The sequence below is a fragment of the Betaproteobacteria bacterium genome (genome assembly GCA_016720065.1).
GTDB lineage: Bacteria > Pseudomonadota > Gammaproteobacteria > Burkholderiales > Rhodocyclaceae > SSSZ01.
On the sequence record JADJXY010000002.1, the window covers coordinates 2,010,896 to 2,125,510 of the forward strand.

At 66.9% G+C, this 114,615-nt stretch carries 92 protein-coding genes, 16 pseudogenes and 1 riboswitch (2 of these 109 only partly in view); of the genes and pseudogenes, 54 read left to right on the top strand and 54 right to left on the bottom strand.

Annotation, left to right across the window (positions count from 1 at the left end; genetic code table 11):
* The 5 genes and pseudogenes from IPM73_12630 to IPM73_12650 form a co-directional block, all read right to left on the bottom strand.
* On the bottom strand, window positions 1–129 hold the 5' end (the start) of the coding sequence (locus IPM73_12630; protein ID MBK8918856.1) for an HDOD domain-containing protein. It extends 777 nt beyond the left edge of the window; 129 of the gene's 906 nt are visible here — the first part of the coding sequence; it begins with the start codon at window positions 127–129; its stop codon lies beyond the left edge, outside the window.
* Window positions 126–1,376, bottom strand: a complete 1,251-nt coding sequence (glcF, locus tag IPM73_12635; GenBank protein ID MBK8918857.1) for a glycolate oxidase subunit GlcF — start codon at window positions 1,374–1,376, stop codon at window positions 126–128. Before glcF ends, IPM73_12630 begins: the two co-directional genes overlap by 4 nt.
* Window positions 1,376–2,470 (bottom strand): glycolate oxidase subunit GlcE, encoded by a 1,095-nt coding sequence (glcE, locus tag IPM73_12640; protein MBK8918858.1) that lies wholly within the window; start codon window positions 2,468–2,470, stop codon window positions 1,376–1,378. Before glcE ends, glcF begins: the two co-directional genes overlap by 1 nt.
* Window positions 2,470–3,951 (bottom strand): FAD-binding protein, encoded by a 1,482-nt coding sequence (locus tag IPM73_12645; GenBank protein ID MBK8918859.1) that lies wholly within the window; start codon window positions 3,949–3,951, stop codon window positions 2,470–2,472. The genes glcE and IPM73_12645 overlap by 1 nt, the downstream gene beginning before the upstream one ends.
* Before the next feature lie 14 nt (window positions 3,952–3,965).
* Window positions 3,966–5,224, bottom strand: a pseudogene (locus IPM73_12650) (glycerate kinase).
* A gap of 93 nt (window positions 5,225–5,317) precedes the next feature.
* On the opposite strand from IPM73_12650, the gene IPM73_12655 reads away from it, so the two are divergent.
* Together IPM73_12655 and IPM73_12660 are read left to right on the top strand one after the other, a co-directional pair.
* A complete protein-coding gene (locus tag IPM73_12655; GenBank protein ID MBK8918860.1) occupies window positions 5,318–5,803 on the top strand; it encodes a hemerythrin family protein in 486 nt (161 codons plus the stop codon).
* Between the two features lie 135 nt (window positions 5,804–5,938).
* On the top strand, window positions 5,939–6,163 hold the full coding sequence (locus tag IPM73_12660) for a hypothetical protein (protein MBK8918861.1): 225 nt from the start codon (window positions 5,939–5,941) through the stop codon (window positions 6,161–6,163).
* A gap of 19 nt (window positions 6,164–6,182) precedes the next feature.
* Here the strand turns inward: IPM73_12660 and IPM73_12665 are convergent, their stop codons facing one another.
* Window positions 6,183–6,956, bottom strand: a complete 774-nt coding sequence (locus tag IPM73_12665) for a TIM barrel protein (protein MBK8918862.1) — start codon at window positions 6,954–6,956, stop codon at window positions 6,183–6,185.
* A 61-nt stretch (window positions 6,957–7,017) separates the two neighbouring features.
* On the opposite strand from IPM73_12665, the gene IPM73_12670 reads away from it, so the two are divergent.
* Window positions 7,018–7,584, top strand: coding sequence for a cob(I)yrinic acid a,c-diamide adenosyltransferase (locus IPM73_12670; GenBank protein ID MBK8918863.1), 567 nt, complete (start codon window positions 7,018–7,020; stop codon window positions 7,582–7,584).
* A 57-nt stretch (window positions 7,585–7,641) separates the two neighbouring features.
* Here the strand turns inward: IPM73_12670 and IPM73_12675 are convergent, their stop codons facing one another.
* The gene (locus IPM73_12675; protein ID MBK8918864.1) at window positions 7,642–8,370 is read right to left on the bottom strand and encodes a helix-turn-helix transcriptional regulator; all 729 of its coding nucleotides are present in this window, start codon (window positions 8,368–8,370) and stop codon (window positions 7,642–7,644) included.
* A 121-nt stretch (window positions 8,371–8,491) separates the two neighbouring features.
* Between IPM73_12675 and IPM73_12680 the strand changes: the two genes are divergently transcribed.
* On the top strand, window positions 8,492–9,013 hold the full coding sequence (locus IPM73_12680) for a hypothetical protein (protein ID MBK8918865.1): 522 nt from the start codon (window positions 8,492–8,494) through the stop codon (window positions 9,011–9,013).
* 26 nt (window positions 9,014–9,039) lie between these two features.
* On the opposite strand, the gene aroG is transcribed toward IPM73_12680, so the two are convergent.
* Window positions 9,040–10,119: a 3-deoxy-7-phosphoheptulonate synthase AroG gene (gene aroG, locus IPM73_12685; GenBank protein ID MBK8918866.1), complete on the bottom strand. Its 1,080-nt coding sequence runs from the start codon at window positions 10,117–10,119 to the stop codon at window positions 9,040–9,042.
* A 45-nt stretch (window positions 10,120–10,164) separates the two neighbouring features.
* Here aroG and IPM73_12690 point away from each other — a divergent pair, with 45 nt between their 5' ends.
* From IPM73_12690 to IPM73_12700, 3 genes are all read left to right on the top strand, one after another.
* Entirely contained in the window at window positions 10,165–11,277 is a 1,113-nt protein-coding gene (locus IPM73_12690; protein ID MBK8918867.1) for a PA0069 family radical SAM protein, read from the top strand.
* A riboswitch (cobalamin riboswitch) is annotated at window positions 11,252–11,454 on the top strand. Its footprint overlaps the gene before it by 26 nt.
* Complete coding sequence (locus IPM73_12695) at window positions 11,432–11,854, top strand: DUF1952 domain-containing protein (protein ID MBK8918868.1); 423 nt, start codon at window positions 11,432–11,434, stop codon at window positions 11,852–11,854. It overlaps the preceding riboswitch by 23 nt.
* A 42-nt stretch (window positions 11,855–11,896) precedes the next feature.
* Window positions 11,897–13,246: an HlyC/CorC family transporter gene (locus IPM73_12700; GenBank protein MBK8918869.1), complete on the top strand. Its 1,350-nt coding sequence runs from the start codon at window positions 11,897–11,899 to the stop codon at window positions 13,244–13,246.
* 141 nt (window positions 13,247–13,387) lie between these two features.
* On the opposite strand, the gene IPM73_12705 is transcribed toward IPM73_12700, so the two are convergent.
* The 5 genes from IPM73_12705 to IPM73_12725 all read right to left on the bottom strand — a co-directional run bounded on the left by IPM73_12705 (window position 13,388) and on the right by IPM73_12725 (window position 21,320).
* On the bottom strand, window positions 13,388–14,029 hold the full coding sequence (locus tag IPM73_12705; protein MBK8918870.1) for a c-type cytochrome: 642 nt from the start codon (window positions 14,027–14,029) through the stop codon (window positions 13,388–13,390).
* A 51-nt stretch (window positions 14,030–14,080) separates the two neighbouring features.
* Window positions 14,081–14,869, bottom strand: a complete 789-nt coding sequence (locus tag IPM73_12710; GenBank protein MBK8918871.1) for a type IV pili methyl-accepting chemotaxis transducer N-terminal domain-containing protein — start codon at window positions 14,867–14,869, stop codon at window positions 14,081–14,083.
* 180 nt (window positions 14,870–15,049) lie between these two features.
* A complete protein-coding gene (gene tldD / locus IPM73_12715) occupies window positions 15,050–16,495 on the bottom strand; it encodes a metalloprotease TldD (protein MBK8918872.1) in 1,446 nt (481 codons plus the stop codon).
* On the bottom strand, window positions 16,492–17,319 hold the full coding sequence (locus IPM73_12720; protein MBK8918873.1) for a carbon-nitrogen hydrolase family protein: 828 nt from the start codon (window positions 17,317–17,319) through the stop codon (window positions 16,492–16,494). The genes tldD and IPM73_12720 overlap by 4 nt, the downstream gene beginning before the upstream one ends.
* Window positions 17,316–21,320, bottom strand: coding sequence for a TIGR02099 family protein (locus IPM73_12725; GenBank protein ID MBK8918874.1), 4,005 nt, complete (start codon window positions 21,318–21,320; stop codon window positions 17,316–17,318). The genes IPM73_12720 and IPM73_12725 overlap by 4 nt, the downstream gene beginning before the upstream one ends.
* A 102-nt stretch (window positions 21,321–21,422) precedes the next feature.
* Between IPM73_12725 and glnE the strand changes: the two genes are divergently transcribed.
* Both glnE and IPM73_12735 read left to right on the top strand, forming a co-directional pair.
* A complete protein-coding gene (glnE, locus tag IPM73_12730) occupies window positions 21,423–24,116 on the top strand; it encodes a bifunctional [glutamate--ammonia ligase]-adenylyl-L-tyrosine phosphorylase/[glutamate--ammonia-ligase] adenylyltransferase (protein ID MBK8918875.1) in 2,694 nt (897 codons plus the stop codon).
* 34 nt (window positions 24,117–24,150) lie between these two features.
* The gene (locus IPM73_12735; GenBank protein ID MBK8918876.1) at window positions 24,151–24,711 is read left to right on the top strand and encodes a hypothetical protein; all 561 of its coding nucleotides are present in this window, start codon (window positions 24,151–24,153) and stop codon (window positions 24,709–24,711) included.
* A gap of 138 nt (window positions 24,712–24,849) precedes the next feature.
* On the opposite strand, the gene mscL is transcribed toward IPM73_12735, so the two are convergent.
* Window positions 24,850–25,281, bottom strand: coding sequence for a large conductance mechanosensitive channel protein MscL (gene mscL / locus IPM73_12740; protein ID MBK8918877.1), 432 nt, complete (start codon window positions 25,279–25,281; stop codon window positions 24,850–24,852).
* 160 nt (window positions 25,282–25,441) lie between these two features.
* Complete coding sequence (locus tag IPM73_12745) at window positions 25,442–26,059, bottom strand: hypothetical protein (protein MBK8918878.1); 618 nt, start codon at window positions 26,057–26,059, stop codon at window positions 25,442–25,444.
* A gap of 151 nt (window positions 26,060–26,210) precedes the next feature.
* Here IPM73_12745 and IPM73_12750 point away from each other — a divergent pair, with 151 nt between their 5' ends.
* A complete protein-coding gene (locus IPM73_12750) occupies window positions 26,211–26,984 on the top strand; it encodes a DUF1223 domain-containing protein (protein ID MBK8918879.1) in 774 nt (257 codons plus the stop codon).
* Window positions 26,985–27,096: 112 nt separating this feature from the next.
* On the opposite strand, the gene IPM73_12755 is transcribed toward IPM73_12750, so the two are convergent.
* From IPM73_12755 to IPM73_12775, 5 genes are all read right to left on the bottom strand, one after another.
* Window positions 27,097–27,414 (bottom strand): helix-turn-helix transcriptional regulator, encoded by a 318-nt coding sequence (locus IPM73_12755; protein ID MBK8918880.1) that lies wholly within the window; start codon window positions 27,412–27,414, stop codon window positions 27,097–27,099.
* Complete coding sequence (locus tag IPM73_12760) at window positions 27,407–27,733, bottom strand: type II toxin-antitoxin system RelE/ParE family toxin (GenBank protein MBK8918881.1); 327 nt, start codon at window positions 27,731–27,733, stop codon at window positions 27,407–27,409. Before IPM73_12760 ends, IPM73_12755 begins: the two co-directional genes overlap by 8 nt.
* A gap of 129 nt (window positions 27,734–27,862) precedes the next feature.
* Window positions 27,863–28,243 carry a DUF4279 domain-containing protein gene (locus tag IPM73_12765; GenBank protein MBK8918882.1) on the bottom strand — a complete coding sequence of 127 codons (381 nt, stop codon included), beginning with the start codon at window positions 28,241–28,243 and terminating at the stop codon, window positions 27,863–27,865.
* 516 nt (window positions 28,244–28,759) lie between these two features.
* A complete protein-coding gene (locus IPM73_12770; protein ID MBK8918883.1) occupies window positions 28,760–29,914 on the bottom strand; it encodes an aminotransferase class I/II-fold pyridoxal phosphate-dependent enzyme in 1,155 nt (384 codons plus the stop codon).
* A gap of 60 nt (window positions 29,915–29,974) precedes the next feature.
* A complete protein-coding gene (locus IPM73_12775; GenBank protein MBK8918884.1) occupies window positions 29,975–30,793 on the bottom strand; it encodes a mechanosensitive ion channel family protein in 819 nt (272 codons plus the stop codon).
* A 224-nt stretch (window positions 30,794–31,017) separates the two neighbouring features.
* On the opposite strand from IPM73_12775, the gene mtnA reads away from it, so the two are divergent.
* The 3 genes from mtnA to IPM73_12790 are packed head-to-tail and all read left to right on the top strand — an operon-like array spanning window position 31,018 to window position 34,016.
* The gene (mtnA, locus tag IPM73_12780) at window positions 31,018–32,103 is read left to right on the top strand and encodes an S-methyl-5-thioribose-1-phosphate isomerase (protein ID MBK8918885.1); all 1,086 of its coding nucleotides are present in this window, start codon (window positions 31,018–31,020) and stop codon (window positions 32,101–32,103) included.
* On the top strand, window positions 32,100–32,732 hold the full coding sequence (locus IPM73_12785; GenBank protein MBK8918886.1) for a class II aldolase/adducin family protein: 633 nt from the start codon (window positions 32,100–32,102) through the stop codon (window positions 32,730–32,732). The genes mtnA and IPM73_12785 overlap by 4 nt, the downstream gene beginning before the upstream one ends.
* A gap of 48 nt (window positions 32,733–32,780) precedes the next feature.
* Entirely contained in the window at window positions 32,781–34,016 is a 1,236-nt protein-coding gene (locus IPM73_12790) for an ATP-binding protein (GenBank protein ID MBK8918887.1), read from the top strand.
* Window positions 34,017–34,081: 65 nt separating this feature from the next.
* Here IPM73_12790 and IPM73_12795 read toward each other — a convergent pair whose 3' ends face one another.
* From IPM73_12795 to IPM73_12820, 6 genes are read right to left on the bottom strand one after another with little or no spacing between them, the layout of a single operon-like run.
* Window positions 34,082–34,582: an LEA type 2 family protein gene (locus IPM73_12795; protein ID MBK8918888.1), complete on the bottom strand. Its 501-nt coding sequence runs from the start codon at window positions 34,580–34,582 to the stop codon at window positions 34,082–34,084.
* On the bottom strand, window positions 34,579–35,448 hold the full coding sequence (locus IPM73_12800) for an NAD(P)-dependent oxidoreductase (protein ID MBK8918889.1): 870 nt from the start codon (window positions 35,446–35,448) through the stop codon (window positions 34,579–34,581). Before IPM73_12800 ends, IPM73_12795 begins: the two co-directional genes overlap by 4 nt.
* Window positions 35,445–36,323, bottom strand: coding sequence for an NAD-binding protein (locus IPM73_12805; GenBank protein MBK8918890.1), 879 nt, complete (start codon window positions 36,321–36,323; stop codon window positions 35,445–35,447). Before IPM73_12805 ends, IPM73_12800 begins: the two co-directional genes overlap by 4 nt.
* A gap of 25 nt (window positions 36,324–36,348) precedes the next feature.
* The gene (locus tag IPM73_12810) at window positions 36,349–37,620 is read right to left on the bottom strand and encodes an MFS transporter (protein MBK8918891.1); all 1,272 of its coding nucleotides are present in this window, start codon (window positions 37,618–37,620) and stop codon (window positions 36,349–36,351) included.
* Entirely contained in the window at window positions 37,617–39,002 is a 1,386-nt protein-coding gene (locus tag IPM73_12815) for a cation:proton antiporter (GenBank protein MBK8918892.1), read from the bottom strand. Before IPM73_12815 ends, IPM73_12810 begins: the two co-directional genes overlap by 4 nt.
* 2 nt (window positions 39,003–39,004) lie before the next feature.
* On the bottom strand, window positions 39,005–40,249 hold the full coding sequence (locus IPM73_12820) for a citrate transporter (protein MBK8918893.1): 1,245 nt from the start codon (window positions 40,247–40,249) through the stop codon (window positions 39,005–39,007).
* Window positions 40,250–40,476: 227 nt separating this feature from the next.
* Between IPM73_12820 and IPM73_12825 the strand changes: the two genes are divergently transcribed.
* Both IPM73_12825 and IPM73_12830 read left to right on the top strand, forming a co-directional pair.
* Window positions 40,477–40,899: a putative toxin-antitoxin system toxin component, PIN family gene (locus IPM73_12825; protein ID MBK8918894.1), complete on the top strand. Its 423-nt coding sequence runs from the start codon at window positions 40,477–40,479 to the stop codon at window positions 40,897–40,899.
* Window positions 40,896–41,135 (top strand): toxin-antitoxin system HicB family antitoxin, encoded by a 240-nt coding sequence (locus IPM73_12830; GenBank protein MBK8918895.1) that lies wholly within the window; start codon window positions 40,896–40,898, stop codon window positions 41,133–41,135. The genes IPM73_12825 and IPM73_12830 overlap by 4 nt, the downstream gene beginning before the upstream one ends.
* Window positions 41,136–41,159: 24 nt before the next feature.
* On the opposite strand, the gene IPM73_12835 is transcribed toward IPM73_12830, so the two are convergent.
* The 6 genes from IPM73_12835 to IPM73_12860 form a co-directional block, all read right to left on the bottom strand.
* A complete protein-coding gene (locus IPM73_12835) occupies window positions 41,160–42,155 on the bottom strand; it encodes an NAD-binding protein (GenBank protein MBK8918896.1) in 996 nt (331 codons plus the stop codon).
* A gap of 60 nt (window positions 42,156–42,215) precedes the next feature.
* Window positions 42,216–42,689, bottom strand: a complete 474-nt coding sequence (locus IPM73_12840; protein ID MBK8918897.1) for a DUF3124 domain-containing protein — start codon at window positions 42,687–42,689, stop codon at window positions 42,216–42,218.
* 182 nt (window positions 42,690–42,871) lie between these two features.
* Complete coding sequence (locus IPM73_12845; GenBank protein ID MBK8918898.1) at window positions 42,872–43,222, bottom strand: hypothetical protein; 351 nt, start codon at window positions 43,220–43,222, stop codon at window positions 42,872–42,874.
* Window positions 43,219–43,596: a P-II family nitrogen regulator gene (locus tag IPM73_12850; protein ID MBK8918899.1), complete on the bottom strand. Its 378-nt coding sequence runs from the start codon at window positions 43,594–43,596 to the stop codon at window positions 43,219–43,221. Before IPM73_12850 ends, IPM73_12845 begins: the two co-directional genes overlap by 4 nt.
* Window positions 43,593–45,293 (bottom strand): DUF1538 family protein, encoded by a 1,701-nt coding sequence (locus IPM73_12855; GenBank protein ID MBK8918900.1) that lies wholly within the window; start codon window positions 45,291–45,293, stop codon window positions 43,593–43,595. Before IPM73_12855 ends, IPM73_12850 begins: the two co-directional genes overlap by 4 nt.
* A gap of 276 nt (window positions 45,294–45,569) precedes the next feature.
* Window positions 45,570–45,803: a hypothetical protein gene (locus tag IPM73_12860; protein MBK8918901.1), complete on the bottom strand. Its 234-nt coding sequence runs from the start codon at window positions 45,801–45,803 to the stop codon at window positions 45,570–45,572.
* A 159-nt stretch (window positions 45,804–45,962) separates the two neighbouring features.
* On the opposite strand from IPM73_12860, the gene gcvA reads away from it, so the two are divergent.
* Both gcvA and IPM73_12870 read left to right on the top strand, forming a co-directional pair.
* Window positions 45,963–46,970, top strand: a complete 1,008-nt coding sequence (gcvA, locus tag IPM73_12865) for a transcriptional regulator GcvA (protein MBK8918902.1) — start codon at window positions 45,963–45,965, stop codon at window positions 46,968–46,970.
* Window positions 46,967–47,689 carry a zf-TFIIB domain-containing protein gene (locus IPM73_12870; protein ID MBK8918903.1) on the top strand — a complete coding sequence of 241 codons (723 nt, stop codon included), beginning with the start codon at window positions 46,967–46,969 and terminating at the stop codon, window positions 47,687–47,689. Before gcvA ends, IPM73_12870 begins: the two co-directional genes overlap by 4 nt.
* 1,471 nt (window positions 47,690–49,160) lie before the next feature.
* Here IPM73_12870 and IPM73_12875 read toward each other — a convergent pair.
* The gene (locus IPM73_12875) at window positions 49,161–49,619 is read right to left on the bottom strand and encodes a D-tyrosyl-tRNA(Tyr) deacylase (GenBank protein MBK8918904.1); all 459 of its coding nucleotides are present in this window, start codon (window positions 49,617–49,619) and stop codon (window positions 49,161–49,163) included.
* Entirely contained in the window at window positions 49,616–50,959 is a 1,344-nt protein-coding gene (locus IPM73_12880; protein ID MBK8918905.1) for a sigma 54-interacting transcriptional regulator, read from the bottom strand. Before IPM73_12880 ends, IPM73_12875 begins: the two co-directional genes overlap by 4 nt.
* Before the next feature lie 276 nt (window positions 50,960–51,235).
* On the opposite strand from IPM73_12880, the gene IPM73_12885 reads away from it, so the two are divergent.
* Together IPM73_12885 and ccoG are read left to right on the top strand one after the other, a co-directional pair.
* Window positions 51,236–52,054, top strand: coding sequence for an MBL fold metallo-hydrolase (locus tag IPM73_12885; GenBank protein ID MBK8918906.1), 819 nt, complete (start codon window positions 51,236–51,238; stop codon window positions 52,052–52,054).
* A pseudogene (ccoG, locus tag IPM73_12890) lies at window positions 52,051–53,468 on the top strand (cytochrome c oxidase accessory protein CcoG). The gene IPM73_12885 and the pseudogene ccoG overlap by 4 nt, the downstream one beginning before the upstream one ends.
* 76 nt (window positions 53,469–53,544) lie before the next feature.
* On the opposite strand, the gene IPM73_12895 reads toward ccoG, so the two are convergent.
* Both IPM73_12895 and IPM73_12900 read right to left on the bottom strand, forming a co-directional pair.
* Entirely contained in the window at window positions 53,545–53,745 is a 201-nt protein-coding gene (locus IPM73_12895) for a hypothetical protein (GenBank protein MBK8918907.1), read from the bottom strand.
* Window positions 53,746–53,780: 35 nt separating this feature from the next.
* Window positions 53,781–54,123: pseudogene (locus IPM73_12900) on the bottom strand (BrnT family toxin).
* 417 nt (window positions 54,124–54,540) lie between these two features.
* On the opposite strand from IPM73_12900, the gene dmeF reads away from it, so the two are divergent.
* Complete coding sequence (gene dmeF, locus IPM73_12905; GenBank protein MBK8918908.1) at window positions 54,541–55,506, top strand: CDF family Co(II)/Ni(II) efflux transporter DmeF; 966 nt, start codon at window positions 54,541–54,543, stop codon at window positions 55,504–55,506.
* 43 nt (window positions 55,507–55,549) lie between these two features.
* Here dmeF and IPM73_12910 read toward each other — a convergent pair whose 3' ends face one another.
* Both IPM73_12910 and IPM73_12915 read right to left on the bottom strand, forming a co-directional pair.
* On the bottom strand, window positions 55,550–56,446 hold the full coding sequence (locus IPM73_12910) for an alpha/beta hydrolase (protein MBK8918909.1): 897 nt from the start codon (window positions 56,444–56,446) through the stop codon (window positions 55,550–55,552).
* 41 nt (window positions 56,447–56,487) lie between these two features.
* Window positions 56,488–57,365, bottom strand: a pseudogene (locus IPM73_12915) (methylated-DNA--[protein]-cysteine S-methyltransferase).
* A gap of 283 nt (window positions 57,366–57,648) precedes the next feature.
* Here IPM73_12915 and IPM73_12920 point away from each other — a divergent pair.
* The 3 genes from IPM73_12920 to IPM73_12930 are packed head-to-tail and all read left to right on the top strand — an operon-like array spanning window position 57,649 to window position 62,589.
* On the top strand, window positions 57,649–59,793 hold the full coding sequence (locus IPM73_12920; protein MBK8918910.1) for a peptidase domain-containing ABC transporter: 2,145 nt from the start codon (window positions 57,649–57,651) through the stop codon (window positions 59,791–59,793).
* Between the two features lie 43 nt (window positions 59,794–59,836).
* On the top strand, window positions 59,837–60,940 hold the full coding sequence (locus IPM73_12925; GenBank protein MBK8918911.1) for a hypothetical protein: 1,104 nt from the start codon (window positions 59,837–59,839) through the stop codon (window positions 60,938–60,940).
* Window positions 60,941–60,942: 2 nt separating this feature from the next.
* The gene (locus tag IPM73_12930) at window positions 60,943–62,589 is read left to right on the top strand and encodes a hypothetical protein (GenBank protein MBK8918912.1); all 1,647 of its coding nucleotides are present in this window, start codon (window positions 60,943–60,945) and stop codon (window positions 62,587–62,589) included.
* Between the two features lie 47 nt (window positions 62,590–62,636).
* On the opposite strand, the pseudogene IPM73_12935 reads toward IPM73_12930, so the two are convergent.
* The 3 genes and pseudogenes from IPM73_12935 to IPM73_12945 all read right to left on the bottom strand — a co-directional run bounded on the left by IPM73_12935 (window position 62,637) and on the right by IPM73_12945 (window position 65,879).
* Window positions 62,637–63,672, bottom strand: a pseudogene (locus IPM73_12935) (IS630 family transposase).
* Window positions 63,673–64,793: 1,121 nt separating this feature from the next.
* Complete coding sequence (locus tag IPM73_12940; GenBank protein MBK8918913.1) at window positions 64,794–65,441, bottom strand: hypothetical protein; 648 nt, start codon at window positions 65,439–65,441, stop codon at window positions 64,794–64,796.
* On the bottom strand, window positions 65,442–65,879 hold the full coding sequence (locus IPM73_12945; protein ID MBK8918914.1) for a hypothetical protein: 438 nt from the start codon (window positions 65,877–65,879) through the stop codon (window positions 65,442–65,444). It abuts the gene before it with no gap.
* A gap of 35 nt (window positions 65,880–65,914) precedes the next feature.
* Between IPM73_12945 and IPM73_12950 the strand changes: the two genes are divergently transcribed.
* The 15 genes and pseudogenes from IPM73_12950 (at window position 65,915) to IPM73_13020 (ending at window position 80,922) form a co-directional block, all read left to right on the top strand.
* Window positions 65,915–66,124: a hypothetical protein gene (locus IPM73_12950; protein MBK8918915.1), complete on the top strand. Its 210-nt coding sequence runs from the start codon at window positions 65,915–65,917 to the stop codon at window positions 66,122–66,124.
* Window positions 66,121–66,879 carry a cadherin-like domain-containing protein gene (locus IPM73_12955; protein ID MBK8918916.1) on the top strand — a complete coding sequence of 253 codons (759 nt, stop codon included), beginning with the start codon at window positions 66,121–66,123 and terminating at the stop codon, window positions 66,877–66,879. The genes IPM73_12950 and IPM73_12955 overlap by 4 nt, the downstream gene beginning before the upstream one ends.
* A 48-nt stretch (window positions 66,880–66,927) precedes the next feature.
* The gene (locus tag IPM73_12960) at window positions 66,928–68,028 is read left to right on the top strand and encodes a hypothetical protein (GenBank protein MBK8918917.1); all 1,101 of its coding nucleotides are present in this window, start codon (window positions 66,928–66,930) and stop codon (window positions 68,026–68,028) included.
* A 2,275-nt stretch (window positions 68,029–70,303) separates the two neighbouring features.
* Window positions 70,304–70,936, top strand: a pseudogene (locus IPM73_12965) (hcalcium-binding protein).
* Window positions 70,931–71,275, top strand: a pseudogene (locus IPM73_12970) (hypothetical protein). The pseudogenes IPM73_12965 and IPM73_12970 overlap by 6 nt, the downstream one beginning before the upstream one ends.
* Before the next feature lie 48 nt (window positions 71,276–71,323).
* Window positions 71,324–71,815, top strand: a pseudogene (locus IPM73_12975) (cadherin-like domain-containing protein).
* Window positions 71,789–72,844, top strand: a pseudogene (locus IPM73_12980) (S8 family serine peptidase). The pseudogenes IPM73_12975 and IPM73_12980 overlap by 27 nt, the downstream one beginning before the upstream one ends.
* A 396-nt stretch (window positions 72,845–73,240) precedes the next feature.
* Window positions 73,241–73,783: pseudogene (locus tag IPM73_12985) on the top strand (proprotein convertase P-domain-containing protein).
* Window positions 73,784–74,032: 249 nt separating this feature from the next.
* Window positions 74,033–74,491: pseudogene (locus tag IPM73_12990) on the top strand (calcium-binding protein).
* A gap of 120 nt (window positions 74,492–74,611) precedes the next feature.
* Window positions 74,612–74,983, top strand: a pseudogene (locus IPM73_12995) (hypothetical protein).
* Between the two features lie 402 nt (window positions 74,984–75,385).
* Window positions 75,386–75,736: pseudogene (locus IPM73_13000) on the top strand (calcium-binding protein).
* Window positions 75,710–75,979 (top strand): annotated as a pseudogene (locus tag IPM73_13005) (calcium-binding protein). The pseudogenes IPM73_13000 and IPM73_13005 overlap by 27 nt, the downstream one beginning before the upstream one ends.
* Before the next feature lie 186 nt (window positions 75,980–76,165).
* Window positions 76,166–76,525 (top strand): annotated as a pseudogene (locus IPM73_13010) (calcium-binding protein).
* A 438-nt stretch (window positions 76,526–76,963) separates the two neighbouring features.
* On the top strand, window positions 76,964–77,275 hold the full coding sequence (locus IPM73_13015) for a hypothetical protein (GenBank protein MBK8918918.1): 312 nt from the start codon (window positions 76,964–76,966) through the stop codon (window positions 77,273–77,275).
* A complete protein-coding gene (locus IPM73_13020; protein MBK8918919.1) occupies window positions 77,233–80,922 on the top strand; it encodes a hypothetical protein in 3,690 nt (1,229 codons plus the stop codon). The genes IPM73_13015 and IPM73_13020 overlap by 43 nt, the downstream gene beginning before the upstream one ends.
* Here IPM73_13020 and IPM73_13025 read toward each other — a convergent pair.
* Both IPM73_13025 and IPM73_13030 read right to left on the bottom strand, forming a co-directional pair.
* Window positions 80,876–81,295 (bottom strand): HigA family addiction module antidote protein, encoded by a 420-nt coding sequence (locus IPM73_13025; protein ID MBK8918920.1) that lies wholly within the window; start codon window positions 81,293–81,295, stop codon window positions 80,876–80,878. The genes IPM73_13020 and IPM73_13025 overlap by 47 nt on opposite strands.
* A 12-nt stretch (window positions 81,296–81,307) precedes the next feature.
* The gene (locus IPM73_13030; protein ID MBK8918921.1) at window positions 81,308–81,589 is read right to left on the bottom strand and encodes a type II toxin-antitoxin system RelE/ParE family toxin; all 282 of its coding nucleotides are present in this window, start codon (window positions 81,587–81,589) and stop codon (window positions 81,308–81,310) included.
* Between the two features lie 119 nt (window positions 81,590–81,708).
* Here IPM73_13030 and IPM73_13035 point away from each other — a divergent pair.
* The 8 genes and pseudogenes from IPM73_13035 to IPM73_13070 all read left to right on the top strand — a co-directional run bounded on the left by IPM73_13035 (window position 81,709) and on the right by IPM73_13070 (window position 94,326).
* A pseudogene (locus tag IPM73_13035) lies at window positions 81,709–83,125 on the top strand (HlyD family type I secretion periplasmic adaptor subunit).
* 422 nt (window positions 83,126–83,547) lie between these two features.
* On the top strand, window positions 83,548–84,342 hold the full coding sequence (locus IPM73_13040) for an NHL repeat-containing protein (GenBank protein ID MBK8918922.1): 795 nt from the start codon (window positions 83,548–83,550) through the stop codon (window positions 84,340–84,342).
* Window positions 84,318–85,739, top strand: a complete 1,422-nt coding sequence (locus IPM73_13045) for an NHL repeat-containing protein (protein ID MBK8918923.1) — start codon at window positions 84,318–84,320, stop codon at window positions 85,737–85,739. Before IPM73_13040 ends, IPM73_13045 begins: the two co-directional genes overlap by 25 nt.
* A gap of 14 nt (window positions 85,740–85,753) precedes the next feature.
* Window positions 85,754–88,810: a serine/threonine-protein kinase PknK gene (locus tag IPM73_13050; GenBank protein MBK8918924.1), complete on the top strand. Its 3,057-nt coding sequence runs from the start codon at window positions 85,754–85,756 to the stop codon at window positions 88,808–88,810.
* Window positions 88,810–92,580, top strand: coding sequence for a response regulator (locus IPM73_13055; protein ID MBK8918925.1), 3,771 nt, complete (start codon window positions 88,810–88,812; stop codon window positions 92,578–92,580). Before IPM73_13050 ends, IPM73_13055 begins: the two co-directional genes overlap by 1 nt.
* Window positions 92,577–93,503 carry a diguanylate cyclase gene (locus tag IPM73_13060; protein MBK8918926.1) on the top strand — a complete coding sequence of 309 codons (927 nt, stop codon included), beginning with the start codon at window positions 92,577–92,579 and terminating at the stop codon, window positions 93,501–93,503. The genes IPM73_13055 and IPM73_13060 overlap by 4 nt, the downstream gene beginning before the upstream one ends.
* Window positions 93,504–93,703: 200 nt before the next feature.
* Window positions 93,704–94,012: a type II toxin-antitoxin system prevent-host-death family antitoxin gene (locus IPM73_13065; GenBank protein MBK8918927.1), complete on the top strand. Its 309-nt coding sequence runs from the start codon at window positions 93,704–93,706 to the stop codon at window positions 94,010–94,012.
* Complete coding sequence (locus IPM73_13070; GenBank protein MBK8918928.1) at window positions 94,012–94,326, top strand: type II toxin-antitoxin system RelE/ParE family toxin; 315 nt, start codon at window positions 94,012–94,014, stop codon at window positions 94,324–94,326. The genes IPM73_13065 and IPM73_13070 overlap by 1 nt, the downstream gene beginning before the upstream one ends.
* Window positions 94,327–94,398: 72 nt before the next feature.
* Here the strand turns inward: IPM73_13070 and IPM73_13075 are convergent, their stop codons facing one another.
* From IPM73_13075 to IPM73_13095, 5 genes are all read right to left on the bottom strand, one after another.
* Window positions 94,399–95,796, bottom strand: coding sequence for an NAD(P)/FAD-dependent oxidoreductase (locus IPM73_13075; protein ID MBK8918929.1), 1,398 nt, complete (start codon window positions 95,794–95,796; stop codon window positions 94,399–94,401).
* Between the two features lie 118 nt (window positions 95,797–95,914).
* Window positions 95,915–96,337 (bottom strand): DUF2721 domain-containing protein, encoded by a 423-nt coding sequence (locus tag IPM73_13080; GenBank protein MBK8918930.1) that lies wholly within the window; start codon window positions 96,335–96,337, stop codon window positions 95,915–95,917.
* The gene (locus tag IPM73_13085; GenBank protein ID MBK8918931.1) at window positions 96,337–96,558 is read right to left on the bottom strand and encodes an RNA-binding S4 domain-containing protein; all 222 of its coding nucleotides are present in this window, start codon (window positions 96,556–96,558) and stop codon (window positions 96,337–96,339) included. Before IPM73_13085 ends, IPM73_13080 begins: the two co-directional genes overlap by 1 nt.
* A gap of 72 nt (window positions 96,559–96,630) precedes the next feature.
* The gene (locus IPM73_13090; GenBank protein MBK8918932.1) at window positions 96,631–97,587 is read right to left on the bottom strand and encodes a D-2-hydroxyacid dehydrogenase; all 957 of its coding nucleotides are present in this window, start codon (window positions 97,585–97,587) and stop codon (window positions 96,631–96,633) included.
* 4 nt (window positions 97,588–97,591) lie between these two features.
* Window positions 97,592–98,293 carry an aldehyde dehydrogenase gene (locus tag IPM73_13095; protein MBK8918933.1) on the bottom strand — a complete coding sequence of 234 codons (702 nt, stop codon included), beginning with the start codon at window positions 98,291–98,293 and terminating at the stop codon, window positions 97,592–97,594.
* 178 nt (window positions 98,294–98,471) lie between these two features.
* Here IPM73_13095 and IPM73_13100 point away from each other — a divergent pair, with 178 nt between their 5' ends.
* Window positions 98,472–99,200, top strand: coding sequence for an IclR family transcriptional regulator (locus tag IPM73_13100; protein MBK8918934.1), 729 nt, complete (start codon window positions 98,472–98,474; stop codon window positions 99,198–99,200).
* 253 nt (window positions 99,201–99,453) lie between these two features.
* On the opposite strand, the gene pbpG is transcribed toward IPM73_13100, so the two are convergent.
* The gene (gene pbpG, locus IPM73_13105; protein ID MBK8918935.1) at window positions 99,454–100,431 is read right to left on the bottom strand and encodes a D-alanyl-D-alanine endopeptidase; all 978 of its coding nucleotides are present in this window, start codon (window positions 100,429–100,431) and stop codon (window positions 99,454–99,456) included.
* A 105-nt stretch (window positions 100,432–100,536) separates the two neighbouring features.
* Window positions 100,537–102,816, bottom strand: a complete 2,280-nt coding sequence (locus tag IPM73_13110; protein ID MBK8918936.1) for an NADP-dependent malic enzyme — start codon at window positions 102,814–102,816, stop codon at window positions 100,537–100,539.
* Window positions 102,817–103,062: 246 nt separating this feature from the next.
* On the opposite strand from IPM73_13110, the gene IPM73_13115 reads away from it, so the two are divergent.
* Both IPM73_13115 and IPM73_13120 read left to right on the top strand, forming a co-directional pair.
* Window positions 103,063–104,907, top strand: coding sequence for a phosphoenolpyruvate carboxykinase (GTP) (locus IPM73_13115; GenBank protein ID MBK8918937.1), 1,845 nt, complete (start codon window positions 103,063–103,065; stop codon window positions 104,905–104,907).
* A gap of 185 nt (window positions 104,908–105,092) precedes the next feature.
* Window positions 105,093–106,253 (top strand): pyridoxal phosphate-dependent aminotransferase, encoded by a 1,161-nt coding sequence (locus tag IPM73_13120; GenBank protein ID MBK8918938.1) that lies wholly within the window; start codon window positions 105,093–105,095, stop codon window positions 106,251–106,253.
* Here IPM73_13120 and ampD read toward each other — a convergent pair.
* From ampD to IPM73_13140, 4 genes are all read right to left on the bottom strand, one after another.
* Window positions 106,239–106,799, bottom strand: a complete 561-nt coding sequence (ampD, locus tag IPM73_13125) for a 1,6-anhydro-N-acetylmuramyl-L-alanine amidase AmpD (GenBank protein ID MBK8918939.1) — start codon at window positions 106,797–106,799, stop codon at window positions 106,239–106,241. The genes IPM73_13120 and ampD overlap by 15 nt on opposite strands.
* A 265-nt stretch (window positions 106,800–107,064) precedes the next feature.
* Entirely contained in the window at window positions 107,065–108,408 is a 1,344-nt protein-coding gene (locus IPM73_13130) for a sigma-54-dependent Fis family transcriptional regulator (protein ID MBK8918940.1), read from the bottom strand.
* Window positions 108,366–109,976 carry a histidine kinase gene (locus IPM73_13135; protein ID MBK8918941.1) on the bottom strand — a complete coding sequence of 537 codons (1,611 nt, stop codon included), beginning with the start codon at window positions 109,974–109,976 and terminating at the stop codon, window positions 108,366–108,368. The genes IPM73_13130 and IPM73_13135 overlap by 43 nt, the downstream gene beginning before the upstream one ends.
* Entirely contained in the window at window positions 109,973–110,209 is a 237-nt protein-coding gene (locus IPM73_13140) for a hypothetical protein (GenBank protein MBK8918942.1), read from the bottom strand. The genes IPM73_13135 and IPM73_13140 overlap by 4 nt, the downstream gene beginning before the upstream one ends.
* A gap of 189 nt (window positions 110,210–110,398) precedes the next feature.
* On the opposite strand from IPM73_13140, the gene IPM73_13145 reads away from it, so the two are divergent.
* The 5 genes from IPM73_13145 to IPM73_13165 all read left to right on the top strand — a co-directional run.
* Window positions 110,399–111,835, top strand: a complete 1,437-nt coding sequence (locus tag IPM73_13145; GenBank protein ID MBK8918943.1) for a mannose-1-phosphate guanylyltransferase/mannose-6-phosphate isomerase — start codon at window positions 110,399–110,401, stop codon at window positions 111,833–111,835.
* A 9-nt stretch (window positions 111,836–111,844) separates the two neighbouring features.
* Window positions 111,845–112,864, top strand: a complete 1,020-nt coding sequence (gene galE / locus IPM73_13150) for a UDP-glucose 4-epimerase GalE (protein ID MBK8918944.1) — start codon at window positions 111,845–111,847, stop codon at window positions 112,862–112,864.
* A 231-nt stretch (window positions 112,865–113,095) separates the two neighbouring features.
* Window positions 113,096–113,860, top strand: coding sequence for a hypothetical protein (locus tag IPM73_13155; GenBank protein ID MBK8918945.1), 765 nt, complete (start codon window positions 113,096–113,098; stop codon window positions 113,858–113,860).
* Window positions 113,861–113,879: 19 nt separating this feature from the next.
* Entirely contained in the window at window positions 113,880–114,098 is a 219-nt protein-coding gene (locus IPM73_13160) for a hypothetical protein (GenBank protein ID MBK8918946.1), read from the top strand.
* Window positions 114,099–114,119: 21 nt separating this feature from the next.
* Window positions 114,120–114,615: the 5' portion of an HprK-related kinase A gene (locus IPM73_13165; protein ID MBK8918947.1), read on the top strand. 389 nt of this gene lie beyond the right edge of the window; only the first 496 of its 885 coding nucleotides appear in the window; its start codon is at window positions 114,120–114,122; its stop codon lies beyond the right edge, outside the window.

Here is a 114,615-nt window from a genome sequence, read left to right on the forward strand (position 1 = left end):
CAGCACGCGGGGCTGGGGGGGAATATTCACGCCGCGCTCCAGAAGGCGTTTCATGCGGGCGGCCTCGTCCTGGGGCAGGCTGCGCACGGCTTCCGCAACGGGGATGGGCTTGGCGACTTCGGTGCTCATGACAGGGCCTCGTCGAGCAGTTCGATCCAGTGGCGCACCGGCAAGTCGCTGCCCGCCTGCAGGTGGGTGAGGCAGCCGATGTTGGCCGTGGCGATGGCCCGGGGCGATCCGGTATTGAGGGCGTTCAATTTGTTGTCCCGCAGACGTTTGGAAATATCAGGCTGAAGAATCGAGTAGGTGCCGGCGGAGCCGCAGCACAGGTGGGGATCGGGCACCGGCGTCAGGGTGTAGCCACAGGCCGCGAGCAGGGTTTCCGCCGCACCCCGCACCCCCAGGCCGTGCTGCAGGGAACAGGGCGAGTGAAAGGCCAGGGGGCCGCGATCACGCCGTGTAGCAGCCAGCAGCGGCAGCAGCCTGTCCTGTTCCATCAGCAGGAGTTCTCCCGGATCGCGGCACAGGGCGGCGATGCGGGCGGCCTTGGCCGCATAATCGGGATCATCGGCCAGGACGTGACCATAATCGCGCACCTGCACGGCGCAGCCCGAAGCGGTCACCACGATGGCCTCGGCCCCGGCCTCCACCGCGGGCCACCAGGCGTCGATGTTGCGCCGCATGTCGTCCCGCCCCGCAATCTGGTCATTGAGGTGGAAGCGCAGGGCGCCGCAGCAGCCCGCTCCATCCGCCTCGCTGAGTTCTATGCCCAGCCGGTCGAGCAGGCGCGCCGTGGCGGCGTTGATATTGGGCGCCAGCCCCGGCTGCACGCAACCGGCCAGGGCCAGCATGCGGCGGGACGGCGCGCCTTCGTCCGCCTTGCGTTCCGGCCAGGGGCGGGCGACGCCGGCGGCCTCGGGCGGCAGTTTGTCGGCCAGGGCGCTGGGCAGCAGCGGACGCAGCATCTGCCCCAGGCGTACCGCCGGCCCGAAGAGCCAGGGCCGCGGCAGGACCTCCCGCAGCACCGCCCGGGCCAGCTTTTCCGCCCCCTTGCGCGGCAGACGCTCCTCGACCACGCGGCGGCCGATGTCGAGCAACTGGACGTACTCGACCCCCGAGGGGCAGGTGGTCTGGCAGGAGCGGCAGGTGAGACAACGGTCCAGGTGCAGGCGGGTCTTTTCGCTGACCGGCCGTCCTTCCAGAACCTGCTTGATGAGATAGATGCGGCCGCGGGGACCGTCGAGCTCGTCGCCCAGAAGTTGATAGGTGGGGCAGGTGGCGGTGCAGAAGCCGCAATGGACGCACTTGCGCAGGATGGCGTCGGCGCGGCGGCCCTCTGCGGTTGCCAGGAATTCCGGGGCGAGTTCGGTTTGCATCAGATTTCGGCGTAAAGCCGGCCGGGGTTGAAGATGCCATGGGGGTCGAAAACCCGCTTCACGCGGCGGTGCAGAGCGAGCAGGGCGGGGGCCGGGGGAGCGAAGGCACCGACGCGGCAGCGCAGGGATTCCGGCGCCCGGAAGAGGACCGCGTGGCCGCCGGCCCGGGCCGCTGCACTGCGCACGGCCTCCGGATCCAGGTCGCCGGCCAGCCAGCGCTGGCCGCCGCCCCACTCCAGCGCCGTCGCTCCGGGCAGGGCCAGGGGTGGCGCCGTGGTGGGCAGGACGAGGCGCCAGAGTACTTCGCCGGCGAAGGCCGGATGGCGCTGTTCGCGCACCGCGCTCCACAGGCCCGCCTCGGCCAGGGGCTCGCCCCCCAGGGCGGCGCGGGCGGCGTCCACCGCCGCTGCGGCGCCGGAAAGCCGCAGGAAGAGGCGCCCGTCGTGCCAGAAGGAGGCGGAAATGGGCAGAGGCTGCCCCCCCCAGCGGTTGAGGGCGGTGAGGGCTTTCTCCTCGCTCATTTCGAAGGCGAGGCTCATTTCCCGCGGAGGACGGGGCAGCACCTTGAAGCTCACTTCGGCCACCAGCCCCAGGGTGCCGAGGCTGCCGGCCAGCAGACGCGACACGTCGTAGCCGGCCACGTTCTTCATCACCTGGCCGCCGAAATCGAGGACCTGACCCTGGCCGTCGATCAGTTTCACCCCCAGGACGAAATCCCGCACACCCCCCGCCTGCTGTCGCCGCGGCCCGGACAATCCGGCCGCCAGGGCACCGCCCACCGTGGCCGTGCCGCCCTGCCTCCCGCCGCCTTCCCCGCGGCCGAAAGCGCCGGGGGGCTCGAAGGGCAGCATCTGCCCCTCCGCGGCCAGTTGCGCCTCGACGTCCGCCAAGGGCGTGCCGCAGCGGGCCGTGAGGTACAACTCGGTGGGCTCGTGGGCGACGATGCCGCGATAGCCCGAGGTATCGAGCACCTCGCCGGACAACATGCCACCGTAGAAATCCTTGCTGCCGCCTCCCCGCAGGCGCAGGGGACGCCGATCCGCAGCGGCGGCGGTCACCGCCTCGCGCAGGGCTTCCAGCGTCTGGGCAGGCATCAGAAGCGCTCCAGTTCGGGAAATTTCGTTTCCCCCCGGTGCACGTGCATGCGCCCGTACTCGGCGCAGCGATGCAGGCTGGGCACCGCCTTGCCGGGGTTGAGGAGCCCGGTTTCGTCGAAGGCCGCCTTGAGGCGGTGGAAACACTCCAGTTCCGGCGTGGCGTACTGGACGCACATCTGGTTGATCTTCTCCACCCCCACCCCGTGCTCGCCGGTAATGGACCCCCCCAGGGACACCGACAGCTCCAGGATTTCCGCACCGAAGGCTTCGGCCGCCTCCCAGTCTCCGGAACGCGCGGCGTCGTACATGATGAGGGGGTGCAGATTGCCGTCGCCGGCATGGAAGACATTGGCGCAACGCAGGCCGTACTTGGTTTCCATGGCGGCGATGGCGGTCAGCATGGCGGCCAGATGGCGGCGCGGAATGGTACCGTCCATGCAATAGTAGTCCGGGGTGACGCGCCCCACCGCCGGAAAGGCGGCCTTGCGCCCGGCCCAGAAGGAAAGCCGTTCGGCTTCCGACGCCGACACGCGGATGTCGCGGGCGCCGCTCGCCGCAAGGACCTCGCGGATGCGCGCCATTTCCGCCGCCACTTCCTCGGGGGTACCGTCGGATTCGCACAGCAGGATGGCCGCCGCCTCCAGATCGTAGCCGGCGCGCACGAAGGGTTCGACGGCGGCGGTGGCGGCCTTGTCCATCATCTCCAGTCCCGCCGGGATGATGCCGGCGGCGATGATGGCGGCCACCGCCTCGCCGGCCCGCGCCACATCGTCGAAGGACGCCATGGCCACCTGGGCGAGGGCGGGCTTGGGGACGAGTTTTACCGTCACCTCGGTTACCACGGCCAACATGCCCTCCGACCCGACCAGCAGGGCGAGCAGGTCGTAGCCCGGCGCGTCGGGCGCCGCGCTGCCGATTTCCAGCACCTCGCCCTCGATGGTCACCACCCGCAGGGCGAGCACGTTATGGACGGTGAGCCCGTACTTGAGGCAATGCACGCCGCCGGAATTCTCGGCCACATTGCCCCCCAGGGTGCAGGCGATCTGGGAAGAGGGATCCGGGGCGTAGTAAAGCCCGAAAGGTGCCGCCGCTTCCGACACGGCCAGGTTGCGCACCCCCGGCTGTACGACCGCCAGGCGCGCCGCGGCGTCGACCTTGAGGATGCGGTTGAAGCGGGCCAGGGACAGTACCACGCCCTGGGGGTGCGGCATGGCGCCGCCGGAAAGCCCGGTGCCGGCGCCCCGGGCCACCACAGGCACCCCGAGACGATGGCAGATGCCGAGAACGTCCCGCACCTGCTGCTCGCTTTCCGGCAGGCACACCGCCAGGGGCAGGGCGCGGAAGGCGGTGAGGCCGTCGCATTCGTAGGGGCGGAGGTCTTCCGGGTCGGTGAGCAGGCAGCGGGCCGGCAGGACGGCCGCCAGGCTCCTGTGCACCGCCTCCCGGTCCGTGTCGAACAGCTTGTCTTCCGCGCCCATGGCCCCTCCCGCGGCTATTCTACCCCGACCAGGATGGCCCGGAAGTCGTTCACATTGTTGCGCGTCGAGCCGGTCAGCAGCAGGTCGCCCAGGGCGGCGAAGAATGCCCAGGCGTCGTTTTCGGCCAGGGCTGCCCGGGCATCGACCCCGGCGGCCCGCGCGCGGGCGAGGGTTTGCGGCGCGACGAAGGCACCGGCGTTGTCCTCGCTACCATCGATGCCATCCGTATCCGCCGCCAGGGCGTGGATTCCCGGCGCCCCGGCCAGGGCCAGGGCGAGGCCCAGGAGGAATTCCGTATTGCGTCCGCCGCGCCCCTGCCCGCGCACGGTGACCGTGGTCTCGCCGCCGGAAAGCAGGACGCAGGGCGCCGCGGCCGGGTCGCCGTGGCGGGCGCAGGACAGCGCCACCCCCGCCAGGGCGCGGCCCACTTCCCGCGCCTCACCCTCCAGGGCGTCGCCCAGGATGAGGGGGCGCAAGCCCAGCGCCCGGGCGCGGGCGGCAGCGGCTTCCAGCATCTGCCGCGGACTGGCCACCAGGCGGAAGGCGCTGTGGGCAAGGCGCGGATCGCCGGGCTTGGGAGTCTCCAGGGCACCGGAGTGCAGCCCCTCGCGCAGGGCGGGCGCCAGGGTGAGGCCGTAGCGGTCGAGGACGGCCAGGGCATCGGCGCAGGTGCTCGGATCGGCCACCGTCGGCCCCGAGGCGATCACCGCCGCAGCGTCCCCCGGCACGTCGGAAATGGCCAGGGTGAGCACCGGCGCCGGCCAGGCGGCCAGGGCCAGGCGCCCGCCCTTGATGGCCGAGAGATGCTTGCGCACACAATTGATCTCGTCGATGTCGGCGCCGCTCCGCAAGAGCTGGGCCGTGAGTGCCCGCTTCTCCTGGCGAGCCCCGCCATCGGCGCGGCCAGCAGCGCCGATCCGCCACCGGAGGCGAGGAAGAGCACCCGCTCGCCAGCCCCGCAGCGGCTCACCCGTTCCAGGATGCGGCGGGCCGCCTCGGCCCCGGCAGCGTCGGGAACCGGGTGGGCCGCCTCGACCACTTCGATGTGCCGGCAAGGAACACCGTGGCCGTAGCGGGTCACCACCAGGCCCTCGAGTTCCCCCGGCCAGGTGGCCTCCACTGCCCGCGCCATGGCTGCCGCCGCCTTGCCGGCGCCGACGACGACCAGGCGACCCTCGCCCGCTTGCGGCAGGGCGGGAGGCACGCAGCGCGCCGGGGCCACCGCGCCCAGTCCGGCGTCGAACAATTCCCGCAGAATTTCCCTCGGCCCCATCGTTCCAGCCTGTCTTGGTCTATGATTGATTTCAGTCAAGGGCACCGCCGCCGTGGCGGAACATCATGCCGACCCATCCCTGAGGGCACCCCCATGAGCGACAGAGAACTGTTTGCCTGGTCCGACAGCTACAACGTCGGCATCCAGGAGGTGGACGAGCAGCACCAGGTTCTGGTCTCGCTCCTCAACCAACTCCACGAAGCGATCCGCGAACACCATGGCAAGACCACCTCGCGGGAAATCCTGGACCGGCTGGCCGAGTATACCCGCACCCATTTCCTGCTCGAAGAAAGCCTCATGCGGCTGACCCACTACCCGGGGCTCGACTTCCACAAGCAGCAGCACGAGGAACTGATCCGCCAGGTGAAGGATCTCCAGCACAAGCTCGACCACGAAAACGCCGCCATCACTTTCGAACTGCTGCACTTCCTCAAGGTCTGGCTGACCCAGCACATCAACGAAAGCGACAAGCGCTTCGGCGCCTTTTTCGAAAGCGCCGGCCTGACCCAGTACGCCACCTGGTCCAAGGAAGTGGAAACCACCATGCAGAAGAAAAAATGGTGGTGGAAGTTCTGGTAGGGGGCGTTCGGGGAGGCGAGCTTGCGCCGGTTTCGCGACGTCACCGCGAAAATGGGTCCATGGTCGCCCCCCGGCAGATTTGATCGATTTCTGGGAGCGCTCCATTTCCCGAAATCGGATCAAAGGTTCTATTCGGTGGCCACCCGCATTACCGACTGGTGGCTCGAACTGAATGAACTGCACCAGCCGCAAAGGGAGATCGGCTTCGACCGACAGGGGAGGGCGCTGTACATCTCTCCCTATTGCCCAGACATTCAGATCTTTCTCAATGTCGGCTGCTCGCCGGAGGAAGTGCTTGGAGAAGTCGAGCCGCCATCCTTCGAGCGCGAGTGGCAGGCCATGGTGCGGCGGCTCGGTTGATTCCACTGACTCCCGAGCCTCAACCCCCGAGGTAAGCCAGCCCGGCCTCGGTTCCCGCCCGGGGCCGGTATTCGCAGCCCACCCAGCCTCTATAGCCGAGGCGGTCCAGCAGCGGGAATATCTGCTCGTATCCCCCTTCGCCGCTGCCCGGTTCGTGGCGCCCCGGCACGTCGGCCGCCTGGATGTGGCCGATGGCGGGCAGGTACTGCGGCAGGCTGCGCCGGGGGTCGTCCCCCATGACCAGAGCGTGGTAGATGTCGTACTGGACCTTGAGATTGGGCCGCCCGATGGCCTCGGCCAGGGCGAAAGCCTTGGCCGGCGAGTCGAGCCAGTAACCGGGCATGTCGAGACGGCTGTTGATGGCTTCGATGAGCACGGTCACCCCCTGGGCCGCGGCGCGGTCGGCGGCGTGGCGCAGGTTGGCGACGTAGGTTTCCCGCAGGGCATCCGCCTCCCAGCCCGCCGGCGTCAGGCCGGCGAGGCAGTGCAGGCGCGGGCAGCCCAGCACCCGGGCGTAGTCGAGGGCGGTCTCGACCCCGGCGGCGAACTCCTCCCGCCGCGCCGGATGGCAGGCCAGGCCCCGCTCCCCCGCCTCCCAGTCGCCGGCCGGAAAGTTGAACAGCACCATGTCCAACCCGCTGGCGGCCAGCCAGCCCGCGATGTCCCGGGCCGGCCAGGGGTAGGGAAAGAGGAACTCGACCCCGCCGAATCCGGCCCGGGCGGCGCGGGCGAAGCGTTCGGCGAAGGGCACTTCGGTAAACAGGAAACTCAGGTTGGCGGCAAAGCGGGGCATGGGCGGAGGAGCACGGGTGGGACGGAAAAGTATAATCCCCCCCACTTTTCGAGGAATCCCCATGAACGAACGCAGCGGCAACCGCCTGTCCAGAATCGTCACGCGCACCGGAGACGCAGGCACCACCGGTCTGGGCGACGGCAGCCGCACCGGCAAGGACAGCCTGCGCATCGACGCCATCGGCGAGGTAGATGAACTCAATTCCAGCCTCGGCCTGCTGCTCTGCGAAGTTCTGCCCGCCCCGGTGCGGGAGGCCCTGACCGCCGTGCAGCACGATCTCTTCGACCTGGGCGGCGAACTCTGCCTGCCGGGCACTACTCTGGTCCGCGAGGCCCAGGTGACGCGACTGGAAGAGCAGGCCGAAGCCTTCAACGCCCCCCTGGGGCGCCTCAAGGAATTCATCCTGCCCGGGGGAACCCGCCCCGCCGCCCTCGCCCACCTGACCCGCACCGTCTGCCGGCGAGCCGAGCGGGCCGTGGTCCGGCTGCACGCCGTCGAGCCGGTGGCCGACGCCACCCGCCGCTACCTGAACCGCCTGTCCGACCTGCTCTTCATCCTCGGCCGCCACCTGAACCACGCCGCCGGCCAGGGCGATGTGCTGTGGCGGCGTTCCGCACCGCAAGACTGAACCCCCGGCGGCACGCCCGCTGCGCAGGGCGAGCGGTCGAGCCCGGGGGAAAAACCCTCACACCCGCGCCAGGGCGCGGAATTCCGGCGGCTCCCAGTGGCGCACGGCGAGGCAGACGCTCAATGCCGGCCGGTCGGCCAGGGGCAGGACGGCATCCGCCGCGTGCTGCTCGGAGTATTCCCGCGCGATCTGCTCCAGCCGCGCCACCAGCCCCACCGCGGCAGCGGCCGAAACCCGCACGCTGACGATGCGCATCGACTCCCCCGGGGCGGCAAAGGGATGGTCGAAGAAGTCCGCGGCCCGGGCGGTGACGTAACGCATGATGGGCCCGTTGGGAATCCAGGCGAAGGTGCGGGCGACGTTGAGGCGGATTCGGTCGTTGGGGAAGAGTTCCAGCACCCCCAGACCTTCCAGGCGCAGGAGAAGCGCCGTGCATTGGGCCCGCTCCAGGCGGTAGGCGGCGAGCATTTCCTCCGCCCCCATCTGGTTGAGGGCGCAGACAGCCACCAGGAGCAGATGCGGATCGGCCACCAGCGCTTCTTCCTGGGCCCGGGACAACTGGTTGAGCAGGCGCCGGGGCCGCGGCTGCACCCGGGCCAGTTCGCCCAGATCCACCTGCACCAGGTCGCAGAGCTGGGCGAAGCGCTCCAGGGAGCAGTCGCGGCGGGAGAAGACGCGCTTCACGGTGGCCTCGGAAAGCCCCAGGGCGCGGGCGGCATCGGCATAGGTGAGACCGCGGGCCTTGAAGTGCAGCTTGAGGGCATCGAAGAGGGTAGGAAAAGCCATGGGCGCACGGGTATCAAATTTTTATACGACATGGAGCATTATGCGCCACGTCGTATTGAAATATTGAACCATCCCCGCGGGCAGACCAGAGTGAGGCCGTTTCTCACCCTCGGAGTCCGCCATGAACACCCGTCTCTCGTCCCTTTTCGCCGCGGTCGCGGCCGCCCTTTCCCTCTCCGGCTGCTATGTCGTTCCCATCGACGCCCGCCATCCGCCCCAGGTCACCTATTCCAGCCGCGGCGCGGCGGAATCCATCGCCTTGCCCGCCGCCCAGCCCCAGACGGTGCAACTCGAAGCGAGGCTCTACCCGGTGAATGATGTGGCCGGCAAAATGGGCGTCCTCACCGCCCTGGTGAGCGACACGCTGAACGGCCACGGCCGCTTCACCCTCAACGCCGGCAGCGAAACCCTGGCGGGGGAAGCCAGCCGCATCGGCACGGACCAGGCCGGCTTCGGCAACGTCTATCGCCACGTCTATGGAGAAACACGCCTGCCGGCCGCCGGCCGGCGCGGAATCGCCAACGCCGCCAGCGGCAAGGGCAGCTACGTCAATTGCGAATACGTGCTCACCGCCGCCGCCCGAGGCGTGGGCGCCTGCCTGTTTTCCAACGGCGCCAAGTACCAGTTGCACTTCGGCGGGTAAGGAATGGCCCTACCCATCGGTAACGCCTATCCCTCCGCCTCCACCAGGCGACGGGCGCGCACGGCGGCGGCGAGCTGGTCGAGGACGGCCACCGTGTCGTCCCAGCCGATGCAGGCGTCGGTGATGCTCTGGCCGTAGCTCAGGGGCCGGTCGGGGGAAAGGTCCTGGCGACCTTCCACCAGGTGGGATTCGACCATCACCCCGACGATGCGCTCGTCGCCTGCAGCGAGCTGACCGGCGACATCGGTGCTCACGTCCTTCTGCCGGGCGTATTGCTTGCTGCTGTTGCCGTGGGAAAAATCGATCATCAGGCGGGCGGCAAGGCCGGCCCGGGCGATGTCCTGGCACGCCGCCTCGACATGGCCGGCGTCGAAATTGGGCTCCTTGCCGCCGCGCAGGATGACGTGACAGTCCTCGTTGCCCACCGTGGCGACGATGGCGGTATGGCCCGACTTGGTCACCGACAGGAAGTGGTGCGGCGACTGGGCGGCGCGGATGGCGTCGACGGCGATGCGCACATTGCCGTCGGTGCCGTTCTTGAAACCCACCGGGCAGGAAAGCCCGGAAGCCAGTTCCCGATGCACCTGGGATTCGGTGGTGCGGGCGCCGATGGCCCCCCAGGCGATGAGGTCCGCGGTGTATTGGGGGGTGATGGTATCCAGGAATTCCGTGGCGCAGGGCAGGCCCAGTTCCGTGGTTTCCAGCAGGATGCGGCGGGCGAGGCGCAGGCCCTCGTTGATGCGGAAGCTGCCGTCGAGCTGGGGATCGTTGATGAGGCCCTTCCAGCCCACCGTGGTGCGCGGCTTTTCGAAATAGACCCGCATCAGCACCACCAGGTCGGCGGCATGGCGGGCGGCTTCTGCCTTCAGACGGCCGGCGTATTCCCGGGCGCTGGCCAGATCGTGGATCGAGCAGGGGCCGACGACCACCAGCAGGCGGTCGTCGGCGCCGTGCAGGATGCGATGGATGGCCTGGCGCGCCTCGAAGGTGGTTCGCGCGGCCCGTTCGCTGGCCGGCAGTTCGGCGAAGACCTGCTCGGGCGGACTGAGTTCGAAGATGGCGGCGATGCGGACATCGTCGGTGATCGGCTGCTTTTCCGGCTGCATAAGAAAACCCATTCTGTTTTGGCGCAAAACGCGGCATTCTACCGGATGGCCATGGACGATCTCTTCGAACCCGCCCCCGACTCCCGGCCTCCGCCCCGCCCCAGGAAGGGTCGCGGCGCGGCGGGCAACGTCGAGCACCGTTTCACCACCTGGAGCCGCCAGGCGGAAGACGACGGCTGGTGGCAGGACGAAACCCCACCCGCTGCCACGCGGCTATCGGTCGATACGGCCCGCAGCATCCTGGCCTGGAACGAATCGCCGGACCTGGGCTTCGACCGTTCCCTCAATCCCTACCGCGGCTGCGAGCACGGCTGCATCTACTGCTACGCCCGCCCCACCCACGCCTGGCTGGGACTTTCGCCCGGCCTTGATTTCGAGACCCGCCTGTTCTGGAAGCCCGACGCCGTCGCCCGCCTCAAGGCCGAACTCGCCGCGCCCGGCTATGCCTGCCGCCCCATCGCCCTGGGCACCGCCACGGACGCCTACCAGCCGGTGGAACGCCAGCAGCGCCTCACCCGGGACGTGCTGGAAGCCCTGCTGGCCCTGGAGCACCCCGTCACCCTGGTCACCAAGTCGGCCCTCGTCGCCCGGGATGTCGGCCTGTGGGCCACCCTGGCTGCCCGCCGCCTGGCCGCCGTGGCCCTGTCGGTCACCAGTCTGGATAATGAACTCTCCCGCCGCCTGGAGCCCCGGGCCGCAGCGCCTGCCGCCCGGCTGCGGGCGCTGCGCACCCTGGCCGACACCGGGGTGCCCGCGGGCGTCCTGGTGGCCCCCATCATTCCAGCCCTGAACGACCATCAACTGGAACAGGTTCTGGAAGCCGCCCGGGACCACGGCGCCCGCTACGCCGGCTATACCCTTTTGCGCCTGCCCCACGAGGTGGCCGGGCTGTTTGGCCAATGGCTCGACCACCACGCGCCGGAAAAGGCCGCCCGCCTGATGGCCGTGCTCTACGACCTGCGCGGCGGCCGCGCCAACGACACCACCTTCGGCCGCCGCATGACCGGCCTGGGCCACTACGCCGACCTCATCCGACAGCGCTTCGAACTCGCCTGCCGCCGCCTCGGCCTGGCCACCACCTGGCCCGAACTCGACTGCACCCGCTTCCGCCCGCCACGAGCGGAGGGGGATCCGGGTGGTCAGATGTCCTTGTTCTAGAAGCGGACCGGGATGAAAAGGGAATCCGGTGCGAGCCCCGGGCCTTCATTCCGAAGCTGCCCCCGCAACTGTCGTCGGCAAGCACAGGGCCAATTGCGCCACCGGTCAGTGACGGGGAAGGCGGCCCGTCGCGTCGGGCCGAGAGCCAGGAGACCTGCCGCGATGTCCTTCCATACGACGATGGGGCGGGGTGTCCCTGGCAAAAGGTGTGATCCGCCGCAACGGCGCCGTGGTCGCTTTCGCCGCCGACAAGACTCCCCTCGCCATGAGCAAGGCCTTCCTGGCTGTGGAGGGCAGCACCGAGGGCGAAGAAACGCTGCGGCATCATGACAGGATTTCAGAACGCGGGGAAAATCGCGGCATCGCCACAACCGGAAAGGTCAGACGAAGAGTTTCTCTCCGCTCCATGGCCCCTTGCTCCGCAATTGATCGCCGCTCCCGGTGCGCCCCGAGACTTCGGGGTCCGCGGGGCGCTCCGCTTGCCTTCTTTCACGACATGCTGACGCAAGCGCCTTGCGCACGCTCGCCGATTGGCTCCTCCGCCATTTCCCCGCCCCTCCAGTGGGTTCTGGCGTAGCCCTGCCGTCCATCGATATCAATTTTTCGGCCTCACCAGACCATGGAAATTCTTTTTCTGATTGTCCTGATCGTCGTGAACGGTTTGTTCGCCATGTCGGAAATCGCCCTCGTCACGGCGCGTCGCGCACGACTCGCGCGGCTGGCGGAAGACGGTGACGGCGCCGCGGTTGTGGCGATGAAACTGCATGACGAACCGACTCGCTTCCTCTCGACCATCCAGATCGGCATCACCTCGATCGGCATCCTCAACGGTATCGTCGGCGAAGCCGTGCTCGCCGAGCCCTTTGCACTCTGGATGCACGACCTCGGGCTGGAAAAGGAAGCCAGCAGCATTGCCGCAACCGCGCTGGTCGTCGTCGTCATCACCTACATTTCGATTGTGGTTGGCGAACTGGTGCCAAAGCGCATCGGACAATTCAATCCGGAAGGCATCGCCAGGCTGGTGGCGAGGCCCATGCAACTGCTCGCCCTGATGGCTCGCCCCTTTGTCAAATTGCTGTCCTTCTCCACCGATACGATCCTTCGCCTTCTGGGGCAGCGGGAACATCCGGGGCAAAGCGTCACCGAAGAGGAAATCCACGCCATGATCGACGAGGGATCGGAAGCCGGCGTCATCGAAAACCGGGAGCGCGACATGGTTCGCAATGTGTTCCGGCTCGATGACCGGCAGATTGGCTCATTGATGATTCCGCGGGCGGACATCGTTTACCTCGATGTCAGCCGATCCATGGACGAGAACATGGAATGGATCGCCTCATCCGACCATTCCCGTTTTCCCATCTGCCGGGGTGGGCTGCACGATATCCTGGGTATCGTCACTGCCAAGCAACTCCTGACCCAGAAGATCAAGGGCGGAGAAGCCAACCTGACGGCCCAGTACCAGCCGGCCGTCTTCGTCCCCGAAACCCTGAACGGCATGGATCTTCTCGGCCACTTCCGGTCCTCGGGCATGCAGATGGTGCTCGTCGTCGACGAATACGGCGAGGTTCAGGGACTGGTGACCTTACAGGACGTCCTGGAGGCGGTGACCGGAGAGTTCAAGCCACGCAACCAGGAGGATGCCTGGGCCGTACAGCGAGACGATGGCTCCTGGCTTCTGGATGGGCTGATTCCCATTCCGGAACTCAAGGACAAGCTCGACTGGAAATCGGTCCCGGAGGAAGACAAGGGTCGTTATCACACCTTGAGCGGCCTGCTGATGTGGCTGCTTGGCCGCCTGCCGCAAACGGGAGACAAAACCGCGTGGGAAGGTTGGGAACTGGAGATCGTCGACCTCGACGGCAAACGGGTGGATAAGGTGCTGGCCACCCGACTTCCCGAGCCGTCCGGGGCGCCGGAATCAACATCGGAAGGCAACGGCAATGGCTACGCGACCAGCAATGGCCGGTAACTCGTTCCTTCGCTTCCTCTCAGAGCGCGTGAATTTTTCGAGTGCGCCCGAGCGGCGTGCACGGGGGGGCACGATCAAGGCGCAAAGCACAGCCACAGCTCGGGCTATGGCGAGCGGGGACAAAGGGAATGTTCGCAGGCCCTAAGGGAGCGCATTGAGGTACTGTGCCAGGGCAGCGATGTCCTCGTCCTTCAGCGCCGCCGTGGCGATCTGCATGAGGGGGAAGATGCGCTCGCCGGATTTGTCGCGGTAGCGGGTGATGCTGCGCTTGAGGTACTCCACCTGCTGGCCGGCCAGGCGGGGGATGGTGTCGGCGCCGTGGCCCTGTTCGCCGTGGCAACGCTGGCATAGGCGGCGGAAGGTTTCGCGGCCGGCGGCGACCTGGGGGGCGTTCCCCTTGCCGGCGGGTACCTCGTTGCCGGCGTAGTACGCGGTGACGGCGATGCGCTCGTCTTCCTTGAGCACCTTGATGAGGCCCTGCATGAAGGCGTCCTTGCGTTCGCCGGAGCCGAACTTGCGGATCTGCTCGAAGAGGTAGGCGGGATTCTGGCCGGCGAGGTTGGGAACCTCGCCCTGCTTGCTCACGCCGCTGTCACCATGGCAGTTGGCGCAGAAGGCGGCGATCTTGCGCCCGGCTTCCGCTGCAGCGGCCCGTTTGGCCGGGTCGGCCAGCACGGCCTTGAGGGCATCCGCCCCTTGAGCCTGGGCCAGCCCAGGCAGCGCCGCCACGACGGCAATGGAAAACGCGGCGCACGCGCGCCGCAAGCCTGCGAAACCCCCCATATCCCCTCCTCCCCACGCCGCCCCGAGGGCGGCTAGTACGAAGGGCTTAGTCTACTTGGCGGATACCTTTTCGTACAGGCCGACGACGCCCTCCATTTCTTCCAGGATACGTTCGCTGGTGGTGGCCACGTTGGTGACCTGGGATTTGTCCTTGTCCGGCTTTTGTCCCAGGGCGGTGTCGAAGAAGATCCACTGCTGATTGACCAGGGCCAGGCCGTCCTTGATGGGGGACGTATTGGCGGGCGCGGCGGAGAGTTCCTGGTGGGCGGCGAGGAATTCCTTGCGCGCCTTGTCGATTTCCGCCGCAGCCGTGGTGCCACCGACACCCCAGGCCGCAGCCTGATAGAACTTGGCCAGACGTTGGGACAGCATGCGCTGGCGACCGGCGATATTGACCAGGCGGCCCGCGGTAGTGCCCGAGTGCTTCTCCAGTTGGACCGTTCCCTGATGGGCCAGGGCCAGCACCTCCTCGGAGAGTTGCAGCACTTTCGCGCCATTGGCCTGGCTGGGCACGGCGCCCAGGAGGACGTCCTTGTAGGCCAGCCAGGACTTTTCCAGCTTGAGGTAGGTGTCCTTGATTTCCGGCGCGGGGGCAAAATTCTTGAGTTCCACCAGTTGGCGGTCGAAAAGGGCCACCGAGGCATCGAGAACCTTGCGCGAGCGGTCCACGTCGACCTGCATGCCCAACTGGAAATAGGCCTTGGCCATGCGCTGGGAAAGCATGCGCTCACGGCCGGCCTTGTTGATGGCTGCATTGACGTCGGTGATCTGGGCGAGGGCCGGAGGAGCCGCCAGGAGGAAAGCCAGAAGCAGAAGGACAGGGCGAAAAATGGAAGTCATGGGGGTCTCTCCTCTATCCCTTCCGGGCGCACTAACAGGCGAAAATACGCGGGATCCGCCGCAAAGAAATTGACGGGGGTTAACCGTCGAATGGCGCCCCCCGACCTTCGCCAAGATTAATGCACGACCATTGGGTTCCGACCGACGACCGACCGGCGGCTCCCCTCGTCCCGCCAACGGTCAGCCCGTACCGCCCACCGTGAGCCCATCGATGCGCAGGGTGGGCTGGCCGACCCCCACAGGAACGCTCTGGCCGTCCTTGCCGCAGGTCCCGACGCCGGAATCGAGCTTCATGTCCTTGCCGATCATGGACACCCGGGTGAGGGCGTCGGGGCCGTTGCCGATGAGGGTGGCGCCCTTGATCGGGCGGGTGACCCGGCCATCCTCGATCAGGTAGGCCTCGGCCATGGAAAAGACGAATTTGCCATTGGTGATATCCACCTGGCCGCCGCCGAAGTTGGCCGCGTAGATGCCCTTCTTGACCGAACGCAGGATTTCCTCCGGCTCCTTGTCTCCGGCCAGCATGAGGGTATTGGTCATGCGCGGCAGAGGAAGATGGGCGAAGGATTCCCGCCGGCCGTTGCCGGTGGGGGCCACGCCCATGAGGCGGGCATTGAGGCTGTCCTGCATGTAGCCCTTGAGGATGCCGTCCTCGATGAGCACGGTGCGCTGGGTGGGATTGCCTTCGTCGTCGATGTTGAGGGAGCCGCGACGGTCGGGCAGAGTGCCGTCGTCCACCACCGTCACGCCGGGGGCGGCGACGCGCTGGCCGATGCGGCCGGTGAAGGCGGAACTGCCCTTGCGGTTGAAGTCGCCCTCCAGGCCGTGGCCGATGGCTTCGTGGAGCAGGATGCCGGGCCAACCGGAACCGAGGACGACGGTCATGGCGCCCGCCGGGGCGGGAATGGCGTCCAGGTTGGTCACCGCCTGATGCACCGCCTCCTGGGCATAGCGCTCCAGGAGGGCGTCGTCGAAATAGGCATAGCCGAAGCGTCCGCCCCCGCCGGAACTGCCCTGCTCCCGCCGGCCGCCGTCCTCGACGATGACCGAGATCGAACAGCGCACCAGGGGCCGGATGTCGGCCGCCAGACGCCCGTCCGAACCGGCCACCAGGATCACCTCGTACTCGCCGGTGAGGGAGGCCATGACCTGGCAGACCCTGGGGTCGAGCCGCCGCGCTTGGGCCTCCAGCCGCTCCAGGAGGCTCACCTTGTCCTGGGCGGAGAGCGAGGCGATGGGATCCTGCGGCGCGTAGAGCAGCGGCCGCCCGCCGCCGCCGGCCAGGATGGGCAGGCTGCCATCCTGGCCGGCGGCGGCGATGGCGCGCACGGCTCCGGCCGCATGGCCCAGGGCCTTGAGGCTGATTTCGTCGGAATAGGCGAAGGCGGTCTTTTCGCCGGCCACGGCGCGCACGCCGACCCCCTGGTCGATATTGAAGCTGCCCGATTTGACGATGCCCTCGTCCAGACTCCAGGCCTCTGAGCGGCTGTACTGGAAGTAGAGGTCGGCATAATCGACACGGTGGCCGAGGATGTCGCCGAATACCCGCTCGAGGTCGGACTCCCCCAGGTCGAAGGGCGCGAGGAGCAGGGATTTGGCCTCGGTCAGGGCGGCGGTTTGGGTCATGGTCTTTCCGTAAGCAGTTTGCGATGGGCGAGGGCCGGCAGGCTGGCCCGGATTTCGGCGATGCGGGCGTGGTCCAGGTCGGCCATCACGAGGCCCGGCCCCTTGCCCTTCTGGTCGAGGATTTCTCCCCAGGGGTCGACGATCATGCTGTTGCCGTGGGTGAGGCGCCCGCTTTCGTGGCGTCCTCCCTGTCCGACCGCCAGCACGTAGCATTGGTTCTCGATGGCCCGGGCGCGCAGCAGGATTTCCCAGTGGGCCCGGCCGGTGGTTTCGGTGAAGGCCGCCGGCACCAGGATCAGGTCCGCCGGGGCAAGCGCCCGGTAAAGCTCGGGAAAGCGCAGGTCATAGCAGATGGACAGCACGACGCGCCCGAAGGGTGTTTGCAGGGCCACCGGCGCCTCGCCCGCTTCGATGAAGGCCGCTTCGTCGTAGGCTTCTTCGTCCTTCCTGAAGCCGAAGAGATGCATCTTGTCGTAGCGGGCCACGGCGAGGCCGTCCGGGTCATAGACCAGGCAGCTGTTGCGCATCTTGTGCGGCACGCTGGCCGCCAGGGGGATCGAGCCGGCCACCAGCCAGATGCCATGGCGGGCGGCGGTCGCAGCCAGCCAGTCCTGCACCGGGCCGTTGTCAGGAGTTTCCCGGGCCCGCACCCGGTCGGCGTCGGCGGCGCCGATGATGGGGAAGTATTCGGGCAGGACGACCAACTCCGCCCCCAGGTCGGCGGCCTGGGCCACCAGTTCGCCTGCCGTTTCCAGATTGTCGGCCACCCGGGGGCCGGAAACCATCTGGATGCCGGCCAGGCGGCAGTTTCTGGGCGGGGTCATGGGGTTCCTCCTTTGGGCGCACCCTCCCGCGCGGCGGGCTCGCGGGCCGTGCCTTCCTTGGCTGCGCCTTCCTTGGCGGCGCGCTCCCGGGCGGCGGCTTCCCTGGCAGCTGCGGCGGCCGCTTCGGCTTCGGCCTCGCGCCGGCCGGCGGCGATGGCGGCCTCATCCACCGTATGGCCCAGCTTTTCCACCTTGGGGTCGGCCCAGGCGCCGGTGACGTGGTACTGGAAGTTGAAAATCCGGCTCAGGGGATTCTGGAGAATCTTGTTGGCCACCACGGCGGCGGCACCGATGGCCGGGTTGGCCAGCAGCAGGGCCCCCACCGAAACCACAGAACCCAGCTCCGGCTGCACGGTCACCACCACGTCCTGGGTTTCCTGGCGCAGGTCGGCCTCCCCCTTCATGAGCACCCGGGCCGCGGGACCGTCGATGCGCAGATCCTCGCTGGTGCGCATCATCCCCTGCCGGATGTCGAGCTTGCCCTCGATGGCGTCGAAGGCGAAGCCCTCGCTGAAGATGTCGCGGAAATCCAGGGACAGCCGGCGCGGCAGGGATTGCAAGGAGAGGAGCCCCAGGAGCTTGCCCAGGCCGGGGTCGAGCTTGGCGAACTGACCCTTGGCCGCGTTGACGTCGAGTCGGCCGCTCAGGGTGGGAAAATCGATCGCCGTCAGGGGCCCCGCCCATTCCAGGTCGCCCTTGAGGTTGGCCGTCCCGCGCTTCAGGGTGCCGGGGTGGCCCAGGCGACCCAGGAGCTTGCCGGCATCGGTGGCCACCAGTTCGAAGCCCAGCCGCGTGCGCTGGCTGCCGATGCGGGACCACAGCCCGCGGCCCTTGAGGACGCCATCGGGATTGTGCACGGTGAGGGATTCCAGATTCCATCCTGCCCGCTCGTTCTTCGCCTTGACCTCCAGGCGCCCGAGACGCTTGTCCCCCAAGGAGAAATCCGCCACCCGCACATCGAGGCCGGGAAGCGATTCGGGAGGCCCGTCTTCGCCCGCGCCGCCGTCCTGACTGGCGGCGGGAATGGCCAGGCGCTTGAGGTCCGCCTGCAACCAGCCCTCCCCGGCGCTGCGCCAGGTGGCTTCGCCTTCCGCCTCGCGGGTATTGAGGCTGGCCTGCCAGCCGTCTTCCCGGGAACGCAGGGTGGCCTGCACGTCGTGGATGTCGCGGTCGAAGAGATGCAGGAGCGGTGTCCTGAGCACCACCTGGAGCGGGGGCAGCGCCGGAGTACCGCCCTGGGCTGCGCCCGTACCGTTGCCCCCGGCGAGCGCCTCGCGCCAGGCGTCGGCGTCGATGCGGGGCTGGCTCACCGCCACCAGGAGCCCCTGGGCAGGCATCTTGGGCAGGGGCTCGCCCACCGCGATGACGCCCTTGTCCAGCACCAGTTCGTCGCCCTGGACCCGCCGCAGGAGGGTGGCTTCGAGCACCTTGCCCAGGCTGAGGCGTATCTGGTCGCCCCCGTCGGGCTGATTGCTCTTTTCGATGCGCAAGGGCGCGGTGGAGCCGGCGTTTTTGTTGAAGGGGTCCGGCAGGCTGGACGAGACCCCGGCCAGGGCAGTTTCGATGATGAAATCCGCCGTCTTCTTGCGCACCCGCACTTCGCCCTTCCAGGCGGTCGTTCCCGCCACATGGTCGAACAGGGGGGTCTCGAAAATCTTGCGCGCTTCCTTGACGTTGGCGGTGCCCCCCATGACCACGTTGACGCGGTCTTCCTCGTTCCTGACCGACAGCCGCATGGGGCCACCCAGGACGCGCCCGGTGATTTCCGGCGCCACCACCGCCTTTTCGGTCACCTTGAGGCTGCCATTGACCTGGGATACCGGGGGCAGACCGGGCACCACCGTGAGGGTGTTGTTGCGGAACTGGAATTCGCCCCGCACCGCCGTCTGGTCCACCCGCCGCAGGGGCATGTCGAATTCCAGGCTCAGGCTGCCATTGCCTGCCGCGACCATGTCTTCGGTAAAGCGGTCGATGCGCTCACCCACGGGGCTCTTGTCGATGAAGCGCAGGAATTCCGCGGTGGGCCCCTGGGCCGAACCGCGGATGAACAGCATTTCCTCCGTGGACTCGAAGTCGGGAATCTCCGCCGTGGTAGGCCCCAACTGGGCGCCGAAGATGGCCCCCGTGCCGGCTTCGATACGCATGCCGACGCCGAAGCTCATGTCGGCGTCGATCTTCTCGATGACGGGCCAGCCGGCGGCTACGTCCAGGGTCACCTGATGCGCCTTGGCGGTAATGAGGAATTTGCCCTTGGCCGGGTCACGAAAGGGAAAATCGCGCAGGTCGCCCTTCAGGGTCAGGCGGGCGTCGCTCGCCGTGCCGCGCACGATGCCGCGGCGCAGCCAGTTGCGCGTATCGGCATTCACCGCCAGGGGTATGTAGCGCCAGACCGCGGTGCCCTGGGCGCGGCTGATCGTGGCGGTGAGGTCGATCACGCCAGGACCGTCGTCCGCTCGCAGGTATGACCCCCGCGCCGTCCCGGTGGCGTCCGGGCTGGAGAAATCGAGCCGCTCCAGCCGGCTGTCCAGCTTGCCGTCGGCCAGCTTCCAGGTGGCCCGACCGCGCAAATCGTCGAAGGGCAGACGCGGTTCCGCAAAGACCGTCGGCAGGTCGAGGCTCGCCTCGCGGCTGGCAAGTTCGAGGCTTCCCCCCTTTTCGTCGGCCTCCACGGTGCCACTCAGGCCGGTGGCCCCGGGCAGCACCCCGGCTGCCGTCAGCCCCAGGCGTTCGAAGCGGGCCTTGAGACCGTAGCGCCCCAGGGCACCGCCCTCGGCCAGCCAATTGGCCCGCAGGTCGATCACCCGCCCCTCGGGGCGATGGGTGGCGAGCAGTTCCCGACTGCGCTCGTCCAGGGGCAGATGACCGGCCAGCCGTTGCAGGGCGCCCAGATCGAGCTGATTGGCCGCAGCGCTTCCGGCGATGCGGTCGCTGCCCGCCTCCTGGCGCCATTCGACCTTGAAGTCGGTCGGTTCCAGGCGCACCCCGTCCAGGGTGGCGAGTTCCACCGCGTGGCCTTCGGCCTCCCAGGCGCCCCGACCGTACTTGCCATGCACCCGGCCCCGCATGGTCACCAGGTCGAGTTCCGGAACGCGGTCTCCCAGGCGGATGCGCAGGTCTTCCAGGGCCATGTCGGCGGTGACCTGGGCGCGGCCTTCGTCCCAGTCCCCCCACAGGCGCACCGCGCCGCGGCCCCGCGGGAGGTGCACCGGGTAATCGACCCAGGTGCGCCAGCCCGCGAGGTCGGCGTATTGCAGTTCCGCATAGACCTTGCCGGAGACCTGCTCCAGGGCCTCACCGATCGCGCCGCGGAATTCGCCCCGCAGATCGATGCGGGCGGCGAGCCGGGCCGGGGGGACCGCGGTGAGGCCGAAACGGTGGCGACCGCGGCTGTTGTCGAGGCCGAACTGGAGATCTTCCAGCACCAGGGGCGGCGCCTTGCGCAGTCCATCTTCCCAGACCACCAGGGCGTCACGGATGCGGATGTGGGGCTGGTCGAGTACCCATTCGAGCAGGGCCGGGTCACTCTCGCCTTCCATGGCAATGCCGGCAACGGTGATGCGCCCCCCGGCGTCGCGCCGCACGTTGAGCACCGGCCCTTCGATCGCGAAGAGGGCGAGGGTCGGCGACAGGCGGACGAAGCTCTGCCAGGACAGCACCGCCTCGACCTTGGACAGGGCCAGGGCAGGTCGTCCCTGGCGGTCGCTGAGGACGACATCGCTGAGGATCAGTTCGGGATTGAGGCCATCCCATCCCGCCTCGATGCGGCCGATAAGGACCGGCAGTCCCACGGCGCGGGTCGCCGCCGCCTCGATGTCGGCACGGAAATCGGCGATGCGCGGCAGCACCGCGTAGCGCAGGGTGAGGACCGTGGCGGCAAACAGGAACCAGAGGGTCACTGCGGCCCAGCCGGCGATGCGCACCAGGCGGACCATCCACGAAGGGGACGGCGGGGCGTCCTCGGAGCCGGCGGCAGCCGGCGGCGAAGCCTGCGGCCTATCCATGGTGCCGGCAGTTTTGCCAGGGAAGCGGTGCGCTCACTACAATCCACATGCGAAAGAAAACGCAATTCTATCCGTTTCGGCGCACCCGCCGCCCAAGGAGCCATGAACCCTCCCCTCGACCCCCGCTGGCAGGACGCCCTGGCGCTCTCCCGCTACCTGACGACCCTCTTCGCCGCCCGGCCCGAGCTGGTCGGCGAACTGGCCGCCACCTGGCACGTCCCCCTGTCGGAAGACCTGCTGCTCGGCGCCCTGAAACCCGCCACCGAGGACGAAGGCGAATTCGCCGCCCGCCTGCGCCGCCTGCGCCAGCGGGCCATGGCCCACATCGCCCTGCGCGACCTCTGCGGCCTCGCCCCCCTGGCCGAGGTGGTGGAAAGCATGACCATGCTGGCCGATGTGACCACCAACCACGCCCTCGCCTTCCATCACCGACGGCTGGCGGCCCAGCACGGCGAACCCCTCGACAGCCAGGGCCAGCCCCAGCGGCTGCTGGTGGTCGGCATGGGCAAGTTGGGGGGGCGCGAGCTCAACGTCTCCTCGGACGTGGATTACATCTTCGCCTATCCCGAAAATGGCGAAACCGCCGGGCCGCGCCGCATCGAGAACCAGGAATTTTTCACCCGCCTGGGCAAGCGCCTCATCGCCGCCCTGGGGGACATCACCGCCGACGGCCAGGTCTTCCGCGTGGACATGCGCCTGCGCCCCAACGGCGATTCCGGCCCTCTGGTCTGCTCCCTGGACGCCCTGGAAAACTACTTCATCGCCCAGGGCCGCGAATGGGAGCGCTACGCCTGGATCAAGGCCCGGGTCATGAACACCGGCGTGAATGAGCAGCCCGAGGCCATGGCGGCCCTGAAGCGCATCTCCCGCCCCTTCGTCTTCCGCAAGTACCTCGATTTCGGCGCCATCAACGCCATGCGCGACCTGCACGTCCAGATTCGCCGCGAAGTCTCGCGCAAGGACATGGCGGACCACGTCAAGCTGGGTCCCGGCGGCATCCGCGAAATCGAATTCATCGCCCAGGTCTTCCAGTTGATCCGGGGCGGCCGCGACCCCGCGCTCCAGGTGCGGCCGACCCTTTCGGTCCTCAAGCTCCTGGTCGAACGGCGCCTGATTCCCCCCGCCACCGAAGCCGAACTGCGGGAAGCCTACGTCTTCCTGCGCCGCCTGGAGCACCGCCTGCAATACGTGGAGGACAAGCAGACCCACCGCCTGCCCGAGGATTGCGGCGATCGCGAGCGCATCGCACGTTCCCTGGGCGCCGCCGACTGGCCCGCCCTCGCTGCCCTCCTGGACCGCCACCGGGAAGCCGTCAGCCGCCATTTCGAACAGGTCTTTTCCGACCCCGAGGAAGGCGAGCACGCCCTGGCCGGCGTGTGGCTGGGGCAGAGCGAAGCCGAGGCTGCCGCCGAAGCCCTGGGCAATCTCGGCTACCGCCACGCCAGGAGCGTCGTCGAGCGCCTGGAGGAGTTGCGCCAGTCCAGCCGCTACCGCCAGCTCCCGGCCCAGAACCGGGAGCGCCTGGACGCCGTGGGGCCGCGCCTCCTGGAGGCCGCCGCCCGCTGCGCCGACCCCGACGAGGCCCTGGCCCGGGGCCTCGCCTTTCTGGAGACCGTCAGCCGCCGCGGCGCCTACCTCGCCCTGCTGCAACAGTATCCCCAGGCCCTCAAGCGGGTGGCCGACATCGTTGGCGCCTCCTCCTGGGCCTCCGAGTACCTCAACCGCCACCCCATCCTGCTGGACGAACTCCTGGACCCCCGCCTCCTGGACGTGGCCACCGACTGGACGGGCTTTGCCGCCGAACTGGACCAGAACCTCGCCGACCACGCCGGCGACGCGGAACGGGAAATGGACATCCTGCGCGAGATGCACCACGCCCAGGTCTTTCGCCTCCTGGCCCAGGACCTGGCCGGGCTGCACAGCATCGAGCGCATTTCGGACCACCTTTCCGACCTGGCCGACATTCTCGTGCGGCGCGCCCTGGAGCTCTCCTGGGGCAAACTGCGCCAGCGCCATTGCGAGCAGCCGCGCTTTGCGGTCATCGGCTACGGCAAGCTGGGGGGCAAGGAGCTGGGCTACGGCTCCGACCTCGATCTGGTCTATCTCTACGACGATCCGGCCGGCGAAGCGGGCGAAAACTACGGCAAGCTCGGCCAGCGGCTCAACACCTGGCTCTCCAGCCGCACCCCGGCCGGCATCCTCTTCGAGACCGACCTGCGCCTGCGCCCCAACGGCGATTCCGGCCTGCTGGCCGTTTCCCTGGACGCCTTCCGCGACTACCAGCTCCATCATGCCTGGGTGTGGGAGCACCAGGCCCTCAGCCGGGCGCGCTTCGTGGCGGGGGACGCAAAAGTCGGCGAGGGCTTCGAGGCGGTGCGGCGCGAAATCCTCTGCCTGGAGCGCGACCCGGCGCCCCTGCGCGACGAAGTGGCCGCCATGCGCCAGAAGATGCTGGACGCCCACGGCTCCAAGACCCCCGATGAATTCGACCTCAAACACGACCGGGGCGGCATCATCGACGTGGAGTTCATCGTCCAGTATCTGGTCCTGGCCCACGCCCGGCGCTACCCGGAGCTGTGCGGCAATCTGGGCAATATCGCCCTGCTGGCCGTGGCCGCCGACCTGGGCCTCATTCCCGCCACCCTGGCCGACGGCGCCCGGGACGCCTACCGCGAATACCGCCGCCTGCAACACCTGCTGCGCCTCAACGCCGCCCCCAAGGCCCGCGTCGAACGCACCCTGGCGGCCCGCCAGATCGATGCCGTGAGCGTATTGTGGCGCCAGGTTTTCGGCTAGACTGGCACTTCCACCAAAACCACAGGGGACGTCCATGAACACCCGCATCAAACTCGCCACCCTCGCCCTGGCCGGCCTCTTCGCCGCCGCCGCCCAGGCCACCTCCCTGGACAAGCTCACCGTCACCCCGGCCACCGGCGCCAAGGCCGGCGAAAAGATCAAGGTCAGCATCGACCTGGGTAACGTCTCCGGCACCTGCGGCATGTACGTCAAGCTGGGCGACGGGCGCAAGGAAATGATCACCGTGCAGGACAGCACCCCCAACCCCATCGTCATCGAGCACACCTACAAGGCCGGTGGCAAGTACAAGATTCGCGCCGATGGCGACCGTATCCACACGGCCCTTCCCTGCATCGGCCGCGTCGAGCTCGACAACTACGCCGTGGAAGCCGTGAAGGCCGTGGAAAAGGACAAGGCCGCCGGCCCCTGCCCCGACAATTGGTCCCTCAAAGGCAAGGTTGCCAAGGATGGTGGCTTCACCTGCGTGCCCAAAAAGGGCGTCAAGGACGTGAAGAAGCCCGAGAAGGCCCTGGAGTGCCCGGCCGGCACCAGCTACTTCACCAAGGGCAAGACCCTGGGCTGCGAGAAGGGTTGATCCCTGGCTCCCCGCTGTGCCCCACCCCACCGGTGGGGCCAAGAAAAAAGCCGCTGCGAGCGGCTTTTTTCTTGGGTCGGTGCCCCGCTGGTTCTCTGCGCCACGGCAATCCGTCTCCCGGACCGCCGGCGCACAGCCTCACTTGCGCAGGGAATCCCGGATTTCCCGCAGCAGCACGACATCCTCCGGCGTCGGGGGCGGCTCCGTCGAGGCAGGCGCCTCCTCGACCTTGGGCCGCAGGCGGTTGATCTGCTTGACCATCATGAAAATGATGAAGGCGAGCAGGATGAAATTCACCAGGATGGTCAGGAAGCTGCCGTAGGCAAAGACCGGAATCCCCGCCTTCTTGATGTCCGCCAGGGCGGTGAGGTTCTGGGGGTTCTTGCCCAGCACGAAGAAGAGATTGGAAAAATCCAGGCTCCCGATCATCGCCCCCACCAGCGGCATGATGAGATCGCCGACGATGGAATCGACGATCTTCCCGAAGGCCCCGCCAATGATGACGCCAACCGCCAGGTCGACCGCGTTGCCCTTGACGGCAAATTCCTTGAATTCGTCCAACATGCCCATGAAAGCCTCCCTTTCTTTGATAAATGTGATGACGCCGCATTATTGGGGGGAGTCTTGCGGGCGTCAAGGCTGGAGCCCGGGGCGGCGAGACACCCCTGGAGCCGCTTGGGCCGCAACCGCCCCCAGCCCCGAGGCCCAGCGATCAGCCCCGGCCCTCGCCCTAATCGGTGCCGAGCAAGGCGCGGTGCACCGCCGGCTGGGTCTTGGCGATGTGCATCTCGGCGGCCACCGCCGGCCCATTGGCCGCAATGATTTCGCAGGCCCCCTTGGCGTCGGTCTGGGATTGGGCGGCGATGTCCTTCATGTCCTGCACGACAACCGTACGCAGTTGGGACTGGACCATGCCGTAGAGCTTCTCTTCGGTAACCTGGCCAGCCAGGGCGGCCCGGGCCTTCTGCAATTCCGCTGCATGGGCCGCGGCAAAGGGCTCCACGAAGGCAGCGATATCGACCCCCTGCTCCTGGCAGAACTGCACGCGCTCCCGCGTATTGACCAGATAGAAGCCATAAAACATGCTGGCCGCCGACATCAGCCGCTTGCCCTGATCGCTTTCCTCACTCAGCTTGCTTTCGGCCATGGCGACCGCTTCCTGCTGCATCGCCGCGGAGAGCGGCTGCCCGGGATGTTTTTCCGCCCCCTTCTGCTGCAACTCCTCGACCGTGCGCTGGGCCGCCCCGGCGGCCGTCCGCTCGTCCTGGCGCTGCATGAAGTGGCGCACGGCAACGAAGCCGACGACAAAGGCCACTGCGATCAGGATTTTCTTGGCTGCTCCACTCATTGTTCGTCTCCCTCGAAGTTCATCGTGCTTGCCCCACTCGCAAAAAGCGCCCCCAGGGGGCGTGCCCATGGAGTATGCCTGCAGGATGGCCTGTAAGGAAGCCGCGGCGGCGGCGACTCTTCTTCACCCTCCCCTGCCGCCGAGGCTCGCCATGCCCACAGCCCCCCTCCTCATCGCCACCCTCCTCGCCCTCTCCGGATCGGCCTGGGGAGCCGAATGCCAGGCCCGCAGCGGGCCCGAGCGCGCCACCCTGATCGAACTGTTCACCTCGGAAGGCTGCGACAGTTGCCCGCCCGCCGACCGCTGGCTCAGCGGGCTGCTGCGCGGCCCCGGCGCCACCGGAGTCGTCGCCCTGGCCTTCCACGTCGACTACTGGAACCGGCTGGGCTGGCGCGACCCCTATTCCTCCGCCGATTTCACCGCGCGCCAGGAAGCGCGGCAGAAGGCGGGCCGTTCGGCCTTCCTCTACACGCCGCAAGTCACCCTGGACGGCAGCGACTTCCGCCACTGGCGCAGTCTGGCGCTTCCCCGGCGCGGCACCGGCACCCCAGCCGCCGCCCGGGCCGACATCACCCTGCAGGCGGCGAGCGGCCCGGGAGGCATGCTCGAAGCCCGGGTCGAGGCCAGCGCCCCCGGATACGGCGCCGGCACCGCCGAAGAGGCGGTCCTGCACCTGGCCCTGGTGGAAAATCGCCTCGCCACCGATGTGCTGCGCGGGGAGAACGCCGGCCGGCGTCTGGAGCACGACGCCGTGGTGCGGGAATGGATCGGGCCCCTGGCCCTGGACCGCCAGGCTCGCGTCAGCGTGAAGCATCAATTCCGCCGCAACGACGTCAATCCGCGCCACGCAGCGCTGGTGGCCGTCGTCGAGACGACGAGGCGCCTGGAGCCGCTCCAGGCCTTGCGGCTGGACGTCTGCCCGTGATGCGACATCAGTGCGATAACACCCGCAGCGCTACCCGGGGACAAACCCGCGCATTTGCACCATATTTCCCATCGTCGCTTCGCGATCACGATCAAGACTCAGGCGTTCGGCGTCATGCGGCCTTGTGGGGAATGAGCTTGACTTGAAGGTCGCAGCCAACCGCTGCTGCGTAGCGCTTTAGCGTAGCGAGCGACGGCGCGTGCTTGCCGGCAGACTCGAGCCGAGAAATTGCGCTTTTTGTCGTGCCCATGCGCTCGGCAACAGCGTCTTGCGTGAGACCGGCTCGTGCTCTCGCCCGCAGCATTTGGCTGGCCAGTTGATACTCCAGCTCAAGAGCGTCATAGGCTGCGGCAAAACCTTCGCGAGCCTGAGCTTTTGCAAGGAATTTTTTGTGGTCGTGAATGACAGGATTGAATTTCAATTTAGGCATCTCGAACCTCCTTCAGGCGCTGACGCGCCAATTTCAGCTCGCGATCCGGTGTCTGCTGCGTTTTCTTGATAAACGCGTGCAGCACAATGACGCGCTTGCCGATCAAACAACAGTAAAACGCGCGACCGATACCGCTGCGCCCCTTCGGCCGCAGCTCGAACAAGCCGTCGCCAAAAGCTCGTGAATGTGGCAGCCGAAGACTGGGGCCATGCTCCGCAAGCAACTCTGCGAGCCGCGCATAGTCGGCCAGAACATCGACAGGCCACGACTCAACCTCATGGAGGACCCGTTCGTGAAAATATTCGATCGAGAACGCCATGGGCGAATGTTAGCAACGGTGAGAACTTGGCGCCAGTGGATTCATGATGCAGAACATGGAGCGAACCGACGCCGCGCGGTTTTTTCGCGCAGCGTCCAGCGACCGCAGGGAGCGAGGTCAAGCGCAGGGTTAGCCAGCACTGTCGTTGCCCGCAAAGTAGATATCAAGCCACAACTCGATACCGAGTTCACCAAGCTGCGCCATCTGTCGGGGATTGAATGTTGGGCCGCCCTGGCCGACAGAGTCCCAGCGGATGCACAGATCAACAAGGTAACCTTGCTCTTTGAGTTTCGCGATCACTGTCGCTTTGCCTTGAAGATGAGCGAGTAGCCAGTCAAGGTGATGACGCGAGTCACGACTCTCAACGTGACCGGCCGATTCAAGGAACCACCCACCAGACTTGAATGGATGTTTCGCGGTAGGGCGCGGCAACTCCCCCCGAACCTGTGTGTGAGTGGGCTGAATGCCGAGCAATGACGTGATGGATTCAGGCCGAAGATCCTCACTCATGACGCGAAGCCATACATGCGTATAGGCGCAGGTAGGGTATTCGTCGTCGTACGGCGTCTCAGTGCGCATGCCGGATTGTGCTCGCCAACCTGACAATGGCACTTTTGGGCGGTGCCGGGATTGGTGTGGCATCTTCGGCCTTCCGGCACAGCTTTGCTCCCCCATGTACGTTCCGAACGGTGGCGGTGGAGCGCATCGCCGGGTGGTCGTCAAGCAGCCCAAGGGTTGTGGAAGGTCGGCGCCGCACGTCACTGGGCCGGAAGCGGGCGAATGCCCGATATTCCCTGCAGCGCTCCGGACGCCGCTCAGTTCCGGCCGCGCCGGGAACGCCTCTCCAGTCGCCCCCACCCCACGCGCCCTGGGTTTCGGCGCCTTCGTGGAGCAGGCATTCGCGGCACGTCGGGAGCATGGGCGGCTGAGTGGATAGTTGCAATGCCACGAGCTTACCCTTCGGTCATTATTTCCACAACACGTGGGAAGTCTTTGCGGGACATCCCCTGCTGGGGCGGGGGCCGCCTACAGCCGCCCCAGCCTTTCCGCCGCCGCCTCCAGGGTCTCCTCCCGCTTGGCGAAGCAGAAGCGCACCACGCGCTGGTCGTGGCCGTCGTGGTGGAAGGCGGAGAGGGGAATGGTGGCGACGCCGATCTCGCGGGTGAGCCACACGGCGAATTCGCGGTCGGGCCGCGGGCTGATGCGGTCGTAGCGGGCAAGCTGGAAATAGGTGCCGGCGCAGGGCAGCGGGTCGAAGGGGGTGGCGGCGAGCAGGCTGCGGAAGTGGTCGCGCTTCTGCCGGTAGAACGCGGCCAGGCCCTGGTGGCGGGCGGGGTCGGCCATGTAGTCGGCGATACCCAGTTGGGCCGGGGTGTTGACGGTGAAAACGTTGAACTGGTGCAGCTTTCTGAATTCGGCACTGAGGGCGGCGGGGGCGACGACATAGCCGATCTTCCAGCCGGTGATGTGGTAGGTCTTGCCGAAGGACGAGACGACGAGGCTGCGGGCGGCGAGCTCCGGGTGGGCGGCGAGGCTTGTGTGGGGACCGTCGAAGGCGATGTGTTCGTAGACTTCGTCGCTGAGGATGACGATCGCCGTGTTTCTGAGCAGGGTGGCCAGGGTATCGAGGTCGGCGGCAGAAAGGAGACGGCCGGTGGGGTTGTGGGGGCTGTTCACCACGACCATGCGGGTTCGCGAATTGATCAGGGAAGCGACGTGGTTCCAGTCCGGCCGGTAGTCGGGGAAGGAAAGACGGCTGTGGCGCACCCGGCCGCCCACGGCTTCCACCGCCGGACCGTAGGAATCGTAGACCGGTTCGAAGACGATGACTTCGTCCCCCGGCCCCACGCAGGCGGCGATGGCGGTGAACAGGGCCTGGGTGGCGCCAGCGGTGACGGTGATCTCGCTTTCGGCATCGTAGGCGGCGCCGTAGAGGGCAGCGACCTTGGCGGCGATGGCGGCGCGCAGTTCCGGCGTGCCGGCCATGGGGGCGTACTGGTTGCGGCCGGCCCGCATGTGGCGATGCACGGCGTCGAACAATTCCGGCTCGGCCTGGAAGTCGGGAAAGCCCTGGGAGAGATTCACCGCCCCGCATTCCGCCGCCAGGCGGGACATGACGGTGAAAATGGTGGTCCCCAGGGCGGGGAAGCGGGAGGGAACGGCAAAGGGAACGTCGAACATGGCGACGGCTGGGAGCGGGGAAGGCGCCCGGGGCAGGCGGCCGGCCCCGGGCGCGGCGCGCTATTGCTTGACGAAGACCACCTGGGAGGGCGTGGGGGCAGGGAATTCCGGCCCCCCCAGGGCCTCGCGGATGACCTTGTTGGTGTCGAAATAGACCTGCCAGTAGTGGTCGTTATGGCAGTAGGGCCGCACGGCGAGGACCGGGCCGACGAGGTTGAATTCCAGGATTTCCACATCCACCGCCGGGGCGGCGAGGACGTTGGGGATGGCGGCGATGCGTTCCTTCAGCACCGCCACGGCCCGGGCGCAGTCGGCGGCGCCGGCCAGCTGGGCCTTGAGATCGACCCGGCGATGGGGATTGACGCTGTAATTCTGGATGGTGTCGCCGAAGATCTTGCTGTTGCCCACCAGGGTCATCACATTGTCCGGGGTGTTGATGGCCGAGGCGAAGAGCCCCACCTCCTTCACCGTCCCCGTCACCCCGCCGACGGTGACGAAATCCCCCACCTTGATGGGCCGCAGGATGATGAGAAAGACACCGCCGGCGAAGTTGGACAGGAGCCCGGACCAGGCCAATCCGATGGCCACGCCGGCGGCGGCGAAGAGGGCCGCGAAGGTGGTGGTCTGGATGCCGAAGTAGCCCAGGATACCCACCACCAGGAGGATGTTGAGGGTGACGTTGATCACCGTGCCCAGGTAGCGCATCACGGTGGCGTCCACCTTCTGGCGCTCCAGGGTCGATTGCACCGCCTGGCCCACCAGGCCGATCAGCCAGCGGCCGATGACCCAGAAGGCGATGGCAGCGAGGATCTTGACCCCGAGGTCGGTGGCGTATTGCAGGGCGATTTCCTGCCAGCGGGCAATGTCGGTTTGATTCATGGAGGTCTCCTTGCGGGATGCACCGATCGATTCCGTTCCTCTTCAGCGCAGCGAAGGGCATTCCCTCCGGGAACGCGGGCTTCGACAGGCTCAGCCCGAACGGTTGAGAACCAAGCGGTGGTTTCTGGGCGGGTTTGGTCGGCCCCCGTGACGGGGGCATGGCAGCAGTTTCACAGACTGCCGCCGCCGCGGCAAGTTCATCCCGGATATGCCAGAATCCGGCCATGAAGATCGACGGCGTTCCCACCCGCAGCCTGCGCGCCCACCCCGCCCTGGGCGTTTTTGACATCATCGACCAGACCCGCCTGCCCCATGGGCTGCATTGGGTGCGGGTGGCCAACCGGGCGGGGGCCGCCCATGCCATCAAGGACATGCAGGTGCGGGGAGCGCCCCTCATCGGCGTCACTGCCGCCTATGGGCTGGCCGTGGCGCTGGGGGTCGATGCCTCCAACGAATCCCTGGAGCAGGCCCTCGCCATTCTGGGCCGGACGCGGCCCACGGCGGTGAACCTCGCCTGGGCGCTGGCCCGCATGGCCGAGCGCCTGCGGCCCCTGCCCCCGAGCGAGCGGGCCGCCGCCGCCTGGGCCGAGGCGGCCGCCATCGAAGAGGAAGACGTGGCCCAGAACCGGGCCATCGGCGAACACGGCCTGGGGCTGCTGCGCCGCCTGGCGCCGCGCCGGGACGGCCGCCTGGAGATCATGACCCACTGCAACGCCGGCTGGCTGGCCACGGTCGATTGGGGTACCGCCCTGGCGCCGGTCTATGCCGCTTTCGACGCCGGGATCGATCTGCACGTCTGGGTTTCCGAGACCCGCCCCCGCAATCAGGGCCTCCTCACCGCCTGGGAACTGGCCCAGCACGGCGTGCCCCACACCGTGGTGGCCGACAACGCCGCCGGCCTCCTGATGCGGGAGGGACGGGTGGATGCAGTCATCGTTGGCGCCGACCGCGTCGCCGCCAACGGCGACGTCGCCAACAAGGTCGGCACCTACCTCAAGGCCCTCGCTGCGGCGGACAACGGCATCCCCTTCTATGTCGCTGCCCCCCGCTCGACCCTCGATTTCGCCTGCCCGGACGGCGCCGCCATCCCCATCGAGGAACGGGAAGGCGACGAACTGCGCCGCGTGGCGGGCCTCGACGAGCGGGGCGCCCCCGCGACCGTGCGCCAGTTGGCGGAGGGGGCGGCGGTGGGCAACCCCGCCTTCGACGTCACCCCCGCCCGGCGGATCACCGCCATCGTCACCGAACGGGGTGTCGCCGCCGCCAGCCGGGAAGGCCTTGCCGCCCTTTATTCCGAGACGCCGGCATGAGCGACCCCCGCGCCGCCCTCGTCGCCGCCGCCCGGGCCATGGCCGCCGCGGGCCTCAACAGCGGCACGGCGGGCAACCTCAGCCTGCGTTGCCCGGAGGGCTTCTACATCACCCCCACCGGCATGGCCTACGACCGCCTGGAACCGGACGACATCCCCTGCATGGGCCTCGACGGCGGCGCCCGGGGCCGGCGCCAACCCTCTTCCGAATGGCGCTTCCACCGCGACCTCTACGCCGCCCGGCCGGAGGCCGGCGCCGTGCTCCATGCCCATTCGCCCCACGCCACCAGCCTGGCCTGCCTGCGGCGGGACATTCCGCCCTTCCATTACATGATCGCCCGCTTCGGCGGTGCCACCGTGCGCTGCGCCGCCTACGCCACCTTCGGCACCCAGGCCCTGTCGGACGCCGCCCTCGCCGCGCTGGAAGGGCGCAACGCCTGCCTGCTCGCCAACCACGGGCTGCTCGCCTTCGGCCGGGACCTGGACCACGCCCTCGCCCTGGCGGTGGAACTGGAAGAACTGTGCGGCCAGTACTGGCGCGCCTGCCTGCTGGGCGAACCGGTGCTGCTTTCGGCGCAGGAGATGGCGACGGTGCTGGAGAAATTCAGCGGATACGGGCAGCAGGGCTGAGCCGCAAATTCCTTGCGAATTGATGATGGTGGTTACAAAATGCAAGGCATGTACCGCCCCCGCCTGCTCTCCAACCGTCTCGTCGCCCTCGCCGCAGCCTTTCCCGCGGTGGTGGTCGGCGGCGCGCGCCAGGTGGGCAAGACCACGCTCCTGCGCCACCTGTTTCCGGGCCACGACTATGTGGTCTTCGATCCCAGCATCGACCTGGAAAACGCCCGCCGCGAACCCGATCTCTTCCTCGACAACCACCCGCCGCCGCTGATTCTGGACGAGATCCAGTACGCGCCGGAACTCGTTTCGGCCCTCAAGCGCCGCATCGATCGCAGCGGCGCCCGCCCCGGACAATATCTGCTGACCGGTTCCCAACAGTGGCAAGTCCTGCGTTCGGTTTCGGAGAGCCTCGCCGGAAGGGCCGTTTTTCTCGACTTGCACGGCTTCTCCTTGCAGGAACTGGGTGGTGCCACAGCGACGCCGGGCTGGCTGGCCCGCTGGCTGGGCGATCCGGCGGGATTCCTCACCGGTGCTCGGGAAGCGGACCGCCTTGCCCTCCCGCTCCTGGAGTGGTTGTGGCGCGGAAGCCTGCCTGCGGCAGCCGCCCTCGACGCCGCCCTGGTCCCCGATTTCTGGTCCTCCTATCAGCGCACCTACGTCGAGCGGGACGCCCGCCTCGCCGGCAACGTGGACGACTGGCAGGACTTCGGCCGCTTCGTGCGCCTGATGAGCGCGCTCACCGCCCAGGAGATCAACGCCAGCCAGCTTGGCCGGGAAATCGGGCTCACCCCGCAAACCGCCCGCCGCTGGCTGAAAATCCTCGAAGCGACCTATCAGTGGCGCGAGTTGCCGGCCTTTTCAGGCAATCCGGTCAAGCGGGTTGCAGGTCGCTCCAAGGGCCACATCGCCGATTCAGGCCTGGCCTGCTTCTACGCAGGAATCGCGTCGCCCGGCGCCCTCGGCGCCCACCCGGCCTTCGGCCCCCTGTTCGAAACCGCCCTGGTGGGGGAAATCGTCAAGCAGTCGGGGGCGCTGACGCCCAGCCCGGCGCTCCATCACTGGCGGTCTGCCGGAGGTGCCGAAGTGGATTTGCTCATCGAGTGGAACGGCGTGCTCCATCCGGTGGAATTCAAGCTCACGGCCAATCCCGGCCGCCGCCAGGCTTCCGGGATTCAAGCCTTCCGCGCCGCCCATCCGCACCGGGCCGTCGCCCCCGGCCTGCTCGTCTGCGCGGTCGAGCACCCGCGCCGCATCAGCGAGGACGTTCTCGCCATGCCTTGGAACCTCCTTTAGAACTGGGTGTAGGGAGTCGCGTTACCGCGCCGCAAGGCAAAGCCGCGCGAAGTGCCCCCCTGGGCTCATATGGCCCCCGGCAGGGGCCGGCCCTCGCCGCTTTCCGGCTTTCCGTCGCCGGATTTTCCGCGCAGCATCTGGTGCAGGAAGACCTTGCCCTTCCGGTCGAAGGGAAGGCGGCCGTGCCCGGTGATCACGGCGTCGCCTTTCATGCGGTAGTCAAAACTGCCGGCGTCGCCGCGCAGCGAACCCAGGCGGCGGAGAAAGTCGGCCACGTTGCCGCTGGCCTTGACTTCCACGGTGGTCTCGCCCCGGGCCACCAGGGTGACCGGCTTGTCGCTGACCGCATGGGCCAGGGGCTGGCCGGCGACCTCCACGTCGAACTCCAGGCGCTCCAGGGGAAGGTCCGTGTCGTTGGGGTTGCTCACCTTGAGTTTCAGGGTGAAGCGCTGCTCCCGCAGGCCGATGGCGTCGAGGCTGATGCCGGCCCACGCCACCGCGGGCGCCTTGGGCAGGGAGACGCAGGCCGCCAGCAGGAGCGCCGCGGCAAGGACGAGAGCCTTCACGCCCGGCCGCATTCGAGCACCCTCAGGAGCGAGGCGGTATCGTCGCGCCCCCAGCCCTGCGCCATGAGGGCGTTCAACTGCTGTCCCACGGCGGCGGCCAGCGGCATGGGCACGCCGGCCCGCCGGGCGGCTTCCAGGGCGATGCCAAAATCCTTGTGGTGCAGGCGGGCTTCGATGCCGGCGGCGAAATCCCGCCGCACCATGCGTTCGCCCATCACGTCGAGCACTCGGCTGCCCGCCGATCCCCCCGCCAGGGCCTGACGCACCCGGGCCGGGTCGGTCCCCGCCGCCGCGGCGAGATGCAGGGCTTCGGCGGCGGCCTCGATGGCGGCGACCATGATGATCTGGTTGCACACCTTGGCCACCTGGCCGGCGCCGCTGGGACCCACGTGCACGATGCGCCGGCCCAGGCAGGCGAGCAGGGGCCGCACCCGCTCCAGGGCCTCGGCCTCGCCGCCCGCCATGATGGCCAGACTGGCGTCGATGGCCCCCTGCACACCGCCGGACACCGGCGCGTCGAGAAAGGCCACTCCCCGCCCCGCCAGCCTTTCGGCCAGGCGGCGCGCCGTGTCGGGGGCGATGGTCGAACAATCCACCAGCACCGCTCCCGGCGCCAGCCCGGCCTCCAGCCCCTGTGGGCCGAGGACCAGGCCCTCCACGTCGGGCCCGGCGGTGACCATGGTAAAGACCACTTCGCTGCGCCGGCCCAGCTCCGCCGGGGTGGCGCAGAGGGAGGCACCCGCCGCCACCAGGTCCGCCGCGGATTCCGGCCGGCGAGCCCACAGGGCCAGATCGTGCCCGGCCCGCAGCAGATGCCCGGCCATGGGGGCGCCCATCACCCCCAGGCCGATGAAGCCGACCTTCATGCCTCCTGGCCCGACAGGCGTTCGAGGAGCTTCAGCACGGCGATGGAGTCTTCCTCCCCCAGGCCGGAGCCGACCATGGCGTTGAACATCTGGGCCGTGGCCGCCGCGCCGGGCAGGCAGAGACCCAGTTGGTGGGCGGTCTGCATGACGATGTTGAGATCCTTCTCGTGCATCCAGCTCTTGAAGCCCGGTTTGAAATTGCGATCGAGCATGCGCTGGCCGTGGTTTTCGAGAATCTTCGAATAGGCGAAGCCCCCCAGGAGCGCCTCCCGCACCCGGGCGCCATCGACGCCGTTCTTGGTGGCGAAGGCGAGGGCTTCCGCCACCGCCAGGACGCCCATGCCGGTAACGATCTGATTGGCGGCCTTGGCCACCTGTCCGGCGCCAGAGGCGCCCACATGGACGATGTTCTTGCCCAGGGCGGCGAAGGCCGGCTGGGCGGTGGCGAACCCCTGGGCGGAACCGCCGACCATGATGGACAGCGTACCGGCGATGGCCCCCACCTCGCCCCCGGATACCGGTGCGTCGAGGAAATCGACCCCCGCCGCCGCCAGCTGCTGGCCGATGTCCCGCGCCGCCGCCGGGGCGATGGTGCTCATGTCGACGGCCACCAGCCCGGCGCCAGCGCCTTGGGCGACGCCGGCTTCGCCCAGCATGACCTCGGCCACGTCGGGGGCGTCGGCCACCATGGAAATGAGCACTTCGCTGTCTCGAGCGACCTCCGCCGGACTGCCGGCTTCGGCGGCACCCGCGGCCAGCAGGGGCTGGCGCGATTCCGGGCGCCGCGCCCAGACGGTGACGGCATGGCCGGCCTTGACAAGATTGAGGGCCATGGGCCGCCCCATGATGCCCAGACCGATGAATCCGATACGCATGAGCCGCTCCATGAAAAGGCGCAGTTTAACCCGGCCTGTCGCCGGCCCAGATGTTGCGACAATGGGTCTCCCGGATGCGCCAGGCGCAAGCGGCGCCCATCCAGGCGCTGGCCGCCACCAGCAGCAGTCCCCAGCGGTAGTTGTCCGGGCTGTAGTGACGCACGCCGTCCACCAGGCTGCCCTGCCATTGCAAGTCCATCACCACGCCCACCGCGGGTTGCAGGAGGGCGGCGGCGAGAAAGCCGCCCATGTTGGCCACCGCGGTGGACATGCCGGAGAGCAGCGGCGGATTGACTTCCTTGGCGCAGGCCCAGATCAGGGTGAAGCTCGCCGTGGTCAGCCCCATGAGCACAAAGAGGCCGTAGCTGGCCCACAGGGGCAGGGGAATGTTGGACAGCCAGACCAGCCACGTGAGGCCGTGCAGATGGGTGGTGACCAGGGTCACCGGCTTGCGCTTGCCCAGGCGGTCCGAGAGGCTGCCGATGAAAAAGGCCCCCACGGCGAAGCTGGCGAAATAGAGCGACAGATGGGTCGAGGCCGCGGCCCGGGAGAGGCCGTGCACCTGGGTGAGGTAGGGCATGGCCCACAGGCCGCCGAAGGTGAAGAAACTGCCGCAGACGCCAGTCAGCACGAGGGCCGCCGGCCAGGTGTCCCGATTCCTCAGCACCGCCATGAGGGAAGCCAGGACCGCCGTGCGGTCGAAGCGGGGCCGCCCCGCCCCGCCCGCGGGGGCAGGGTCGCGCACCAGAAGCCAGCACGCCGCCCCCAGGACGAGGGAAAGCCCCCCCACGCCCACGAAAACGCTGCGCCAGCCGGTGGCCTGGGCCAGGGCGGAAAGGGGCGCCCCGGCCAGCACCGACCCCAGATTGCCTACCAGGAGCGCCGCCCCCACCACGGTGGCGAAGCGGTTTTCCTCGAAGGTCAGGGCGATGATCTTCAGCAGGGCGATGAAGGTCACCGACACCCCCAGGCCCACCAGGGTGCGTCCCGCCAGGGCCACTTCCAGCGTCGGCGCCAGGGCGAAGACCCCGCTGCCCACCCCGCCCACGATGCCGCCCAGCAGCAGGATGCGGCGCGGCCCCAGGGTATCGACCAGGATGCCGGTGGGAATCTGCATCAGCGTATAGACGTAGAAATAGGTCGCCGCCAGCACCCCCAGGGAGGCGGCCGTGGTGTGGAAGGCGGACGCCAGATCGGGCGCCACGCCGGCCGGGGCGAAGCGCTGGAAGAAGGACAGCACGTAGGCGGCGCAGACCACCGCCAGCACGGCCCAGCGGCGGGCGTGCAGGTCGCTCATGGCTTGCCGCGCAAGAGGGCAGTCAGCACCGGCGGCGTCACCAGGGTGGTGAGGATGACCATGATGACGATGACCGAGAACATGGCCTCGCTCATCACCCCGAGTTGCTTGCCCACCATGGCGAAGATGAGGCCCACCTCGCCCCGGGGCACCATGCCCCAGCCGACGACCCAGGGGTTATGCCCCTTCCCGGCCGCGAAGCCGGCGGCGATCTTGCCCACCACCGCCGCCACCGTGACGCCCAGGGCGACGAGCACCAGTTGCGGGTCGGCCATGGTTTTCAGATCCACCTGCATGCCGGTGAGGACGAAGAAAACCGGCACGAAGAAATAGCCGATCGGTTCGATCATGTGCTCGTGCTGGTGGCGGGTGTGCTTGCCCAGCACCGCCCTGATTTTTTCGATCAGGCCGTCCCGGATTTCGGGCGGCAGCAGGGGTTCGATCTCCTGCACCACCTTGGGGGTCTCGAATTCCTTGAGGAAGATCGGCTCGAAGAGCAGGCCGGCGGCGAAGGCACCGATGATGGGGGCAAGGCCGATGGCGTGGGCCAGCCAGGCCAGCAAGAGCCCGGTGGCCAGAACCTGGGCGAAGAGCATGGAATGGCCGCTGTCCAGCCGGGCCAGCCAGCGGGACGAATGGGGCGCGATGGCGCGGCCCACGACAATGGATCCGCCCAGGAAGAGCACCGCCTCGGCGATGATCCAGGCCACCTCGCCGACACTCACCGTCCCCGCCTGCACCAGACCGGACACCACCGCCAGGATGACCAGGCCCAGCACGTCGTCGATCACTGCCGCCCCCAGGACGATGCGCGCCTCGGCCATGCCCAGGCGCCCCAGGTCGCGGAAGACGCGGCCGGTAATGCCCACCGAAGTCGCCGCCAGGGTGGCACCGAGGAAGAGATAGGCATTGTCCGTCAGACCCGGCAACAGAAACGGCCCCACCCCCCAGGCGCCCAGGACGAAGGGCAAGGCGATGCCGACGCTGCCCACCAGGGCCGCCTGGCCGCCGACCTTGACCAGATCGCCCAGGCGGGTCTCCAGGCCGATCTGCAGGAGCAGGACGATGACCCCCAGTTCGGCCATGAAGGCGATGATGGGATCCTTGGCCAGCGCACCGAAATACTGGATGCCGATCAGTGAAAGGTTGCCCAGCACCACCCCCAGCAGCAGTTCTCCGAGGACGGCGGGAAAGCCCAGGCGCTGGGCCAGGGGCGCGAAAAGGCGGGCCGCCATGAGGATGAGGGCCAGCCAGAGCAGGTTTTCGCCCACCACGCCGGAGCCGGCGGCGAAGGCCGGCGCGGCGGCGGCCAGGATGCCCCCGGCGATGAGGGCGCGACGAAGGCTTGCGGCGCGAGGGCTGGCGTACCCCAGGCGAGTCATGCTCAGGGCGTCGCGGGAGCGGCCGCCGCCGGGGGCTGGGCGGTGCCCGGCTGGCGATGGGGAAGCTCGGGGTGCCAGCCCAGGATCGCCGCCATGACGGCGAAGCCGACCAAGTAGGCCACGGCCACATGCCAGCCATGGCGCAGCCAGAGCCCCACCGACTTGGCCTCCGGATACATATTGGACAGGGCGACGCCAGCGGAAGAGCCGAACCAGATCATCGATCCGCCGAAACCCACCGCGTAGGCAAGGAAGCCCCAGTCGTAGCCGCCCTGCTTCAAAGCCAGCGCGGTGAGGGGAATGTTGTCGAACACGGCGGAGACGAAGCCCAGGCTGAAGGCGGAGAGCAAGGAGGCGGCAGGCAGTTCCTCCACCGGCATCATCGAGGCGCACAGCACCAGGGAGAGAAGGAAAATCGTTCCCAGGGCGGTTTCCGGCAGCACTTCCCAGTCCGGCCGGCGCACCGCTACGGTGAGCAGGATGGCCGCCCAGACGGCGACGCCGATGAAAGGGAAGTGGTCGGCCAGATGGTTGAAGCGCAGATTGACCACCACATTGGTGGCGATGGCGAAGACCAGGATCAGGCCGACGATACCCACCCGCAGCCAATCAATGCGGGTGTGGGCGTGGCCGCCCTTGAGGATGGGCGAATGGGCATGCTGCTGCTTGGCCCCCACCACGCCGACGATGATCAGCGCCACGGCCGACGCGACGATGGCTTCGAAGACCTGCACCGGACTCACCCCGGCGATCCACATCATGGTCGTCGTGGTGTCCCCCACCACCGACCAGGCGCCGCCGGCGTTGGAGGCGGCGACGATGGCCGCCAGATAGCCGATATGCACCTTGGCCCGGAACAACTGGTGCGCCATGGCGCCGCCGATGAGCGCCGCGGCGATGTTGTCGAGGAAGGCCGACATGATCCAGACCATGACCAGGAGAAGGAAGCCGCCCTTCCAGTCATCGGGCAGGAAACGGGGCAGGACGACGGGGATGTGGCTCTTTTCGAAGTGCCGCGCCAGAAGGGCGAAGCCCATGAGGAGGCAGAACAGATTGGTGAGAATCACCCACTCATGCCCCAGATGGGCCAGCCAGCCGGAAATGCCAACGCCGGTCTTGAAGCCGGTCAACGCGATCTTGTAGAGGGAAATGGCGGCGAGGCCGGAAAGCGCCACCGCCAGCGTGTGGCCGTGGAAGAGCGCCACCCCCAGAAGGGTGAGGGCGAAAAGGATGAATTCGACGGGGATACCCGCCACGGCAGGTCCGCCCGCCGCGAAAGCCGGCAGGGCAAGGCCGCTGGCAACGACGAAGAAAGCAAGACGAAGGGTGGGCATGGGTGCATCCCGGGGGAAAAGACCGGCCGATTCTAGCATCGGCGCCCCGGGTGCCCTGCTGTGGAAAACCCTTAGCGCTCACCGCCGCAGAAGCAGATTACCTTGCGACAGGGCCTTGAAATGGTTACATTGGTACAACCATGATTATCGTGCTCGACACTTCCGTCCTGGTAGCGGCCATGCGCTCCCAGCAGGGCGCCAGTCATCATCTGCTGCGCAGCCTGCCCTCACCGCAGTACACACCAGCCCTTTCGGTCGCGCTGTACATGGAGTGGCAGGCCGTTCTGAGCCGCCCGGAGAATCGCCCCCCGGGCGTGGATGCGAACCAGATGCTGGCATTTTTGCGCTACCTGGCTTCGCTCTGTCGGCTTCAGGATATTTACTACCTCTGGCGCCCCTTTCTGCGCGATCCCAACGACGACATGGTCCTCGAATGCGCGGTCGCCTCGGGCAGTCGCCATATCGTCACCCACAACGTCAAGGATTTTCAGCGAGCGCTGGAACTTGGCGTCCGCCCGGTGACCCCCGGAGATTTCCTGCACCAACTGGAGAACCCACGATGACCGCACTGACCATCCGCCTGCCCGATTCCGTCCATCGCAAGATCAAGGAACTCGCCGCCCAGGACGGCGTGTCCGTCAACCAGTTCATCGCCAGCGCCGCCGCCGAAAAGATGGCCAGCATGCTGACCCTGGCCTACCTGCGCGCCGAAGCCGAACTGGGACGCCGTGAGGATTATCTGGCCGTTCTCGACAAGGTTCCCGATATCGCCCCTGCCGCAGGCGACGAGCGCGACTGATTCGGTGGCATAGGCCCGGGAGCTTCACACCAGCCGATCGGCCAATGCGCCCTCCAGTTCCATGCGCCCGGCAGGACTGGCCATGGCGATGAGCACGTAGCCCGGCTTGATCAGGTAATCCTTGTCCGGATTGAAGTGCCATTGGCCGTTGCGTTCCCGGATGGCGATCAGGACGTAGTCGGCGCTGCGCAGGCGGATATCCCCCAGGGGCTTGGGGATGAACGCGGCGGGCACGGGGATTTCCTCCACCCGCAGATTCTTTTCCGACTTCAGCATCTCGTCGAGGAAGGACACCACATGGGGCCGGATCATGGCCGAGGCGATGCGCATGCCGCCGGTGAAGTTGGGGGAGACGATTTCGTCGGCGCCGGCCTTCCTCATCTTTTCGATATTGCGCACTTCCTGGCAGCGGGCAACGACGCGCACCTCGGGCTTCAATTGCTTGGCGGTGATGACGATCATCAGGTTGCGCGAATCGTCACCGGTGACGGCGAAGACGCCTTTGGCGTGTTCCAGGTTGGCGCGCAGCAGGATTTCATCGTCGCTGGCGTCGCCATGCAGGTAGAGCAGGCCGGGAAAGCGCTCCTTATATTCCAGCAGGCGGTTGATGTCCTCGTCGATGGCGACGAAATGGCGGTTGGTCGCCTCCAGTTCCCCCGCCACGTTGCGGCCGACCCGCCCGAAGCCGCACAGGAGATAGTGGCCCTTGAGGCTGCGGATGACTTTTTCCATGCGTTTCCTTTGCAGATTGCCGTTGAGGTCGGTTTCGAGCAGGGCCACCGTGACGATGGAAAACAGCATCGACAGATTGCCCGCCCCGAGAATGCCCAGGGCCACGGTCAGCCCCCGCGCGGTGGGATTGTTCGACATGTCGATGATTTCCCCGAAGCCGATGGTGGCCACGGTGATGAAGGTCATGTAGAAGCAGTCGAACCAGGAATAGCGTCCCTCGGTCAGCCAGTGGTAGCCCGCCGTCCCCAGGACGTGAACGGCCACCAGCCCCACCAGGGCGTAATGCATCAGGCGGACGATGTAGCTCGCGTGGGTACGGGCCGAAGCGGTCTGCAAGCCGGCCACCGGCTACTCCTGCACGGGAAGCGCGCGGGTGGTGAGGATGACCGCCTTGCCGGAATCCATATTGGCGTGCAGTCCCTCCACCAGGGGCGGGTTGATGGCGCCCTCGGATTCCCAGCGGATGAGGAAATTGGCGCCGGAGCCGCCCGATTCATCGTGCAGTTCGACAAAGAGTTCCAGGGTGCCGAAGGGCGGCACCACGGTGGGAGCGCCGAGGTAATCGCGCAGAAAACGGCCGTGGGTGTCGTAATAGCGGGCCGCCAGCACCTTCATGGGCTGGCGGGGATCGGTATTGCGGATGCTGACCAGGGCGGAAAGCAAGACGCGCGACGGGGTGCCGCTGCGCCCGACGTTGCCGTAGAGCAGGTGGGAATAGATGGGCAGATAGAGCGATTGGCCCCGCGACGCCGGGCGGGTCTCCTGGGCCCAGGCGCCCGCCGCGCCCAGCCACAGGGCCAGGACGAACAGTATGGATCTCATGGTGTCTCCCTTCGCGCGCTCTGCGGCGCAGGGAGCAGATGATAACGGGCTGGAGGCCGCCCGGGTTGGCCTGGATCAAGGAACCCGCAGCCGCGCGGGAGAGGCGGCGCCCCGGCACCGGGCGGAATGCGTGCCGGCCGGCCAGTCCCCTGCCGACGCGTTACCGACCAGCGCGTTTCCCGCTACCAGTCCGCGTCTTCGCAGGGCATCATGGGGTGCCCGCGCAGGACGGGCTCCATGAACATCATCCCGATCGAGGGCTCGCCGATGCCCGCCTCGTCGTAGATGCGGCGGAAAATGTCGTCCGCCCGCTCGGCCTCGACCAGGACGATGAGCACGTCCTTTTCGTCGAACAGCATCTGGTGGCTGCGGACCCGGCGGCTGCCCACGCCCCGGGCATGGTGGTGGGACACGGAGAGCACCCCGGGAAGTTCCGCCAGGGCCGCCACCAGGGGCTTGCCGCCGCCGGAACGCAGAATGGCGGTGATCAGCTTCTTCTCGATGCCGCGGCCGATGTGGGCCAGAACGCTCATCGCTCGCGGGGCTCCACATGCAGGCCGAAGCGGGCGGCGATTTCCCGCGGGACGTGGGTCGCCATCTTCTCCAGGGGCGTCATCCACAGGATGCCCATGCCCGGCGTGTCCATCTTGGCGCTGACGAAGATGCGTTCGAACACCGCGTCGGCCTGATCCGCAGGCACCACGATGTAGATGACTTCCTTGTCCGCATTGACCGTCAGCCCCAGGAGCCCCAGGCGCTTCTGCCGCACCCCGGTGCCGTGGGCGTGGAAGATGGTGGCCCCCTGGGCGCCCGCTTCCTGGGCCGCCTGCACCACGGCATCCGCCGCGCCGCGCTGCACCACGGCCGTGATGAGCACGACGTCCACCAGGACGATGATGTCGCTCATGCCTTCCTCCTTGTCGTCTGCTTGCGGCGGCCCGGCGCGTACTGGGCCCACAGGCCCACCGCCAGCACGCTCAGAATCGGCCCCACCGAGCACAGGGCCAGGATGCCAAAGCCCTCCGCCGCACCCACCGCCGCCCCGAGGCCGACCCCGAGGGCGAGCAGCAGCGGCACCGTCACCGGGCCGGTGGTCACCCCGGCGCTGTCCCAGGCCAGGTTCACGTACTCTTCCCGGGCGACGAGGGTCAGCACCAGGGCAAGGCCATAGGCGACGCCGAGAAGCGTGGCCAGGGACAGGTCGAACAGAATGCGCGCCACGCCGGCCGCCGCGCCCAGGCCTACGCCGAGGGCCACGGCCCGGATGAGCAGGCGCTTCTTGAAGGCGCCATCGGAAATGTTTTCCACCGTGATGCCCATGGCGTTGAGGGCCGGTTCGGCCACCGTGGCGCCGTAGCCGACGCAGAAGGCAAAAATCAGGGTCAGCCCGAGACCCAGGGCACGGGGATAGAGGGGCGGCGCGCCGCTTTCGCGGTGAGGCGAGAAGGCCCAGGGCACGTTGAGCCCGGCCTGGTTGCCCAGTTCCACCAGGCCGGCGGTGAGCCCCAGGTTGAAGGCCGCCATGCCCAGCAGGGCGGTCGCCACGCCGTAGAGAAAGACGTCGGCCCTTTCCAGCCGCCGCTTGAGGACAAAACGCTGGGTCAGCACCAGCAGCACGACCAGGGGCAGGATGGCACGCAGGGCGCCGCTCAGTTCGGCCAGGGGCGTTTCCCGGTACCAGGGCAGGTCGGCCGCCGCCACCGGCGCCTGCGGCGGCAGATCGCCTCCGAAGATCGCCACGGCCAGGACCGCCGCCACCGGGAAGAGCGAGGCCAGGGTGACGATGCCGAAGCCGGCCAGGGGGTTGTCGCCCCGGCCGGCGGAGGCGGAAACGCCGATGCCCACCGCCAGCACCAGGGGCACGGTGACCGGCCCGGTGGTGATGCCGCCGCAGTCCCAGGCCAGGCCGATCACCCGGTCCAGCCCTGGCTGGCTGGCCGCGTAAGCGGTGAGCCCGAGGCAGAGCGGGACGATGGCCAGGATGAGGGCCTTGAGCCGCCAGCCGAAGAGAAAGCGCAAAAGGCCGACGACCACGGCGACCCCCACCCCGGCGGCCACCGCCAGGACCAGTTCATCCACCCGCGGCCCCAGCAGGGCCTTGAGCAGCGCCGCCCGCTGGGCCGAAACCCCCTCACCCGCCGCTTGCAGGGCGCCGATGGCCGGCTCGGCGAAGGTGGCGGCGACCCCGAGGATGCCGCCAAAGGCCAGGATGGTCAGCACCCCCACCCGCCCGGGCAGCAGGTAACCGATGTTTTCGGCAAAGGGCATGAGACCGTGCTTGACCCCTTCCATGAAGAGCATCAGCCCCAGGATGACCGCCGCGATCCCCAGGGCGATCAGCTCGGCGTCTCCGGGAAAGGAGCGCAAGGCCAGGGCCTGGAAGGCCACCAGCAGCAGGGCAAGGGGCACCACGGCCCGGATCTGCTCGAAGAATCGGACCGAGACGTAGGGCGTCAGCAGGCGGTGGAGGTCGATGGCGCGCAGGCGGCTCTGGGGCGGCGCCGCCTCGCGCTCGAAGGCAACGACGTCGTTGTAGCTGATCTGGCGGTGATGGCGACGGATGGCGCCAAGAAACTGGCCGTAGCGGAGGGTTTTCTGGGGCATGGGAGCGGCAGGGCGGAACGCCCGGATTCTGCCACAGGCCGCGGCGCTGCGTGCTCCGCCAGGGTGTGCTGCACTCCTGCTATCGTGGCTGCACAAAAAAAGACCGGCCGGGATGGGATCCGGCCGGTGAACCCCGGCGGGCGCCGGGGGGAGGAGACATCGGGGTAGGGGCTCGCACCGCCGTCGCCGGGCCGGCTGCCGGGGGCCTCTAGCCTGCGCGAACGCAGAGGCTGGAGGCGGGTCGGCCGGCCGGGCGACGGGGAGCGAACCTGGGGGTCAGCCCGCCTTGCCGTTGCGCACGCTGGCGGCGTGGACCGGGCCGGAGGCCTTGCGCAGGACCGGGGAAGCGCCGTGACCAGTCCAGGCCAGTCCGCCGGCCAGGGGGACGCCGGCGTTGCGCAGGGTGGCTTCGTAGCTGCCGCTGTCGCGGGTGGAGTGGATGCGGGGCTCGCCGGCAAAGGCGGGGGCGGCAACGAGAAGGGCTGCGAGGGAGATGAGTGACTTGTTCATGATTGCGAACTCCTTTCGTATCAACGAAGATGAACTGCTTTCCTTGGACCGACCTGGAGGCTGGAGGGCTTTCCCGGCGGTCAGTGGGGCCAGAATATCGACTCTGCTGCATCGCAACAAACGATCATTTCTAAGCCGACACCTGAGAAAAACTCATCCATGCCGCCCCGCCTGCCCCCCCTCAATGCCCTGCGCGCCTTCGAGGCGGCCGCACGGCTGTTGAGCTTCAAGGACGCAGCGACGGAGCTTTCGGTGACCCCCACGGCGGTCAGCCACCAGATCAAGCTCCTGGAGGAATTTCTCGACCTGCGCCTCTTTCACCGCCGCACCCGCTCCCTGGAACTGACCCCCGAAGGGGTGGCCATGCTTCCCAAGATTCAAGAGGGCTTCGCCAGCCTCGCCGCCGCCGTGGAGGCCGGCCGGCGCACCGAGAGCGGCGGTGTGGTCACCGTCTGCGCCCCTCCGTCCTTCGCCGCCCGCTGGCTGGTGCCGCGCCTGGCGGGCTTCAATCGCGCCCACCCGGATATCGATCTGCGCCTGTCGAGCAATACCGCCACCATCGACAGCCGCGACCGCGATGCCCCCGGCGATCTGCGCCCGGCCGCCAGCGAGGCCCCCTACGACCTGACCATCCGCTTCGGCCGGGGCCGCTACACGGGCCAGACGACCGACCTGCTCTTCACGCCGGCCTACGTCCCCGTCTGCAGCCCTGCCCTGCTGGAGGGCGAGCGCCCTCTGCGGGAGCCGGCGGACCTGGCCTGGCACGTCCTGATCCACGATTCGACGGTACCCGAACTGGAGGAACGCCCCGGTTGGGCTCAATGGCTCGAACTCGCCGAGGTGGGCGGTCTGGAGTTGCAGGTGCGCGGCGTCCATTTCGAGGATGGCGCCCTGGCCCTGGCTTCCGCCGTGGCCGGCCACGGCGTGGCTCTGGCCGCCCGCCCCATGGTGAGCGCCGACGTGGCCGGGGGTCGCCTGGTGATCCCCTTCGACCTCTCCATCCCGTCCCGCTACGCCTATTACGTCGCCACCCCGGCGGCCACCACGGAGCGGCCCACGGTGCAGGCCCTCAAGGCCTGGCTGGTGCGGGAAGCCGCCCGGGAGCGTGCTGCGGGCTGGAACCGTGCCGCCCGGGGCGGCCGCAAACCCTCGGCGGCGACGCCATGAGCGAAGCAGCTCGCTGCCCCTCGTGCCGCCAGCCCATGCTGGCCAGGCGCTTTCCCCGCCACAACCATGGCGAGGTGGAACTCGACTTCTGCTTCCCCTGCCAGGGCATCTGGTTCGACGAGATGGAGAGCGTGCAAATCGCTCCCGGCGGCGTCATCGACCTTTTCAGGCTCATTCACGAGCAGCGGGACGCCCCCTGTCAGCCCCTGGCCGATCCCCTGACCTGCCCGCGTTGCCGCGACCGCCTCCTGCAGGGCCTCGACGTCGCCCGCCGCGGGGGGCGCTTCAATTACCACCGCTGCCTGCAAAAGCACGGCCGCTTCGTCACCTTCGCCCAATTCATGACCGAGAAGGGCTTCGTGCGCCAGTTGAATCCCGTCGAGGTCAAGGAACTCGCCGCCCGCATCGGCACGGTGCGCTGCACGGGCTGCGGCGCACCGGTGGACATTCGCCTCGACGCGGCCTGCGGCCACTGCCGCGCCCCCATCGCCATCCTCGACCCCCAGGCGGTGGAGGACGCCCTGGCCCGCTACCAGAATGCCGAGGTCCGGCGCAGCGCGCCCCCGGACGTGGAGCGCATGGCCGACGCCCTGCTGGCGCAGGAAAAAGAGCGCTCGCGGCGCCAGCGGGAAAAGCGCAGCGAGACGCCCCTCGATCTGGACGTCGCCGACCTCCTCATGTCCGGAGCGGAACTGGTCTGGAGTCTGCTCCGCAAGTAGGAGGAAGCGGGGCGGGTCGCGGGGCTTGGTCTCTCAGGGCTACTCTGAATCCCGGCCTTCCCGGTCGGGCCGCTTTCTGAACCCATGGGGTCCATCGCAACTGCTCGGTCTGGCCACTTTTCTGAACCCATGGGGTCCATCGCAACTGCTCGGTCTGGCCACTTTTCTGAACCCATGGGGTCCATCACAACTGCTCGGTCTGGCCACTTTTCTGAACCCATGGTTTCCGCGCTGGAGGCGCGGGCGTACTTTCTTTTTGGTGGCAAAAAGAAAGTAGCCAAAGAAAAAGCCACCCCTGGGTCGGAGCCCCGCGTTGCGGGGTCCCCTGCGCTACTCGGGGGCTTGGGCGGCTCGCTAAACTCGCCCCCGATGGGGGCTCAGACAACGCGAGCCGACTTCCCCCAAGCCCCCTGCGTTGCTCGGCTCCTCTCAAGGGGCCCAGAAGCGGCCGGGCTGAAAGGCCGTACCCCTTCAAGCCCATCGTCCGCACGGGATCAGCCAAAGCAGCCGACCACGGCCCAAAGTCCGGACGCCCTTCCCCCCATGGAAGACGCTGAGCAACGCAGGGCTTCCGGGGGCCTTCGGGTCGCGTTGTATGAGCCCCCGCAGGGGGCGAGTTTAGCGACCCGCCCGGATGCCCGAGTAGCGCAAGGGACCGGGCAACGCCCGGCGTCGACCCTGGGGTCGCCTTCTCTTTGGTGACTTTCTCTTGGCGAAGCAAGAGAAAGTCACACGCCCTCAAGGCGGAACTCTGAGGTTCAGCAATCCCAAATGCTTCCGGAGAAGCAAGGCCATTCGGTGCCTCCCCGGCCTGACCGCTTTTCTGAACCCATGGTTTCCGCGCCTGATGCGCGGGCGTACTTTCTTTTTGGTGGCAAAAAGAAAGTAGCCAAAGAAAAAGCCACCCCTGGGTCGGAGCCCCGCGTTGCGGGGTCCCCTGCGCTACTCGGGGGCTTGGGCGGCTCGCTAAACTCGCCCCCGATGGGGGCTCAGACAACGCGAGCCGACTTCCCCCAAGCCCCCTGCGTTGCTCGGCTCCTCTCAAGGGGCCCAGAAGCGGCCGGGCTGAAAGGCCGTACCCCTTCAAGCCCATCGTCCGCACGGGATCAGCCAAAGCAGCCGACCACGGCCCAAAGTCCGGACGCCTCTCCCCCCATGGAAGACGCTGAGCAACGCAGGGCTTCCGGGGGCCTTCGGGTCGCGTTGTCTGAGCCCCCGCAGGGGGCGAGTTTAGCGACCCGCCCGGATGCCCGAGTAGCGCAAGGGACCGGGCAACGCCCGGCGTCGACCCTGGGGTCGCCTTCTCTTTGGTGACTTTCTCTTGGCGAGACAAGAGAAAGTCACACGCCCTCAGGGCGGAACCCCAGGGTTCAGCAATCCCAAATGCTTCCGGAGAAGCACGGCCATTCGGTGCCTCCCCGGCCTGACCATTTTTCTGAACCCATGGTTTCCGCGCCTGATGCGCCGGCAATCACACCTCAGCCCGCTGCGGCGAATCGATGACGAGGGTCACCGGCCCATCATTCACCAGACTCACCGCCATGTCGGCCCCGAATACCCCGGTGGGCACCGGCCTCCCCAGGGCCGCGGCGAGTTTTTCCACGAAGCGCTCGAACAGCGGCTGCGACACGGCCCCCGGCGCCGCCCGGCTCCAGGAGGGGCGATTGCCCTTGTGGACCGAGGCGTAGAGCGTGAATTGGGAGACGGCCAGAATCTCGCCGCCGACCTCCTGCACGCTGCGGTTCATGACCCCCTCGGCATCGGCGAAGATGCGCGTGCGCACGATCTTGCCCGCCATCCAGTCCAGGTCGGCATCCGTATCCGCCGCCTCGAAGCCTGCCAGAACCAGGAGCCCCGGCCCGATGGCGCCGGTCACTTCCCCCGCCACCTCGACCCGTGCTTCGCGCACCCGCTGGAGCACGACTCTCACGGCCGCTCCCCGGCTTCATCCTGCCGCGCTGCCTGCAACTTGCGATACAGCGTGCGCAGGCTGACCCCCAGGCCGGCCGCCAGGGCGGCCATGTCCACGGAATGGTGCCCGACCGCCCAGCGCAGGTAGGCGGCTTCCACTTCGGCCAGGGGGCGCAGGCCGTCTACGCGGAATTCGCTGGCCGGGGGCGCCGCGGTAGCGGGGGCCACGCTTTCGTCCGCGGCGTCGGCCAGTACAGCGGCTTCGATGACTTCGCCATCCACCAACAGGGTTGCCCGCTCGATCAGGTTGCGCAGCTCGCGGATGTTGCCCACGTAGGAGCGGCGTGCCAGCCACTCCAGGGCCTGGGGTGAGAAACGGCGGCCCGGGCGACGGTCGACGCGCTCCAGCAGCGAGTGGGCGAGGAGGGGGATATCTTCGGCCCGCTCGTGTAGGGCGGGGGTGCGGATGGGAAAGACATTCACCCGGTAGTAGAGGTCCTGGCGGAACGCGCCCTGCCGCACCATGGCGGCCAGATCCCGGTGGGTGGCGGCCACCAGCCGGAAATCGGCGCGCAGGGCGTCCAGCCCGCCCACGCGCCGGTAGGTGCCGGTTTCCAGCAGGCGCAGGAGCCTGACCTGGAGCGCGAGGGGCAACTCGCCCACTTCGTCCAGGAACAGGCTGCCGCCGCTGGCCGCTTCGACCAGGCCCTGCTTGCGGTGGGCGGCACCGGTGAAAGCGCCTTTCTCGTAGCCGAAGAGCTCGCTTTCGAACAGGGTTTCGGTGAGGCCGGCGCAGTCGACGGGGACGAAGGGCCCCTTGGCGCGGGGACTGGCTTCGTGGATGGCCCGCGCCACCAGTTCCTTGCCCGTCCCTGTTTCGCCCAGGAGGAGCACGGCAGCGTTGGCGCCGGCCACCCGCAGCACCCGCTCCAGCATGCGCTGGAAGGCCGGCGCCCGGCCCACCAGACCCTGGGCGGCCGGCCGGGTGCTGGCCTGGCGCACGAGGCGCAGGGTTTCGACGAAATAGACCACCTTGCCCTCGGCGTTGCGCACGGGGTCGGTCTCCACATCGACGTGTTCCTCGCCCCGGGGCGTGTGGTGCAGGTGCAGCACCCGCTGGGGGGTGCCGGTTTCCAGACTGAGCTTCAGGGGGCAGGACTCCCCGGCCTGGTCGCAGGGGACGGAAAAATGGTGGGAGACTTCGTAGCAGGTACGGCCGCGGATCGGCTGCCCCCCGCCGAATTCCCGCGCGTAGGCCCGGTTGGCGCCGACGATGCGGTAGTCGGCATCCATGACGATGCGCGGCTCGGGCAGGTCTTCGAGGCGGGCGAGGAGGTCGGTGAGCGTGGGGGCGGCCATGGGTGCATTGTCATTCCTGGCAGGTCAACACGTCAATAATGGCACGCCGTTCGGCGCAGCGGCCACCCCGGGGCCGCACGATGCGCTCTACCCCCCTGAACCAGAAGGGAAACTCGGCGCCAAGCCCGCTGGCACGGGATTTGTATATAGCCCTGCGGAAGCGTGCTGCTTGCGTGGGGCCTCCGAATCATCCCGCCTTTCGGGCCCCCACCGACCGGTGCTCCGCCGCGCCGGGAGATGCCCCGACAGAGCCTCCCGCCCGCGCCCCCTCGCCTCGTGCGAATCGCGGTACTGCGCGGCGCCCCCGGGGCGGCCCGCTTCCACCTTGCCAAGACCATGCCCACCATGCCCGCCCCTTCCCCTTCCAGCCCCCCCGGCGCCGCGGCGCAGGCGGCGGTGCCGCCCCTGCTGCGCCAGTTCGCGGATCGGCGAAGCGGAACCCTGTCCTACCTCGTCGCCTGCCCGGTGCGGCGGGTGGCCCTGCTGCTGGACCCGGTGGCCGCCGACGCGCCCCTCTACCTGGGGGTGGCCGAAGAAGCGGGCTGGCGTATCGAAGCCGTGCTGGAAACCCACCGCCATTCCGACCACGCCAGCGCCGCCGCCCTGCTGCGCGAGGCCACCGGAGCCCTGATTCTGGCGGGCCGGGATTCCGGCCTCGCCGCCGACCGCTTGCTCGACGATGGCGAGGCGCTGACCCTGGGTTTCCTGAGGCCCCGGGTGGCGCACACTCCCGGCCATACCCGCGGCTGCCTCAGCCTGGCCCTGGGCGAACGCTGGTTCACCGGCGACTGCCTGACCCTGGGCGACGGCGGGCCAACCGACGAGCCGGACAGCGACCCGGCCACCCTTTACGACACGGTGCGCCGCGTCTTCGTGCCCCTTCCCGACGAAACCCTGCTCTACCCCGGCCACCTGCGCGGCCCGCGCCGGGTCGGCTGCATCGGCGAGGAACGGGGGCGCAACCCGCTCTTTTCCGGCCTGAGCCGCGACGAGTTCGTGGCCCGGCGCCGGGCCGGACGCCTTTTGCCGGACGACCCCGGCGCCGCACCATCTCTGCGCTTCCCCCTTTCCCTTTCCCCGAGGACCGATCCGTGACCGACTCCAGCGACTCCACCCTGGCCGCGCCGCCCCCCGCCACCGTTTCCCTCTACGAGAAACACAAGAAGATCTACGCCCGCCGCGTGCGGGGCGGCTTCGACAACGGGCGCATCGCCCTGGTCGTCCTCACCCAGGCCATTTTCTATGGCGGCCTGTGGCTCCCGTGGAACGACCGCCAGGCCCTGCTCTTCCATCTGGTGGAGCGCAAGTTCTATCTCTTCGGCCTCATCCTCTGGCCCCAGGACGTCATCTACCTGGCCATCCTGCTCATCATCTCGGCCTACGGGCTGTTCCTGGTCACCGCCATCGCAGGCCGGCTGTTCTGCGGTTACGCCTGCCCCCAGACGGTCTACACCGAGGTTTTCATGTGGATCGAAAACTGGATCGAGGGGGAGCGCAACGCCCGCATGAAACTCGACCGGGAGCCCTGGACCCCGGCCAAGCTGCGCAAAAAGGTCGCCAAGCACGCCCTGTGGGCCATCCTCGCCCTGTGGACCGGCTTCACCCTGGTGGGCTATTTCACCCCGGTGCACGAGCTGTGGTCCTCGCTGTGGAGCGCCTCCCTGGGCCCCTGGGAAAGCTTCTGGATCTTCTTCTACGCCGGCTTCACCTACCTGATGGCCGGCAGCCTGCGGGAGCAGGTGTGCAAGTACATGTGCCCCTACGCCCGCTTCCAGAGCGTGATGTTCGACCCCGACACCCTCATCGTCACCTACGACCCCGAACGCGGCGAACCGCGGGGCACGCGCAAGAAGGGCGTGGATCCCCTTGCCGCCGGCCTGGGGGACTGCGTCGACTGCGGCGTCTGCGTCCAGGTCTGCCCCACCGGCATCGACATCCGCAAGGGACTCCAGTACGAGTGCATCGGCTGCGCCGCCTGCGTGGACGGCTGCGACCAGATCATGGACAAGCTGGGCGCGCCGCGGGGCCTCATCCGCTATTCGACCGAAAACGCCATGCAGCAGCATCTGGGGCGGCGGGAAATCATCGCCCACATCCTGCGCCCCCGCATCCTGCTCTACACGGCCATCCTGATCCTCATCACCGGCGCCGCCATCTGGTTCCTGGCCCACCGCCTGCCCCTCAAGTGGACGTCATCCGCGACCGCGCCACCCTGACCCGGGAAGCCGACGACGGCACGATCGAAAACGTCTTCACCCTGCACTTCATGAACACCGAGGAACGGGCCCGCCGCTACCGCGTCTCCGTGAGCGGCCTGGAAGGCATCCACCTCGCCGGTCCGGCGGAAGTCGATCTGGCGCCCAGCTCGGCCCTGGCCATCACCGCCCAGGTGCGCACCCCGCCGCAATCAGGCCAACCGGGCGCCAACCCCATCCGCTTCGACATCGCAGCCAGCGACGATGCGGCCGTGCGGCTGAGCGAGAAGGCGTCGTTCATGTTGCCGCGGTGAAAAGGCCACTGCACCCCGGAAGGCACGACGCACCCGGTTCGCCAGCCCTACTTGCGCCGCCATGCCTGCGAGGGGCTTAGCGGGCCATCTCGATGAGTTCGATATCCTTGCGGAGGAGGTCGTTGACCAGCACCGAGAGGTCCACGCCCTTCGCATTGGCGAGGGCGGCAAGGCGCAACTGCACCTGATCGTCGAGATAAACCGGAAGGTTCACCTTGGCCCCGGGACGGAAGAACTTCCCGCGCGCGCCTCCCGAAAAGTTAATTTCATCCGGCATATCGTCGTCGCACTGTGTCTGGCTCATGATGTCACCTATCGGGGTTCATTCTCGTACTGATCACGTTCGCGGCGCGTTGCTTCCCGTGCGGAGACAAGGCGTACCTGGGCACTGTCCGGACCCGAAGGCTGAAAGGTATGCGACACAGCGAGCAACTTGCCGCCACCGGCCCTCCCCAGGGTGGAACCAGCGTTCCTCGCCTTCACCGTGCGCCTCGTCGAATACCGTGAGCGCCAGCGGATCCAGCAATATGGAAGCCGCCTCGGCAAAAGTCACACCATGCTTGGCGATATTCGATTGCGCCTTCGCAGCATCCCACGTCACGTCCAGATCGGCAATGCTCACGCTGCCCCTCTCATCGGCCTCACAGCCCCCCATCCCCTGGCTCACCCCGCAACCCTCTGCCATCGGGCGTCTGGCAAGACTTCGACTCGGTCGAAGCAAGCAAACCCGCATGCCTGGCGGGGAAGTCCCACACCCAAATTGTCATGCGGCAGACCAGGCGCCAATCCAGCGCGGACTCGCAGCCCTGAACCGCAAAGCCGTCCGCCTTGACCGCCTTGGGCAGGGTATAAAGCTCCGCTGCCGGAGTCAATGCCATCGCCGGCCAGACCAGGCCCACCGGGCGCCAACCCCATCCGCTTCGACATCGCAGCCAGCGACGATGCGGCCGTGCGGCTGAGCGAGAAGGCGTCGTTCATGTTGCCGCGCTGAGGCGGCGCCGGCCATGGGCCCCGGCCCTCCGGCCGCGGCCTTCGCGGTTAGAATCCAGGGCATCTCGCCAGCCATGCCGCCATGCAAAACCCCCTCTGCCACAGTCCCATCGCCCATAGCGGCTCCCCGGTCGCCGAAAGCCGCACCCGGCGGGTGCTCCTGCTTACCGCCGCGACCATGGTGCTGGAGATCGCCATGGGCTGGTGGTCGGGCTCCATGGCCCTGCTGGCCGACGGCTGGCACATGGGTTCCCACGTCCTCGCCCTGGGGCTCTCCTGGGGCGCCTATGTCCTGGCCCGCCGCCATGCGGGCGATGGTCGCTTCGCCTTCGGCACCTGGAAGATCGAGGTGCTGGGGGGCTACACCAGCGCCCTCCTCCTGCTCGCCATCGCCGCCCTGATGGCGGTGGAATCGGTGGCGCGACTGCTTGCGCCCGTGGCCGTGGCCTACGACCAGGCCCTGGCGGTGGCGGCACTGGGCCTGGGGGTCAATCTGCTCTCCGCCTGGTGGCTGCATGCACCGGACCACGACGTTCGCGCGCAGGGCCACGCCCATGGCCACGCGCATGACCATGACCATGACCATGACCACAGCCGCGGCCACGGCCACCCCCATGACCTCAACCTGCGGGCCGCCTACCTGCACGTGCTGACCGACGCTGCCACCTCGGTGCTGGCCATCGTCGCCCTGCTTTCGGGGAAGTTCCTCGCCCTGGGCTGGATGGACCCGGCCATCGGTCTGGCCGGCGCGGTCGTCGTCGCCCTGTGGGCGCTGGGCCTGGTACGCGACACGGCCGCCGCGCTTCTCGACGCCTCGCCTTCCGCCAGCCTGGTCGAGGCGGTGCGCGGCACCGTCGCCGCCCATGCTCCGTCCCTGAGAATCGCCGACCTCCACGTGTGGCGCGTCGGCATCGGCCGCCATGCCTGCATCGTCGCCCTGCAGGGGGTTGGGGAACACGACCTTCGCGGCCTGCGGCGCGCTCTGGAAGGGATAGAGGGCATCATTCACCTGACGCTGGAAAGCCGCCCCGACCGGGAGCCTACTTGAAGATTCCTTTCGGCCCCAATCGAAGGCCTCCCTGCACGACCGCTCAGCCCGGAATCATGGGCCCGAAAAAGCGCAGCACTTCCTCCGCCACCGCCTGCGGTGCCTCTTCCGGCAAAAAGTGGCCGCAGGGCAGGCCCCTGCCGGTGACGTCCACCGCCTTTTCCCGCCACAGGGCAAGGACGTCGTAATTGCGGCCGACGAAGCCCTTGGCCCCCCACAGCACCAGCAGCGGGCAGGCGACGCGCTGCCCGGCGTCGGCGGCGTCGTGGATCAGGTCGATGCCGGCGGCGGCGCGGTAGTCGTCGCAACTGGCGCGGATCGCCTCCGGGTCGGAAAAGCAGCGCACATAGTCGGCCACCACCGCCGGGTCGAAGGCCGCCTCGTTGCCCTGGCTCCAGCGGGAAAGGCAGCCCTTGAGCCAGGCGGCGGGGTCCGGGGCGATCATGCGCTCCGGCAGCGGCGCCTCCTGGATGAGGAAAAACCAGTGGAAATAAGCCGTCGCCAGGGCCTTGTCGGTGAGGGCGAAGGTCGTCGCGGTGGGCACGATGTCCATGACCGAGGCGGCCAGGACGCGCTCCGGAAAATCGAGGCACAGGCGGTGGGCCACCCGGGCCCCACGGTCGTGGCCGGCCAGGTGGAAGCGGGGGTAGCCGAGGACATCCATCAACTGCACCATGTCCCGGGCCATGGCGCGCTTGGACTGATTGGCGCAATCCGGCTCGGAAGGTGGTTTGCCGGAATCACCGTAGCCCCGCAGATCCGGCATGACCAGAGAAAAATGCGCCTCCAGGCGCGGGGCCAGCCTGTGCCACAGGAGGTGGGTCTCGGGATAGCCGTGCAGGAGCAGCAGGGGCGGCCGGCCCTCGTTGCGGCAGACGCGCACCCGCAGGAAAGTTTGCGCGACCTGCACGGTACGCAGTTCGTAACGGGCATCGAACATGGCGCCCTCCGTAAAATAAGCGTGATGATAAACGCCCGGCGTCAAACCCCGCGGGCGGCCTCCCAGCACAGCAGGGCCTGCTTGCGCGGCAGCCCCCAGCGATAGCCGCCCAGTTCCCCGGTCTCGCGGATGACGCGATGACAGGGAATGAGCACCGCCACCGGATTCTGCCCCACTGCCCGCCCCACCGCCCGGGCGGCCCCCGGCCGGCCCAGGGCCTGCGCCAAGCCCCCGTAGCTCGCCAGCGCCCCGGGAGGCAGCGCGATCAAGGCCTTCCAGACGGCGATCTGGAAGGGCGTGCCCGCCACCCGCAGGGGCAGCGCAGGCCCCTGCCCCGCGGCGCCGGAAACGGCCTGCCCGACCGAATCGACCAGCGCCCGGGACGCCGGCCGCAAGGTAGCCCGGGGCCAGCGCCGGGCAAGTCCCTCCAGCACCTCGCCCTGATCGCCGTCGGCGAGGAATTCGAGGCAGCACAGTCCCCGCGCAGTGATCCCCACCAGGGCCGGGCCGAAGGGCGTGGCCGCGACGCCATGCTCCAGGGTCAAACCGGCGCCGCCCGCGCGGACCTCGCCGGGGCTCATCGCTTCCAGGCTGACGCAGTGATCGTGCAGGCGGGACGGACCGCTCAGGCCCACCGCGGCGGCCACGTCCAGAAGGGGCGCGACTCCCGCAGCAGCGCCTTGGCGCGTTCCACCGTGAGCACCTGGAGGAAGCGCTTGGGCGTCGTCCCCACCCAGCGGGAAAACAGGCGCTGGAAGTGCCAGGGGCTGAGGTGGACGTGGGCCGCGACGGCCTCGAGTCCAGGTTGCTCCGCGACGTGCTGCGCAATGAAGGCGATGGCCCGGGCCATGCGGGCGTAGTCGCGGCCGGAATCCTGCGGCGGCGCGCCCGGGGGCGAAGGTACGGCGGGGAGTGCCATGGCATGCAAGCCGTTAAACGAGACGAAGCCATGGTGGCACCGCCACCCGCCCGCGTCGACCCGAATCTTGCGCTGTATCTCCGACTCAGGCAGGGGCACGGCAGGCGTCTTCAGGAGCGCCTCGCTGGCGGCGCCAGCGCCCCACCGGTGAAGGAAAGAACGCCGCTCTATGCCCTTTGTCATATTGACACGGGAATAGCCGCCTGAGAAACTCCAATAAAAATCATCAACATGTCACAGGCCCTGGCGCGTGCGCCGGGCCTTGTCTTTCTTGGGGAATCGCATGTCGGGGGACAGTGGCGAGCTCGGTCGGGAGGAACTCGCATGGCTTCTTGCCAGCCTGTGCGGCCTGTATCGCGTGCCTTTCGACGCAGCCCTGCTGCAGAGCGCCCATCCGCCGCCCCTGACCCGCGCCACGCTGCACGAAGCGGCCCGGGCCCTGGGTTTCCGCACGGGGCTCGTCCCCAGCGCCGGCCTGGACTGGCAGCGCCTGCCCCTGCCGGCCCTGGCCTTCCTGGCGCCGGGCGCCGCGGGCGAAGGCGGCCGGGAGGCGCCGACGGCGAGGCCCGTGCCCATCCTCATCCTCAAGACCGACGGCGCCAGGCTCCTGTTTCTGCGCTTCGGCCAGGGCAGCCCGGAAACCCTGCCGGTGGCGGAAGTGGCCCACCGGGGCGAGGCGGAACTCGTCGTCTTTGCCCGGGAAGCGCCGGCCGACGGCCCCGTGCCGGGCTTTGCCGCCCAGCGGCCGGGATTCGGCTTCGGCTGGTTCGTCCCGCAACTCCTGAAGCACAAGGCCCTGTGGCGCGACGTGCTGCTGGCCAGCCTGGCCCTCCAGCTCGTGGGCCTGACCACGCCCCTGTTTACCCAGGTCATCATCGACAAGGTGGTGGTGCACCAGACGCGCAGCACCCTCCTGGTGCTGGGCGTCGCCCTCGTCCTGTTCATGCTCTTCACCGCCGGCATGACCTGGCTGCGCCAATACCTGGTGCTGCACACCGGCAACCGCATCGACGCCGTGCTGGGCAGCCAGGTCTTCCGCCACCTGCTGCGTCTGCCGCTGCCCTATTTCGAGCAGCGCCCCACCGGCACCCTGGTGGCGCGCCTGCACGGCGTGGAGACCCTGCGCGAATTCGTTTCCGGCGCCGCCGTCACCCTCGTCCTCGACCTGCCCTTCCTCATCGTCTTCCTGGCGGTGATGTTCGCCTATTCCTGGCAGCTCAGCCTCATCGCCGTCGGCCTCCTGGGCACGGTGGCCGTGATCAGTTTTCTGGTGGCGCCGCTCTTCCGCCAGCGCCTCGATCGCCAGTTCATGCTCGGCGCCCGCAACCAGGCCTATCTCACCGAATACGTCTGCGGCATCGCCACCGTCAAGGCCCTGCAAATGGAGCCGGATGTGGATAAGAAATACGGCGACTTCCTCGCCCAGTACCTGGCCGCCGGGTTCTCCACCAAGCAGGTGGGCAACACCTACAACGTCGTCGCCAACGGGCTGGAACAGATGATGACCCTCGCCATCCTCATCGTCGGCGCCCTGCTGGTCATGGAGAACACGGGCTTCACCGTCGGCATGCTGGTGGCCTTTCAGATGTTCGCCGGACGCATGAGCCAGCCGCTGCTGCGCCTGGTGGGCCTGTGGCAGGAATTCCAGCAGGCCAATATCGCCGTGCAGCGCCTGGGGGACATTCTCGACATGCCCCAGGAACCCCACGCCCTGGCGCCCAGCCGGGAAGGCACCGGCGAGGGCCGTCTCACCCTGCACGACCTGGCTTTCCGCTATTCCGATCACCACCCCTGGCTGTACACCCGCCTGGGCATCGCCTTCAAGCCCGGCCACCTGACCGTGCTCATGGGCCCCAGCGGCTGCGGCAAGAGCACCCTGGCCAAGCTCATCCTGGGCTTCTACCAGCCCCAGGAAGGGCATATCGCCCTGGACGGCAAGGACATCCGCCACCTGGCCGCCAACGAACTGCGCCAGACCTTCGGCGTGGTCCCCCAGGAAACCGTGCTCTTTTCCGGCACCCTCTACGACAACCTGGTCATGGCCCATCCCTACGCCAGCTTCGAGGACGTCATCCGCGCCTGCAAGGCGGCCGAGATCCACGAGGTGATCGAGAAGCTGCCCCAGGGCTACCAGACCGAAATCGGCGAGCGCGGCACCGGCCTCTCCGGCGGCCAGAGGCAGCGCATCGCCATCGCCCGGGCCCTCCTGAAGCGGCCCAGAATCCTGATCTTCGACGAAGCCGTCTCGAACCTGGATCAACAGACGGCGGAGCACTTCGCCCGCACGGTGAACAAGCTCAAGGGCCAGGTGACCATGATTTTCATCACCCACCAGATTCCGCGGGGTCTGCTGGTGGATGAGGTGGTGGATCTGGGGGAGGAAACGGGGCGGCCGGTGGGGGTATTGGAGGGGAAGGTCGAGCAGTGACGACGTGGATATCCGACTTGGGCATTGGGAAGGAAGGTACGAAATGAAATGGCGATCCGCCGAGAAACAGACATGGTCAACGGCCCTCAAGAGGCCCTTGGCGAGATTGGCCTCGTGGTTTGGTCGAAGCGGTGCCGGAAGGTTGTGGTCGGAACCGCTGGCACAGGGGGAAGGGCGTACCTACCGATGGCCAGAGCATTGGCCTGAAGTTCGAGTTTGGATCCGAACGCCGCATGGTCGAACAGATCAATCCAGGGCCGGCCGTCGCCTTTGGTGGCTGATTTTCCTGCCCTTCGCCGCCTGCGGCGAAGGCTTCCCGCCCGCGGCCTACGACCCACTCAAGGCAGCGCAGTTGAGCGAAACCCGACGGCGCGAGTTCGATGTAGCGCTGGCCAATGAATTGGCAACATGGAACGCGCTTTCAGCGCGCTGTGCGTTCGACCCTGCGAACCCCCGCGCTCCCTTCCAGTGCCGTGAGAAATTCTTCAGGAGCCTCGCCTCGGAGGGCTACGAAATCGCCGACATCGTCAGCCAGATTTATTTCCCCAGCCGCGGAATCATCGAGCAGAACCGAGCAGCCTACGAGAGGCTGCGCGCACTCGCCCAGGCTGGAGATCGTTCTGCCTTGTGTTTCGCCCCCTATGTTTTCGGCCAGATGGGGCAAAAAGAGAACTTGCCCTACACCCTTGAAAGCGAAGCAGCCTTCACAAAACAGGGCCGGGCGCTTGGACTGCCCTTGTGCGCCATCAACGAGTTCTACCTGTACTGGAACGGTGACGGCGGCTATCCCCACGATCCGGGGTTGGCGCATCAGCGCCTGCTGGAAGCGGCGAAGGCGGGGCTTTATTTTGGGCAGAAGCACCTCATGGTGGACTACGCCCGAGAAGGATTTGACAACGTACATACCGTGCAAAAGGCCCTGTGCTGGGGCCGCCTCGCCGCCCAGCATAGTCGCGAAGCGCGTTACGACTTCTACATCGACCGCCTGCGTGCGGCCGCTCGCGACCCGGGTGATGCGCGGAAGACCCCCCTGCGCCGGCCACCAGAACTCCGGCAGCTTGCAGACAAGTGGGATTCCCGCATCACACCGGATGACCGCATCGCTACCACTATCGAAGACTGCATCCACCTTGAAGAGGAGAAATAGTCATGGCCGAAACTCTGTCTCAACTTTGGCAGCAGCAGCTCGACGCGCTGAACCGTAGCCGTGCAGTTTACGAAACGACAATTCTGGGTTTGGAGAGAGTATCTACACTGACCTCCGGCCAATTGATCATTCTGCAAAATGCCCAGCGTGGCCTACTCGACGCCGAATACCGGATACGTGTCTTCCTGGGAACCGACACCCGCTTGCTGGGCGAGGCCGACGGAATCGGCCGGCGTCTTGCCAACGATGATTCCTTGACGCTCTTCCAGCGCGACCAACTTGAGCGGCAGCAGGCCCAGCTGATTTCTGAGGCCGGAGAGTTTTCCGTACTACGCAGCGAATCAGGGTGGCACGAGCCGGAAGTCCACACCATTCCCATCGGCAACATGATCTATGACAACCTCGGCAGCCCGCCGATGTGGGACTGGAATTCTCCCGTGGGCCAGGTCGGTCAAGCGGTGGACAACTTCCTCAGCACCCTTCAATCCGCGGGCCAATGGGCCGCGGACATCCTCCGACCCTTTACCGGAGGCGCCACCACTCAGGAAACCGCTATCGCCTGCGCCGGGTTCATCAACTGGGTAGCGGGCGAAGCTTTCGGGAAGCTCTTCACAGCGCCAACCGTGCCCGGCGCAAGCTTTAGTGCGCAGTATTTTTCCAATGGGCTGTTCGGTGATTTTCAGGGGAAAGCCATTGAAATGTCATTTAATGCCGGGCAGAACACATGCTCGATCTTCTTGCCCAAGGGCGCCTTCAAGCGCCTGATCGACGAGTCGGGGCTCGGCGGACGCTCCTCACTGGAATTGGATCTGCTACCGGATACGATCACGATCGAACTGCCGGCGGATGCGGTACGCGATGCCCTGGCTTTTGAGTCCACTGCGCTCTGGTTGAATGAGGGGCTGGGCAGCACGCCCGAACAAGCCCCTGTGCTCCTTGCCGCTCTCGACGAGAAATATCAGGTCTACCGGACGTTTACCGATGTCGCGACGACATTCTGGGACGTGTCCCACCACACGACCCCATCTGACGCCCCCACGACAGACCTCTTCGACCTCACCGTAACCCCAACCCCCACGGCCACCCAGACCCCCGGAACCGACCCCACCCAATCCCCCAACGCCGATACCAGCACCCTCTTCAACAATGGAGTCTGGACAGTTTCCGGTGTAGGCGACGTCAACACCGCCACCGGCAACACCCAGGCGGCCAACGCCAACCTGAGCGACGGCTACCGGCCTGCCGCATCGGAAGTGCTCCACTTCGACGACTGGAACACCGGCGTCGCCGTCTATCCCGACCAAAGCCTCCCCGACCTGGGCGCCTACACCAACAGCCAGGCCAGCGGCGCCAGCCGGGCGCGGCTCACCGACACCCTGTACCGGGTGGTGGACACCCAAGCCGGTCGGGATGGGGCGGACCTCCTGAGCGATATCGAAAAACTCGGCTTCGCCGATGTGTCGGCGGTAGACCTCACGCTCGAAAACAAGCCCGCATCGCGGGAGCCGTTTCAATGCAGGCTAACTTCGCACAGCGAAGTTAAGCGGCAAAGCCGCGGCCGAAGCTACAACCCCTTCCCGGTCAAGGACGTCATCGCGCTGGACAACCGGTCCGGCGTGAAGCTCAACCAGATTTTGTCAACTGTGTGAGGCCACCACAGCGAACGATGGACTTACTAACCTTTGCATAAACAATGTCATTCAGCGGCATATTGGCACTCGGGCTGGCGAAAGAAGGATTTCACCAACCCGGGCAACTTCTGGATTCGGCGCAGGGCCCCGAGGGCCAACCGCTTCATCTCGTCTTTGGACTGCACCAGTTGCCGGGCGACCTGGCGTTTCACGTGTGCCCAGACCTGCTCGTCAGGATTGATCTGGGGCGAGTACGGCGGCAGGTAGAACAGCTTGAGCCTGCCGTTCTGGGCCTCGACGAAGGTCTTGATCAGTTTCGCCTTGTGGATCGGATGACCATCTACGATCAGGAACACCGGCTTTTCAGCCCCGATCAGCAGGCGCTTGAGGAATTCCCGGAAGACTTCGGCATTGACCGTGCCGTCGTGCAGCATGAAGCGGAATTCGCCTTGCGGACTGACGGCCGAGATCATGTTCAGGGAGAAGCGGCGCCCGGTCACTTCCACCACCGGGGTCTCGCCTACCGGCGCCCAGGTCGTCCCCGTGTGGTAGTCGGAACGGATGCCCGATTCATCGGCAAAGTAGATCGTCGCTCCGGCGGCCTTGGCTTCGGCACGGATCGCCGGGTAGATTTCCGCTTCCCAGGCCCGCACCAGGGTCGCATCCTGCTGCCATGCTTGGTAGAGCGGCTTCTGGGCCGAGAAGCCCAACAGCTTCATGATGCGGCTGACCGAGGCCAGCGAGAGCTTCTTGCCGAATTCGCGTTCGATCAGCGCGGCGATCAGCGACAGCGTCCCACAGACCAAAGGCAAACTTGAATTGCAGCGGGGTATGGTCTTTCACCGCCTGGGCCAGCCAGCGCATTTCATCCGCGCTTACCTTCGGCGGGCGCCCCGGAATCGGCTTGGACAACAGCGCGTTCTGCCCACCGTTGGCAAAATCGGCCAGCCAGCGAAAGACACTGCGCACATTGACGCCGTAGGCGGCGGCAACGCTGTTCACGTCCTGCCCCTCACGGATGGCCTTGATCGCCTGTTGCCGCATCACCGGCAGGGCGGCTCGGCCGTGCTTACGACCGTCGGTAGTTCTTCTGCATTTCATTAGCATATTTTATCATGTTTGTGACAATGCTTTCTGAAAAGTTAGTATTTTGAGGAGGCCGAATTGGGAAAAAAAATTTCCATGAAAAAAGAGATGACTTGGCGCTGGTTTGGATTGCCATGGATTTCTATATTGGCGCTATCCGGTTGCCTCCACCCTTGTCAATTGAATTTATGCTCGGAATTTACAACAGCAATTGCGTTCATGGGCCACGACGGATACCTTTATATTGATGTTCCCGAGCTCAAGGCGAGCCCATCGGCGAAGGTGTTGAATATAGCAGTAACAAAACAGTTTGGTAATGATAATAGTAGTAGGTGTTGCTGGGAAATATCATTCCAATCAGGGTCACCTGCGAATATTGTATTTCCGATTAGATACGGACAGAACGCCAATGGGATAAAGACATTGATTTACCCATCTACAATTGAACCCGGGGCTTACTTAATTACTGGGGACATCGTGTTCCCTAGTGAGTACCGTAACGCTCGAATTATCGGTAAATTCACGCATGACGGCAGAACAGCATATTCTGAATAGTGGAAACCAACAATTAAGGAGGAATCATGGGCATGAGTAGAGGTCTGACTACTGGTGAGATAGATTTGGCGAGATCTGTATTTGGTAATTCAGTTGATTACGGCCTGGTTGCAATAGAAACCCGCCTGATAGACGGGACAGATGCAGTCACAATATCAAACACCATTTCGTTTCCGGATAGCCAATACAGGCAAGATTTCTCTACGGCTAGCGCTGGTATTCAAGCTTGGTTTTTGCATGAAGTCTGCCATGTATTTCAGTACCAGCAGTTTGGTGTCAATACCCCCATCGCAGCAGCTCACCTCGCATTTAAGTATTTTGGCAACTACAGCAAGGCGTATTTTTATTCCATAGAAAGTTCCTTTAGCGAACTAAACTTTGAACAGCAGTGCGCGGCAGTCGAAGACAGATTCCGATTGGAGCATGGCCTGGATCCAAGGTGGAATGTCGAGTTTCTTAACAACGACCAATCGGGTGTGACCTTAGGCGCATACGAGGAGCTACTTGGTGGATTTGACGCAGTTGTGAGAGTTACCAGCGATTTTGTGTTTTCTGGCGATACATCTGTTGAGAATTTGTTCTCATTTCTGTTTACCCCAGCGCCTACCCCCACGGCCACCCAGACCCCCGGCACCGACCCAACCCAATCCCCCAACGCCGACACCACCACCCTCTTCGACAACGGCGTCTGGAGCATTACCGGCCTCGGCAACGTCAACACCGCCAGCGGCAACATTGCCTATGGCAACAACACCCTCACCGACGGCCTGCGCCCCGGCGCCTTTGATCTCACCACGGAAATCCTCGGCGCCCAACTGGCCGAGACTTTCCGCACCAATCCGGACCTCGCCCACTCCGTCGTCTGGAACCCGGACGTTCTGGCCGTAGCCACCAACATCCTCGCCACCGGGGTCTACCAGTGCTTCCCCACTGACCCCCTGGTCCTCGACCTCAACGGCGACGGTGTCAAGCTCACCGCCTTCGGCGAATCCCCGGTTCTCTTCGACATCGACCACGACGCCAGCGGCAGCCAGGAAATCACCGGCTGGGTCAGTCCCGAAGACGGCATCGTCGTCATGGACCTCAACGGCAGCGGCACCATCGACGGCATCCACGAAACGCTGTCGGAATACTTCAACGGCAACCCCCGGCACGCTTGGCGAAGCCGGCAGCACCCCCCACGCCAACGGCTTCGCGGCCCTCAAAACCCTCGACAGCAACGCCGACAATCAATTCACCGCCGCCGACGCCGCCTGGAACGCCGTCAAAGTCTGGCAGGACGCCGACCACGACGGCATCACCGACGCCGGCGAACTCAAGACCCTGAACGAACTCGGCATCACCGCCATCGGCCTCAGCCCCACGCTCCAGTCCGGCCTGATCAACGGGGCAACGAAATCCTGGCCAGCGGCAGCTTCACCCAGTACGGCCAGACCCAGGAAGCCCAGGCCGCCCGCTTCATCGCCAACCCGGTGGGCAATACTTTCAGCAGCAGCGTCAGCGGCACCACCGCCCAGGCCGAAGATGGGCAAAGCACCTATGTCTCCCGCCTCACCACCGGAGAAGTCATCGATCTGGCCCAGAAAGGCGTCAGGAACGCCTACGGCCACAGCGGCGACGACACCCTGCTGGGTGATGCCGGCGCCAACTGGCTGGTGGGCGGGCAAGGCAGCGATGCCTTCGATGCCGGGGCGGGGACGACATGCTCATCCTCGACGCCGCCGATCAGCAGCAGAACACCCACGCCGGCGAAGGCTTCGACATGGTGCAGGTGGTCGGAGCGCAAGGCGTCACCCTCAACCTTGCCCAGGCGGAAATCGAAATCGCCATCGGCAGCACGGGGACGACGTGTTCATCGGCGGCGGAAGGAGCAGCGTCTTCATCCGCGCCAACGACGGCGACGACATCGTGATCGGCGGGGCGGCCAACGATGCCCTCTCCGGGCAGAACGGCGCCGACCTGATCGACGGCGGGGCCGGCAACGACATCGTGCGCGGGGGCCGCGGCCAGGACCAGTTGCTGGGGGGCGCGGGCGACGATCTCCTCCAGGGCGGCCAGGAGGATGACCAACTCCAGGGCGGGACCGGCAACGACGTGCTGAGCGGCGGGCAAGGGGACGATCATCTGGACGGCGGCGCCGGCACCGATCTGGCCCAGTACTCCGGGAGCTTCGCCGAAAACAAGCCCGCCTGGCGGGCGCCGTTTCAGTGCAGGCTAACTTCGCACAGCGAAGTTAAGCGGCAAAGCCGCGGCCGAAGCTACAACCCCTTCCCGGTCAAGGACGTCATCGCGCTGGCCAACCGAACCGGCCTGAAGCTCATCAAGGTCGCCGACCTGCTCAAGAACGACCGGGACTGGCAGGGCGATACGCTCAAGCTCACCCGCATCAGCGACATCGTCGGGGGCTCCCTCGTCGGAACCTACAACAGCACGACCAAGGAATGGACGCCAACCCTCACGGCCAATGGTGAGCTCCAGTTCACCCCCACGGCGGGCTTCACCGGGGTGATGAGCTTCAAGTACAAGATCGCCGACGTGGACAACACCCCCGGGGCGACGGCCATCCAGATCGGGTCCACCACCCAGGCCGAAATGCGCGGGCAGGTCTTCCTCACCACCCCGGACATGCCGACAGACGCCTTGTCTGAATGGAGACTTGCAGCGTGATGAAGAAGTTTACACCCACCGAATGGCTTGATAGTAGGGAGAATCTGTATGACTGATTTCAGGAAGGCGCGCTTGTACGCCAGGACTGCCGGTTTGTTGGCACTCCTGGTTATTTTCGCCACGCGGCTTTACGCGGCCGACCAACTCGTCGACCTGAAGACCCTGTTCGTCGAAGCCGAAGACGAAGTTCATCTGACTGCCGTACCGCACATGCCGAAGCGCTACATGGCGGCGCCGCTGATCTTCTGGCTCGATGATCAACGGGTGATCTATTCGGTGCGAGAACTTGGCCCCTGGAAGGCGGAAAAGTACGAACTCGCCAAGATCGTGATCGTCGATGTCGACCGCGGCACGGTCGAGGAAGCGCCCTACCGCGGCCGCCTAGTGTGCCTCGGCCCCGACCGCGACATCCTCATCGAAGACTATCCGGACCCCGACCCGGACTACCGGAGGCCGGGCGACGCCAAGGAAGACCGACGCCTCTTCCTTAAGGGCAAGTTCGGCGGGCCGTTGACCCGCTTCAAGCGCCCGCAAGACGAGGGCATCCTCAACCCCTATACCTGCGAGTACTACAACAATCGGGCGCATAGCTTCGGCGACGGGTATATGGTCGGCAAGCTTCGGCCGGGGGATGGGGAGATTTATGTCGCTCCGCCGTATTCGTCGCCGGATAACAAACGGTACTTCGTGGGGCCGGACGGCAAGGTGTTGTGGAGCTACGAACGAGACCCCTGTACGAGCGGTGGACGGCAGTATTTGCCATGGCTCGGGCGCTACTTCAATAGCGTCGCCTGGGGTCGGGTTGTGCCGGGCTGCATGAACCTTAACAAGGAATCGTGGTTGTTTTCCAAGAATGGGTTGGAAGTCAAACCCCTTCCCGCCCTGATCCAGGAACTGCGCCGCCGCGAACGCCCGGCCGGCCCAAACGGCTCAACCTACTGGGCACGTCCGGGCTTCTACGTGTTCGTGCAGTACAGCCGGGAGCTCGGTGTCGACGGCCTCTACCGACAGGACGAGCACAGCAGCCAATTGAAGCGCGTGCTGAAGCGGCCGTGGGGACTCGACATGCTGTCCCCGAACGGCTGCCGGAACCTCGTGATGACCCAACCACCGACACTGCTTGAATTGTGCAAAGGAGACGAACTGTGAACAACATTGCCCTTACTGTGAGCGAAGTCCTGCGTGCCGGAATAGGAATTGCCGCTGCACAGACCGCCTATGCCCTCAACAACGGCGGCGGAATCGTTCTCGGACAGCCCCTGGTCTTTATCGACGACGCGACGACCGCTGGGCGGCCAGGCTACACGCCGCTCCAGGTCAACATTCCACCGGGCTTCGTGGTGCGGGGCATCTATATGGACGCGGAGACTGGTGCGGAGATGTTTGCAGCCTATAACGCATATACACATCAAGTAGTTATCGGCATCGCCGGGACTAATGGTGTTGGCCACGACATGCCGGACACCCATTCCGACATCGCATATGTAGGCGCGAACCAGGCAGCGTCGTTGGCGAGAAATCTGGATTTCCGAAACCTGATTTCAGAACCGGATGTCGGTCTTGCCGACTTGGCAGGCGGCATCCAAAACCTCCAATTTATTGTCGGCGGCGATAGCCTCTCCGGCGTCGCCGCGATCATTCTGCCGGCTGCTCTGGTTTCCGGCATGCCGGCGCAGAACGGTCAGCCGGAAATCGCCGGTATCCCCGGCCTTTCGGCCAGCCAGTTCTCGATCCACAATGTCGTACCACTCGGCGCAAACTACGCTGCCGAGAGGCTTGGCATGACCGAGCAGGTACAGTCCCTTGCGCAGTCCGCAGAAATCCTCAACTTCACGGTCTGGAACGACAGGACCGGCTATGACCTCGTGACCGGCTTGGGCGGCGGCAGCCCCGGTCGCTATTTCAGCTTCACTGCAAGTGGAGATATCTACAGCTCGGTCGCCTCGCGACACCAGCTCAATTACGGGTTTGCCCAGGGTCTGGATCTGTGGAACGGAGACCTGACTCAAGCGACGCCCATCGACACGCCGCCACTGTATACCCACCAGACGATCGGCAATGTTTCTTCTCAATTGTCCGATTTGCGGTTGATCGAGAATAACTGGGTGTCTTTGGGGATCGCCGGATATGCCGGAATACTCCTGTCGACCCCCGGTGAGACGGCGGAGTCTGCCGCCATGTTCTTGACCACGGAGTGGGGATGGCCTCCAGCCCTGGCACAGGTGGTTGGCACCACGATCGAAGGCATGGTGCGCCTCGGTTCCTATGCCAATCCTGCCTATGCCATTGGAGCTTTGCTCTCCGGCATTGCAATCGGAAAGGCTCTGGGGTCAGAGCCTCCTCCTTTGCCCAATCTTCCGCCGGTTGAGCCAGGATTCACGCGAAGCGAGCCATTCAGGATAGGCCCTTTTGTCGGTGTCATCGATACGGGCAGCGACAGGACGATTCTCCGCTATGCCGACGGCTCCGCAAGAACCTACGACTCGGATGGTTTCATTACGATTAACAGGCCCGACGGGACGGAGGTCTACCGCAGCCCCGACGGCGATGGCGTGATGGTCATGGGCAGGACAGGCGCCGTGGTGGCGATCGATACTGGGGATGTGGTGGATGTGCTCCCAGGAAGTGTCGTTCGCGTAACCTCCGCAGGGGATAGCGGGGAAGTCGTTATCAAGGACTACTCGACGCTCACAGTGACGACGAATGTAGGCACATACATCAATGGCACCTTCTCCCCGACACAGCTTCCCACGACGGAACTGAATTTGAATGGTGCAGACACGGTTGTCTCTGACGCAACGCTCTCCAACCTGGGTAGCATTTCAGCGGCTTCCGGTGTGCCGGTCTCGGAGTTGCTTGCTGCCAACCCTACGCTCTCGGCGCAGATGAGTCTGGCTCCAGGGACCGAGGTTCATCTTCCAGCAAACAGCTTTTTCTCGCTGTCAGTGGTCCCGAATCCAGGAGCCACCCAGACCACCCCGAACAACCCGGTGGACTCCCCCAACGCCGACACCACCACCCTCTTCGACAACGGCGTCTGGAGCATTACCGGCCTCGGCAACGTCAACACCGCCAGCGGCAACATTGCCTATGGCAACAACACCCTCACCGACGGCCTGCGCCCCGGCGCCTTTGATCTCACCACGGAAATCCTCGGCGCCCAACTGGCCGAGACTTTCCGCACCAATCCGGACCTCGCCCACTCCGTCGTCTGGAACCCGAACGTTCTGGCCGTAGCCACCCACCTCCTCGCCACCGGGGTCCACCAGTGCTTCCCCACTGACCCCTGGTCCTCGACCTCAACGGCGACGGTGTCAAGCTCACCGCCTTCGGCGAATCCCCGGTTCTCTTCGACATCGACCACGACGCCAGCGGCAGCCAGGAAATCACCGGCTGGGTCAGTCCCGAAGACGGCATCGTCGTCATGGACCTCAACGGCAGCGGCACCATCGACGGCATCCACGAAACGCTGTCGGAATACTTCAACGGCACCCCCGGCACGCTTGGCGAAGCCGGCAGCACCCCCCACGCCAACGGCTTCGCGGCCCTCAAAACCCTCGACAGCAACGCCGACAATCAATTCACCGCCGCCGACGCCGCCTGGAACGCCGTCAAAGTCTGGCAGGACGCCGACCACGACGGCATCACCGACGCCGGCGAACTCAAGACCCTGAACGAACTCGGCATCACCGCCATCGGCCTCAGCCCCACGCTCCAGTCCGGCCTGATCAACGGGGGCAACGAAATCCTGGCCAGCGGCAGCTTCACCCAGTACGGCCAGACCCAGGAAGCCCAGGCCGCCCGCTTCATCGCCAACCCGGTGGGCAATACTTTCAGCAGCAGCGTCAGCGGCACCACCGCCCAGGCCGAAGATGGGCAAAGCACCTATGTCTCCCGCCTCACCACCGGAGAAGTCATCGATCTGGCCCAGAAAGGCGTCAGGAACGCCTACGGCCACAGCGGCGACGACACCCTGCTGGGTGATGCCGGCGCCAACTGGCTGGTGGGCGGGCAAGGCAGCGATGCCTTCGATGCCGGGGCGGGGGACGACATGCTCATCCTCGACGCCGCCGATCAGCAGCAGAACACCCACGCCGGCGAAGGCTTCGACATGGTGCAGGTGGTCGGAGCGCAAGGCGTCACCCTCAACCTTGCCCAGGCGGAAATCGAAATCGCCATCGGCAGCACGGGGGACGACGTGTTCATCGGCGGCGGAAGGAGCAGCGTCTTCATCCGCGCCAACGACGGCGACGACATCGTGATCGGCGGGGCGGCCAACGATGCCCTCTCCGGGCAGAACGGCGCCGACCTGATCGACGGCGGGGCCGGCAACGACATCGTGCGCGGGGGCCGCGGCCAGGACCAGTTGCTGGGGGGCGCGGGCGACGATCTCCTCCAGGGCGGCCAGGAGGATGACCAACTCCAGGGCGGGACCGGCAACGACGTGCTGAGCGGCGGGCAAGGGGACGATCATCTGGACGGCGGCGCCGGCACCGATCTGGCCCAGTACTCCGGGAGCTTCGCCGATTACCGCATCACGCGGCTCACCGACACCCTGTACCGGGTGGTGGACACCCAAGCCGGTCGGGATGGGGCGGACCTCCTGAGCGAAATCGAAAAACTCGGCTTCGCGGATGTGTCGGCGGTAGACCTCACGCTCGACAACCCCTTCCCGGTCAAGGACGTCATCGCGCTGGCCAACCGAACCGGCGTGAAACTCATCAAGGTCGCCGACCTGCTCAAGAACGACCGGGACTGGCAGGGCGATACGCTCAAGCTCACCCGCATCAGCGACATCGTCGGGGGCTCCCTCGTCGGAACCTACAACAGCACGACCAAGGAATGGACGCCAACCCTGACAGCCAATGGTGAACTCCAGTTCACCCCCACGGCGGGCTTCACCGGGGTGATGAGCTTCAAGTACAAGATCGCCGACGTGGACAACACCCCCGGGGCGACGGCCATCCAGATCGGGTCCACCACCCAGGCCGAAATGCGCGGGCAGGTCTTCCTCACCACCCCGGACATGCCGACCGACGGACTGTTCACCGACCAGTGGTACTTGAACGACATCAACGTGCTGCCCGTATGGAACGGCAATGGCGGCCAGGGCTATACCGGACGGGGAATACGGATCGGGCAGTTCGAACCCGGGATGCCGTTCAGTACCGGGCCGGAGGTGTTTGACTACCGGCATCCGGATTTGCAGGGGAATGTGGATATGGCGTGGCTCGCCGACCCCGACGGGGAGGTGCCGCAGAGCTTCAGTCAGCATGCCACCCTGGTAGCGGGGGTGATGGTCGGTGCACGGGATGGCGAGGGGGCGGTGGGGGTCGCCTACGATGCCAAGCTCTCGGGGCATTACATCCAGGGCAGCGGCCTCGATGTTGCGGCGCTGACGCAGGAACTCACGCAGGCTCTGGCGCAGTTCAAGAATTACGACATCGTCAATAACAGTTGGGGAAGCGCAGGAAACTTTGATGTCAGTCTGGTTCCGGTTGGGCTCCTCGAAGCCGGCATTCAGACAGCGCTCTTCGAGGGCCGCAACGGCCTGGGGACGGCCATCGTCATGGGCGGGGGGAATGACCGGGCGAGCGGGGGCAATACGAATACCAATGCGCTCACCGCTAACCGCGGCGTCATCGTCACGGGGGCCATCAACGCCAGGGGGGATATTTCCACCTTGACCATCGCTCAGTCTCCCTTCAGCAATCCCGGGGCAAGTATTCTGGTTTCGGCCCCGGGCAGCAACGTGGACAGCACCAGCAGCATTCTGACCAACGACGACGGCACCGTGTTTGGAAATGAATCCGCCACCGTCCAAGGCACCAGCTTTGCGACCCCCATCGTCTCCGGGGTGATCGCGCTGATGCTGGAAGCCAATCCCAACCTGGGTTGGCGCGACATTCAGCAAATCCTGGCGGTCACTGCACGCAAGGTCAATGACAGCACAACCGATACCGTCTGGAATAACGCGAGCAACTGGAACGGCGGGGGGATGCACACCAGCCACGACTACGGATTTGGCGAGGTCGACGCGCGGGCGGCGATCCGTTTGGCAGAGACCTGGGCTGGCGTCCGTAACAGCGCCAACGAACGCCATCTCTCCAACGGCGAGGGCAGCCTGAACGAGGCCGCGAACCTCAGCGTCGCACTTGGCGACGGCGCCGTGATTACGCGCACCCTGGCCATCGCCGCCGGGCTGCGTGTCGAGCACGCCACCGTGAGCCTGGACCTTGTCCACGGCAACTGGGGCGATCTGAAGGTGGAGTTGATCTCGCCCACCGGGACCACAAGCCAGCTCGTGGCCAATCCTGGGACATCCACGGCTAATCCAGGGGGAGATGCGGGCTATGGGCAACTGCTTTTCGCCTTCGACACCACCCACGATTTCGGCGAGAACGCCCAGGGCAACTGGCAACTGCGCATTACCGATCGAGCCGGTCGTGGGACTGGCGTCCTGAACGGGTGGCGAGTCGACGTCTATGGCAGCGATTTCAACGAAACCTTTAGCAGCAGGGACACGATTGTTGGCGACGATCCGGTCATTTCCGCGGTTTCCGACAACATCTACTTCTACACGGACGAATTTGCGGCAGCCCCGGGGACGAACCGCGCGACCTTGAATGACACGAACGCTGGTGTCGACGCTGTCAATGCGGCGGCGGTGTCTGCGAATTCGACCATCAACCTGACCAACGGCGCCACGAGCACCATTGCCGGGAGGACACTGACCATCAACGGCAACATCGAGCATGCCTATGGCGGGGACGGGAAAGACACGTTGACGGGCAATGCCCTGTCAAACAAGCTCTCGGGAGGCCGGGGCGACGACGTGATATCCGGCGGGGCCGGCCTGGACTTGATCGATGGTGGCGCCGGCAACGATACGCTCACCGGGGGAGCCGACGCGGATTACTTCGTGATCAGCCGCGGCGACGGTACGGTCGATACGATCAACGATTTTGCCCCCGGCGCGGCAGCGGAAAAGATTCTGATCGTCGGCTTCGACGACATCACGGATTTCTCTCAGCTCCAGGTCACGCAGGAGGGTGTCAATACTCGGCTTGGCCTCGGGAACGGCCAGAGCGTCCTGCTTAAAAACGTTGCTGCGACTCAGATCAGCGAGCAGCACTTCGGATTTTTCAGTGACATGGCCGCCTTGGATGCGTTCACCAGGTACCTCTCCGGCCGCTCGATCTATGCGGGAACGTCTGGACCCGACACGGGCATTCTTCCCGACAGCCTGGGCGGTTTGGGCTACTTCGGCTTGGCCGGCGACGACATCGTCGGTAGCAGGACGACGGAGGACATTCTCGATGGCGGCGATGGCAACGACACTCTCTGGGGCGACTATCCGGGCTATGCCTTGGCTCCCGGGAGCGATTGGCTGGAAGGCGGCGCGGGGAACGATGTTCTGTACGGCGGCCCCGGAACAGACCTGATCCTGGGAGGAAGCGGTAACGATGAACTCCAAGGCGAAACCGGCGATGATCTGCTGCGCGGTGCCACCGGGGAAGATGCGTTGTTTGGCGGCGATGGGGCTGATCTGCTGGCCGGGGGAACAGGGAACGACTACCTGGAAGGAGGTGCTGGAAATGACACCCTGCTTCTTGAGGGCGACCTGGGAACGGTCAGTGTTGCAAGCTCCGCATTCTATGGCACCCGCGTGGGGGGCTCCGGCGCCGATGTCTTCATCGTGACCGCCAATGGAGGTGGCAACGCGGGCTGGATGGCCTCCGCGGGTCAGGTCTCCGCCCATAACCTGATCGCCGATTTCAATCCGCTCCAGACCGGGGAAGTCATCGATCTGAGCAATCTCTCATGGCTGCGCGGGTTTGCCGATCTTTCGTTCCAGAGCATGACTGTCAATGGTATTCAACTCACCAGAATTTCGGCTTCCGACGGTACCCAACAGTTGTGGCTCAATCTTGCCGGGGTCAACGTCGGCAGCCTGAGCGCCGCTCATTTCAAGTTCGCTTCGCTTCCTGGGACGGTGGCCGGCGGAGCCGGCGCTGACGATTTGAAGGGTGATTCAGGGGCCAATCTTCTAGATGGTGGCCTAGGCGCTGACACACTGGTTGGCCGTACCGGCGACGACACCTATGTGGTGGATGACGCTGGTGATCTCGTTATCGAATTGCCTGACGGGGGGTTCGACACCATCAGGGCGAGTGTCTCGACGACTCTCGCCGAAAATGTCGAGAACCTTGTCTTGACCGGCGAATCCGCCCTTTCCGGAACCGGGAACGCCTTGGCCAACCGCCTGATCGGAAATGCCGCGGCCAACGTACTCTCCGGCGGCACCGGCGCGGATGCCATGCTGGGCGGGAGCGGTGACGATACTTACTGGGTCGACAATCAGTCCGATGCAGTGGTCGAACATGCCGGTGCGGGAGTGGATACCGTCCTATCGTCGGTCTCCTTCGTCCTTGGGGACGAGATCGAGAACTTGATCCTGGTCGGGAATGATCCTATCAACGGCACAGGCAACAGCCTCGCCAACATGCTGACAGGGAATGCTGCGGACAACATCCTCGACGGCGCGGGAGGAACCGATACCCTGGCCGGTGCCGGCGGCGACGATACCTACCTCGTCGACAGCGCTGGAGACGTGGTCATTGAAAACGCTGACGAAGGCATCGACACGGTCTTCGCCTCGATCAATACGACTCTGGGCGCCCATGTGGAAAACCTCGTGCTGGCCTGGGGTGCCCTCGCAGGGACAGGCAACGCCCTGGACAACCAGATTGTAGGCAATAGTGCCAATAACACGCTGGCGGGAGGAGACGGCAACGACGTCCTGGACGGCGGAGTCGGAAACGACTCGATGGCGGGCGGTGCGGGCGATGACACCTATGTGGTCAATGCGACGACCGATATCGTGACCGAAGCTGCTGGTGCCGGTGACGACACGATCGTATCCAGCGTCAACCTCACTTTGGTAGCCAACGTCGAAAATCTGGTGCTGACGGGCGGCAGCCCCCTCAACGGAACGGGGAATACGCTGGACAACAGCTTGGTCGGCAATGTCGCCGACAATGTCCTGAACGGGGGGGCAGGGTCCGATACCTTGATGGGAGGCCAGGGCAACGACTCCTATGTGGTCGATATGACTACGGACGTGATTGTGGAGTATGCCGGTGCCGGGGTGGATGGGGTCCAGTCTTCGGTGAGCTACACGCTTTCCGCCAATGTGGAGAACGTGACGCTCACGGGCGCGACGGCGATCAACGGGACAGGGAATGACATCGGAAACACCATGACCGGCAACACGGCCGCCAACATGCTTACTGGCGGCGCCGGAAACGACGTGCTCAATGGGGGGGCAGGGGCGGATACCCTGATCGGTGGCGCAGATGACGACACTTACGTAGTCGATGCCACGACGGACGTAGTGACTGAGAACGCCGGGGAAGGGGTCGATCTCGTGCAGTCCAGCGTGACCCACACCCTGGCCGCGAACGTCGAGAACCTGACCCTGACGGGTGCCGTCGCGATCAACGGCACCGGCAACGCCGGGGACAACACCCTGATCGGCAACGGGCTGGCCAATGTCCTGAACGGCGGTGCGGGCGACGACGTGCTCAACGGTGGCGCCGGGGCGGACAACCTGATCGGTGGTCAGGGCAACGACACCTATGTGGTGGATGCGACGACGGATGTGGTGACGGAGAACGCGGGAGAGGGAATCGATCTCGTGCAGTCCAGCGTGACCTACACCTTGGCCGCGAATGTCGAGAACCTGACCCTGACGGGTGCCGTGGCGATCAACGGAACGGGCAACGCCGGGGACAACACCCTGATCGGCAACGGGCTGGCCAACGTGCTCAACGGTGGGGCGGGCAGCGACAGCATGGCGGGCGGCGCGGGTAACGACACCTACGTTGTGGACAGTCTCGGCGATGTGGTCATCGAGAACGCAGCGGAAGGCACTGATCTCGTCCAGTCGTCGATCAGTTATACCCTGGCTGACAACGTCGAGAACCTCACCCTGACCGGAACCGGAGCGCTCAATGGCACCGGCAACGTCCTCAACAACACCCTGACCGGCAACACCGCCGACAACATCCTCGACGGTGGAATGGGCGCCGACGCCCTGATCGGCGGGACGGGCAACGACACCTACCTCGTGGACAATGCAGGCGACCTCATCACCGAAGGGGCCAGCGCTGGCACCGACAGCGTCATCGCATCGGTGACCCACACCCTCGCGGCCAATGTCGAGAATCTGACCTTGACAGGAAGCGGGGCGATCGGCGGAACCGGCAACACGCTCAACAACACCCTCGTAGGGAACGCTGGCGACAACCTCCTCAACGGAGGGGCCGGCAACGATGCCATGGTGGGGGTGTGGGTAACGACACGTATATCGTCGAAAGCGTGGGTGACGTAGTGACGGAGAACGCCGAGGAAGGGGTCGATCTCGTGCAGTCCAGCGTGACCTACACCTTGGCCGCGAATGTCGAGAACCTGACCCTGACGGGTGCCGTGGCGATCAACGGAACGGGCAACGCCGGGGACAACACCCTGATCGGCAACGGGCTGGCCAACGTGCTCAACGGTGGGGCGGGCAGCGACAGCATGGCGGGCGGCGCGGGTAACGACACCTACGTTGTGGACAGTCTCGGCGATGTGGTCATCGAGAACGCAGCGGAAGGCACTGATCTCGTCCAGTCGTCGATCAGTTATACCCTGGCTGACAACGTCGAGAACCTCACCCTGACCGGAACCGGAGCGCTCAATGGCACCGGCAACGTCCTCAACAACACCCTGACCGGCAACACCGCCGACAACATCCTCGACGGTGGAATGGGCGCCGACGCCCTGATCGGCGGGACGGGCAACGATACCTATCTCGTGGACAACGTGGGCGACCTCATCACCGAAGGGGCCAGCGCTGGCACCGACAGCGTCATCGCATCGGTGACCCACACCCTCGCGGCCAATGTCGAGAATCTGACCTTGACAGGAAGCGGGGCGATCGGCGGAACCGGCAACACGCTCAACAACACCCTCGTAGGGAACGCTGGCGACAACCTCCTCAACGGAGGGGCCGGCAACGATGCCATGGTGGGGGGTGTGGGTAACGACACGTATATCGTCGAAAGCGTGGGTGACGTAGTGACGGAGAACGCCGAGGAAGGGGTCGATCTCGTGCAATCCAGCGTGACCCACACCCTGGCCGCGAACGTCGAGAACCTGACCCTGACGGGTGCCGTCGCGATCAACGGCACCGGCAACGCCGGGGACAACACCCTGATCGGCAACGGGCTGGCCAATGTCCTGAACGGCGGTGCGGGCGACGACGTGCTCAACGGTGGCGCCGGGGCGGACAACCTGATCGGTGGTCAGGGCAACGACACCTATGTGGTGGATGCGACGACGGATGTGGTGACGGAGAACGCGGGAGAGGGAATCGATCTCGTGCAGTCCAGCGTGACCTACACCTTGGCCGCGAATGTCGAGAACCTGACCCTGACGGGTGCCGTGGCGATCAACGGAACGGGCAACGCCGGGGACAACACCCTGATCGGCAACGGGCTGGCCAACGTGCTCAACGGTGGGGCGGGCAGCGACAGCATGGCGGGCGGCGCGGGTAACGACACCTACGTTGTGGACAGTCTCGGCGATGTGGTCATCGAGAACGCAGCGGAAGGCACTGATCTCGTCCAGTCGTCGATCAGTTATACCCTGGCTGACAACGTCGAGAACCTCACCCTGACCGGAACCGGAGCGCTCAATGGCACCGGCAACGTCCTCAACAACACCCTGACCGGCAACACCGCCGACAACATCCTCGACGGTGGAATGGGCGCCGACGCCCTGATCGGCGGGACGGGCAACGATACCTATCTCGTGGACAACGTGGGCGACCTCATCACCGAAGGGGCCAGCGCTGGCACCGACAGCGTCATCGCATCGGTGACCCACACCCTCGCGGCCAATGTCGAGAATCTGACCTTGACAGGAAGCGGGGCGATCGGCGGAACCGGCAACACGCTCAACAACACCCTCGTAGGGAACGCTGGCGACAACCTCCTCAACGGAGGGGCCGGCAACGATGCCATGGTGGGGGGTGTGGGTAACGACACGTATATCGTCGAAAGCGTGGGTGACGTAGTGACGGAGAACGCCGAGGAAGGGGTCGATCTCGTGCAGTCCAGCGTGACCTACACCTTGGCCGCGAATGTCGAGAACCTGACCCTGACGGGTGCCGTGGCGATCAACGGAACGGGCAACGCCGGGGACAACACCCTGATCGGCAACGGGCTGGCCAACGTGCTCAACGGTGGGGCGGGCAGCGACAGCATGGCGGGCGGCGCGGGTAACGACACCTACGTTGTGGACAGTCTCGGCGATGTGGTCATCGAGAACGCAGCGGAAGGCACTGATCTCGTCCAGTCGTCGATCAGTTATACCCTGGCTGACAACGTCGAGAACCTCACCCTGACCGGAACCGGAGCGCTCAATGGCACCGGCAACGTCCTCAACAACACCCTGACCGGCAACACCGCCGACAACATCCTCGACGGTGGAATGGGCGCCGACGCCCTGATCGGCGGGACGGGCAACGACACCTACCTCGTGGACAATGCAGGCGACCTCATCACCGAAGGGGCCAGCGCTGGCACCGACAGCGTCATCGCATCGGTGACCCACACCCTCGCGGCCAATGTCGAGAATCTGACCTTGACAGGAAGCGGGGCGATCGGCGGAACCGGCAACACGCTCAACAACACCCTCGTAGGGAACGCTGGCGACAACCTCCTCAACGGAGGGGCCGGCAACGATGCCATGGTGGGGGGTGTGGGTAACGACACGTATATCGTCGAAAGCGTGGGTGACGTAGTGACGGAGAACGCCGAGGAAGGGGTCGATCTCGTGCAGTCCAGCGTCACCCACATCTTGGCCGCGAACGTCGAGAACCTGACCCTGACCGGGACGACGGCGATCAACGGCACCGGCAACACCGAGAACAACACCCTGATCGGCAACAGTGCAATCAACATTCTCAACGGCAGCGCTGGCAACGATACGCTCGACGGTCTGGGCGGCGCCGATACCCTGATCGGGGGAGCGGGGGACGATGTATTCGTCGTCGATGTGGCGACCGACGTCGTGCAGGAGGCCGTGGGCGAAGGGTTCGACGCGGTACGGGCGAATCTCTCCCTTTCCCTGGCCGCCAACGTGGAGGCCCTCTTCCTGGGCGGCACGGCAGCCCTCAACGGCACCGGCAACACTCTAGCCAACCTCCTGCGCGGCAACACGGGAATCAACACCCTGAACGGTGGGGCCGGCACCGACATCCTGGAAGGGGGGGACGGCAACGACCTCCTGACCGACACCGTGGGCAGCGCCCTGTTCAACGGCGGTGCCGGGGCCGATACCCTGACCGGCGGTGCTGCCGCCGAGGTCTTCCTGGGCGGCAGCGGCAACGATACCCTGGTGACCGCCGGGGGTAACGATGTGCTGCTGTTCAACAAGGGGGACGGTCAGGATGTCGTCGCGGCGGGAGGGAGCGGCAGCGATACGCTCTCCGTGGGCGGCGCGGGGCTGGCCTACGGCGATCTGGCCTTTGCCCGCGCGGCCAACGACCTGGTACTCAAGCTGGGGGCCACCGACCAGGTCACCTTCCGGGATTGGTATGCGGCCACTCCATCCCGGCCGGTCGTCAATCTGCAGGTGATTGCCGAAGCCATGGCGGGTTTCTCCCAGGGCGGCCCCGATGCCCTTCTGGACCAGCGCGTGGAACGCTTCAATTTTGGCGGACTGGTGGGCGCCTTCGACGCCGCTCGTGTGGCGAATCCCACCTTGACGACCTGGGCGCTGAGCAATGCACTGGCAGTCAATGCCCTGGGGGGATCGGACAGCGCGGCCCTGGGAGGCGATCTGGCCTATCAGTATGGCCGCAACGGCACCCTGGCCGGCATCGGGGCGACGCCCGCCCTGGCGGCCCTGGCGGATGCCAACCTGGGAACCGGAGCCCAGGCCCTCAACCCCCTGGCCGCTTTGCAGACCGGCTCGGTACGGCTGGGCTGATGCTCATGGAGCAGGCGACCCCGGTCGAAGCAGGGCGCGGCCCCCCGCCTTCCGCTGCGGCCTGGCAAAGCTTCGCTGCAGCCTTACGCGGCCAGGGGCTGATGCGATCCAGGGCGTCGCCGGCCAGCCGGCGGGCTTCTTCGGTGTCGTAGTCGGCTTGCAGGCCGAGCCAGAAACCGGGCGTCGTGCCCAGGGCACGGCCCAGGCGCAGGGCGGTGTCGGCGCTAACGGCCCGCTTGCCGGAGCAGATTTCGCTGATGCGCATGGCGGGGACGCCGATGGTCTTGGCGAGGCGGTACTGGCTGACGCCCAGGGGAAGGAGGAATTCCTCCTTCAGCACTTCCCCGGGGTGAATATTGCGAATGGTGTCCATGGCTTTGGTCTTTCAGTGATAGTCGCAAATCTCGACGGCCTCGGCGTTGCCGTCACGCCATACAAAACAGAGGCGCCACTGTTCGTTGATGCGAATGCTCCACTGCCCGACCCGGTCGCCGACCAGGGCCTCCAGCCGGTTGTTGGGGGGCGCGCGCAAATCGGCAAGGCAGCGGGCATTGTTGAGCATGCGCAGTTTCCGGCGGGCGACGGCTTGAATCTGATTGGGCAGGCGGCGGGAGAAGACGCCATTCCAGATTCGTTCTGTCTCGGCGTCGCGGAAGGAAACGATCATGGAATTGAGTTTATTGGCGGGCGATATTATCGTCAAGCGATACGGATCGGGCGCTCGGCTGGTGCGATGGGTCAGGCTTCTCGCCTAGCGCGCATTTGCCGGGGTTTGAGGAGTACGGCATGAGCCAGGCGGTTTCCCCCCCGCCTTCCGCTGCGCAGCCGCGCCACCGCCCCGGTCGCGGTGCCCCCGGCGCCGGGCCGGGCTGGGTCGATCCCCGGGATTTCTCGCCGCCCCTGCTGCGTTTGCAGGCGGCGGCGCCCAATCCCCTGGGGCGCAAGGTGCTGTGGGCGCTGCTGGCGCTGCTCGCCGCCCTGCTGGTCTGGGCGGCGGTGGGGCGACTGGATATCGTGGCGGTGGCCGAGGGCCGCCTCATTCCCCACAGCTACGTCAAGATCGTGCAGCCGGCGGAAGCGGGCATCGTCAAGGAAATCGCGGTGCGGGAGGGGGAGGCGGTGCGGGCGGGCCAGGTGCTGATGCGCATGGACGCCCTGGTGGTGGAGGCCGACGCCCGTTCCCTGGACGCCGAGGTGTGGCGCAAGCGTCTGGGCCTGCGGCGCATCGATGCGGAACTGGAAGGGCTGCCCTTCCGGGTGGAAAAGGACGATCCCCGCCCTGGCGCGGGAGGTGGAGGCCCAGTACCGCGCCAACCGGGCGGCCCTGGCCGCCGCCCTGGCCGAGGAGCGCAGCCGCCTGGCCAAGGCGGGCCAGGAGCTTTCCGCCGCCCGTCAGGTGAAAGAGAAACTGGAGCAGACCCTGCCCCACTTCCGGCAGCAGGATCAGGCCTTCGAGAAGCTCTCGCGGGAGGGCTTCGCCGGGCCGATGATGGCCAGCGACAAGCGGCGCGAGCGCATCGAGCGCGAACAGGAGGTCGAGACCCAGGGGCATCTGATCGAGGCGGCCCGGGCGAATCTGACCCAGTCGGAGAAGAAGCTGGCCCAGATCGATTCCGATACCCGCCGCCAGTTGCACGCCGAACGGAGCGAACTGCAGGCCCAACTGGAGCGGCTGGCCCAGGAGGTCGCCAAACAGGCCCACAAACGCGCCCTGCAGGAACTGAAGGCGCCGCAGGATGCGGTGGTCAAGGATCTGGCCACCCATACCGCGGGGACCGTCGTCCAGCCGGGTACCGTGTTGCTCACCCTGGTGCCGCGGGAGGAGAGGCTGCGGGCGGAGGTCTGGGTGTCCAACGAGGACATCGGCTTCGTGCGCGAGGGGCAGCCGGTGAAGCTGAAATTCGCGGCCTTTCCCTTCCAGAAGTACGGTCTGGCCCAGGGAGTTGTGGAACACGTGGGTGCCGACGCCACGGAATCCCAGGGGGCGGGGGAGGCGAACGCCCGCCCGGGGGCCGGCCCGCCTCCGTCCTACAAGGCCCTGGTGGCCCTGGAGCGCATGGACCTTGCCCTGGACGGGCGGCGCTTCGCCCTGGCTGCCGGCATGCACACCAGCGCGGAGATCCACCTGGGGGACCGGACGGTGCTGGAATACCTGCTTTCGCCGGTGAGGAAGGCCTGGCACGAGGCCGGGCGGGAGAGGTAGGAGAAGGTCCTGGCGAGGCCTGAGAGGCTGTGAATAAATCTACTGCGCGGCCCGATTGCTTCGTTGGGCGGTGTTGGTTCCGGCCGCTGCGCTTAACCTTCGCCGCGCGAAGGTTAGCCTTCACCGAAACTTCGTTTTCACTCCTCGCCTATCTAACTGATATGTCTCGTCGCTGCGCTCCGTCCGCCTCGCACTCGGGCCGCTCGCTACGATTTCTTCACAGCCTCTGAGTTGGGCTGCGCCCGCGGATGGACATGGATCAGGCCCGCCCCCGGCAGTGGAAGGCGCCGGCCGGCCCGTTTCCCTCCCCCGGGAATTCTCCTCCCCCCGCTTGACCGCCGGCCGGCCGGCGGGAATACTTGCACGCTTCTGAAAAAACCGGCGCCACGCTGGTTACAAAAACACCACCGCGAGGAGCAGGGATGGGAGACAGCACAGGGCCGGCGCTCCGGCACGTCGCACGCTTTGGCACCACGGCGCAGCCGGGTGATACGCTTCCCGGGCCGGTGGCGCCGGGCATGACGCTCAATTCGCCGGTGGGGGTGGCCCTGGACCGGGCGGGCAATGTCTGGGTATGCGACACGGGCAACAACCGTCTGCTGGTCTTCGACGCCAGCCTGAGCACCCTGCGCCATGTGCTGCACGCGCCGGAAAGCGCGGCGGGCGGCGAGGCGGCGCGGGCCTTCCGCATGCCCTTCCACGTCTGCCCCCACCCCGAAAAGAACCGGGTCTTCGTCTCCGACATGGGCAACAGCCGCATCGTGGTCCTCGACCTCGCCGACGGCGCGCCGCGCTTTGCGGGGGCCCTGGGCAACACGGCACAGAAGGGCTTTGCCCCCTTGCAGGATCCCAATGGGCTCACCCTGGTGCGCGGCACGAAGGGTTTCGAACTCTGCGTCAATGACGAGTTCTTCCATAACGCCGCGGACCCCCTGCGCAACCGCTGCGTGCGCTTTACGGAAGACGGCCTTTACCTGGGGGAATTCCGCTCGGTCCAGGTGAAGGGCCGGCGCCACGATCTCCTCTGGCCCCAGGGGCTGGCCTCCGACGCCGAGGGAAATCTCTACCTCGCCAATACCGGCAGCTACGAAATCCTGCGCTGTCCGGCCGACGCCAAGGTCGACGACGACTACGTGGCCCGCGGGGGCAGCCCCCTTATCGCCCACCGTTTCGGCACCCCCGGGGCCTGGGCATGCTCAACATCATGCGCGACGTAAATGTGGTGGGCGACCGGGTCTTCGTACCGGACCACGTCGCCAACACCATTTCCGTCTATCACACCGACGGCCGGCCCCTGGCCACGGTGGCGGGCCTGCGGGCGGGCTGGCACCACGGTACCGAACCGGTCAATTCCCCCACCGACCCGCTCTATTACCTCCTGGAAGACACGGCCCTGGTCAGCCCCTACGTGATCTGCGACGGGGGGGCACCGGACGTCTTCTTCATCAGCGAACCTTTCACCTCGCGCATTCTCAAGGTGCGCATCGATTTCTCCCGGGGGCCTCGGGCGACGGCGAAACTGATGGCCGCCGTGGGCAAGCGCCGGGACGACCCCGCCAGTGCCACCAACGCACAGTTGAACTGCGTCACCTCGGTCATCGGCTTTGCCCAGCCGGAATCCAGCCCCAAAGGTACGGCCGGCCCCGCGGCGGCCTGGCCGGTTTCCGCCAGTGCGGCTCTGGCGGGCCAGTACGACGCCTGGTGGGGCCATCTGACCCGGGCCACCCTGCAACACTCCGGCGGCGCCGACTGGCTGCGCGAAGCGCGCCTGGTGCTCGACGCCGGCAACTGGCGCCTCACCGCCTGCCGCGCCCAGGGCACCGGCTACGTGCCCGACCCGGTGCAGCTCGACGGCTGGTTCCTGGCCGGCAACCTGGGGCTCGCCTCCTTCGTGCCCGACTTTCCCCTGCTCGGGCAGTGGGTTCCGGGGACGCCCATCGTCCTGGCCGGCAATTTCGATACCGGCACCATCAGCCTCTACCAGATCGGTCCCCTGGGCAATCTGGTCAATTTCGGCCTGCCCTTCGGACTCAAGGGCTCCGGCCCGGCCTGCCTGTCCGGCCCCCAGGGCATGGCGGCCTCCGGCGACGGCCACGTCTATATCGCCGACACCCTCAACAACCGCATGGCCCACTGGCAGATCCTGGCCAGCGGCACGGCAATCCCCCTGGGCACCTTCGTCTGGCAAGGCGAAGAGCGGGGCGATTCCCCCTTCACCCCCACCGACGCGGCCCTCGCCGCCGACGGGCGCCTCTACGTCAGCGACCAGTTCAATGACCGCATCTGCGTCTTCGACCGCGACGGCCGTTCGCTCTTCAGCTTCGGCCGCCAGGGCTACTGGGAGGAGGGCAATCCCGACGGGGAGCGCTTCATGCTGCCCACCAGCCTGGCCATCGACGGCGATCGCCTCTATGTGAACGATCTGGTGAACCGCGCCCTGAAGGTATTCATCCTGGAAGGAAACACGCCCCGCTTCATCGCCGGACTGTCGCTCTTCAAGCTGAGCACCGCGGAGGGGGGCGTGTGGATGCCCTTCCTCATGCACGCCCGGGAGGGACGGGTGTATCTTGCCGACTCGACGTACAACATCGTCCAGGTCTACGCCTGCGACTGACTCTTTCCCGCCCCATGACCCAGGCCGCCGACTTCCATCTGAAGGAACTGCTCTACGAGAGCGCCTCGACCCGTGTGCTGCGGGCCCTGCGCCAGGGCGACCGGCGGCCGGTGATTCTGAAGGTGTTGAAGGAAGGCGATCCGGCCCGGGAACATTTCGAGCGCTACCAGCATGAGTACGAACTCCTGAAGAGCCTCGCCTCCCCCGGCATCGGCCAGGCCCTGGACTTCGTCGCCCTGCCCGAGGGGCACGCCCTGGTGCTGGAAGACGCGGGGGGCGAGTCCCTGGCCCGGCGCATCGTCCGAGGTGCCCTGGGTCTGCCGGAGTTTCTCGACATCGCCATCGGCGCCTGCGAGGCCCTGGCCGAGGTCCATCTGGCCGACATCATTCACAAGGACGTCAGCCCCGGCAATCTGATCGTGACGGCGGCGCGGACTGTCAAGCTGATCGACTTCGGGCTGGCCTCGCGGCTTCCGCGCCTCAACCCGGCGTTGCGCAATCCGGAGGCCCTGGAGGGGACGCTGGCCTACATCGCGCCGGAGCAGACGGGCCGCATGCACCGCAGCCTCGACTACCGGGCCGACCTCTACGGCCTGGGCGCCACCCTGTTCGAATTGCTCGCCGGGCGCCCCCCCTTCCCCGGCACCGACGCCGCGGAGATCGTCTATTCCCATCTCGCCCGCCGCCCGCCGGATTTGCGCGAACTGGTGCCCGGGCTGCCGTCGGTCGTCGCGCGCCTGGTGGCCCGTCTGCTCGAAAAGAACGCCGAAGATCGCTACCAGAGCGCCTGGGGCATCCGCGCCGACCTGCTGCGCTGCCGCGACAGCCTCGCCCGGGGAGAACCCGTCGAGGACTTTGCCCTGGGCGCCGCCGACGTGCCGCAACGCTTCCAGCTCAGCGAGAAGATGGTCGGCCGCCAGGCGGAGATCGATCGCCTGGTGGCCGCCTTCGAAGCCGACCGGAGCCAGCGGCAACTGGTGCTGGTGAGTGGTTACTCCGGCATCGGCAAGAGCACCCTGGTGCGGGAATTCTGCCGCCCCCTGACCGGCATCGGCGGCAGCCTGGTGGCGGGCAAGTTCGACCAGTTCCAGCGCAACACCCCCTACAGCGCCCTGGTGGCGGCCTTCAGCGATTTCCTGCACCAGGCGCTGCTGCTCGACGACGCCCGGCGCGGCGCCCTCAGCGACCGCATCCTCGCCGCCGTGGGAGACAGGGGCGCCGTCGTCGCCCACGCCATCCCGGCCATCGAGGAATTGATCGGCCCCCAGGCGGCGGTCCCGGAACTCGGCGGCAACGAGGCGCAGCACCGCTTCCGCCTCGTCTTCCGCCGTTTCGTCCAGGCCCTGGCCCGCGAGGATGCGCCCCTGGTGCTCTTCCTGGACGACTTGCAGTGGGCCGACACCGCCACCCTGCGCCTGCTGGAATCCCTTGCCACCGGTGACGATCTGCGCCACCTGCTCATCATCGGCGCCTACCGCGACAACGAGGTCGATGCCGCCCACCCCCTGCGGGCGATGATCCTCCGTCTCATCGAGGAAGAGGCGCCCCTCACCGAGATCACCCTCGCCCCCCTGTCCCAGGATGCCATCGCCGAGCTGATTGCCGCGTCCTTCCACGCCGGGCCCGAGGACGCCCTTCCCCTGGCGGCCCTGGTGCAGAGGAAGACCCTGGGCAATCCCTTCTTCGTCGGCCAGTTCCTGCACACCCTGTACCGGGAAGAACTCATCACCTACCGCCTGGGCGACGACCAGCGCCGTTCGGGCTGGACCTGGGACATGGCCCGTGTCGAGGCCATGGCCATCACCGACAACGTGGTGGACCTCCTGGTCGAGCGCCTGCGCCGGCTTCCGGCTGCAACCCAGGCGGCGCTGCGGGAAGCGGCCTGCATCGGCAATGCCTTCGCCCTGGGCACCCTGGCCATCATCCATCGCTCGCCCCGCGAAACGCTTTTCGACGACCTCCTGCCGGCCCTGCGCGGCGAACTGCTGCGCAGCGCCGGCGAAGGTCCGGACGCCGACCGCTTCGCCTTCAGCCACGACCGGGTGCAGCAGGCCGCCTACGCCCTCATGGACGCCGACGCCCGCCAGGCCCTGCACCTGGACATCGGCCGGCTCCTGCTCGAAGGCCTGTCGCCGGACGACCTGGAAGAGCGGATTTTCGAGGTGGTCGATCAGCTCGATGCCGGCATGGACCTGATTGCCAACCGGGAAGAACGCCTGCGCCTCGCCGTCCTCAACCGCCGCGCGGCAGAGCGGGCGGTGCGGGCCAACGCCTACCAGGCCGCCCTCGATTATCTCGATGCCGCCGTCGCCTGCCTGCCCCCGGACGCCTGGTCCTCCTGCCACGGCACCGCCCTGGACCTGACCCGTCGCCGGGCCGAAGTCGCCTACCTGGCCGGCGACTACGACCGCTCCATGGCCGACATCGCCGTGGTGCGGGAAAAGGCCGAGAACGTCCTCGACCGCGCCGGTATCTGCGCCCTGTTGATCAGCGAATACACCGTCCTGGGCCGCAACGCGGAGGCGGTGGAAGAGGCCCGCGAGGCCCTGGCCCTGCTGGGCATCGCGGTTCCGCAGGGCAACCTGCGCGAAGCCCTGGAGGCGGAACTCGCCCCCATCCGGGCCGCCATCAACGACCGTTCCATCGCCTCCCTGGTCGATCTGCCCGAAATGACCGACCCGGTGCAGCGCATGGCCATGAAGGTGCTGATGCCGGTCCATACCGCCGCCTATTTCGCCGGCCAGCGAGAGCTCTACGGCTGGTTCCTGGCCAAGATGACCCACCTGTCGCTGGCCTACGGCCACGTACCGGAATCCCTCAAGGGCTACGCCAGCCTGGGGGGCGTGCTGTGCGGCGACTTCGGCGAATTCGCCGAGGGCTACGAATTCGCCCGCCTGGCCATCCGGCTCACCGAGCGCTTCCCGGACAACGGTCTCAAGTGCCGCGCCAGTCTCATCATGGTGTCCTTCGTCAATCACTGGATGCGGCACGTGCGCGAGGGCGAGGACTACCTGCAGCCGGGGATCGACGCCGGCCTGGAGGCGGGGAGCATCAGTTCGTCAGCTACCTGATGATGTGGGGCGGCACCATCAACCAGATGTACCGCGGCGTCAATCTGGACCGCCAGATGCGCCAGATCGACGAGGCCCTGGCCTTCACCCGCAAGGTGAAGAACCATCTGGCCACCGACTCCATCGTCGGCGCCCGGGCGGTGGTGGCCAACCTCCTGGGCCGCACGCCGGCTTCCGACTCCTTCGACACGGCGGACCTCGGCGAGGCGGATTTCGTCGCCGCCTGCCGCACCCACAACAGCCAGTCCTCCCTCTGCTTCTACCACTGCGTGCGGGCCTGGGCGCTCTATCTGCACGGCCACTACGCCGCGGCGCGGGAGAGCATCGAGCAGGCGGCGTCCACCGTCCATTTCATCGCCTCCTACGTCACCGAAGCCGACGTGCGCTTCTTGCATTCGCTGATCTACATCGCCCTGGACGACACCCTGCCCCGGCCCGGGATCATGGATCGGGTGGATTCCAACCAGGCCCTGCTCAAGCGCTGGACTGAGCACTGCCCGGACAATTTCCGCCACAAGCACGCCCTGGTGGAAGCCGAGCGGGCGCGCCTCGAACAACGGGTCGGCGACGCGCTCTCCCTCTACGAAGTGGCCATCGCCCAGGCGGCCCAGGGGGGCTTCGTCCACGACGAAGCCCTGGCCAACGAGCTGGCCTGCCGCTTCTGGATGGAACGGGGCAAGCTCGATTTCGCCGCCGTACACCTGCGCCGCGCCTACCGCGGCTATCAGGCCTGGGGCGCCCAGAGAAAACTCGACCAGTTGGCCGAGCGCTACGCCAACGTCTTTGCGGCAGGCCACCAGGAGGGCGGGCGCGGGCGGCGCACCGCGCCCCGCCGCTCGACCACCCACACCAACACCCAGGCCACCACCCGGGCCGCCGATTCCCTCGATCTCGACGCCATCGTCGGCGCTTCCCACCTGATCGCCGGCGAGCGCGAGCCGGCGGCCCTGAAGCAGAAACTGATGCACGTGGCCCTGGCCAACGCCGGCGCCGACCGGGGCTTCCTGATCCTGGACGTGGACGGCGCCCTGACCCTCGAGGCCCGGGCCGAGGAAGGCGGCGATTTCAGCGCCCTGCCCTCGCTGCCCCTGGACGACCCGGCTGCGGCCGGCGAGCTCCCCCTGGCCCGCTCGGTGGTGGCCTTCGCCGCCCGCACCGGGCAGGCGGTGGTGCTGGCCGACGCCGCAGCGGACGAGCAGTTCGGCCGCGACCCCGCCATCGTGCAACACGGGGCACGTTCCCTCCTCTGCCTGCCCCTGGTCCATGCCGGCAAGCTCTCGGGCCTCCTCTATCTGGAAAACCGCCTGGCCAGCGGCGCCTTCTCGCCCGCCCACGTGCGGGTGCTCGAAATCCTTTCGTCCCAGATGGCCATCGCCATCGAAAACGCCCGCATCCTCAGCCACCTGGACGAGCGGGTGCGCACCCGCACCTCTGAACTGGAAGCGGCCAATGGTCAATTGCAGGACGAGATCGCCGAGCGCATCGAAGTCGAGGCCGCCCTCAAGGTGGCGCGGGAGGAGGCCGAGGCCGCCACCCGGGCGAAGAGCGACTTCCTCGCCCGCATGAGCCACGAAATCCGCACCCCCATGAACGCGGTCATCGGCCTGGGCGAGCTGCTGCAACGCACCGAGCTCAGCGCCCGGCAGAAGGACTACGTGCGCAAGCTGGGCAGTTCGGCCAACACGCTCCTGGGCATCATCAACGACGTGCTCGACTTCTCCAAGATCGAGGCCGGCCGCATGAGCGTCGAGATCATGCCCTTCTCCCTGGACGAGGTGCTCGACAATCTGGCCAACGTGGTGGTCGGCCCGGCCGAGGAAAAAGGCCTGGAGGTGCTCATCGAGCGCGGCGACACGGTTCCCGCCACCCTCCTGGGCGATTCCCTGCGCCTGGGCCAGGTGCTCATCAACCTGACCGGCAATGCGGTGAAATTCACCGCGGCCGGCGAAGTGCTCGTCGCCGTGCACCGGCTGTGCAACGGGCCGGACGGAGAACTGCTGCGCTTCTCGGTGCGCGACACGGGCATCGGCATCGGCCCGCAGCAACTGGCAAATCTCTTCCAGCCCTTCCATCAGGCCGATGGGACGATCACCCGTCGCTTCGGCGGCACCGGCCTGGGCCTGGCCATTTCGCGCCAACTGGTGGAGATGATGGGGGGCACCCTGGAGGTGCGCAGCAGCGAGGGCCAGGGCACCACCTTCTGGTTCGACCTGCCCTGCCGCGAAGCTCCGGCGCTGCCCGTGGCCGACGCGCCGAGCGCCCCGGAGGCCCCGTCGATTTCCGGCCGCCGCGTCCTGGTGGTGGACGACAACGCCACCTCGCGCACCATCCTGGAAGCCCTCCTGCAACGCCTGGACCTGGTCGTCGAGCAGGTGGACTGCGGCGAGGCCGCCCTGGAGGCCATCGCCCGGGAGAACGCCGTCGGCGGCCGGGGCTACGACCTCGTCCTCATGGACTGGCGCATGCCCGGACTGGACGGCATCGAGACCACCCGCCGCATCCGCCGCGAATTGCGCCTGACCCAGATGCCCGCCGTCCTCATGGTCACCGCCTACGGCCGCGAGGAAGTGGTGCACGAGGCGGAAAAGGCCGGCATCGACGGCTTCCTGGTCAAACCGGTGAGCGAGGCCCTGCTCACCGAAACGGTGCTGGGCCTGTTCGGTGTCCCCGGCCACCACAGCCCCGGCGCCCTGGCCGGCGGCTCCGGCATCGGCGACCCGCTGGCCGCCATCCGCGGCGCCCGGGTGCTGCTGGTGGAGGACAATCCCATCAACCAGCAGGTGGCGGCCGAACTGCTGCAACAGGCGGGCCTGCGGGTGGACATCGCGGCCGATGGCGCAAGCGGCGTGAGCAAAGCCTGCACCGGCGTCTATGACCTGGTGCTCATGGACGTCCAGATGCCCGACATGGATGGCTACGAGGCCACCCGCCGCATCCGCGCCTACCCCGGCCTGGGGGAACTGCCCATCGTGGCCATGACGGCCCACGCCCTGGCCGGCGACCGGGAAAAGAGCCGCGCCGCGGGCATGTTCGACCACCTGACCAAGCCCATCGACAGCCGGCGCCTGGAAGCCGTCCTCCTGCAATGGATACGCCCCGCCGGCCGGGGTGGGGAACGCCGCGCGCCGCCGCCGGAAAAGACCCGAGAGAGCGCCGCCCGCGCCTATCCGGCCGTGGCCGGCTTCGATCCCCAGCAGGGCCGCGCCCAGGTGGGCGGCAACGACGGCCTCTATGCCCGGCTCCTGGGCGAATTCGTGCAGGCCTACGCCGATGCCGGGGCGCAGCTCGCCATATTGCTCGAAGGCGGGGAGGTCCGCCGGGCGGGCATTCTCGCCCATTCCATCAAGGGCACCGCCGGCACCCTGGGCGCCGCCACCGTCTCCGCCGCCGCCGCCGCCCTGGAGCAGGCCCTGATCGGCGAAGACGTGCAGAGCGGAACAAACCCCGCCCCGCTACTCGCCACCCTGGCCGGGGAACTGCGGGTATTCTGCGACGCCCTGCGCGGCTTTGGCCCGGCCCCTGCCACCGCCCCGCCCCCCGGCGCCACCGGCACCCTGGGCGCCACCGATCTGGAGCAACTCCTGCGCCTCATCGACCTGGGCAGTTCGGAGGCCCTGGAACTGATCGAACGCCTGCGGGAGAGCGGCGACGCCGCCCTGGGCGAGCAACTCGCCCGCATCGCCGGGCATGTCGAGGATGTAGAATTCGAAGAGGCTCGGGATCTGGTCTGTACCATGCTCGTGGCCGTCAATCGGGGAGAAACGGCATGACTCCGCAGTCGAAACAGCGCGTCCTGGTGGTCGAAGACGAGAAGATCAATCGCACCGTCCTGGTCGCCCTGCTCAAGGACGACTACCAGGTCATCCTCGCCAAGACCGGCGAGCAGGCCCTGGAGCGCCTGGCCAGCGACGACCAGATCGACGTGGTCCTGCTCGACGTGCTGATGCCCGACATGGACGGCTACGAGGTGCTGCGCCACATCAAGGACGGCGACGCCACGCGGGAAATCCCGGTGATCTTTCTCACCGCCCTCAATTCCACCAATGACGAAGAAAAGGGCCTGCGCCTGGGGGCCAGCGACTACATCGGCAAGCCCTTCAGCCCGGCCATCGTCAAGGCCCGCGTCTCCAACCTGGCCCGCTTCGTGCGCCAGCGCAAGCTCCTGGAAACCCTGGCCGGCCGCGACGGCCTGACCGAAATCCCCAACCGCCGCGCCTTCGACCAGGCGCTCCTGCAGGAAATCGCCCGCAGCCTGCGCAACGGCCAGAGCTTTGGCCTGGCCCTGGTCGATGTGGACTACTTCAAGCAATACAACGACCACTACGGCCACGCCGCCGGGGACGGCTCCCTGAAGCAGGTGGCCCGCACTCTGGCCGAGTCCCTGCGCCGCCCCGGGGACCTGGCCGCCCGCTACGGTGGCGAGGAATTCGCCCTCATCCTGCCCGACTGCGACGGCGCCGGCGGCCAGGAGGTCGCCGAAGCCATCCGCCAGAAGGTGAAGGCCCTGGGTATCGAACACACCCAATCCAGCGCCGCCCCCGAACTGACGGTTTCCGTCGGCGGCGTCACCGTCACCGGACGCCAGGGCAGCGCCGAAGAACTGCTCATCGCCGCCGACCGCCAGCTCTACGCCGCCAAACAGCAGGGCCGCAACCGGGTGTGCTGGGCCGACCTGACCCGCAGCGCTGATTAACCCGGCAAACAAGCCCCCGTTCGCCCTGAGCCAGTCGAAGGGCGGGGCCGCGAGGGCTGCGCCAGGCCTGTCCTGAACCCCGGCCCGAACAGAGATGCCGACCCGCAGGGTCAGGGTGGCCGGGGTGCCTCACGTCCTTGTACCCACACCCATAAAGGACCACAATACAGCACCGTTTTTGGAACCGAATAGGGCACGCTATGGAACAGGTACTTGCGACTCGCTCAGTCAGCATCACGGAACTCAAACGTAGTCCCAGCGCCGTGCTTGAGCAGGCCGGCTCCGAACCGGTGGCCGTCCTCAACCACAACCGCCCCGCCGCCTATCTGTTGTCGCCCGAAGTCTATGCGTCCATGCTGCTACACCTCAATGCAGACTTGCGAGCAGCCATTCAGGAGGGCATCGACAGCGGCCCTGCCATTGCCGCAGAGGACGTGCTGGCGGAATTGAAGGCGCGTTACGCCGAACCGAAACGACCAGCCGCCAAAGTGAGGAAGCGAGCTGCCTGATGTCTGCCGTGGTCCTATCGCCGAAGGCGCGGCAGGATCTGCTCGACATCGGCGACCACATCGCCCGGGACAGCCCGGCCAATGCCCGGCGCTTTGTCGCAAGACTGCTTGAGCAGTGCAAGCGCATCGGGCGCGCTCCCTTGGGCTACGTCAGCCGCGAGGAACTGGCGCCCGGCCTGCGCATGGCCGCGTTTGAGAGTTACGTGATCTTCTTTCGGATTCTCGACGGGACCGTACGAATCGAGCGCGTATTGCACGGCGCACGCAATCTGCCGGTAGTCATTGCGGCGGATGGCGGGCAGCCCGTCAAATAGAATCCGCAATTTTCTGGCCACCCCGCGCCTCCACGGTAGCGCACCAACACCGTGGCTCCTGCGCACGGCCTTTCAGTGCAGCTTGACGTGGGGCTCGGTGCGACGCGTGATGAGGCGGGCCAGGGTATCCAGCGCCACCTTGACGAAGCCGTGCAGCGCCAGCTCGTGCATCTTGTACAGCGAGCGGTACATGAGGCTGGCGAAGCGCCCTTCCAGCCACAGGTTGCCGCCCACCAGGCTGCCCATCAGATTGCCCACGGTGGAATACTTGCCCAGGGAGACCAGGGAGCCGAAGTCGCGGTAGGTCCAGGGCTTGAGGGGCCGGCCGGCCAGCCGCGCCTCGATCTGCTTCACCAGATGCGAAGCCTGCTGGTGGGCCGCCTGGGCCCGGGGCGGCACCAGGGTGCCTTCGGGCCTGCCTTGCCATTGGCAGGCAGCGCAGTCGCCCAGGGCGAAGATGTTGGGGTCGCGGGTGGTCTGCAGGGTCGGCTCCACCACCAGTTGGTTGACCCGGTTGCTCTCGAGGCCGCCGAAATCCTTGAGCATCTCCGGCGCCTTGACGCCCGCCGCCCACACCACCAGCTCGGCCGGAATCACCTCGCCATCCTTGAGGCGCAAGCCGTCCGGCAGTACTTCTGCCACCACCGCATTGGCACGCACTTCGACGCCGATCTTGTCCAGGAGACGCATGGCGGCGGCCGAAACCCGCTCGGGCACCGCCGGCAGGATGCGCGGCGCGCCTTCGATGACGACGATGCGGATGTCCTCGCTGGCGTCGATGCGGTCCAGGCCGAAGGACACCAGGGCGCGGGCGGTGTTGTGCAGTTCGGCGGCGAGTTCGATCCCCGTCGCCCCGGCACCGATGATGGCCACGGTGAGTTGCCCCGGCCGCCGCGGTTCGCTCTGGGCGTGGGCGCGGATGCAGGCATTGACCATGCGGCGATGGAAGCGCGCGGCCTGGCCCGGCGTCTCCAGGCAGATGGCGTGCTCCTTGACCCCGGGGGTGCCGAAATCGTTGGTCAGGCTGCCGACGGAAATGACCAGGGTGTCGTAGTGGAACACCCGCGGCGCGGCGATCACTTCCTCGCCGTGTTCATCGACGTAGGGGGCCGTATAGACCAGGCGTTTCTCCCGGTCGATGCCGACCACTTCGCCGAAGCGGTAGCGGTAGCCGTGCCAGTAGGACTGGGCCAGGTGGTTGAGCTCGTAGGTACTGAGGGACATGCTGCCCGCCGCGATTTCGTGCAGGTGCGGCTTCCAGAAATGGGTGCGGGCCTTCTCGATCAGGGTGACCGCGGCCTTGCCCTTCTTGCCCAGGCGGTCGCCCAGCTTGGTGACCAGTTCCAGCCCGCCGGCGCCACCGCCGATGACCACGATCTGATGCAGGCCGGCATCGGGGCCGACGACGTTGAAGGGTTCGAGGTCCGGACGGCCGGACGCCGACCCCGGGGTGGGGGAGCAATTCTCCATGGGGGAACTCCAATAATTTTTGCTGTGGTGCAACAATACCTTAAGATTCAGGCAACTTCCAGCGACCGCCTCCCTCGGCGGGGCGGAAATTCCTCACACCCGGGGGCAAATCAAACGCTCAGCGATTGCTGTGGGTTCCCGTGCGCACGGCCAGGAAGACCTCGCGCAGGAAGAGCCCCAGGGCGACGATCATCGCCGCCATGGAAAGGATGAAGAGGGTGGCCACCAGGCGGGCGAGGTCCACGGCCACCAGGGCGGCGACGAAGGCACCAGCCACCACGAGGCAGACCAGCAGGGCGCTGAGCACGGCGTAGAAAATGGCGAAATAGACCAGGCGGCTGCGCCGCTCCAGCAGGTCGAGTTCCGCAGCCACGGTCTCGCCGTCGCCGGCGGCGCGCCCGAAGAGGGTCCGCCGCCGATCCACGATGCGCCCCAGGCGGCCGTTGAGGGTGTTGATGAGGGTGGCGATGGCGGTGAGCAGGAAGACCGGTGCCACCGCCAGTTGAATGACGCGGGAAATGTCGGTGAGATGCGACTCCATCAGGCGTCCTCGGCCACCAGCTCGACGGTCTGCCCGTAGAACACCACCCGTTGGCCGGGGCGCAGCTTGGCGCGCTTGCGGGTTTCGTAGTGGCCATCCACCTGGACGATGCCCGCGGCGATGGCCGCGTGGGCGGCGCCACCGGATTCGACCAGGCCGGTGGCCTTGAGCAGTTGGTCGAGCTGGATGTATTCGCCGCGCACGGCAAAGCGGATTTTCATGGACGCGTCCTCATCGGGTTCCGCGGCTGGGCCGCCAGGCAAGCATAGCAGGGCGAACTCCAGGCGGCACCGTCACACCACCCGGTTCCGTGGGCGGCCCGCGACGAAGGCTTCGAGGTTTTCGATCAACTGGTCGGCCAGGGCCTGCATGGCGGGCCGACTGGCCCAGGCGACATGGGGGGTGAGGAGAAAATTGGGCAGGGCCAGGAGTTCCGGCGCCAGCAGGGGGTGATCGTCCGGGGGCGGCTCGGCGGTGGCCACGTCGAAGCCGGCGCCGGCGATCCAGCCTTCCCTGAGGGCGTGGACCAGGGCGGCTTCATCCACCAGGCCGCCGCGGCCGGTATTGATGAGGAGCGCCGTGGGCCGCATGGCCCGCAACTCGGCTTCGCCGATGAGTCCGCGGGTGTCGGGCCCAAGGGGACAGTGCAGGGTGAGGGCGTCGCATTGACGCAGCACCTCGGCGAAGGCGGTGTAGCCCGGGCGCACTGTCGCGGCGCCCTTGCGCTCGGCCCGCAGGACGCGCATGCCGAAGGCTTCGGCCAGGCGGACGACGCCGGCGCCCAGGCTGCCGCTGCCGACGACCCCCAGGGTGGCACCGTGCAGGTCGCGGATGGGGTGGTCGAAAAGGCAGAACTGCTGCGAACACTGCCAGCGCCCGGCCTGGACCGCCTGGCGATAGGCGATCAGGTTGCGGGAGAGGGCCAGCAGCAGCATGAAGGTGTGTTCGGGCACGGTATGGGCCGCGTAGCCACGGATGTTGCAGACGGCGATGCCCCGGGCGCGGCAGGCTTCCAGATCCACGACGTTGGTGCCGGTGGCCGACACGGCGACCAGGCGCAGATCGGGCAGGGCCGCGAGGGCCTCCGCCGGCAGCGGCACCTTGTTGGTGATGGCGATGCTGGCGCCGGAGAGCCTCTCGACGGCCTGCCCCGCCGGTGTGGTGGCGTATTCGACCCACTCGTGGGGAAAGGCCGGGCGCCGCAGATCGGCGATAAAGGAATCCCGGTCCAGGCAGACGATGCGTTGCATGGCGCTATGCCGCGCGCACCAGGGCCTTGCCGTGGCGGGCGGCGATGGCGGCGATGCGGTCGGCGAGGGCGGCCTCGCCACGGAATTCGACCCGTCCCACGGTGTCCTGGGCGCAGAGCCCCTCGATGGCGGCGTCGTCCCCGTGCACCAGATTGAGGATGCCCGGCGGCCAGGCGGCCCGGGCGGAAAGTTCGCACAGGGCATAGGCGGCGGCCGGCGCCCGGGGGCTGGGCTTCAGGACCACCGTGCCTCCGGCCGCCAGGGCGGCGGCGGCTCCCTGGGCGAGACCACGCAGGGGGGCCGTGGCGTCCGCCACGACGACGCTTACTCCCGTTTCCCCGCCGGCGGGGGGATTGTCCAGGGCCGCCACTGCGGCGGCCACCTCGGCGGCGGCGGCTTCGGGCCCCCAGCCGGTTTCCGCGGCAACCAGGCCGGCGAAATGGCTCGCCAGGCCGGCCAGGGCTTCCCCCAGGGCGCTCAGGCAGGTGCGTCGCTCAGCGGGGCCGCGGCCGACCCAGGCGAGCGCCGCGGCTACGGCGGCCGCGGTGGCCCGGGCCGCCTCGTCGGCGCCGCCCAGGGGCACCCGGCGCAGCACGGCGCCGGTGGCAGGATCGGTCACGTCCAAAAGCCCCTCCCCCACCGTGACGTAGGGATGGCCTTCGATCCAGAGAGGAACGGCCAGGGGGCCTTCCGCGGTGAATTTCATGATGGAACTCTCGTTGAACTTGGGGCGGCGGGGGCGAGATTCATCGCCGGCCGCCATGGTAGTATTGCGCCGCACAATAAGGACGGGGTCGGACCGGCGCCGTCTCAACCACGCGGACAAGGGAAGTCAATTGGGCGAAGCCGCCAAGAATACCAGTTCCATCCAGGTCATCGAGCGCATGATGTCGCTCCTCGACGCCCTGGCGGCCACGCCGGACCCGGCCAGCCTCAAGCAGCTCGCCACCGCCACGGCACTGCACCCTTCCACGGCCCACCGCATTCTCGCCGCCATGAGCCAGGCCCGCTTCGTCGAGCGCCAGGACGCCGGCACCTACCGCCTCGGCATCCGCCTGCTGGAGCTGGGCAATCTGGTCAAATCGCGCATCAATCTGCGCGAAGTCGCCCAGCCCTTCATGCAACGCCTGCACGAGGACATCGGCGAGGCGGTCAATCTCGGCATCCGGCACGAGGACGAGATCGTCTATATCGAACGAACCTCTTCCGGCCGCTCCCTGGTCCGCGTCGTCTATCTGGTGGGCGGCCGGGCACCCCTGCACCTCACTTCGGTAGGCAAGCTTTTCCTGGCCGAGGAAAGTGCCGCGGCCACTCGCGACTACGCCAAGCGCACCGGTCTGCCGGGCAAGACGCCCCATTCGCTCACCTCTCTGGCCAAGTTGGAGAAGGATCTGGACTGGATACGCCGGCATCAGGTGGCCTACGACAATGAAGAGGCCGAAATGGGGCTCAAATGCGTCGCCGCCCCCATTCGCGACGACGAAGGGCAGATGGTGGCCGGTCTTTCGGTCTCCGCCCCCACCGAGCGCCACGATCCCGATTGGGTCGCCCAGGTGCGCCGCACCGCCGACGCCATTTCCCACGCCCTGGGTTTCGAAGCCAAGCCGGCCTGACAGGCCCGGGCAGTCCGCCCTCCGCTCGGCTCGCCCTGCGCGCCGCAGTGTATGCATCATCATCCTGGAAACCTCAGTTGGCCGCTGTCAACCCCGGGAATGCCTTGTTCCCCGGGCCTCCACGCCATGCCGACGGGCTCACCCACGGGGTCCATCGCCACGCCCGCCGGGGGGCTCAGGATAGGCGGATTTTAGCGACCAACGAAGAGGCCGCCCGCAGGCGGCCTCTTCGTTTCCGCAAGGCCGGAGTGGCTTACACCATGGGCCGGCCGTGCGGGATGCCGGCGCTTTCCATCCAGCGCTTGATGCGGTTGGCGTCGCCCACCCGGGTCATCTTGCCCACGGAATCGAGCAGCACGATGAGCACCGACTTGCCGGCCACCTGAGCCTGCATGACCAGACAGCGGCCCGCTTCCGAGATGTAGCCGGTCTTGGAGACGCCGATTTCCCAGCGCTCGTTCTTGACCAGGGCGTTGGTATTGCCGAAATCCCGCTGGCGGCCGTTCAGGTCGACGCGGGCCTCCGCGGTGGTCGAGAAGGCGCGGATTTCGGGATACTGAGCGGCGGCAGCGACCATACGGGCCAGATCGAGGGCCGTGGACACGTTGTTGCTGGACAGCCCCGTGGGTTCCTCGAAGCGCGTGTGCTGCATCCCCAGGGCGCGAGCCTTCTGGTTCATGGCCGCAACGAAGGCCGGCAGCCCGCCGGGGTAGTGACGCCCGAGAGCGTTGGCGGCGCGGTTTTCGGACGACATGAGGGCGAGCAGCATGGCGGTTTCGCGGGTCATGGTGGTTCCCACCGGCAGGCGGGAACGGGTGCCCTTGAGGCTGTCCACGTCCTCATCGCCGATGGCGATGACTTCCTGCATGTCCAGACGGGCGTCGAGCACGACCATGGCGGTCATCAACTTGCTGATGGACGCGATGGGGGTCACCGCGCCTGAATTTTTCTCGACGATGGATTCGCCGGTGGACTGGTCGAGGACCAGTGCAGAAGCCGAGTAGAGCGCCAGACGGCCCGCTTCGTGAGGGATCGCGGCGACAGGGCGCAGGGCCTTGCGCTCGGCGGCCGGAGCCGCCTTGGCCATCCTGGCGACCTTGGCGGTCTTGGCCTTCTTGGCCACGACCTTTTTCTGCTGCGGCTCGACCTTCCTGGCCGCCTGGGCGGGGTTGCCGAACCCCAGGCCCACCAGGGCTCCGAACACCAGAGCCCGTTGCAGTTTACGCATCATTGGATCCTCCTGCAGACAAGGGAGACATTTTAGCCCAGTCTAGCAGGGAGGGACAAAAATTCCACTAAAACATATGCCTAGCACAAATTCTTAAGAAAAGCCTTATCATGAGGCGTCGACCACCGTCAAGGCGGTCATATTGACGATGCGCCTTACCGTCGCCGTGGGGGTGAGGATATTCACCGGCTTGGCCGCCCCCAGCAGGATGGGACCGACGGTGAGGTTATCCCCCGCCGCCACCTTGAGCAGGTTGAAGGCGATATTGGCAGCATCCAGGGTCGGCATGACGAGGAGGTTGGCCTGTCCCTTGAGGCGGGAATTGGGGAAGGCGGAAAGACGAATTTTCTCGTCCAGCGCAGCGTCGCCGTGCATTTCCCCTTCGACTTCCAGTTCCGGCGCCCGCTCTTCGAGGAGCCGCAGCACCTGACGCATCTTGACGGCCGTGGGCGTGTTTTCGGTGCCGAAGGTGGAGTGGGACAGGAGCGCCACCTTGGGCGTCATGCCGAAGGCGCGGATCTCGTGGGCGGCCAGCAGGGTCATGTCGGCCAGCTGCTCGGCGCTGGGATCGTAATTGACGTAGGTATCAGCGATGAACACCGTCCGCCCCGGCAGCATGAGCAGGTTCATGGTGTAGTAGCGGTCGAGCCCCGCCTGGGTGCCGATGACGTTTTCGACATAGTGGCGGTGCGCTTCATGGCGGCCGAAGGTACCGCACACCAGGCCATCGGCATGGCCCAGACGGACCATGAGGGAGCCGTAGAGGGTATTGCGGCGCCGCACTTCGCGGCGGGCGTAATCCGGCGACACGCCCTTGCGCTCGGTGAGGCTGTGGTAGGTCTGCCAGAATTCGTCGTAGTGCGCGTCGAAGAAGGGGCAGCCTTCGGTATGGACGATCTCGAAATCCTGCTCCTCGCGGATGCGCAGCCCGGCAGTTTCGATGCGGCGATTGATTTCAGCACGCCGACCTATGAGCACGGGGCGAGCGATACCTTCGTCGCGGATGACCTGGACGGCCCGCAGGACGCGCTCGTCCTCGCCTTCGGCGAAAACGATGCGCCTGGGGGCTTTCTTGGCGTGTGAGAACACCGGCTTCATGATGAAGCCCGAGTGATAGACGAATTCGTTGAGCCCCTGGAGATAGGCCGGCCAGTCGCTGATGGGCCGTGTAGCCACGCCGGAATCCATGCCGGCCTTGGCCACGGCGGGGGCGATCTTGACGATGAGCCGCGGGTCGAAGGGCTTGGGAATCAGATACTCGGGACCGAAGCCGGAAATGCGCTCGCCGTAGGCGGAGGCGACGACTTCCGATTGCTCGGCCCGGGCGAGTTCGGCGATGGCCTTGACGGCGGCCATCTTCATCTCCTCGGTGATGGTGGTGGCCCCCACGTCCAGGGCACCGCGGAAGATGAAGGGGAAGCAGAGGACGTTATTGACCTGGTTGGGGTAGTCCGAACGCCCAGTGCAGATGATGGCGTCGTCGCGCACCGCCTTGACCTGTTCGGGAAGGATTTCCGGCGTGGGGTTGGCCAGGGCCAGGATGAGCGGTGTGGGGGCCATCTTTGCGGCCATCTCCGGCTTCAGCACACCGCCGGCGGATAGGCCGAGGAACACGTCGGCGCCCTCGATGACCTCACCCAGACTGCGGGCGCCGGTCACCTTGGCGTAGCGCGCCTTGATTTCATCCATTTCCTCAACCCGGCCCTCAAAGACCACGCCCTTGATGTCGGTGACCCAGATGTTTTCCACCGGGGCGCCAAGCATGACCAGGAGGTCGAGGCAGGCCAGGGCCGCAGCGCCGGCACCGGACGTGACGATCTTGACCTGGGCGATATCCTTGCCGATGAGGTGCAGGCCGTTGAGGATGGCCGCACCGACAACGATGGCGGTGCCGTGCTGGTCGTCGTGGAAGACGGGAATCTTCATGCGCTCCCGCAGTTTCTTCTCGATGTAGAAGCACTCCGGCGCCTTGATGTCCTCCAGGTTGATGCCGCCGAAAGTCGGCTCCAGGGAGGCGATGGTGTCGATCAGCTTGTCCGGGTCGCGCTCGGCGATCTCCAGGTCGAAGACGTCGATATTGGCGAACTTCTTGAACAGCACGCCCTTGCCTTCCATCACCGGCTTGGCGGCGAGGGGTCCGATGGGGCCCAGTCCGAGGACGGCGGTACCGTTGGTGATGACCCCCACCAGATTGCCGCGGGCGGTCAGGGTGCTGGCTTCGGCGGGATCGGCGACGATTTCCTCGCAGGCGAAGGCCACGCCGGGCGAGTAGGCCAATGAGAGATCGTACTGGTTGGTCAGTTGCTTGATGGGGGTGACCGCGATCTTGCCGGGCCTGGGCTCGCGGTGATAGTAGAGAGCGGCCTCGCGAAGCTGTTGGGCGTCCATGGTGTCTCCTTTATTTCACATTATGGAATGTAATTTCGATATGCGATAAATGCTAGCACGAGGTCCGTGAAATATCACCCCTCGGACATCACGTAGGCCGCGGCGTCAAGTAGATGTTTACCCTAGGGGGTGGCATAATTACGGGCTTCCCAGCCGACGGCCCCCGCGCCGCGCGCTTCATGGTGGCGGCAACCGGCGACTGGCACAAACCCTAGCTTTGTCAGCAACTTAGAGAGAGACACCGCCATGACCGCACCGCTGAATGCTCCCGATTACGTCAAACACGAAGGCCTCAAGAAATGGGTGGCGGAAATCGCCGCTCTGACCCAGCCCGACCGCATCTACTGGGCCGACGGCTCCCAGGAGGAGTATGACCGCCTGTGCGCCGAAATGGTACAAGCCGGCACCCTCATCAAGCTGAACGAGCAGAAGCGCCCCAATTCCTACCTGGCCTTCTCCGACCCCTCCGACGTCGCCCGGGTCGAAGATCGCACCTACATCTGCTCCGCCAAGAAGGAAGACGCCGGCCCCACCAACAACTGGGAAGAACCGGCCAAGATGCGCGATACCCTCGCCGGCCTGTTCAAGGGCTGCATGAAGGGCCGCACGATGTATGTCATTCCCTTCTCCATGGGCCCCCTCGGTTCCCCCATCGCCCACATCGGCGTCGAGATCTCCGACTCCGCCTACGTGGTGGTCAATATGCGCACCATGACCCGCATGGGCCGCAAGGTGCACGACGTGCTGGGCAGCGACGGTGAATTCGTCCCCTGCGTGCATACCGTCGGCGCCCCCCTGGAGCAGGGCCAGAAGGACGTGAAGTGGCCCTGCAACCCCACCGTCAAGTACATCGTGCACTATCCCGAGACCCGTGAAATCTGGTCCTACGGTTCCGGCTACGGCGGCAACGCCCTGCTCGGCAAAAAGTGCTTCGCCCTGCGCATCGCCTCCACCATGGCCCGCGACCAGGGCTGGCTGGCCGAGCACATGCTCATCCTGGGCGTCGAATCCCCCGAGGGCGAGAAGACCTACGTCGCCGCCGCCTTCCCCTCTGCCTGCGGCAAGACCAACTTCGCCATGCTGATCCCGCCCAAGACCTTCAACGGCTGGAAGATCACCACCATTGGCGACGACATCGCCTGGATCAAGCCCCGCGTCGACAAGGACGGCATCACCCGCTTCTACGCCATCAACCCGGAAGCGGGCTTCTTCGGCGTCGCCCCGGGCACCAGCGAAAAGACCAACTACAACGCCCTGGCCACCCTGAAGGAAAACATCATCTTCACCAACGTCGCCCTGACCGACGACGGCGACGTGTGGTGGGAAGGCCTGACCAAGGAAGCCCCGGCCCACCTGATCGACTGGCAGGGCAAGGACTGGACGCCGGAAGACGGCAAGGCCGGCAAGAAGGCCGCCCACGCCAATTCCCGCTTCACCGCTCCGGCCAGCCAGTGCCCGTCGGTGGACGCCGCCTGGGAAGATCCCGCCGGCGTACCGATTTCCGCCTTCATCTTCGGCGGCCGCCGCGCCACCACGGTGCCCCTGGTCTACCAGGCCTTCAACTGGAACTACGGCGTCTACATGGCCGCCACCCTGGGCTCCGAAACCACCGCCGCCGCCTTCGGCCAACAGGGCGTCGTGCGCCGCGACCCCTTCGCCATGCTGCCCTTCTGCGGCTACCACATGGGCGATTACTTCAACCACTGGCTGAAGATGGGTCACACCGTCGAAGCCACCCCCAAGATCTTCTGCGTGAACTGGTTCCGAATGAACGAGAAGGGCGAATTCATGTGGCCCGGCTTCGGCGACAACATGCGCGTCTTGAAGTGGATCGTCGATCGCTGCAAGGGCAAGGTCGCCGCCAAGGAAACCACCCTGGGCTGGATGCCCAAGTTCGAAGACATCGACTGGACCGACCTGGACATCCAGAAGGCCGAGTTCGACGCCCTCACCACCATCGACGCCGAAGCCTGGAAGACCGAGCTGGCCGGCCACAAGGAATGGTTCGACAAGATGGGCGAAAAGATGCCCCGCGAACTGGTCTTGAAGCGCGAACTGTTCGAGATGGGTATCTTCAAGGACGCCGCCTGAGAAAGCGGCCGCTGGCCTACTGCGCGACCCGATTCCGCTCCTGCGATGCTCGCCGTACGGCAGTACGGCTGTGCTTCTCGAAACGGACTCGGGCCGCTCGCTACGGCCCTCGGCCACTTTTTGAACTGCTTGAAAGATAATGGCTGCCGGCCTTGGCCGGTGGCCATTGTTTTTTGGAGATCGCCATGTATCGCCCTGCTTCGCGGACCCGGGAGATTGCGCCCTTCCACGTCATGGAATTGCTCACCCGGGCTAAGGCCCTGGAGGCGGCGGGGCGGGACATCATCCACATGGAGGTGGGCGAGCCGGATTTCCCGACACCGGCGCCCATCGTCGCCGCGGGGGCGCGGGCCATTGCCGGCGGGCGGGTGTTCTATACGCCGGCCCTGGGGATTCCGGAACTGCGCGAGGCGATTGCCGCCTTTTATGGCGCGCGTTACGGCCTCGAGGTTCCGGCTTCCCGCATCGTCGTCACCGCGGGCGCCTCGGGGGCACTCACCCTGGCGTTGGCCTGCCTGTGCGAACCCGGCCGCCGCTGGCTCCTCGCCGACCCGGGCTACCCCTGCAACCGCCATTTCGTGCGGGCCTTCGAGGGGGTGCCGACGGCGATCCCGGTGGGTCCGGAGAGCAATTTCCAGCCGACCCCGGCCCATCTCGACGCCCACTGGAGTCCTGACACCGACGGCCTCCTGGTCGCCTCGCCGGCCAACCCCACCGGCACCCTGCTGAGCGGCGCCGAACTCGACGGCCTGGCGGCCGGCGTGCGCCGACGCAGTGGGCACTTCATCGTGGACGAGATTTACCACGGCCTCACCTACGGCGACCCCTGCCCCAGCGCCCTGGCCTGCGGCGACGATGTGTGGGTGGTGCAGAGCTTTTCCAAGTATTTCCAGATGACGGGCTGGCGCCTGGGCTGGCTGGTGGTCCCCGAGCCCTACCTGCGCGATGTCGAAAAGCTCGCCCAGAACCTCTTCATTTCGCCCCCCACGCCCGCCCAGTACGCCGCCCTGGCCGCCTTTCACCCGGAAACCGGGGCCATCCTGGAAGCACGGCGGGAAGAATTTCAGCGGCGGCGGGATTTCCTCGCTCCCGCCCTGGAATCCATCGGCTTGCGCGTCGTCGCCCGCCCCCAGGGCGCCTTCTATCTTTATTGCGACAGCTCAGCCCTGGCCGCTGAAAGTTTCGCCCTGGCCGGCAGGATGCTGGAAGAGGCGGGCGTGGCCGCCACACCGGGCCTCGACTTCGGCACCCACGCACCGGGGCGCCACCTGCGCTTCGCTTACACTACCGAGGTCGGCCGCCTGGGTGAAGCCGTCCAACGCCTGGAGAGGCTATTCCGGGGGTAGTTCGAGGGTGGGATAGCGGGCCCGCACCCGCGCCCAGTCGAAATGGGGGCCGGGATCAGTCTTGCGCCCTGGCGCCACGTGGCAATGGCCGGCGATCGCATCGAGGGGATAGCGCAGGCGCAGGGCATCGATCACCTGCCAGAGGCTTTCGTACTGGGCGTCGGTGAAAGGCGCTTCGTCGCAACCCTCAAGTTCGATGCCCACCGAGAAATCGTTGCAGTTTCCGTGCCCGCGCCAGGACGACGCCCCGGCGTGCCAGGCGCGCCGGTCGCAGGCCACGAACTGCACCAGACGCCCGCTGCGCGCCACGAAGAAGTGGGCCGAAACCCGCAGCGCGGCAATTTGCGCGAAATAGGGATGGGCCTCGGCCGGCAGGCGATTGAGGAAAAAGCGCTCGACCCAGTCACCACCGAATCGACCTGGCGGCAGGCTGATGGCGTGGATCACCGCCAGGGAAACCACGCTTCCCGAAGGGCGTGCTTCCTCGTTGGGCGAGGGCAAGCGGGCGGCCCCCACCAGCCAGCCCCGGGGGCGCCAGGGGCTCATGGCGCCTCGCCCGAGGGGCAAGTCCGGCGGCGAGGCACTCCCGTCCGCGGAGGCAAGGAGGGAATTCCCGGCCCGGAGGGCAACAGGCGAGGCAGGGCCTGCGCGCAGCCGCCCTGTCTTTCGGCCGCTCCCCCCGCCCCACTCTGCCAGTGCGGGGAAGACCCGGGCTCGGTCTGGCCGTAGCTGGCGCGGAACCCCCCTGCCCCACCCGGCCAGAGAGAGAAAAATCCGGAGGTACAGCGCTTCCTGCGACCGAGGACCACGCTCATTCGATGCCCAGCCGCTCCAGGCGATAGCGCAGGGAGCGGAAGGTCACCCCCAGGAGGCGGGCCGCCGCGGTACGGTTCTGGCCGGTTTTCTGCAAGGCGTCGAGGATGGCCTGGCGCTCGACCCGGTTGAGATAGTCGTCCAGGGTCTCGCTCCCGCGGCCCAGAGCGTCGCCGCTCACTTCCTCAGGGGCGAGGTGCAAATCCTCGGTTTCGATGCGCTCACCGGAACACAGGGCCGTGGCCCTCTCGAGGATGTTCTCCAGTTCCCGCACATTGCCGGGAAAGGGATATTCCCGCAGGGCGGCAAGAGCGGCCGGCGTCAGCGGGGTACCGCCTGCGAGACGATTCAGGATGGCCTCGGCGAGGACCGGAATATCCTCCTTGCGCTCCCGCAGCGGGGGCATGCGCAGCTCGATGACATTGAGGCGGTAATAGAGGTCCTGCCGGAAAGCCCCCTTGTCGACACACTCGCGCAGATTGCGATGGGTGGCGCAGATGACACGCACGTCCACAGGCTCCTCCGCGGCACTGCCCACCTTGCGCACACGCTTTTCCTGGATGGCGCGCAAGAGCTTCACCTGCATGGGCAGGGGCAGATCCGCCACCTCGTCGAGAAAGAGCGTGCCGCCGTTGGCCGCCTGGAAGAAGCCATCGCGGTCGCTGTCGGCGCCGGTGAAAGCCCCCTTGCGGTAGCCGAAAAATTCGCTCTCCATGAGATTCTCGGGGATCGCGCCGCAATTGACCGGAACGAAGGGCGCCGTGCTGCGGGCGCTCTGGGTATGGATCAGCCGGGCGGCCAGTTCCTTGCCGCTGCCCGATTCGCCGGAGATATAGATGGGCGCCTGGCTGCGGGCCAGCTTGTCGATGGTGGCGCGGACCTGCTCCATGGCCGGCGAATCGCCGATCAGGGTATGGATGGGCGACCCCCCCCCGTCCCGGCCCGGCAGACTCAGGGCGGACTTGACCAGGGCGCGCAACTGGTCGAGGCCCACCGGTTTGGACAGGTAGTCGAAGGCCCCGGCCTTGAGGGCGGCCACTGCGTTTTCCGCGCTGCCAAAGGCGGTGATGACCGCCACCGGCGTCTCGCCGAAATGTTCGGCCACGTGGCGCACCAGCGTGAGGCCGTCGCCATCCGGCAGGCGCATGTCGGTCAGGCAAAGCTGGTAGTCCGTTTCGGCCAGCAGGCCCTTGGCCTCGGCCACGCTGCCGGCGCAATCCGCCGCCAGCCCCATGCGGGAGAGGGTCAGATCGACGAGTTCCCGGATGTCGGGTTCGTCGTCGACGACCAGAACCCGGATCAGTTCGCCGCGAACCCGGCGCTCGGAACGTCCTGCTGACACGTATCGTACCTCCCGCTCACGATGAAATGACCATACCCGGCCTCGGGCCCCAGATCGAGACTCGCACCGTTGGCCTCGCAGAGCTCCCGGGCGATGAAGAGCCCCAGCCCGGTCCCCGAGGCGCGGGTGGTGAAGAAGGGCTCGAACACCTGCCCCCGCAACTCGGCCGGGACGCCAGGCCCGTCGTCGATGACGTGCAATTCTACCTGCCCCGGCTCGTCGCCGGGGCGAGCGTTGATCTCGACGCTGCCGGCCAGTCGCCGCGAATGGGCCACCGCATTGGCCACCAGATTCCACAACACCTGGTGCAGGTGGGACCGATCGAAGCAAAGCACCAGTCCGGCATCGCTACCGACGGAAATCAGATCCGGCGGCAGGTCGTCGGCCTCGCAAAACTCGGCGGCGAACTGGGCGAGTACGGTATCCAGGGGCAGCGCCTCGGCCTGGGCGCGGTCACGGCGGCCCAGGTCGAGAACATCCTGCACGATGCGGTCGAGCCGCCCCACGTTGTCGTTGAGGATACGCAAAAGGCGCTCCTGCATCTCCCCGCGGCGCTCTTCGCGCAGCAGTTCTCCGGCATGGGATATGGCGGCCAGGGGATTGCGGATCTCGTGGGCGATGCTCGCCGTCAGGCGCCCCAGGGCCGCGAGTTTCAGCTGCTCCGCCCGTTCATGGACCCGACCGATATCCTCCAGGAAAACCAGCGCTTCCCGGTCGCTGCTGTCGGTGGCCTCGAAGCGCACCCCCAGGGACTCTCCCCCTTCGGCGACGACGCTCGTTTCCGCCTCCCCCTCGCCCCGGCGCCAGGCTTCGAAGGCCTCGGCAAGCGCACGGGAATAGTAGGCCAGGGGCCGATGGGCGCCGAAATCCTCGCCCAGGAGCGCCGCCGCCACCGGGTTGCTGCGCAGCACCCGCCCGTCCCCGGCCACCACCAGCACGCCGTCCAGTACCCGGGCGACGATCTGCTGGCTGATGCGACTCTGGTTTTCCAGTTCGACCCCCCGGCGGCGCGCCAGCGCCTCTTCCGCCATCGCCCTCTGCCCCAGGAGCCGGGCCAGGATCGCCGTGGCGAAGAACCCCGCCGAAAGAAAGCCGGCCTGCACGAAGGAACCGATATCGAAGCCCGCCGTCAGGACGCCGTAGGCCTGCATCGACAGCAGGGCAAGGGTGGCGAGGGCGGCGTAGAAGAGGACCAGATGGCCGCGGCCCACCAGACTGGCCGCCGCGAGAGAAACCAGGAACACGATGCCGAAGCCGCTGGACACCCCTCCGGCTGCGTACATGGCGCCATTGACCGCCAGCACATCGACCGCAACCTGGGCCGAGAGCTGAACGTTGAAACGCCGCTGCCAGACGAGGGCCGACGACAGCCCAGCGCCGACCACGAGGGCGTAAAGCGCCGCCAGCCACGCCAGGCTGCCCTGCGGGGCAAGCCAGAAGACTCCCATCCAGGAAGGCGAGAACCAGAGACCGGCAGCCAGAAGGGCAACGACGACCAGACGATAGAGATTGAAATACTGGAGCGAACGCCAGTTGGGCTCCCAGGGAGAAGAGCGCCAGAATCTCATCGGCCCCTCGGCCCGGCGGCACGATGGGCCGGGCAACAGTAGAAGGCCTGACCTTGCGCCAGCGCCTCGGCCTCGGGCAGATGCACCCCGCAGTGGGCGCAGGCCACCATGGTCTCCGCCGGGCGTTCGGCCCTGCGCTCGACCTCCTGCTGCCGATCAGGCAGGGGCCGGCTCCGTTTCCAGGCCAGCCAGACAAAGGCTGCGATGAGCCCGAGAAGAATCCACTTCAGCATGCCGAGTCTCCCGCGGGGAACGCCCCCGGAGGAAAAATTCCCCAAAGGCGAAAGAATAGTTAAAGCAGCAGTCCCGCGGGCGAAATTATAATCTCCCGGTCCCCGGCCTCTCGCCAGGTCCGTCCCCCGGGGCGGCTCCCTCGCCGCGCAAGCCCCGTGAAAATGCCCCCTCTTGCTGACCGAGTCACGATGAAACTACAACCCGTCGTTCTTTCCGGTGGATCCGGAACCCGCCTCTGGCCCCTCTCCCGGGAGAAATACCCCAAGCAGCTCCTGCCCCTGTGCGGCCCTCAGTCGATGCTGCAAGCCACCGTGGCGCGCATGGACGGGCTGCCGGATCTGGGCGACCCCATCCTGGTCTGCAACGAGGAGCACCGCTTCGTCGTCGCCGAGCAGGTGCGGCTCCTGGGCAAACGGGGCCGCGTCGTCCTCGAGCCCGCCGGCCGCAACACGGCTCCTGCCCTGACCCTGGCCGCCCTCTTCGCCGTGCGCGACGGGGCCGATCCCATTCTGGTCGTCATGCCGGCCGACCACGCCATCCTGGACGAAGCCGCCTTCCGCGCGGCCGTAGGTCATGCCGCCCAACTCGCCGAAGCCGGCATGGCGGTCACCTTCGGCATCACCCCCGATTGCCCCGAGACGGGCTACGGCTATATCCGTCGCGGCGCCGCCCTGGCCGCGGGCAGTGCGGGCTTTCGCCTGGACGCCTTCGTCGAGAAGCCCAACCGGGCCACCGCCGAAGCCTATCTGGATAGCGGCGACTACCTCTGGAACAGCGGCATCTTCGTCCTCAAGGCCTCCGTCTGGCTCGCCGCCCTGGAGCGCTGCCGCCCCGACATCCTGGCCGCCTGCCGCAACGCCCTGGACGATTGCCGCGACGACGATGTCTTCGTACGCGTGGGCGCAGCCGCCTTCGCCGCCTGCCCCTCCGATTCCATCGACTACGCCGTCATGGAACGCCTCACCCAGGGCAGCGCCGATCTGCCGCCGGGAGCGGTCATTCCCCTTTCCGCCGGCTGGTCCGATGTGGGCGCCTGGGACTCCCTGTGGAAAGTCCTGCCCAAGGACGAAGCCGGTAACGCCACCCGCGGAGACACCCTTCTGGAGGGCTGCCGCGACACCCTGGTCGTCTCCGAGGGCCGACTGGTGGCCTGCGTCGGTGTCGCCAACCTGGTGGTGGTGGAAACCGACGACGCCGTCCTGGTGGCCCATCACGACGCCACCCAGGACGTCAAGAAGGTGGTCGATCGCCTCAAGGCCTCGGGCCGGAGCGTCGCCCAGTGGCACCGCAAGGTGCATCGCCCCTGGGGCTGGTACGACGGGGTCGATGCCGGGGAACGCTTCCAGGTGAAGCGCATCTCGGTCAAACCCGGCGCCGCCCTGTCGCTCCAGATGCACCACCATCGCGCCGAGCACTGGATCGTCGTGCAGGGCACCGCCCGCGTCACCCGGGGCGACGAAATTCTGCTGGTGAGCGAGAACCAATCGACCTACATCCCCCTGGGCACCACCCACCGCCTGGAGAACCCGGGCAAGGTGCCCCTGGAGATGATCGAAGTCCAGTCCGGCAGCTACCTCGGCGAGGACGACATCGTCCGCTTCGAGGACACCTACGGTCGCAACTGAGGCCCGACCATGATCCTGGTAACCGGCGGTACCGGCTACATCGGCTCCCACACGGTGGTGGAACTGCTTGCCGCCGGCGAGGAGGTGCTCATCCTCGACAACCTGTGCAACAGCACGGCGGGAGTCGTCGACCGCATCGCAGGCATCGCCGGCCGCCGGCCGGCCCTGGTGGTGGGCGACATCCGCGACGCCGCCTTGCTGACCCGCCTGTTGCGGGAGCACCCCGTCCGGGCCGTGATGCACTTCGCCGGACTGAAGGCAGTAGGCGAATCGGTGCAGGAACCCCTCGCTTACTACGACAATAACGTGGCCGGCACCCTGCGGCTGCTGGAGGCCATGGACCAGACCGGGGTCAGGAAGCTGGTTTTCAGTTCCTCGGCCACGGTCTATGGCGATCCCCACAGCCTCCCCATCCAGGAACACTTCCCGCTCCAGGCCACCAATCCCTACGGCCGCACCAAGCTGCACATCGAGGAAATGCTGCGCGACCTGAGTCGGGCGGACCCCCGGTGGCAGATCGCCATCCTGCGCTACTTCAATCCCGTCGGCGCCCATCCCAGCGGCCTCATCGGCGAATCGCCCCAGGGTGTTCCCAACAACCTCATGCCCTACGTCACCCAGGTGGCCCTGGGCCTGCGGTCCCAGGTGAATGTCTTCGGCCAGGACTACCCCACCCCGGACGGCACCGGCGTACGGGATTTCATCCACGTGGTCGACCTCGCCCGGGGACACCTGGCCGCCCTGGCCAAACTCTCCCCGCAGCACCCGATGCTCTGCGTCAACCTGGGCACCGGCCGGGGCTACAGCGTCCTGGAACTCATCGCCGCCCTGGAGCGGGCCAGCGGCCGCCCGGTGCCCTACCGCATCGCCGACCGGCGTCCGGGGGATATCGCCGCCTGTTACGCCGATCCCACGCTGGCGCGGGAACTCCTGGGGTGGCAGGCGCAACTCGGGCTTGAGGCCATGTGCGAAGACGCCTGGCGCTGGCAGTCGGCAAGTCCCGCTGCCGAGCCCACGCAGTCCAGATGAACGCGCCGCGGACCGCCTCCACCACCGGGTCCGGCGCGGTGCCACAGAGGACCGCATCGGCCCCCGGCTTGTCGGTTTTTTTTACATCCCCGCCATCAACGTTCGGGCCAGAATTGGACAAACCCCGCAGCGGCCGGCCTTTCAGGCACCCTTAAAAACGCGGCACAACTTTTGCTTAAGCCCCTTTGACCCGTGCTGTCCGGCACTGCAGGAATTTCGAAAGAGCGCATCATGACCGATCAAGACAAGAACACTTCCCATCCTGCCCCCACCGGGGAAGCGGCCGGCGTGACGCTGCCCCGGCGGCGCAGACTCCTGACCGGCACCACGGCCGGCGCCGGCGTGTTCCTCGCCATGCAGGCCAAAACCGCCCTGGGAACCGGCGGCACCTGCCAGAGCCCCTCGGCGATGATTTCCGGCAACCAGAGCCCTCGCACCGGCAATGGTCATCAATGTTCCGGCGGGCGCTCGCCGGGTTTCTGGGTCAATCCGCAGCACTTCCCGTACTGGGTGGGCATCAGCTACCCCACGTTCACCAACGGCATCGTGGTTTGTTCCAGCGGCACGGGTAACGTCAACCCCTGCGACATCTCGGCGCGCGGCACGACGATTGGCAGCATTTTCACGGGCGCTCCCAATGGCCACCTGTCCATTTGGGAGGTCCTGCAATGGCCGACCAATTACCCCACCTATTCCGGCGCCAACTGCACCGGCACCAAGAACAACATGGACAAATTCAATGGTAAGGGTCAGCTCCTGCGCCACTTGTCTTCTGCCTACCTGAACGCTTCCTACTTCACTTCCACCGGCCAGGATTACCCGCTCTCCCTCACGCAGATCGTCGCCATGTGGGACGCGGTGAAGAACGGCGGCACCTATTGCCCGGCGGGCATGGTCTGCAATGGAAATGCCATGAGCGAAGCGCAGATCATCGCCTACATCGAAGGGATGTACGACATCAATTCGGCCGTCCCCAACCTCTGCAAGGCGCCCTGAGGCAGGGTCGGAACCGGCCTTGCGCATAGACCCGGCCCGGCAACTGGCCTTTTCTCCGGACTGGGACGGGGGGAGCGTCGTATTCGACGGCCGCTCCGGCGATTTCTGGGTCGTGGACCGGACGGTGTCCTCCGCCCTCCGCAGCGCTGGCGAGGAAGCGCAGCCCGCCGCCCTGAACGGGCTTCCGGCCGAAGTCCTCGACAGCCTTCTGGCCCACGGTATCATACGGGCTTCCTGATTCCCGGCTCCCGTCTTGGCAATGCCTTCCACCGTGCGGACCTTTGTCGTCCGCATCCCGCCGGTGACGGTACGGGTGCGATCCGACCTGGCCCCCGTCGCAGCCCACCTGACCCGCTTCTACGCCGAACGTCTGCTGCCCGCTGACAGCGCGGTGTTCTGCGACTTCGACATCGCCCTGATGGCCGCCGGGGGGCTGCGGCGTTTCTGGCGCCCCCAGGTCAGCTTTCTCCTGGACGGCCAGGATCCCTTCCTGCCCCTGCCGGTCGAGCAGGCCCCCCCCTTGCTCGAATGGGGACTCAACTGGTGCATGGCCAGCCGACCCCTGGGGTATCTGGCCATCCACGCCGCCGTGGTCGCCCGCGGCGCAGAGGCCCTTGTCCTGCCCGGCTTTCCAGGGGCCGGCAAGAGCACCCTCTGCTCGTCCCTGGTATTCCTCGACGGCTGGCGCCTCCTGTCCGACGAACTCGCGCTGCTGGACCCGGCCACCGTTTCCCTCGCGCCGCATCCGCGGCCGA

What these genes read in the sequence shown, in the direction of transcription:
- glcF (MBK8918857.1), bottom strand. Translation starts at nt 1,376, where the DNA reads ATGCAAACCGAACTCGCCCCGGAATTCCTGGCAACCGCAGAGGGCCGC.
- glcE (MBK8918858.1), bottom strand. Translation starts at nt 2,470, where the DNA reads ATGCCTGCCCAGACGCTGGAAGCCCTGCGCGAGGCGGTGACCGCCGCC.
- IPM73_12645 (MBK8918859.1), bottom strand. Translation starts at nt 3,951, where the DNA reads ATGGGCGCGGAAGACAAGCTGTTCGACACGGACCGGGAGGCGGTGCAC.
- IPM73_12655 (MBK8918860.1), top strand. Translation starts at nt 5,318, where the DNA reads ATGAGCGACAGAGAACTGTTTGCCTGGTCCGACAGCTACAACGTCGGC.
- IPM73_12665 (MBK8918862.1), bottom strand. Translation starts at nt 6,956, where the DNA reads ATGCCCCGCTTTGCCGCCAACCTGAGTTTCCTGTTTACCGAAGTGCCC.
- IPM73_12670 (MBK8918863.1), top strand. Translation starts at nt 7,018, where the DNA reads ATGAACGAACGCAGCGGCAACCGCCTGTCCAGAATCGTCACGCGCACC.
- IPM73_12675 (MBK8918864.1), bottom strand. Translation starts at nt 8,370, where the DNA reads ATGGCTTTTCCTACCCTCTTCGATGCCCTCAAGCTGCACTTCAAGGCC.
- IPM73_12680 (MBK8918865.1), top strand. Translation starts at nt 8,492, where the DNA reads ATGAACACCCGTCTCTCGTCCCTTTTCGCCGCGGTCGCGGCCGCCCTT.
- aroG (MBK8918866.1), bottom strand. Translation starts at nt 10,119, where the DNA reads ATGCAGCCGGAAAAGCAGCCGATCACCGACGATGTCCGCATCGCCGCC.
- IPM73_12690 (MBK8918867.1), top strand. Translation starts at nt 10,165, where the DNA reads ATGGCCATGGACGATCTCTTCGAACCCGCCCCCGACTCCCGGCCTCCG.
- IPM73_12700 (MBK8918869.1), top strand. Translation starts at nt 11,897, where the DNA reads ATGGAAATTCTTTTTCTGATTGTCCTGATCGTCGTGAACGGTTTGTTC.
- IPM73_12705 (MBK8918870.1), bottom strand. Translation starts at nt 14,029, where the DNA reads ATGGGGGGTTTCGCAGGCTTGCGGCGCGCGTGCGCCGCGTTTTCCATT.
- IPM73_12710 (MBK8918871.1), bottom strand. Translation starts at nt 14,869, where the DNA reads ATGACTTCCATTTTTCGCCCTGTCCTTCTGCTTCTGGCTTTCCTCCTG.
- tldD (MBK8918872.1), bottom strand. Translation starts at nt 16,495, where the DNA reads ATGACCCAAACCGCCGCCCTGACCGAGGCCAAATCCCTGCTCCTCGCG.
- IPM73_12720 (MBK8918873.1), bottom strand. Translation starts at nt 17,319, where the DNA reads ATGACCCCGCCCAGAAACTGCCGCCTGGCCGGCATCCAGATGGTTTCC.
- IPM73_12725 (MBK8918874.1), bottom strand. Translation starts at nt 21,320, where the DNA reads ATGGATAGGCCGCAGGCTTCGCCGCCGGCTGCCGCCGGCTCCGAGGAC.
- glnE (MBK8918875.1), top strand. Translation starts at nt 21,423, where the DNA reads ATGAACCCTCCCCTCGACCCCCGCTGGCAGGACGCCCTGGCGCTCTCC.
- IPM73_12735 (MBK8918876.1), top strand. Translation starts at nt 24,151, where the DNA reads ATGAACACCCGCATCAAACTCGCCACCCTCGCCCTGGCCGGCCTCTTC.
- mscL (MBK8918877.1), bottom strand. Translation starts at nt 25,281, where the DNA reads ATGGGCATGTTGGACGAATTCAAGGAATTTGCCGTCAAGGGCAACGCG.
- IPM73_12745 (MBK8918878.1), bottom strand. Translation starts at nt 26,059, where the DNA reads ATGAGTGGAGCAGCCAAGAAAATCCTGATCGCAGTGGCCTTTGTCGTC.
- IPM73_12750 (MBK8918879.1), top strand. Translation starts at nt 26,211, where the DNA reads ATGCCCACAGCCCCCCTCCTCATCGCCACCCTCCTCGCCCTCTCCGGA.
- IPM73_12755 (MBK8918880.1), bottom strand. Translation starts at nt 27,414, where the DNA reads ATGCCTAAATTGAAATTCAATCCTGTCATTCACGACCACAAAAAATTC.
- IPM73_12760 (MBK8918881.1), bottom strand. Translation starts at nt 27,733, where the DNA reads ATGGCGTTCTCGATCGAATATTTTCACGAACGGGTCCTCCATGAGGTT.
- IPM73_12765 (MBK8918882.1), bottom strand. Translation starts at nt 28,243, where the DNA reads ATGAGTGAGGATCTTCGGCCTGAATCCATCACGTCATTGCTCGGCATT.
- IPM73_12770 (MBK8918883.1), bottom strand. Translation starts at nt 29,914, where the DNA reads ATGTTCGACGTTCCCTTTGCCGTTCCCTCCCGCTTCCCCGCCCTGGGG.
- IPM73_12775 (MBK8918884.1), bottom strand. Translation starts at nt 30,793, where the DNA reads ATGAATCAAACCGACATTGCCCGCTGGCAGGAAATCGCCCTGCAATAC.
- mtnA (MBK8918885.1), top strand. Translation starts at nt 31,018, where the DNA reads ATGAAGATCGACGGCGTTCCCACCCGCAGCCTGCGCGCCCACCCCGCC.
- IPM73_12785 (MBK8918886.1), top strand. Translation starts at nt 32,100, where the DNA reads ATGAGCGACCCCCGCGCCGCCCTCGTCGCCGCCGCCCGGGCCATGGCC.
- IPM73_12790 (MBK8918887.1), top strand. Translation starts at nt 32,781, where the DNA reads ATGTACCGCCCCCGCCTGCTCTCCAACCGTCTCGTCGCCCTCGCCGCA.
- IPM73_12800 (MBK8918889.1), bottom strand. Translation starts at nt 35,448, where the DNA reads ATGAAGGTCGGCTTCATCGGCCTGGGGGTGATGGGCGCCCCCATGGCC.
- IPM73_12805 (MBK8918890.1), bottom strand. Translation starts at nt 36,323, where the DNA reads ATGCGTATCGGATTCATCGGTCTGGGCATCATGGGGCGGCCCATGGCC.
- IPM73_12810 (MBK8918891.1), bottom strand. Translation starts at nt 37,620, where the DNA reads ATGAGCGACCTGCACGCCCGCCGCTGGGCCGTGCTGGCGGTGGTCTGC.
- IPM73_12815 (MBK8918892.1), bottom strand. Translation starts at nt 39,002, where the DNA reads ATGACTCGCCTGGGGTACGCCAGCCCTCGCGCCGCAAGCCTTCGTCGC.
- IPM73_12825 (MBK8918894.1), top strand. Translation starts at nt 40,477, where the DNA reads ATGATTATCGTGCTCGACACTTCCGTCCTGGTAGCGGCCATGCGCTCC.
- IPM73_12830 (MBK8918895.1), top strand. Translation starts at nt 40,896, where the DNA reads ATGACCGCACTGACCATCCGCCTGCCCGATTCCGTCCATCGCAAGATC.
- IPM73_12835 (MBK8918896.1), bottom strand. Translation starts at nt 42,155, where the DNA reads ATGCATTACGCCCTGGTGGGGCTGGTGGCCGTTCACGTCCTGGGGACG.
- IPM73_12840 (MBK8918897.1), bottom strand. Translation starts at nt 42,689, where the DNA reads ATGAGATCCATACTGTTCGTCCTGGCCCTGTGGCTGGGCGCGGCGGGC.
- IPM73_12845 (MBK8918898.1), bottom strand. Translation starts at nt 43,222, where the DNA reads ATGAGCGTTCTGGCCCACATCGGCCGCGGCATCGAGAAGAAGCTGATC.
- IPM73_12850 (MBK8918899.1), bottom strand. Translation starts at nt 43,596, where the DNA reads ATGAGCGACATCATCGTCCTGGTGGACGTCGTGCTCATCACGGCCGTG.
- IPM73_12855 (MBK8918900.1), bottom strand. Translation starts at nt 45,293, where the DNA reads ATGCCCCAGAAAACCCTCCGCTACGGCCAGTTTCTTGGCGCCATCCGT.
- IPM73_12860 (MBK8918901.1), bottom strand. Translation starts at nt 45,803, where the DNA reads ATGAACAAGTCACTCATCTCCCTCGCAGCCCTTCTCGTTGCCGCCCCC.
- gcvA (MBK8918902.1), top strand. Translation starts at nt 45,963, where the DNA reads ATGCCGCCCCGCCTGCCCCCCCTCAATGCCCTGCGCGCCTTCGAGGCG.
- IPM73_12870 (MBK8918903.1), top strand. Translation starts at nt 46,967, where the DNA reads ATGAGCGAAGCAGCTCGCTGCCCCTCGTGCCGCCAGCCCATGCTGGCC.
- IPM73_12880 (MBK8918905.1), bottom strand. Translation starts at nt 50,959, where the DNA reads ATGGCCGCCCCCACGCTCACCGACCTCCTCGCCCGCCTCGAAGACCTG.
- IPM73_12895 (MBK8918907.1), bottom strand. Translation starts at nt 53,745, where the DNA reads ATGCCGGATGAAATTAACTTTTCGGGAGGCGCGCGCGGGAAGTTCTTC.
- dmeF (MBK8918908.1), top strand. Translation starts at nt 54,541, where the DNA reads ATGCAAAACCCCCTCTGCCACAGTCCCATCGCCCATAGCGGCTCCCCG.
- IPM73_12910 (MBK8918909.1), bottom strand. Translation starts at nt 56,446, where the DNA reads ATGTTCGATGCCCGTTACGAACTGCGTACCGTGCAGGTCGCGCAAACT.
- IPM73_12920 (MBK8918910.1), top strand. Translation starts at nt 57,649, where the DNA reads ATGTCGGGGGACAGTGGCGAGCTCGGTCGGGAGGAACTCGCATGGCTT.
- IPM73_12925 (MBK8918911.1), top strand. Translation starts at nt 59,837, where the DNA reads ATGAAATGGCGATCCGCCGAGAAACAGACATGGTCAACGGCCCTCAAG.
- IPM73_12930 (MBK8918912.1), top strand. Translation starts at nt 60,943, where the DNA reads ATGGCCGAAACTCTGTCTCAACTTTGGCAGCAGCAGCTCGACGCGCTG.
- IPM73_12950 (MBK8918915.1), top strand. Translation starts at nt 65,915, where the DNA reads ATGCTCATCCTCGACGCCGCCGATCAGCAGCAGAACACCCACGCCGGC.
- IPM73_12960 (MBK8918917.1), top strand. Translation starts at nt 66,928, where the DNA reads ATGACTGATTTCAGGAAGGCGCGCTTGTACGCCAGGACTGCCGGTTTG.
- IPM73_13015 (MBK8918918.1), top strand. Translation starts at nt 76,964, where the DNA reads ATGGGCGCCGACGCCCTGATCGGCGGGACGGGCAACGACACCTACCTC.
- IPM73_13025 (MBK8918920.1), bottom strand. Translation starts at nt 81,295, where the DNA reads ATGGACACCATTCGCAATATTCACCCCGGGGAAGTGCTGAAGGAGGAA.
- IPM73_13030 (MBK8918921.1), bottom strand. Translation starts at nt 81,589, where the DNA reads ATGATCGTTTCCTTCCGCGACGCCGAGACAGAACGAATCTGGAATGGC.
- IPM73_13040 (MBK8918922.1), top strand. Translation starts at nt 83,548, where the DNA reads ATGGGAGACAGCACAGGGCCGGCGCTCCGGCACGTCGCACGCTTTGGC.
- IPM73_13045 (MBK8918923.1), top strand. Translation starts at nt 84,318, where the DNA reads ATGCTCAACATCATGCGCGACGTAAATGTGGTGGGCGACCGGGTCTTC.
- IPM73_13050 (MBK8918924.1), top strand. Translation starts at nt 85,754, where the DNA reads ATGACCCAGGCCGCCGACTTCCATCTGAAGGAACTGCTCTACGAGAGC.
- IPM73_13055 (MBK8918925.1), top strand. Translation starts at nt 88,810, where the DNA reads ATGATGTGGGGCGGCACCATCAACCAGATGTACCGCGGCGTCAATCTG.
- IPM73_13060 (MBK8918926.1), top strand. Translation starts at nt 92,577, where the DNA reads ATGACTCCGCAGTCGAAACAGCGCGTCCTGGTGGTCGAAGACGAGAAG.
- IPM73_13065 (MBK8918927.1), top strand. Translation starts at nt 93,704, where the DNA reads ATGGAACAGGTACTTGCGACTCGCTCAGTCAGCATCACGGAACTCAAA.
- IPM73_13070 (MBK8918928.1), top strand. Translation starts at nt 94,012, where the DNA reads ATGTCTGCCGTGGTCCTATCGCCGAAGGCGCGGCAGGATCTGCTCGAC.
- IPM73_13075 (MBK8918929.1), bottom strand. Translation starts at nt 95,796, where the DNA reads ATGGAGAATTGCTCCCCCACCCCGGGGTCGGCGTCCGGCCGTCCGGAC.
- IPM73_13080 (MBK8918930.1), bottom strand. Translation starts at nt 96,337, where the DNA reads ATGGAGTCGCATCTCACCGACATTTCCCGCGTCATTCAACTGGCGGTG.
- IPM73_13085 (MBK8918931.1), bottom strand. Translation starts at nt 96,558, where the DNA reads ATGAAAATCCGCTTTGCCGTGCGCGGCGAATACATCCAGCTCGACCAA.
- IPM73_13090 (MBK8918932.1), bottom strand. Translation starts at nt 97,587, where the DNA reads ATGCAACGCATCGTCTGCCTGGACCGGGATTCCTTTATCGCCGATCTG.
- IPM73_13095 (MBK8918933.1), bottom strand. Translation starts at nt 98,293, where the DNA reads ATGAAATTCACCGCGGAAGGCCCCCTGGCCGTTCCTCTCTGGATCGAA.
- IPM73_13100 (MBK8918934.1), top strand. Translation starts at nt 98,472, where the DNA reads ATGATGTCGCTCCTCGACGCCCTGGCGGCCACGCCGGACCCGGCCAGC.
- pbpG (MBK8918935.1), bottom strand. Translation starts at nt 100,431, where the DNA reads ATGATGCGTAAACTGCAACGGGCTCTGGTGTTCGGAGCCCTGGTGGGC.
- IPM73_13110 (MBK8918936.1), bottom strand. Translation starts at nt 102,816, where the DNA reads ATGGACGCCCAACAGCTTCGCGAGGCCGCTCTCTACTATCACCGCGAG.
- IPM73_13115 (MBK8918937.1), top strand. Translation starts at nt 103,063, where the DNA reads ATGACCGCACCGCTGAATGCTCCCGATTACGTCAAACACGAAGGCCTC.
- IPM73_13120 (MBK8918938.1), top strand. Translation starts at nt 105,093, where the DNA reads ATGTATCGCCCTGCTTCGCGGACCCGGGAGATTGCGCCCTTCCACGTC.
- ampD (MBK8918939.1), bottom strand. Translation starts at nt 106,799, where the DNA reads ATGAGCCCCTGGCGCCCCCGGGGCTGGCTGGTGGGGGCCGCCCGCTTG.
- IPM73_13135 (MBK8918941.1), bottom strand. Translation starts at nt 109,976, where the DNA reads ATGAGATTCTGGCGCTCTTCTCCCTGGGAGCCCAACTGGCGTTCGCTC.
- IPM73_13140 (MBK8918942.1), bottom strand. Translation starts at nt 110,209, where the DNA reads ATGCTGAAGTGGATTCTTCTCGGGCTCATCGCAGCCTTTGTCTGGCTG.
- IPM73_13145 (MBK8918943.1), top strand. Translation starts at nt 110,399, where the DNA reads ATGAAACTACAACCCGTCGTTCTTTCCGGTGGATCCGGAACCCGCCTC.
- galE (MBK8918944.1), top strand. Translation starts at nt 111,845, where the DNA reads ATGATCCTGGTAACCGGCGGTACCGGCTACATCGGCTCCCACACGGTG.
- IPM73_13155 (MBK8918945.1), top strand. Translation starts at nt 113,096, where the DNA reads ATGACCGATCAAGACAAGAACACTTCCCATCCTGCCCCCACCGGGGAA.